Below are 112,642 nucleotides of genomic sequence, written 5' to 3' on the forward strand. Positions count from 1 at the left end.
ATCGCGCCATCGACCACGCGGAAACGGCCGACATAGGCGTCGTCGGACAGGCGATAGGCGACATAGGCATTGTCGCCCTGGCTGGAAACGAGGACATAGCCGTCCTTCTCACCCATGGGCGCGATGGCGACGCCTTCGGCATCCATGACCAGATTCTTGCCGTCCGCCGCCGCGATCAGCACTGGCGTGGCCGGGCCGGTCGCGCGCGCATCGAAACGCCACAGGCCGACATCTTCCTCCGCGACATAAAGGCGTGCCGTGCGGTCATCGACGGCGCAGCCTTCCGATTGCGTACCCAGTTTGAGCGTGCGGACGATGCGACCCATGGGCGCTGCGCCGGACATGTCGAGCGCGACCTGATTGATCGTCCCGTCCTTCAGCACGATGAAGGCGTAAAGCCCGTCAGCGTCGGACCCCATACAGATGCCATAGGCTTCGCCAGCGCCGCCATCGACCTTGCCCAACGCGGTCAGCTTGGCGGTGGCGGGATCGAGTCGGAAGAGCGCGATCTTGGCATCAGCAACAGCGCTGCGGTCGCTGGCGGCGACCAGAATGCCGCGCTCGCCGTTGATCGTCACCCCATCCTTCAGATCGACATTATTGACCCGGCCCGCGTCCAGAAAGTCGCGCACCTTGCCGTCCAGACCATAGACATAAAGGCCCGCCTTCTTGTCCGTGCCCACGATCAGGCTGGCGGCAGGATCAGCAGCATTGCGCCAGATCGCGGGATCGTCCGCCGCGTCCGCATTGGTCGTGCCGACCGGCGCAGTCTCGCCGCGCGCAGTCACGGAGACGGCGGGCGTGGCATTGGCGATGCGAACCGACACCGGGACTTCCCGTTCGCCCGTCGTCGCGCAGGCGGCGAGGGCGAGCAAGGGCAGGGCGGAGACGATCGCTTTCATCAGAAATTCACCGCCATGCCGAACTTCACGGTCCAGTTATATTCTTCAAATTGCAGCAGACGCTTGTTGCCGTTGAAGTTTTGATAGGCGAAATATTTGGCGTTGTTGACGTTCACCCAGTCTGCGAGCAGGCGCACGCCCGGCAGAACCTTATATTTGGCTGACAGGTCGAGCTGGAAATGATTGTCGACGATCCGGTCCGTGTCGGGCGCGTCGCCGACCTCGTCCAGATATTTGCTGCGATAGGTGCCGGCTGCGCGCAGCGAGAGGGGACCCTTTTCATAGCCCAGCACGGCGTTGGCGGTGTGCTTCGATGCGTTGGGCAGGCCGATGGTGCGCAGATAGGCATTATCGTCACCATCATAGCTGGTGATCTTCGCCTTGGCGTCGGTATAGCTGTAATTGAGGTTCACCAGCAGTCCGTCAAGCGGCGAAGGCAGAAAGTTCAACACCTGGCTGAAGGACAGTTCGACGCCCTTCACCTTGGCGGTGTCGCCATTCACGAAGTAGGACGCTTCGCTATAGGCAACGCCGTTATAGCTGCCATTGTCAAAGTCGCGGATCTGCGCGGTATAGTTTTTGATCGATTTCCAGAACAGGCCAGCGGTCAGCGCACCATTGCGGCTGAAATACCATTCAGCCGACGCATCCAGGTTCCAAGCGCGGAATGGCTTGAGATCCGGGTTGCCGAATTCGGCCGCGCCATCCTCGTCCCGCAGGAAACGCGGCGCGAGTTGCGACAGCTTCGGACGGACCAGGCTCTTATAGCCCGCGGCACGGAAAACCAGCCCCTGCGACGGTTCCAGGCGCGCAGTCAGGCTGGGCAGCCAGTCGGTATAATGTTTGGTGAAGATGTTGGGCGTTATGCTGTTTTCATCGCCATCGGTATCGACCAGATTCCCACGCAGGACATTGCGGGTCTGTTCCATGCGTACGCCGCCGATCAGACGCAGCGTCTCACTGTCCCAACGCCCCATCAGATATGTGGCCAGCACATCTTCCTTCGCGTCATAGTCGGCAGCGGCGGACTCATATTCGCTGGCGACGGGGTCCAGCCGGAACGCGCTCTGATTAGCATAGAAATAATCGGTGGCTGCGCCCTTGGCCGGGACCGGACCGATATTGGCCAGACGATAGGTCTGGTCACCCAATACATCCGCCAGATCGAGATCGGATTTGTCATAATAGTTCATGTTGAAGTCATAGCTTTTCTTGCGCCAGCGCGCCTTCATGCCTGCCTGGACGGTGAAGGTGCCGCTATCCGTTGCGAAGGCGCGGGCAATATCGCCCTTGATCGCATATTCGCGGTCGCGAGAATCGGACAGGATTGTCTGCTCGACGCGGTTGAATGCATATTCCGACGGGTCGTTGAACAGATCAGCGCCGCTGGTTACGTCGAATGTCGGGATGCGCGGGTCGGCATAGTTGAAATTCACGTCCACGCCATCTCCGTCGAAACGGGCGCGCCAGCGGATCGGATCGATCGATCCGGCTTCCTTTTCGCTCGATTCCGACCAGCTGCCCGAATAGATCAGCTTCCATGGCCCGGTTTCCGTGGTGCCGCCCAAAACCAGCGACTTGATGCGTTGCCGTTCGAACCGGTCTTTAAGATCCCGGCGCACTTCGATGCGACCGTCCTCATCGGTGAAGTTTGCGCTGTCGGCACCACCTGATGCAGGCTGCTCGTCCAGAACGAAGGTCAGGCGGCGGCGATATTCATGGTCGTCAAACTGATTGTAGATACCGCGCGCGTACAATTTCGTGGTGTCGCTGGGCATCCAGTCCATGTTGAGCGTGGCGCCGATCCGCTTGCGGGCCACGTCATAGTCGCGATATTCCAGCGTTTCGGCATAGTCGATGCCATCGTCGCTGCTGGTCCAGTCGGCCGCCTCGATATTATCGGTTTCAAACCGGCGCTTATAATAGCTCAGGCCACCTGAAATGCCGAACCGATCGGTCAGTCGGGTCGAAAAGTCGACGCTGCCCTTTGGCGTGACGGTGTTGGCATAATCGTTGTAACTGCCCTCCACCTTTGCAGAATAGAGATCCTTCTTCCGGTCGAAGGCGCTGGTGGTGTTGATTTCGATCGACGCGCCTATCGTGTCGGCGTCCATATCGGGCGTCAGCGACTTCTTGACCTCGATCGATTCGATCAGTTCGGATGGGACGACATCCAGCGCGACCGATCGAACGTCGCTTTCGGGCGCGGGCAGGCGGGCGCCATTGACCGATGCGGCGTTGAGTTCGGGGTCAAGGCCACGGACCGATACGAAGCGGCCTTCGCCCTGGTCGTTCAGGATGTTGACGCCAGGCAGGCGGCGCAGCGATTCAGCGACATTCTGGTCAGGAAACTGGCCGATGGCGTCGCGGGTCAGGACGCTTTCGACGCCGTCGGCTGCACGTTGGCGCGATAGGGCGGACGCCTGGTTGGCCAGCTGACCCACAACGATGATGGATGAATCGATGTCCGACCCGATGCGAATGTCGGCATCGACATCGCCGCTGGCAGGCACGACTACCGTGGTGCGGACCGGATCGGCACCGGTATAGCGCGCTTCGATGGTATAGGTGCCGGGCGCCATGTCGGGGAAGCGGTAGCTGCCGTCGCGTCCGGCTTCAGCAATGTGGCCGGTTTCGACAATGCGCAATTGGGTCGATTGCAGGGCGCGGGTGCCGGTGCCGTCGGACACGGTGCCCGTGATTGTGCCGGCAATTGCTGCAGCGGGGCTGGCGAGCGCAAGCATGATGGCAAAGCGGCTCACGCCGCGAAGGCGGTGGTTCATCGTTAGGACTCCCTGTTGTGCGCGGCAATGCGGTATTGGTCCGCCCGCCTGTCGTTGGGGCGCGCATTGGGAGATTGATGTTACAGGGTCATTCCAGAACCGTGACAAATTCGTGAAGGCTGCATTTATGACGTTACGGCGCGCGCAAGCCGACTGGGGCAGCCCATTTCGTGCGAGAGGCGGTTAATCCCGGCCCACGTCAGGGCGCGACGTTCAGATAGGCTGCGACGGCGTCGACGCTTTCGCCCACTGTATCGACCGCTTCCTCCAGTTCCTCGCGCGATACGCCGAAACGGCGGGTCCAATAGTCGACCGCCTCGGCATCATCCAGACTGACCTGGTTTACGTCCGGCGGCCCTGCATGGTTATGGTCGTTGATCATCGCTGCGCCCGTCTAGTGAGTCTTCCCAAAGTATCAGCAATGCACAAATAGCGATCCGTTTCCGCTTCCCTTTAGGACAGGGCTTGACGGATGTCGTCAGGCCAGGGGCGCGGAAGCCCAGCGCCTCAACTTGGCGTACAGGCCGCCGATCACCGATGCGAAGATCAGGATCGACAGGGGAATGGCCAAGTGGCTTTCGCCGACCAGCGCGAGGGGCGTATCGCTGTCCGTCGCCGCGACGATCCCGGCGAAGGCGACGCCGAACAGGCTTTCGCCCACGATGAAACCCGTGGCCATCAGCACGCCCATCCGCTCGGCAAATTCCGGGTGCGACTGGCGCAGCGCCCAGCGATTGTAGAGATGGCCGATCACCGCGCCGACCGGGATCAGCAGGGTGAGCGCCATCGGCAGATAGATGCCCATGCCCACCGCCAGCGGAGGCAGGCGCAGCTTGCCTGCCTTGCCCAGCAATTCATCCACCAGCACGACGACCGCACCGATCCCCGCGCCGATGCCGATCAATCCCCAGTCGAGATCGCCGCCGAGCACGCCCTTGGCCAGGGCCGAAATGAGCGCGGCCTGCGGGGCGGGCAGGGCATTGGGTCCGGCCCCCGGCGCCCCGGCGAAACCGAAGGCGCTGTTGAGCAGGTCGAGCACCGGCGGGATGACGAGCGCGCCGAACAGCACGCCCAGGATCAGCGCGATCTGCTGCTTCCACGGGGTCGCGCCGACCAGCTGGCCGGTTTTCAAATCCTGCAGATTGTCGTTGGAAATGGTAGCGATGCCGAACACGATCGCGGTGGTGAACAGCGCATAGGCGACCAGCGCCTGCGCGCGATCGGGATCGCCGCCGGAGCCGTAGATCGCTGCCAGCATCAGCGACGCGCCCAGCACGGCCAGGATGCCGACGCCCGAAATCGGGCTGTTGGACGCGCCGATCAGGCCGGCCATATAGCCGCAGACCGATGCGATGACGATGCCCGCGACCAGCACATAGGCCAAAGTCAGCGCGATCACCGGAATGGGATTGGCCGCGATCGGCCCGCCCTGGGCAAAAATCCACAGCAGCACGCCGATGGGCAGCATTGACGCAATGATGGTGCCGCCGACAATGCCGATCGGCAGGTCGCGCTCGGTCAGTTCCAGCAGGCCGGCATTGCCCGCCTTGCGCGTGGCGTTGGCGACCATGGCGGACCGGATGCCGCTGACGATGGGGCCAAGGATTTTGAGCAGGGTCCAGATCGCGGCGACGCCGATCGTCCCTGCGCCGATGAAGCGCGCCTTCATGCGGAAGGTGGTGCCGACCAGATCAGCCAGGTCCGCGCCGGCGGGCAAGGGCGCTGTCAGGTAGGGGACGATGCCGACCCAGCTGATCAGCAGGCCCACGAACATGGCAACGCCGACCGACAGGCCGACCAGATGCCCAACGCCGATCAGCGCCATGGAAAAGCTGGTCGACATGGATGTCGCACCTGCACCGAATTTGAAGAAGGTTGCGGCTTCCTCAGCCAGCAGCCGGGTCTTGGCGACGATGGAAAAGGCAGCGGCGGCCAGCGCGCTCAGCAGGATCGCGGACAGGCCGCGCTTGTTTTCTTCCTCGCCCAGCCGCGATCCGGCGCCGACCTTCAGCACTTCGGCGGCGGCGACGCCTTCGGGATAGGGGAGGGGCGATCCGGTGACGAGCGCGCGGCGCAGCGGCACGGAATACATGACGCCCAATATGCCGCCCAGGGCGATGGTGCAGGCTGAAAGCCAGTAGGGAAAGCCCTGCCACCAGCCGATGATGACCAGCCCCGGCAGCACGAAGATGATCGCGGACAAGGTGCCTGCGGCCGACGCGATGGTCTGGACGATATTATTTTCCAGGATCGTGCCGGTTGCGAACAGGCGCAGCACCGCCATCGAGATGACGGCGGCGGGGATCGATGTGGCGAAGGTCAGCCCGATCTTGAGCCCAAGATAGACGTTGGCGGCAGTGAAGATGAGCGTGATGAGCGCGCCGAGGATCACCCCGCGCAGCGTCAGTTCGGCCATCGCGCTGGCCTGTGCCTTCTCCATTGTCACCCTTTATCCCCTTGGCTCGGCGCTTGTCGCCCGGACTTGTAATAATGTTGCTTGGCTATGGATCAATCGGAAAGTGCAATCGGGTGGCTCAGGAGGCCTTTCTTGTCGCATTTGGCGTCTGGGTGGCGTGATCGAGCCAATTGTCGACCAGTCGCGTCCAGCGCTGGTAGCCGCGCGGATTCATATGCAGTCCGTCCGGGCGAAAGAGCGAGGCGTCGGGCAGACCGTCACGCGCCAATAACAGGCTGCCGACGTCTAGGAAGGTGAAGCGCTCCTTCGCGGCGCGATGGGCGATCGCCTGATTCACCGCCGCCATTTTGGACCATAAGGTCCAGCGGATCGGGCTGGGTTTCAGGGAAAGGAAGGCGATCGCCGCGCGCGGATAGTCGCTGCGCAGCCGCTTGAGCAGGGTCAATATGTCGGTGGTGACCCGGTCGGGGCTGGCGCCCGCAGCCAGGTCATTCTCGCCGACATAGACGACGATCGTGCGCGGTTCGATCGGCGGGAGAAGGCGACGATAATAGCGCAACACGTCGGGGGTGCTGGCCCCGCCAAAGCCGCGATTGACGGTCGGAATGTCGGTAAAGCTTGCCGCTATGTCCCACAGTCGGATGCTGGAACTGCCCAGGAACAGGGTCGCGCCATCGACCGGAGGGCTTTTGGCATTGGCCTTGGCAAAAGCCTCGATCTCCCGCGCGAACGGAAAGGCGGGGTCGGGATTGGGCGGCCGATCCTGCGCCTGCGCGCCAGCCGCGCCGGGCACGGCGAGCGCCAGCAGCAGCGCGGCGGTCGCCCTAGTGGCGATGGAGGTGGCGCAGGCGATATTTGCCGTCCGCATAGGCACCGAACATACCTGTAATGGCAGGGTGATCGACCGGCTCGTCACTGTCGTCGGCGATCAGATTCTGCTGGCTGACATAGGCCACATAGCTGGATTCGCCATTTTCGGCGAGCAGATGGTAGAATGGCTGCTGCTTGTCTGGCCGCGCATGTTCAGGGATGGCGTCATACCATTCCTCGCTATTGGCGAACACCGGGTCAATGTCGAACACGACGCCGCGAAAGCCAAACATGCGATGCTTGACGACGTCGCCAATGCTGAAGCTGGCATGGACAATCGGCGGCGCGCTGACGCCCGTGCCGAAAATCTGAATCGTGTTTCTCATATGTCCAATTTAGGAGCCTTCGCCCGCCACACAAGAAAAATACCGACAAGCCTGCTTGGCAAGGCGGGATTCATTCGCTAATGGCCGCGCTCGACCCGGTTGGGACGGGCTTTTCCTGTGCGAAAAGCCGCATGTCCCGGCCTTCTGCGGAGAGGTGGCAGAGTGGTCGAATGCACCGCACTCGAAATGCGGCGTGCCGGTGACGGTACCCAGGGTTCGAATCCCTGCCTCTCCGCCAGTTTTCTGTCGATCCATTGCTGTCGTGGTGCTTTTGCGCGATAAGGGCGGTGTTTCCCATGTCGTCGCTTCCCATTCTCTACAGCTTCCGCCGCTGCCCTTATGCGATGCGCGCCCGGCTGGCTTTGCTGGTGAGCGGGCAGGCGGTTGCGCTGCGCGAAGTGGTGTTGCGCGACAAGCCGGATGCGTTGCGGCAGGCATCGGCCAAGGCGACCGTGCCGGTGCTGGTGCTGCCCGATGGGCAGGTGATCGACCAGAGTATCGACATCATGCGTTGGGCGCTGGGGCGGGCCGATCCGGAAGGATGGCTGATGCGGGACGATGCTGGCCTGATCGCCGCCAATGACGGCCCGTTCAAGATGCATCTGGACCGGACCAAATATCCCGATCGCCATGGCAGCGATCCGGCGGTCCACCGCGGCGCGGCGCTGGACTGGCTGCATGTGCTCGACCGTCGATTGCACATAAGCGCGCAGCTATGCGGCGCGGCGCGCGGATTGGCCGACATGGCGATCTTCCCCTTCGTCCGCCAGTTCGCGGCAATCGACCCGGCCTGGTTCGAAGCGCAGCCGCTGCCCCATCTGCGTCGCTGGCTCGACATCCATTTGCATAGTCCCCTGTTTGCCGCCGCGATGCTGCGCGTCCCGCCCTGGCGCGAGGGTGACGCGCCGGTGATTTTTCCGCCTGTAGCGGCCAAGGAAACTATTATCTGAATCGATCGCGAAAAAATGGCGGACAGTTCGGAAATATTGCCAACCAATGGCAAAAAATTCACGCCATGTTCAGAAGCTGAGTTAAAAATTCACGGTTTTCCGCGATTTTTTCAAACTGGCACGCCTCCTGCAACGTTGTCGGCATGATCCAATACGGATCGCCAACCATCATTCAGGGAGACATTCATCATGAAGACCATCGCTTTCGCCGCCGCCGTTGTTGCCGCCACGCTCGCCGTTTCGGCCGCCAGCACCCCCGCTTTTGCCGAGGCACGGGGCAGCTTTGGAAAAGCCAAGGTGACCTATGACGCCAAGACCGACCGCTATTGCTTCCGCGAAACCGTGACCGGTTCGCTGATCCCCGTCACCCAGTGCCAGTCGAAGGGCGAATGGGCCCGCAACGGCCTGACCATCAGCCGCAAGTCGAGCGTCCAGCTGGCCCAGCGCTGACACTGTTGCAGGCACCCGCGTCAGGGTGCCCCCCAATCTTCAGGGTGGCCGGTCCTGCCAGACCGGCCTGACCCGATTCCGGCTGCCGTGCCGAACCCGGCGCGCCACGCCGCCGCCCACCCCAAAGCATTTCTGTCTCGCTGCCCAGCATTGCTTGCGCGATTTTTGTCTATAGGATCGATAGATAAGCTGCGTGAGTCGGCAGGGGGATGCATGATCGAACGATATGGGCAGGACGGGCGCTTTGCCCGATTGCGGGCGCGTTTGGCGCGGGCGCTCTTGCGCGAACCCACGGTGATTTTGCTGGAGCGGGATGCCGATACCTTCATGCGGGCGCATGATCAGGGCAATCGGCCTGGCCAGCCCTGCGAAGCGATCCGCTGACCCCTTCGCAACTGCAATATCCACCCTATATGGAGGCGGTCTTTCACCTGCACGCAAGGAACCTCCATGGCCACCAGTCCCCGTACCGTGACCCGCGCGGTCGATCCGTTATTTGTGGAACGCTGGTCGCCCCGCGCCTTTGACAGGTCGCCCGTCCCGCAGGGGGATCTTGATACGCTGTTCGATGCGGCCCGCTGGGCGCCGTCGGCGTTCAATTACCAGCCATGGCGTTTTCTCTATGCCCATCGCGACAGCGCCGACTGGAGCCGGTTCCTTGGCCTTTTGTTGCCCTTCAACCAAAGCTGGGTGCAGCATGCCGGCGCGCTGGTCTATATCCTGTCCGACACGCTGACTGCCGCGCCGGGATCGGACGATTTAAAGCCGTCGCACAGCCACAGTTTCGATGCGGGCGCAGCCTGGGCCTTGCTGGCGCTGCAGGCGACGCGGCTGGGTTATCACACCCATGCGATGAGCGGCGTGGATTTCGATGCCGCCCGCGCCGAACTGGCGGTGCCGGACCGTTTCCGTATCGAGGCTGCGGTGGCGATCGGGCGGATGGGCGACAAGTCGGCCCTGCCCGAAGCCTTGCAAGCGCGCGAGGTGCCAAGCGACCGCAAGGATATCGCGACGTTCGCCCGACCGGGAAATTTCGTGGATTAAGGCGTCAGCCCGACCGGGCAACCGGCAGCGTCAAATCCTGCGCAACCCGCGCGCCGAGCATCCGGCCAGACAGCCAGGCCAGTTCGACGCGCGGCCCCAGTAGCCAGTCGCCGCACGCGCCCAGCCGGATATGGTCGTTCCACAGCGCGCCATTGTCGGTGCCGCGCGTCATGGCGAAGCGCCAGCGGTGCGCGGTAAGGTACGCCACAGGCGGCAACGCGGCCCCGCCGGTCATCTGCCCCAGCGCATCGAGCAACAGGGGGGCGATGGTGTCGGGGCTTTCCTCCAGATGGGTGGCCGACCAGGCGCCATTGGCCTGCACGACCCAGGCTTCCGGCCCGTCGCGTCCCGGCTTGGCGCTGTTGCGCGCCGCCCATGACAGGATGCCGCCGCCGGTCAGATGATCGACCGGCAGGTCGACGGGTCCGGTAAAGGCGATCATCGCGGTCCAGCAGGGTTGCGATCGCGCCGTCATCGCCACCCGCGCCATCGCCAGATCGTGCAGACCCAATATGGTGGCGGCCTGTTCGGAAGGCAGCGCGACGATGGCCGCGTCAAACGGTCCCTCCATGCCCGCGTCCAGCCGCACCCACCAACCGGCCGCGTCGCGTTGCAGGCCATGGACATGATGCAGGAAATCCACCCGATGGGCGGCCGCCATATGGCGGATCGGCGCGTTCATCGCCGGGTTGCCGATCCAGGCGTCGGCCCCGGCTTCAGGCCAGGGAACAGCGACCCCGGCTGCGGCCCAGCCATCGACCTGAAGGCGGAACAGCGGGTCGCGCACGGTAAAATATTGGGCGCCATGATCGAAACTGGCGGTGCCGATCGCGGTTTCCACCCGGCGGGTCGACATGCGGCCGCCCGGCCCGCGCCCCTTGTCGAACAGGCGCACGGCGATGCCATCCTCCGCCAGCCGGTCGGCGCAGGCCAGCCCGGCCATGCCTGCGCCTATGATTGCCAGCGTCACCCTGTGATGTCCTGTTTCAATAGCCCACCGTCAATAGCCCATCAGCGCAAGCAGTTCGCGGCGGCTGGCGCGATCGTCGAGGAAGCAGCCGAGCAGGCGGCTGGTGACCATCGCGACGCCGGGCGTACGCACGCCCCGGCCCGTCATGCAGCCATGCTGCGCCTCTATCACCACCGCGACGCCATGGGGCTGGAGATGATCCTGAATGCTTTGCGCCACTTCGGCGGTCAGCCGTTCCTGCACCTGTAACCGCCGGGCAAAGCCGTGCAGCACGCGGGCAAGCTTCGATATGCCCACCACCCGGTTGCGCGGCAGATAGGCGATCGAAGCCTTGCCGGTGATCGGCGCCATATGATGTTCGCAATGCGACTGGAACGGAATGTCCTTCAGCAGGACGATCTCGTCATAGCCGCCGACTTCCTCGAACGTGCGGGCCAAATGGCGGCCGGGATCTTCCTCATAGCCGGTGCAATAATCGCGCCATGCCCGCCCGACCCGTGCCGGCGTATCGCGCAAACCTTCGCGGTCCGGATCGTCCCCGGCCCAGCGAATCAGCGTTCGCACCGCGTCCTGCACGGCTTCAGGCACGATCGGGCGGCCATCATCGTCGAAAGCATAGCCGCCAAGGCCAGTTGGGATAAAATTCATGGCCTTTCCCTTTCGTTCATCAGGGGCCTGGTGCAGCCTGCTTGCGGCAGGCGGGGCATTTGGGGCAACATGCCCAAAGGGGCACCGCATCCGCCGATCGCCCGCCAGTCTGTGAGTGCCCATGTCTCTGTCTGAAATGATCGCCAACAGCGCGATCGCCGCCGTGATCAGCAACCCCCGCCTGCCCGACAATCCGATTGTCGAATGCAATGAAGCCTTCATTGCGCTGACCGGCTATACGCGGGATGAAATTGTCGGGCGCAATTGCCGCTTCCTGTCCGGGCCGGATACCGAACCCTGGCTCAGCGAGACGATCCGCGCTGGCGTGCGCGAACGGCGGCCGGTGCTGGTGGAGATATTGAATTACCGCAAGGACGGCACGCCGTTCCGCAACGCGGTGATGGTCGCGCCCATTTTTGGCGTCGATGGCGAACTGGACTATTTTCTGGGCTCGCAAATGGCGGTGGAAAGCCCGGACGCGACGGGCGCGGAACGATCGTCGGGCGCGCGTGAGCGGATCGCTGCATTGACGTCGCGCCAGCGTGACGTGCTGATCGCGATGGCGGCGGGCAAGCTCAACAAGCAGATCGCCTGGGATCTGGGCCTGACCGAACGCACGGTGAAGATGCACCGCGCCGCGATGCTCAAGGCGCTGGGCGTCAGGACCGGAGCGGAAGGGATCAGGCTGGCGATAGAGGCTGGCTATTAGGGCGCCCGTGATGTGGGTGCTGCTCGGCATCGCGGTGATCGTTGCGGGTTTCGTGCTGCGCTTCAACCCGCTGCTCGTCATCCTGGCGTCGGCGGTCGTGACGGGGATCGCGGCCGGGCTCGATCCGCTCGCCATCCTCGCCGCCTTTGGCAAGGCGTTCAACGAAGCGCGCTATGTCAGCATCATCTGGATCGTGCTGCCGGTGGTCGGGCTGCTGGAGGCGCATGGGTTGCAGGAACGCGCGCGCGGATTGATCGGGCGGATGCGCGGGGCGACGGTCGGGCGTTTCCTGACCTTCTATCTGCTGGCGCGGCAGGGGTTGGCGGCGGTGGGGCTGACATCGGTGGCGGGCCATGCGCAGACCGTGCGCCCGCTGGTCGCGCCGATCGCGGAGGCCGCCGCAGAACGCCAGTCGGGCGATCTGGACGATGCGGAGCGGGAGCAGGTCAAGGCGATGGCGGCGGCGACCGACAATGTCGGGCTGTTCTTTGGCGAGGATATATTTCTGGCGATCGGGTCGATCCTGCTGATCAAGGGGCTGCTGGAACAATATGGCATCAGCCTTGAGCCGCTCCAGCTGTCGGTCTGGGCCATCCCGACCGCGATCGCCGCCTTCCTAATCCACGGGTTCAGGCTGTGGCGGCTCGACCGTCGCCTGAACCGGGCGGAACGGCCATGATCACGCTGCACTGGGTCTATGCGCTGGCAGGCGCGATCTTTGCCGCCTTTGCGCTGCTGGGCGTCAACGACACCAGCAATCCGCGCGCCCGCCGGACGGCCGCTTTCTGGGCGCTGCTGGCGCTGTCGATGTGGGCCGGGGATTCGCTGGGCGATCTGGGCAATGGCGTGCTGGTGCTGGGGCTGGTGGCGCTGGCGGCGTCCGGGCTGGGCCGGGGCGGCGGCATGGTGCCGGACAGGGTGCGGCAGGAACGGGCAGGGCGTTTTGGCAACGGGCTGTTCGCCATTGCGCTGGTCATACCGGCCACCGCTTTGGTCGGCACCTTGCTCTTCAAGGGCGTGCCAACCTGGGTCGATGGCAAGCAGGCGACGCTTATTGCGCTGGCGCTGGGCGTGGTGATCGCCCTGATCGCTGGCTGCCTGTGGCTGCGCGCCGGGCCGATCGTCCCGATGCAGCAGGGGCGGCGGCTGATGGATCAGGTCGGCTGGGCCGCGATCCTGCCGCAGATGCTTGCCAGCCTGGGCGCGGTATTTGCGCTGGCCGGGGTCGGTGACGCGGTCGGCGGGCTTGTGAGCCAGGCGATTCCGCAGGGCAGTTTGCTCGGCGCGGTGATCGCCTATGGCCTTGGCATGGCGCTCTTCACCATCGTCATGGGCAACGCCTTTGCCGCTTTCCCGGTGATGACCGCCGCCATCGGCATACCCCTGCTGATCCGCACCTATCACGGCGATCCTGCGATCGTCTGCGCCATCGGGATGCTGGCGGGTTTCTGCGGAACGCTGCTGACGCCGATGGCGGCCAATTTCAACCTCGTCCCTGCCGCCCTGCTGGAACTTAAAGACAAGCATGGCGTCATCAGGCAACAGGTCGGCACGGCTTTGCCGCTGCTGGCCGTCAACATCGCGCTCATTTATTGTCTGGCTTTCCCATGACGCACCTGACCCCCGACATGGCCAATGGCTTTGCCACGCTGACCCTGTCCCATCTGGGACGGCGCTACCCTTACAAGATGGATCTGGTGCTGGCCGGGCCGCAGGATGCGCGCGAACCGGCTGACCATCATCCGATCTTCCACGGCAGTTTCGACTGACATAGCTGCGTCCATGGCTGGTGGCAGGTGATGCGGCTGCTGCGCCTCTACCCGGACATGCCGCAGGCCAGCGCGATCCGGGCGCAGGCAGACGCAATGCTGATCCCCCAAAAGGTCGCGGGTGAACTCGCCTTCCTCGCGCGGCCCACCGCCACGGGTTTTGAACGGCCCTATGGCTGGGCCTGGGCGCTGGCCCTGCATGGCGAACTGGCGCGGCATGAAGCGCCCTGGGCGGCGGCGTTGGAACCATTGGCGCTCGCCTTTGCCGCGCGCTTCCACGACTTCCTGCCAAAGCTTACCTATCCGCTGCGCGTCGGCACCCATTTCAACATCGCCTTTGCCCTGACGCTGGCGCTGGAATGGGCCGAAGGGCGCGATCCCGCGCTGGTGGCGCTGATCCGCGATCGGGCGCTGCACTGGTTCGGCGATGATCGCGCCTGCCAGGCATGGGAGCCGGGCGGCGACGAATTTCTCTCGCCCGCTCTGTGTGAGGCGCTGTTGATGAGCCGCCTGCTGGCGCGGGCCGATTTCGCCGACTGGTTCCACGCCTTCCTGCCGCAACTGGCGCAGGGTGAACCAGCGACCTTATTCACCCCCGCGACCGTGTCGGACCGCAGCGATGGCAAGATCGCCCATCTCGATGGCCTGAACCTCAGCCGAGGCTGGTGCTGGCGCGCGATTGCCGCTGCGCTGGGACCGGGCGATCCGGTCGCGGTATCGGCGCTGGATGCGGCGGAACGGCATATCGCCGCCAGCCTGCCCCATGTCGCTGGCGACTATATGGGGGAACATTGGCTGGCGACGTTCGCGCTGCTGGCGCTGGAACGACCCTCCCCGGCACGGGGCGGGTGAATTTGGATCAATCCCGCAGCAGGTCGTTGATCCCGGTTTTGGACCGGGTCTGCGCATCCACCCGCTTGACGATCACGGCGCAATAGAGGCTGGGGCCGGGCGTGCCGTCGGGCAGCGGCTTGCCGGGCAGCGATCCTGGCACGATCACCGAATAGGGCGGCACTTCGCCCATGAACACTTCGCCGGTCGCGCGGTCGATGATCTTGGTCGACTGGCCGATGAACACGCCCATCGACAGGACCGATCCCTTGCCGATGCGCACGCCTTCGACCACTTCGGACCGCGCGCCGATGAAGCAGTCATCCTCGATGATGACCGGGTCGGCCTGCAACGGTTCCAGCACGCCGCCAATGCCGACGCCGCCGGACAGATGGACATTCTTGCCGATCTGCGCGCAGCTGCCCACCGTCACCCAGGCGTCGACCATCGTGCCTTCATCCACGAACGCGCCGATATTGACGAAGCTGGGCATCAGGATCGCGTTCTTGGCGATATGTGCGCCCGCGCGGGCAAGTGCGCCCGGCACTGCGCGGAAACCGGCGGCGCGGAACTCCGCCTCGCCCCAGCCTGCAAATTTGCTCGGCACCTTGTCCCACCAGAAACCGCCACCGGGACCGTTTTCGATCAACACATTGTCATTCAGGCGGAAGGAAAGCAGCACGGCTTTCTTGAGCCACTGGTTGACCTGCCAGCCATCGGCGGTCGGCTCGGCGACGCGCGCCTTGCCGCTGTCCAGCAGGGCAAGCGCCGCGTTCACGGCATCGCGCACCGCCCCTGTGGTGGTCAGGCTCACATTGGCCCGGTCCTCCCAGGCGGCGTCGATTATGCTTTGCAGGTCGGTCATGCGCTTTCCCCAAAAATGCCGGCCAGAAACGGCCTCAGATGATCAGTCTCGAAATCGATAAAATCGGGATGATGGTCATGATTGCCCGCTTCGGAGCCATTATTGACCCAGATGGTCACCATGCCGATCGCCTTGGCGGGCCGCAAATTGCGCGCCATATCCTCGAAAAAGGCGGCGCGGGTCGGGTCGACATCATGGACGCGGCACAATTCGGCATAGCCCGACGGATCGGGCTTGGGCACATATTGGCAGGCATGAATGTCGTGGATCTGCTCGAACAGGCCGGACAGGCCCAGCTTGTCGAGCACGCGGCCGGCATAGTCCGCATCGCCATTGGTGAAGATCAGGCGGCGGCCCGGCAGCGCGGCGATATGGGCATTCAGCTCCGCATCGACCTCCAGCCGGTCCATCGATATGTCATGGACATAGTCGAGAAAGTCGCGCGGCTCGATGCCATGATGGTGCATCAGCCCCGACAGGGTCGTGCCATGCTCCATGAAATAGCGCTTCTGCGTCTGCCGCGCGATGACCGGGTCGCAGCCAAGCAACCCCTGGATGAATTCGCCCATCTTCACGTCGATCAGCGCAAACAGGTCCGCCTTCGCCGGATAGAGCGTGTTGTCCAGATCGAAGATCCAGGTGTCGACATGGGCCAGATCGCCAAGCATGGCCGCGCCCTAGTCCCGTGCGCCGGGAAGGGCAAGCCACTAACCCTTCTCCCCGTGGGGGAGAAGTTGGAAGAGGGGGATGGGCATGGCGTGCGACGCACCCCCTCTCCGGCTGCGACCAGGCGGCAAAGCCGCCAACTCTCGCTGCCCTCTCCCCCGGAGAGGAGTGTTCAACATCCCAGCGGTTCGCTATCCTCATAAAAGGCCTGCACCGCCTGCCACGCTTCGTCGGCGCTTTCGACCCAGGTGATGAGGTTAAGGTCAGCCGGCGCAATCACGCCTTCGTCGGCCAGCGCCTCGAAATCGACCACCCGGTTCCAGAATTCCTTGCCGAACAGCAGGATGGGAATGGGCTTCATCTTGCCGGTCTGAATGAGGGTCAGCAGTTCGAACATCTCGTCGAACGTGCCAAAGCCGCCGGGGAACACCGCCAGCGCCCGCGCCCGCAACAGGAAATGCATCTTGCGCAGCGCGAAATAGTGGAACTGGAAACTCAGTTCCGGCGTGACGAAGCGATTGGGCGCCTGTTCGTGGGGCAGGACGATGTTCATGCCGATCGTGGTCTGGCCGACATCGGCCGCGCCGCGATTGGCCGCTTCCATGATGGAAGGGCCGCCGCCTGAACAGACGACGAAGTGGCGACATCCCGCCGCGTTCACCGGATATTGCGCTGCGATGCTCGCCAGCTTGCGGGCTTCATCATAATAATGCGCCTTCTTGCCCAGATTTTCGGCAATGCGCTTCTGTTCCGGCGTGGTCGCAGCGTCGATCCGGGCCTGCACCTGGTCGGGTTCGGGAATGCGGGCGGAACCATAGAAAACGAAGGTCGATTCGATTCGCGCTTCGTCCATCAACAATTGCGGCTTCAGCAATTCCAGCTGGAACCGGACCGGGCGCAGATCCTCGCGCAGCAGAAATTCGGTGTCCTGAAAGGCCAGCCTGTAGGCGCTGCTGCTGGTCTGGGGCGTATCGATCGCCTTGCGGGCGTCGGCCGCCTCCTGACTGGCGGGGCGGAATTTGCGTTCTTCAATGTCTTTTTTTGTCATCCCCACGACTTAAGGGGCGCAGATGACATTGCCAAGGCGGATTACCGGCAAAACCCGCCCTTGCCGCCCATGTCGAAATGAAAATGGTCGCGATGGGCCGCGTTATAATCGGGGCTGAGGACGGTATTGAACCGCTTACAGGCGCTGGCGTGGATGACCTTGAGGAACTGGCGCGTCTCCCGATCGCCGTTCCATCCCTGTTCGACACTGATCTTGCGCCCGTCGGCCATCACGAAGGCGGCGACGTCGATCGCGTTGCTATGGGCATGTTCGGACAATTTACCAAGGCCTGCGATGGGCCGACAATTATAGGTGCCGAACGTTTCGATCCGCACGATCTCCGTCCCCAATATGGCGCGCGCGGCGGGCTGCACGCCATAGCGCGCCCAGGCGGCGAAATTGGCGGCCAGCTGGCAAGTCATCGCGCCCAAATTGGTCGCGGGCACGCCAAAGTCGATCAGCTTGACGCTGCTCAGCGCGCTGCACCCGCCGCCGAACGTCCGATCGGGCAGGGGGGTATAGGCGATCGCCTGCGCATTGAGTTTCGCCAGACACTGGCGAAACGCCATCGGCTGCGGCGCTGCCGGACGCGCGGGCTTGGAGACGCGCGCCACACGGCCGCGCGGCACCAGATCGCCGCCGCACGCGCTCAGCATCATCGCCATCGTCACGGCCAGCGCCGCGCCGCGAAACATCGTCATCGTCATCGCCCGCTCTATCAGGAGCCACCCATGGTAGCAGGACAAATCTTGCTGATGGTTAACGGCGGGCACGGCTCGTCCCGTTTTTAGCACTGGGTCATTTTCGCAACCGGCTTGACAGGTCCGCCGAAATCTCTAGGGCGGCCGACGGGCCACGCGGTCCCAACGCCGCGCTGCTCTCTGTAAGGAGAAGCTACATGACTGAAGTTACCGAAGCCGGCGCCCGTATTGCGCCTGCCGCCAAGCCGACGACTCTGCCGGCTCGCCCCTTTTTCTCTTCCGGTCCCTGTGCCAAGCCTCCGGGCTGGAGCGCCGCTGCGCTCGCCACCGACTCGCTGGGCCGCTCGCACCGTAGCAAGATCGGCAAGAACCGCCTCGCTTACTGCATCGACCTGATGCGCGAATTGCTGAACCTGCCCGACACCCACCGCATCGGCATCGTCCCCGGCTCCGACACCGGCGCCTTTGAAATGGCGATGTGGACGATGCTGGGCGCGCGCCCGGTCACGACCATCGCCTGGGAAAGCTTCGGCGAAGGCTGGGTGACCGATGCCGCCAAGCAGTTGAAGCTCGACCCCACCGTCATTCGCGCCGACTATGGCCAGCTGCCTGATCTGTCGGCGGTCGATTTCAGCACCGACGTGCTGTTCACCTGGAACGGCACCACGTCGGGCGTCCGCGTCCCCAATGCCGATTTCATCCCGGCGGATCGCGAAGGGCTGACCTTCGCCGACGCGACCAGCGCGGTGTTCGCCTATGACATCGACTGGGCGAAGATCGACGTCGCCACCTTCTCCTGGCAGAAGGTACTGGGCGGCGAGGGCGGCCATGGCGTGCTGATCCTTGGTCCCCGCGCCGTTGAGCGCCTCGAAACCTACACCCCCGCCTGGCCGCTGCCCAAGGTGTTCCGGCTGGTGTCGAAGGGCAAGCTGGCCGAAGGCGTGTTCAAGGGCGAAACGATCAACACCCCGTCCATGCTGGCGGTCGAGGATGCGATCTTCGCGCTGGAATGGGGCAAGTCGATCGGCGGCGCCGCTGGCCTGATCGCCCGCAGCGACGCCAATGCGGCGGCTCTGGACAAAATCGTGGCGGAGCGCGACTGGCTCGGCCATCTCGCGGTCGATGAAGCCTCGCGCTCGAAAACCAGCGTCTGCCTGACCGTCGCGGGTGCCGACGAAGCCTTTATCAAGGCCTTCGCCGCATTGCTCGAAAAGGAAGGCGCCGCGTTCGACGTAGCGGGCTATCGCGATGCCCCCGCCGGGCTCCGCATCTGGTGTGGCGCGACCGTCGATACTGCCGACATCGAGGCGCTCGGTCCCTGGCTCGACTGGGCCTATGCGACCGTAAAGGCTGCTTAATCTAAAACAAAGCCGTCATTCCCGCGAAGGCGGGAACCCATCTCCCACCCTATCGACAGGTGCAACGGTCGGAGATGGATCCCCGCCTTCGCGGGGATGACGGGACTATTTTCCAAAGGAAATACAGATGCCCAAGGTACTTATCAGCGACCAGATGGACCCCCGCGCCGCCGCCATTTTCCGTGAGCGCGGCGTCGAGGTCGACGTCATCACCGGCAAGACCCCCGAAGAGTTGAAGGCCATGATCGGCCAGTATGACGGCCTCGCCATCCGGTCCTCGACCAAGGTGACCAAGGACATTCTCGACGCCGCCACCAACCTCAAGGTCATTGGCCGCGCGGGCATCGGCGTCGACAATGTCGACATCCCCTATGCCTCGGCCAAGGGCGTGATCGTCATGAACACGCCGTTCGGCAACTCGATCACCACCGCTGAACATGCCATCGCGCTGATCTTCGCGCTGGCGCGCCAGATTCCCGAAGCCAACACCCAGACCCAGCAGGGCCTGTGGCCGAAAAACGGCTTCATGGGCGTGGAAGTCACCGGCAAGACGCTGGGCCTGATCGGCGCGGGCAATATCGGCTCGATCGTCGCCAGCCGCGCGCTGGGCCTGAAAATGAAGGTCGTCGCCTTCGATCCGTTCCTGACGCCGGAACGCGCCATCGAAATGGGCGTGGAAAAGGCCGATCTCGACACGCTGCTGGCGAAGGCCGATTTTATTACGCTGCACACGCCGCTGACCGACCAGACCCGCAACATATTGAGCCGCGAAAATCTGGCCAAGACCAAGCAGGGCGTGCGTATCGTCAACTGCGCGCGCGGCGGGCTGATCGACGAAGCCGCGCTCAAGGACGCGCTCGATTCGGGCCATGTCGCGGGCGCCGCGCTGGACGTGTTCCAGACCGAACCGGCCAAGGAATCGCCCCTGTTCGGCACGCCCAACTTCATCTGCACCCCGCATCTGGGTGCGTCGACCGATGAAGCGCAGGTCAATGTGGCGTTGCAGGTCGCCGAACAGCTGTCCGACTATCTGCTCGACGGCGGCATCACCAATGCGCTTAACGTGCCCAGCCTGTCGGCGGAGGAAGCGCCCAAGCTCAAGCCCTATATGGCGATCGCCGAGAAGCTGGGCAGCCTGGTCGGCCAGCTCGAAGGCGACCAGATCACCGGCGTTGCGGTAGAGGTGGAAGGCCATGCCGCTGAACTGAACCAGAAGCCCATCACCGCCGCCGTGCTGGCGGGCCTGATGCGCGTCTATTCGGACACGGTGAACATGGTCAACGCGCCCTTCCTGGCCAAGGAACGCGGCCTTGACGTGCGCGAAGTGCGCCATGACCGCGAAGGCGATTATCAGACGCTGGTGCGCGTCACCGTCACCACCGAAAGCGGCGAGCGTTCGGTCGCGGGCACCTTGTTCGGCCATGCCAGCCCGCGCCTGGTCGAACTGTTCGGCATCAAGGTGGAGGCCGATCTCGACGGCACCATGCTCTACATCGTCAACCAGGACGCGCCCGGTTTCATCGGCCGCCTGGGGTCGACGCTGGGCGCAGCCGACGTCAATATCGGCACCTTCCACCTGGGCCGTCGCAACCAGGGCGGCGAAGCGGTGCTGCTGCTGTCGGTCGACGGCACCGTCACCGAACCGCTGCGCTGGGAAATCTGCAACCTGACCGGCGTGAAGCAGGTGAAGGTGCTGCGCTTCGCCTAAGCTGCCCCCTCACCCGTTCGTCCTGAGCCTGTCGAAGGACTGTTCTTCTTAAAAGGACAGGGCTTCGACAGGCTCAGCCCGAACGGTGGATGGGGATGGCCTAGCGCCAATTTTCCGCTAAAGGCGCAAGCCATGACCATGATCCCGCCCAGCCTCCTTCCAGAGGGTCTGTCCGACCGCCTGCCGCCGCAGGCCGAAGCCTCCGCCCGGCTTGCCCGCCGCGTTCTGGATACGGTTGCGACTCACGGCTATGAACGGGTCATGCCGCCGCTCGCGGAGTTTGAGGATACGCTGACCCAGCGCCTCAAATCCATGCGCGCGCAGGATCTGGTTCGCGCCGTCGATCCCGTGTCGCAGCGCAGCCTGGCGCTGCGCCCGGACATGACGGCGCAGGTCGGCCGCATCGCCGCGACTCGCCTGGCCACCGCGCCGCGCCCGCTGCGCCTTTCCTATGCCGGGCCGGTGATCCGTCTCAAAGCCAATCAGCTGCGCCCGGAGCGGGAGAAGTTGCAGGTCGGGGCCGAACTGATCGGGTCGGACAGCGTCACAGCCGTCGTCGAGATCGTCAATGTCGCGATCGAGGCGTTGCAGGCGGCGGGCGTCGGCGGCCTTACCATCGATTTCACCCTGCCCGACCTGATCGACATGCTGGCCGCCGGTCCGTTGCCGCTGGCGGCGGGTGAACTGGAAGCGGTCCGCACCGAACTGGACGCCAAGGATGCAGGTGCTCTCGTTGCGCTGGGGCCGCAGGCCGCGGCCTATCTGCCGTTGATCGAGGCGACGGGTCCGTTCCACGCCGCGATGGAGCGGCTCGAAGCCTTCAATGCGAGCCTTGGCGGCGCGATCGACAGCCGCATCGCGGGCCTGCGCGCCATCGCCAAGCCGATCGGCTGGGACATCACGCTGACGCTCGATCCGACCGAACGGCACGGTTTTGAATATCAGAACTGGTTTGGCTTCTCGATCTTTGCCGAAGGCTTTATCGGCGAAATCGGCCGGGGCGGCAGCTATGCCATCCTGCGCGCCGATGGAGAGGAGGAGCCAGCCATTGGCTTTTCCCTTTATCCCGATCCGCTGATCGACGCTGGCTTTGGCGACAAGGCGCCCAAACGCCTGTTCCTGCCGCTGGGCGCAGACGCGGCCCGCGCCGCCGAATTGCGGGCCGAGGGCTGGCACACCGTCGCCGCGCTGGTCGGCGATGAGGATGGCGCGACATTGCGCTGCTCGCATTGGCTCGATGGCGCGGAACTGCGCGCCTTCTAACGGACGACTCGCGCCAGCCAGTCGTCGACCACTGCCGTGCCCGGATAGGCCGGATCGCCCATCTGCCGGTTGATCTGCATATGGCCGCGCAGCCCGCGCCCTTCCAGCGCCCGTATCTCCACGGGCGTACCCGCGCGCTTCAAGGCTGCGGCCAGCGCCTGCGACTGCGCCGTGCCATCGTCCCGGTCGACATGCAGGATCAGGAAGGCCGGGGCGTTGGGCCGGGCGGCATGGCGAGTCGGCGACAGCGCCTGTTGCCGCGCGGGATCGGTGCCGAACGCCTGTTCATAGGTGCCCTTCATCAACCGGCCCGATTGCGCCATCTGCGCCGCCACGTCATAGGCCGCCCCATCCAGCGGGATGATGCCGCGCACGGCGTCGGGCGACAGCCCTGCTTTGGCGAAATAGCGCATGTCCGTCCCCACCAGCGCGACCAGATGCGCGCCCGCGCTATGGCCCATCAGCACGATCCGGCCCGGATCGACCCCCAATGTCGCCGCGCGGCGGCGCAGGAAGGCAACGGCATCGGCCACGTCCTGCGCCTGCTGCTCGACCGTGGCGCCGGGCACCAGACGATAGTCGATGGACGCGAAAGCATATCCAAGCTGTTGATAATGAACGGATTTATGGCGTCCGGTGGCATTGTCCTTGCTACCGCGCTTCCATCCCCCGCCATGGACGAAGATCACCAATGGCCGCGCTATGTTCGGCTTGCTGTCGGTTTGGCCCGGCCAGAAATCCAGCGTCTGCGCCGGATCGCCGCCATAGGCCACCACTTGTTCGCCGGGCGGGGCGCGCCGCGGCGCTCCATGCGCGGGGGACAGAAGCGACAGGCACAGGACAAGGATCAAGGCTATCCGCACGGCGTATCTCCACGAACGACGGATAATCAGGATCGCGCGCCTGCTTCACCACGTAAAGCCGTTGCGCTGTATCAAAGTGTAATCGTCCCTCCGCCTTGACGCGCCAGCCCCGCGCCGCTAACCCGCGCCCGCACCGGGTGCCCCATATTCTGTCGGGCGCCCAATCGATCCTACCGGCATGTCGAGTCCCGTCGAAGGGCATGGCCGGTCCGCGCGGCGGGCGGAGATCTGTATCCATGGCAAATGTAACCGTGATCGGCGCCCAATGGGGTGACGAGGGCAAGGGCAAGATCGTCGACTGGCTGTCGGAGCGCGCCGATGTCGTCGCCCGTTTCCAGGGTGGCCATAATGCCGGCCACACGCTGGTGGTGGGCGAGAAAGTCTATAAACTCTCGCTGCTGCCGTCGGGCATCGTGCGCGGCACGCTGTCGGTGATCGGCAATGGCGTGGTGCTCGATCCCTGGCACTTCCGCGATGAAGTCGCCAAGCTGACCGCGCAGGGCGTGTCGATCACGCCCGACAATCTTCAGATCGCCGAAACCTGCCCGCTGATCCTGCCCTTCCACCGCGACCTTGATGGCCTGCGCGAGGATGCGAGCGGCGCGGGCAAGATCGGCACCACCCGGCGCGGCATCGGCCCGGCCTATGAGGACAAGGTCGGCCGCCGCGCCATCCGCGTGTGCGACCTTGCTCATCTCGACGATCTTGGCCCGCAGCTGGACCGGCTGACCGCCCATCATGACGCGCTGCGCGCCGGTTTTGGCGAACCGCCGATCGATCGTGCCGCGCTGATGGCGGAACTGACCGAGATTGCCGATTTCATCCTGCCCTTCGTCAAGCCCGTCTGGCTGACGCTCAACCGCGCCAAGGCGGCGGGCAAGCGCATCCTGTTCGAGGGCGCGCAGGGCACGCTGCTCGACATCGACCATGGCACCTATCCCTTCGTCACCTCGTCCAACACGGTCGCGGGCACGGCGGCCAGCGGCACCGGCCTTGGTCCCAATGCGGCGGGCTTCGTGCTGGGCATCGTCAAGGCCTATACCACCCGCGTCGGCTCCGGCCCGTTCCCGACCGAGCTGGAGGACGCCACTGGCCAGCGGCTGGGCGAGCGTGGCCATGAATTTGGCACTGTCACCGGCCGCAAGCGCCGCTGCGGCTGGTTCGACGCGGTGCTGGTGCGCCAGTCGATCGCCGTGTCGGGCGTCACCGGCATCGCGCTGACCAAGCTTGACGTGCTGGACGGGTTCGACACGCTCAACATCTGCGTCGGCTACAAGATTGGCGATCAGACATACGATTATCTGCCCGCCCATGCGCAGGATCAGGCCAAGGCCCAGCCGATCTACGAAGCGATCGAAGGCTGGCACAACACGACCGCCGGCGCGCGCAGCTGGGCGGACCTTCCGGCGCAGGCGATCAAATATATCCGCCGGATCGAGGAACTGATCGGCTGCCCGGTCACGCTCGTATCCACCAGCCCGGAACGCGAGGATACCATCCTGGTGCGCGATCCGTTCGCGGATTAAGGGTATAGGGGGGCGGGCACAGCCTGCGATCTTTCCGAAGGACGACACATGGCCGAGAAATTCGAACGGCACCGGCAGCCCTGGACCCAGGACGAGATCCAGAAGCTGCACCTGCTGGCGAAAAAGGGCATGGGCCTCAAGGCCATTGCCAAGGCGCTGACCCGGACCGAGGAATCGACCAAGGCCCGCGCCAAGGAAGACGGGCTGAATATCGCCAAGCTGCGTTAGCCGCTCCGGGCCATGCGCCGGTCGATCCAGACCAGCGCATGGCCAGCCGCGACGAAGCCCATGGCGATCAGCACTGCATTGACCAGCACCGTGCCGATGCCGATCTTCGCGACGTCGATGAACGGATAGGCATAGCGCCCCTCCGCCATGCCGCGCAGCAAGGCATAGGGCAAATAGAGCGCGGGAAACAGCGTCCATCCCCATGGATCGCGCCATCGCAACTGGCCTCGCACCGCAAAGGCGATCCACCACAAGGGGACCAGTACCGGCGTCACCTTGTGCAGAAGCGTATCGGCGAGCAGCGCGCCGCCGCTCAACGTCAACAGTCCGCGCAGCAGCAGGCCATAGATAATCCCGACCAGCAGGATCGCCAGCATGACGCCTGCCAGTCTGCGCGGATGCGGCTGGCCACCGATCGCAACCCAGCCAAAGGCCAGCGCGACAAGCAGATTGGTCAGCACCGTGAAGTAGCGCAGCAATGTCCAGAGCGTGCCTGCTACCGACCCGGTCTGGTCCAGCGTCGCCGCGAATTGCACGACCAGCCCGGCCAGTGCGACAAGCGCCACGATCGCCGCCGCGATCCTTGCCGTCATGGCTGGTCCTCCTCACCCGCCGCGATCACCGTCGCCGCGACCAGATCGCCGGTTACGTTCAGCGCGGTGCGGCACATGTCGAGCAGCCGGTCGACCCCCAGCACCAGCCCGATCCCTTCGGGCGGAATGCCGACCATGCCCAATATCATCGCCACCACCGGCAGCGATCCGGCCGGTACGCCCGCTGTCCCGATGCCGCCCAATATGCACATCATCATCACCATGATCTGCTGGGCGATGCTGAGTTCGATGCTGAAAAACTGGGCGAGGAAGATGACCGTAATCCCCTCGAACATTGCCGTGCCATTCTGGTTGGCGGTCGCGCCGATGGTCAGGACGAAACGGCTGATGCGGCGGGGCAGGCGCAATTCCTCTTCGGCCACGCGCAGGGCGGTCGGCAGGGTCGCGTTGGAAGAGGCGGTGGCAAAGGCCATCACCGTCGCCTCCTGCACGGCGGCGAAGAAGCGAAGCGGTGATCGTTTGGCTATGAAGGTGATCAGCAGCGAATAGATGCCGAACATCTGGATCGCCAGCGCCAGCAGCACCACGCCGACATAGGCGGACAGGCGGATCAGCAAGTCCCAGCCGAAATGGGCGGCCAGGTTGAACATGAAACAGGCGATGGCAATCGGCGCCAGGCGGATGACCAGCCCCATCAGCCGCATCGTCACCGCCAGCAGGCCCTCCATCGCGCTCAGCAGCAATTGCGTCTGCGGCGTCCGCACCAGCATCAGTCCGATGCCGAAGAACAGGGCAAAGACCATCACCGCCAATATGTCGTTGCCCGCCATGGCTGCGACGATATTGTCGGGGATCATCGCGATGAAGGCGGCCATGCCCTGCGGCGCGTCATCGCCCCGGCTCAATATCGCCTTCGCGCCCGGTGCCGCGTCGTTCAGCATCGCCCGCGCCATGGCCGGGTCGATGCCCGCACCGGGCCGGAGCAGGTCGACCACCAGCAGGCTGACCGCCACCGCAATGGCCGACACGATCAGCGTGTAGACCAATGTGCGCAGCCCCACGCGGCGCAGCGCGCGAATCTCGCCCATTTCGGCGATCCCCACGATCAGCGCCGACACCAGCAACGGAATGACCAGCATGAATAGCAGGCGCAGGAAGATCTGGCCGATCGGCCCGGTCACATAGGTCGTGACATGATCGACCCAGCGCGCGTCGGGCGCGGCCATATAGACGGCCAGGCCGACCACCAGTCCTATGACGAATCCCGCCAGCATCTGCCATTGGAGCGACAGGGCCGCCGTCCTTGTGCCGGTTTCAGCGCTTGGTTCCTGGCTCGTGCCGGTCAATGGCCTGTCCTCCTGTTGCCGCACCTGCCCAACGGTCCGGCCCGGCTGCGAGTTGCACTCTAACGCACAGGTCATTTCGCTATAGCATCAAGGGAGCTTTCATGCGCCTCTTGCGTTGGCGCGGTCCTGTCCTTTGGAGAATTGCATGATCGTCGACCCCGTCCCCAGCCTGCATCGGATGGCCGCCGAGGTGTGGAAGCCGCTGACCCTGTTGTTCGTGTGGGACTGCGTCGTCACGATCACCTACTATGTGCTGCCGTTCAAGGCGCCCGGACTGCCGCTGACCATCTTCGGCACCGGACTGGCGCTGTTCCTGGGGTTCCGGTCCAATTCCGCCTATCAGCGCTGGTGGGAAGGGCGCACGCTGTGGGGCGCGATGATCAACGCATCGCGCAGTCTGGCGCGCGCGACCCGCAACTTCCTGCCTGATCCGGACGGGCGCGAATTGAAGCGGGAGATCGTCAAGCGCCAGATCGCCTATGTAAATGCGCTGCGCTGCCAGTTGCGGCGACTGCCGATTGATGACGATGTCACCCGCTTTCTGGAGGAAAAGGATCAGGGGCTGGCGCTCGCCCGCGTGAATGTCGCCAACGGACTGCTCGACAGCACCGGGCGGCGCATCGACATCGCCCGGCGCACGGGCTGGATCGACACAATCCAGCAGACGCAGATGGAGGCGGTGCTGGTGGACATCGCCAACGCGCAGGGCGGGATGGAGCGGCTCAAAAATACCCCGCTGCCGGTGCAATATCGCTATCTGCCGACCATCTTCACCCATCTCTTCTGTCTCTTCCTGCCGCTGGGGCTGGTCGAAACGCTGGGGCTGGCGACGCCGCTCGGCTCCACGGTCGCGGGTCTCATGTTCCTGGCGGTGCTGCGGATCGGCGACGATCTGGTCGATCCCTTCGCCAACACGGTCCATGACGTGCCGCTCAACGCCATGTGCCGCACGATCGAGATCGACCTGCTCCAGTCGATCGGCGATCCCGCGCCCGAACCGCTAAAGCCTGTGCGCGGGGTGTTGTGGTAGAGGCGCCCGTGTTCCCGCGCAGGCGGGAACCCAGTTCCGACGTTTGGACTGGGTTCCCGCCTGCGCGGGAACACTATAGCGTCGGTTACCCCTTACGCTCTTCCTCCAGCATGTCCGGGGCCAGTTCCAGCCCGGCGCGGCCATGCGCGGCGGTATGCGCCGGCGCCTTGGGGTGAGGCACGTCGATCGGTTCCTCGACCTCCAGCATCCCTTCCCATTTGGTGATCACCGACGTCGCGATGGCATTGCCCAGCACGTTGGTCGCGGTACGGCCCATGTCCATGAAATGATCGACCGCCAGGATGAAGGCGACGCCCTCGACCGGCAGGTCGAACTGACCCAGCGTGGCCGCGACCACCACAAGGCTGGCGCGCGGCACGGCGGCGATGCCCTTGCTGGTCACCATCAACACCAGCAGGATCGTGATCTGGGTCGCGATCGGCAAATCGATGCCATAGGCCTGCGCGATGAAGATGGTCGCGAAGGTCGAATACATCATCGACCCGTCAAGGTTGAAGCTATAGCCCAGCGGCAGCACGAAGCTGTAGATGCGGCGCGGCACGCCGAAGCGATCCAGTTGCTCCAGCATCTTGGGATAGGCGGCTTCGGACGATGCGGTGGAGAAAGCGATCAATATCGGTTCGCGGACATAGCGGATCAGCTTGAACATCCGCTTGCCCAGGAAGATCGATCCCGCCGCGAACAGCAGAAGCCACAGCGCGCCCAGGGCGATATAGAATTCGCCGATCAGCTCGCCAAAGGTGACGAGCACGCCCAGCCCCTCGGTCGTCACGACCGACGCGAGCGCCCCGAACACCGCGAAGGGCGCGACGCGCATGACATAGCCTGTCACCTGCAACATCAGTTCGACCATCGATTCGATGACGGTGACGACCGGCTTGCCCTTCTCCCCGATCGCGGTCAGCGCGACGCCGACGAACAGCGAGAATACGACGATCTGAAGGATCGAATTTTCCGCCATCGCGCCGACCATGGAGGTCGGAAAGACGTGCAGGATGAAATCGCGAAAATTGAGCGCTTCGGTATTCACGCCCGAATCCACGCCCGACCGGACAAGGTTCAGCCCTTCGCCCGGTGCGAAGAAGTTGACGAACATCAGCCCCAGGGTCAGCGAAATCAGGCTGGCGATCACGAACCAGGCGAGCGCCCGCCCGCCGATCCGCCCCAGCGCCGCGCTGTCGCCCATATGGGCGATGCCCGCGACCAGCGTGGAAAATACCAGCGGCGCAATGATCATCTTGATCAAATGCAGAAATATGTCGGCCAGCAGGTGGAAATAGCCGGCCACATCCTTGGCCAGCGTCTTGTCGCTGCCAACCCACAGATTGGCCGCGAAGCCGACAATCACCCCCAAAACCATGCCGGTGAGAATGAAGGCGGTCAGTCTGTTACGCATCCGTGTCCCTCTAGGCCGCTGGAGCCACCGGCTCCGCACTTCTTTTACATGTGTCAGGCCGACACCTAACAGGCCCATGGGCCAGCGGCAATCGGCGCGCGTCGGGGCGCATCTTCATAGACGAACCAGCGGGCGGTTTCCGCGCCTCGCTTCGTCCGGAATGGCGGCATCAGAAGCCTTTAGGGGTAAAGCAGCCCTTCGCTCCAGCCCGCGCCCGCGCGGGTGAAGACTCGCCGCTCATGCAGGCGATGCTCGCGATCCTGCCAGAATTCGATCCGTTCCGGCCTGACGCAAAAGCCCGACCAGTGCGGCGGGCGCGGCACCGGGCCACCCTCGAACCGCGCCCGTTCCGCCTCATACCTGTCCATGAAGGTCTGACGGTCGGGCAGGGGGCGGGACTGGTCGGATGCCCATGCGCCCAACTGGCTGTCGCGGCTGCGGGTTGCGAAATAGGCGTCGGCGGTGGCGTCATCGACCGGGCCGACCGGGCCTTCCACCCTGATCTGCCGTCGCGCCGATTTCCAGTGGAACAGCAATGCGGCATGGGGATTGGCCAGCAGTTCGCCCGCCTTGCGCCCCTCAAAATTGGTGTAAAAGACAAAGCCGTCCGGGCCATGCCCTTTCAGCAGCACCATCCGTACCGACGGATGACCGCGCGCATCGGCTGTGGCGAGCGCCATGGCATTGCTGTCGTTGATTTCGGTCTCGCGCGCCTGGGCGTACCAGTCGTCGAACAGGGCAAAGGGATCAGTCATGCCCGGTCTTTACGGGCGGGACGCGACGCTGTCGATACGGGCTTGCCGAAGGAACGGAGCCGAAAGGTGAGGGGGTGCCGATCAGGCCCCCCCCTATCGTCAGAAGCGGAAGCCCAGACCCGCCGACCAGCTGGTATAATCGCTGGCCTTGATCAGGTTGAAGTTCAGGCGGATGAGGTCGCGGGCGTTGCGCGCCGATTCTTCGCGGCCCCGGATGCCCAGTGACAGGGTCATTTCATGGAACGTGTCATAATAGAGCTTGTCGCCGGTATAGTTGGTCAGCGCATAGCTGGCCCGCACCGATGTATTGCGCCCGAACCCGCGGAACTTGAGCGGCAGGTCATAGGCCACCCCGTTACGGAACGCCCAGTTCTTCAGGCCCGGATTGACGTTGTAGCCGGTGAAGCCGGTGCTCATCGTCGATGTATAGCCGACCATGTTACCGATGATCAGCCGACCCCGGCCCAGACCGTTCAGCACATAGCGGCTGGCGATCGTCGTCGAAATCATATGGCCGAGCGAGCCGAGCTGATCCGACCCGGTGATGCCATAGCCGATGCGCGGTTCGAGCGACCAGCGCTGCGCGATCAGCGGAAATTCGACGCCGACGCCGAATTGCGCGGTCGCGGCACGCGCGCCGTTCACTTCGGAATAGCTGATCGGCAGGTCGAATTTCAGCAGGGCGCGGCCACCTTCGGTCAGGCGGAAGCTGCGTGCGATCCGGCCATCGACGCGCATGAAGTCATAGCGCCCGCCATTTGACGAACCGCCGCTGTAATTGGCGCCAACGATCCACGGATCGCCCGCCGTGTTGGTGCCGCCATTGGCCGCCTGTTCGATCGCCGAATCGCCCGACGACAGGTCCAGGCTCGAGCGGACCAGCCCGCTCTGCACCGAATTGGGATTGCCCGCGAGCGGATCGACCGGCGAATAGCGCGCCAGCGACTTCAGCAACAGGCGGACCAGCCGTTCGGCTTCCGCGCTGTCGACTTCGTCCAGATATTCGTTGAACAGGTCGTAGGACGCCTGGCGCGTCACCCCGTTAAAGCGGTTCTGGTAGGTTTCGCCTTCTGCATCGAGCGCGGGGATGGAGATGCGGAAAACCGGGCTGTTGGCGTCATAAAAGCCATAGATGGGCAGGCCGCGAAAATCGATGACGCCGCTGACCGGGAACAGGTCATTATATTGCGCGCCATAGCGTTCGCGCAAACGCTGCGGATTCATGAAATCCTGACCGTCATTGGCAATGTCCAGGCCATAGCTGTCGGTCCGGGTGATGCCACCCGGCAGGCCCAGCGTCACGCCAATGCGGAACAGGCTCTGCAACTGGTCGAGTTGCTGAGGTGTTGGCGGTGGCGGGCCAACCTGCGCCTGCGCGCTGGTCGTGATCGGGCCGAGCATCGAAAGGGTCGCCACGGCGCCCCAGGCAAATTTCTTGATCATGGTGTAACCCCCAAAACACTCGCATTCCCCACGCGAGACAGGCGGCGGCTAGCAATTGGCGTTGCGCGGCGCATACCCCAAGCGGGGTATGACGGGGGTGTTGCGCATCCATTGCTTGAATGTCGCGCCATCCTCCGCCACATAGTCGCCAAGTGATGCTTTTTCGCAACAGGTAAGATGATGGCCGATCCCTATTCCACATTGGGCGTCGCGCGCGGCGCGACCGACGCGGAGATCAAATCCGCCTATCGCAAGCTGGCCAAGGAACTGCACCCCGACAAGAATCGGGACAATCCCAAGGCGGCCGAGAAATTTTCCGCTGCGACCAACGCCTATGACCTGCTGTCCGACAAGGATAAGCGCGCCCGCTTCGACCGGGGCGAAATTGACGCGGATGGCAATCCGACCGCGCCCTTCGGCTTTGGCGGCGGGGGCGGCGGCGGCTTTCGCGGCCAACCGGGCGGTTTTGAAACCGGCGGCGCCGATTTCGGCGATATTTTCGAAGGGCTGTTCGGCGGCGCGGGGCGTCGCGCGGGCGGCGGCTTTGGCCGTCAGGCACCGCAACCCAGGGGCGCCAACGTCGCCTATCGGCTGGCGGTGCAATTTGCCGACGCGGCCATATTGGCGCCGCAGCGCATCACATTGCAGGACGGCAAGACGATCGACCTGAAACTGCCCGCTGGCGTTGAAAGCGGCACGCAGATGCGCCTGTCGGGCAAGGGACAGCAGGGGCCGGGCGGCGCGGGCGACGCGATCGTCACGATCGAAGTGCGGCCGCACCCCTTCTTCACCCGCGATGGCGACAATGTGCGGCTCGACCTGCCCGTCACGCTGGACGAAGCGGTCAAGGGCGGCAAGGTCAAGGTGCCGACCGTCGATGGCCCGGTGATGCTGGGCGTGCCTGCCGGCACCACGTCGGGCAAGACGCTGCGGCTGCGGGGCAAGGGCTTTACCGGCAAGGATGGCACGCGCGGCGACCAACTGGTCACCCTGATGGTGGACGTCCCCGCCGATGATCCCGCGATCCAGGCGCTGGTGGAAAAATGGCAGGACCGGCGGGCGGTGCGCGCCCATCTGGGCGTCTAGGGCGTTATCGGGGGAATGCCGATGCCTTCGCCCCTGTCGCCCGAATCCCGTCGCCACCGTATGGCGGGGCATATCCACCGCCAGATCAATCGCGTCCGCCCCGGATCGCACCCGTTCGAAATTGTCAAGCGGGTCGCGGTCGGTACCTATAGCGACGGGTTCATCCATGCCGGGAATCTCGCCTATCTCTCGCTGATGACGCTGTTCCCCTTCTTCATCGTCGCGGCAGCAGTGGCCAGCATCTTTGGCCGGACGCAGGACGGGGTACAGGCGGTCAACGCCTTCCTGACCACCGTGCCCAGCGGGGTGGCGGATGTCGTGCGCCAGCCGATCAACGATGTGCTGGCCGCCCGGTCCGGCCCCTTGCTGTGGCTGGGCGCGCTGGTCGGCCTGTGGACCGTCGGCAGCCTTATCGAAACGATTCGCGACATTCTGCGCCGCGCCTATGGCACGAAAAGCACCAAGCCCTTCTGGCGCTACCGTCTGGGCGCGGTCGGCATCACGCTGGTCAGCGTCGTCGCGGTGATGTTCGCCTTCTCGCTTCAGGTCGTGATCACCGGCATCGACCAGTTTCTGCAACAGATATTGCCCTGGGCCGATGATGCGATCGCGCTGGTCGCGTCGGCCAAACTGGTGCCGATGGGGATTGTGGGCGTCGCGCTCTGGTCATTGTTCGTCACGCTGACGCCGACCGCTTACAAGGATCGCCGCTTTCCCAAATGGCCCGGTGCGGTCGCCACCGCCCTATGGTGGTACGCCACGACCCTGCTGCTGCCGCCGACCCTGTCGCTGCTGGGCGGTTATGACCGTACCTATGGCAGTCTGGCGGGTGTCATGATCACGCTCATTTTTTTCTTTCTCGTCGGGCTTGGCGTGGTAATTGGCGCGGAACTGAATGCGGCGCTGGCGGAATTTCCCGAAGAGGAAGATGCCCCGGCGGCGGACATCTGAGGGAATGGAACAACGATATGAACGGCTTGATGGCAGGAAAGCGTGGCCTCATCATGGGCCTGGCCAATGACAAGTCGCTGGCCTGGGGCATCGCAAAAGCGTTGCATGAACAGGGTGCGGAACTGGCTTTCTCCTATCAGGGCGACGCGCTGGCCAAGCGGGTGCGGCCCCTGGCGGAGCAGGTCGGATCAGATTTTCTGATCGACTGCGACGTCACGGACATGGACAAGCTGGACGCCGCCTTTGCGGAGATAGAGACACGCTGGGGCGGGCTGGACTTCGTGGTGCATGCGATCGGCTTTTCCGACAAGAATGAGCTGCGCGGCCTCTATGTCGACACCAGCCTGGACAATTTCCTGCTGACCATGAACGTGTCTGCTTACAGTTTTGTGGCAGTCACCCGCCGTGCCCGCGCGCTGATGCCCAATGGCGGCAGCATCCTGACCTTGAGCTATTATGGCGCGGAAAAGGTCATCCCCCATTATAACGTGATGGGCGTGGCGAAGGCCGCGCTGGAAACGTCGGTCAAATATCTGGCGATGGACCTGGGGCCGGAAAATATCCGCGTCAACGCCATCTCGGCTGGTCCCATCAAGACGCTGGCCGCCAGCGGCATCGGCGACTTCCGCTACATTCTGAAGTGGAACGAACTGAATTCGCCCCTGCGCCGCAACGTGACGATCGAGGATGTCGGCGGCGCGGGCCTCTATCTGTTGTCGGATCTGGCCAGTGGCGTGACGGGCGAAATCCACCATGTCGATGCCGGCTATAACGTCATCGGCATGAAGGCGGAGGACGCCCCGGACATCGCGCTGGACAGGTGAGCGGTGCCAACGGTCTGGCGCGAAGCCAATCTGCGTATCATGATCTATACAGACGATCACGCGCCGCCCCATGTTCATGTGTTCGGCGCTGGCGAAACAAAGATTGCGTTGATGGGGCAGGGCGAACAAGCGCAGGTCGTGCGGATTGTCGGCGCTGATTTGCGCGAGAGTCGACGCGCCCTGCAAATCGTGCGAGAAAAGCGCGATTATCTGATCGAAAAGTGGAACGATATTCATGGGTGAATTGACCCAGGCGCAGTTTCAGGAAGCCGTCAGGCGCGGTGAGCATGATCTGGCGATCAAGCCACGCGCCCGCGCCGCGCGCTACGATCGGGATAGCGGCCATGTCGTGATCGATCTGGTCAGCGGCGCCACTTTTTCCTTCCCCGCCACCTTGGCGCAGGGGCTGGAACAGGCGAGCGCCGAACAACTCGGAAAGATTGAGATTGCCGGGGCAGGTTTCGGCCTGCATTGGGAAGAACTGGATGCCGACCTGACCGTCGAAGGATTGCTCGCCGGTCGTTTCGGCAGCGCGCGCTATATGGCGCAGCGTTTCGGCTCCGATTGGGATAGTGAAGCCGCAGAATGAGTTTCAACAGTTTCGGTCGCGTATTCCGCTTCACCACCTGGGGCGAGAGCCATGGTCCTGCCATCGGCGCGGTCGTCGATGGCTGTCCTCCGGGGCTGGACCTGAGCGAGGCCGACATCCAGCCCTGGCTCGACCTGCGCAAGCCCGGCACGTCCAAATTCACCACCCAGCGGCGCGAGGCGGACGAGGTCCGCATCCTGTCGGGCGTGTTTGAAGGGCGGACGACCGGCACGCCGATCAGCCTGATGATCGAAAATACCGACCAGCGATCGAAAGATTATTCGGACGTCGCCAAGGCCTATCGTCCCGGCCATGCCGACTATGCCTATGACGCCAAATATGGATTTCGCGACTATCGCGGCGGCGGGCGTTCGTCGGCGCGGGAAACCGCAAGCCGGGTGGCGGCGGGCGCGGTGGCGCGCGCGGTCATCCCCGAAGTGGATATTTTCGCCTATGTCAGCGCCATTGGCGGCGACGCGATAGACTATGCGCATTTCGATCCGGCGCTGATCGGGCAAAACCCCTTCTTCTGCCCGGACGCGCAGGCCGCTGTGCGGTGGGAAAAGCTGGTCGATGCGGCGCGCCTCGATGGCTCCTCGCTGGGTGCCGTGGTCGAATGCGTCGCCTCTGGCGTGCCGGCCGGCTGGGGCGCGCCGCTTTATGCCAAGCTCGACAGCGAACTGGCGAGTGCGATGATGAGCATCAATGCGGTCAAGGGCGTCGAGATTGGCGATGGTTTTGCCGCCGCCAGCCTGCGCGGCGAACAAAATGCCGATCCGATGCGGCCGGGCGAAGATGGACCCATATTCCTCGCCAATCATGCAGGCGGCATTGCGGGCGGTATCTCGACCGGTCAGCCGATCAAGCTGCGCGTGGCGTTCAAGCCCACCAGTTCCATCCTGATCCCGGTCGAAACGGTCACGCGCGATGGTGCTGCATCGGACATCATCACCAAGGGGCGGCATGACCCCTGCGTCGGCATTCGTGGCGTGCCCGTGGTCGAAGCGATGATGGCGCTGGTGCTGGCCGACCAGAAATTGCTCCACCGCGCCCAATGCGGCGAACGTCCTGAAACCGACTGACGCGCCAAAGCGAAGCGATCCTGCGCCGAAAAGGCGAGACGACTCGGCAAATTTAGGATAGGCTCTGACCCAAGCCCGCCACAGGGCCAGCGGCAGAGCGTAAGCCTGGGGAACGTCACCACGCATGGCGCGGACATGACGACAAAATGTCCCCATACCGCCGCGATACGGGCCAGCCATGCAACCATGGCTGGCCCTTTTCATGTGCTCGCTATTTGGTCAGATGTGCGGCCTGCACGGCTTTCTGGAACAGGCTGGCCAACGCAGCCGACATATCGCTGTCGGTCGTCACCTTGTAATAGAGCCCCGGCGATGCGCAGCTTTCCAGTGGCGGACTGATCTTTTCCGGCGGATTGAGAAATGGCGTGCGTACATTGCTGATCGACCAGCCGTCGGACGCCGATTCCCACAGATATTCCGTGTAGAGCACCGCAATCCGGATTCCCTTGGCCTTGATCGTATCGCACATGGCGGTCGGCATCGGGCCCAGCTTGCGACCGCCTGCATTTTCGTCCCGCATGCCGTCGGTGATCAGGAACATGACGCCCTGGGGCGAATCGCTGCCCTTCTTGGTCCCCGCTCCCGGCACGGGCATGATCGCATTGATGCTGGTCAGGCTCGTGGTGAAGTTGGTCAGCATGTCGCTGTCGTTGATGCCGCACACACGCTGGTTATTCTGGCAAACGGTCAGCAACTGCGCCTGGGATACCAGCCCCTTGGCCGTATCCAGATCGACCGGCTTGTCCGCGATGGAATGATAGGTCCAGTCGAAATGCCCCAGCGCCATGCGGTAGGTCGCGCCGTTGGCCTGGGCCGTTTCCTTGGCCACATCCACCAGATTTTCGACCGCCGACGTCACCAGGTCGCTTCGCAACGCCAGTTTGAGATCGGTCTTGGCGATATAATAATAATCGACATATTGACCGTTCACCATGCGGGTTCTGCCCGGATTGGTCGATGAAGTGTTGGTTTGATGGCAGGCAAAGGCACAGCCGCCGGTAGCAGCGGTCAGCGCCGTCAGCCCGGCCTTTGTCGCCGGCAGGGCCATGGACGGCGACGTGTCGAGCACCATGTAAAAATCGATATTGGGCGCGGTAACGCTCTTGGCGCTGGCGGAACCGCCAATCGCTATGCTGGCGCTGGACAGGATGGCCCCGAAAATATTGTCTGACGCTGCGGCATAGCTCACCGTCACATTGCGTTGCAGGGTGGGGGACAGCGTTTCAGTGATGTTGATCTTGACGTCCTTGCCATAGATCAGCCCGTTCAATCCCACGACCTGATCGTCGAAAAAGGCATTGGCGCGCTTTTTTGTTTCATCCAGGTCATTCTTGAGCATCGGCGCGCTGACGGCGTAGAGGGCCGTCGCGTCGGTGATCGCGTTCATCTTGGTCTGCAAACGCGCCGCCCGCGCATAGTCGATGACCATGCCAGCGCCAAACACCAGCGGGATGAGCGAAAAGGCGAAGATCATGATCACATTGCCGCGCTCCTGCCTTAGCAGGCGCCGGACGATGCGGATCATCGAAAGCACAGGGGATTGGCGCATCATCATCTCAATTCATCGGAATGGAGTCGGACCGGCGCGGCAGCATGTAGATGGTGTCGGTCATGGTGATCTTTCCCAGCATGGCGGACGCCACGACCGGCTGATATTCGTAGGTGATCTCGGCCATCAGCACGCTGGACCCTTCCTCGGAAACGCTGTCCGGCAGATCGATTTTCTCGTTCCGCCTGTACCCCTCGCTCACGGTCGATCCGTCAAAGCGGCGGCTCCAGTCCACGCGCGGCTTGTCGGACGGATTGGTCGACAAATGCGTGATCGTGTAGACGCCGGCCTTTGCGTTGTAGGGGGCCATGACCTGGCTGGCGGCGTGCAATATGCTGTCGGTGGTGACTTGCGTGACCGAACGATATTGGGATGTCAGATCGGCAAGGGTGCGTGTCGTCACGGTCACCTTGCGCGACGCGGAAATGGCGTCGGCAAGCTGGAAGCAGCCAAGATAGAGCAGGATCATGAACGGGGCGAGCAGGGCGAACTCCGTCACCGCGATCGCCCGGCAGTCGCTGGCGTACCGGCGCCACCATGAGAAGAGGCGGCGCATTTCAGTAGGACTCATTCTTGAATACTGATGTCGCGACAAGCAGGCGCCGGCCATTTTTCATGTTGGCGAGCGTGAAGCCCAGCGGTCCGCCGATCGCGGGCATCTGATACATCAGGCGCATGATGACGATGTCACCAGGCCCGCCGGTCAGATATTTCCAGCTGTTGGTGACATTGTTCGAACCGTCATATGTCAATGCCAGCGTGCTGCTGTCGACATCCGCCATGCTGTTTGCCGTGCGTATGTCGATCATCACGTCGGCGCAGTCGACATATTTGGGCAATGTCTTGCACAATTGGGTCTTGAACGCGGACTGGCTGATCCCGTCCGCCTGAACCTGCCCCACGCGAATGGTCCGGCCATTTTTTTCGACCGCGGTTTCGAGAACCTGCTGCGTGAACATGGTGAGCGTGGTCTGCATGACCGCCAGCAGCAGGGCGATAAAGGGCGCGGCAACGATTGCAAATTCAATGATTGCGGTACCGCGCTGATCCTGCAGCAGCCGGAATCGCTTGGATTCCATGAAAGAAGATGACGGCATATGCATCCCGGAAAGGCTGGTGGTCCCTAATGATTGCGCTAACATTGACGCATATTGGTTATGATGTTGTGAATTCGTTCAATCATTATAGGATGCGCGCTTGCCCCCGGCGGACCCGTCCGCCAGCTTTGCGTGCAACGATGTCCGGTTTCCCTCGTTGTGCGAGCGGGGGCGCTTGTGCCGTCGGGGGGTAGGGCCAAATGCATTTCATTATCGCGCTGATGGGCGTGTATCGCGCGGAAATCGGCCTGCTCATCCTGGCGCTGATGTTCGTGTCCTTCGTGCGCGAACGCTATTCGCCCACGGTGATCGCGGTCGTGGGGGCCTGCGCATTCGCACTGTTGGGCCTGCTCAACGAAAAATCGCTCTTTTCGGTTTTTTCCAACAGCGCACCGCTGACCGTCGGGGCGATGTTCGTGCTGTCCGGGTCGCTGATTCGCACCGGCGTGATCAATCGCGTGGCCGACCTCATCATGGCGCGCGCGAAAATACATCCCCGGCTGGCCCTTGCCGAAGTGGCGCTTGGCGCGGCTGTGCTGTCGGCCTTCCTCAACAATACGCCCGTGGTCGTGTTGCTGATCCCGATCATGTTCAAACTGGCGCAGGCGACCGGCTATCCGGTCAAGAAGCTGCTGATCCCGATGAACACGATCGCGGTGCTGGGCGGTTGCCTGACGCTGATCGGCACATCGACCAACCTGATCGTCGCGGGCATCGCCGCTGATCAGGGCATGGCGTCATTTGGCATTTTCGAGATCACGCCCTACGCGCTGGCAGGCGCGGCGGCGGGGATCGTCGCCCTTTTGTGCCTGTCCTTCCTGTTGCCCAGCGATCCGCCCTCCATCAGCGGGGAAACAGGCGGGACGGTGCAGGACTATCTGACCGAACTGGTGGTGCCGCACGATAGCGAGTTGATCGGGCGTGAGATTGGCTCGCTGGGCCTGTTCGGCCCCTCCGTCGTGCTGCTCGGCCTCAAGCGCGGAAGCGAGATCAGGCGGCGCGAGATTCTGGACGAGGAGTTGCGGTCGGGCGATCGGCTGATCGTGCGGGCGGACGGCACCGCCATCATGACGCTGCGTGAATCGGGCGGATTTGATCTGGGCGTTGCCGCCGATTCCGCTACGTCAGCGCGCGAAGGCAAGGTGATAGAGGCGATGGTCGCGCCCAGCCATCCCTCCATCGGTGAACGGCTGCTGGACATTCCCTTCCTCCACGCCCTGCGCGTCCGCATCATCGGCATTCACCGTTCGCGCCATCTGCCCGGTCCAGCGCTGGCGGAAGCGCGGGTGCGCGGCGCGGACCGGCTGCTGATCGCGGGCAGCGACGACGCGATCCGATCGCTCAAGGACAATCCCCATCTGATCGGCGTCGACATCAGCCGCACCCGCGCCTTTCGCCGTAACAAGGCGTGGATCGCCATCGTCGCCATGTCGGCGGTCGTGCTGCTGTCGGCGCTCAACATAATCGGCATCGGCATGGCCGCCTTCATTGCGGTCGGCATCATCCTCGTCACCCGCTGCATCGACCCCGAAGAAGCCTGGGCGGCGATTGACGGCGACGTCCTCATCCTGATCTTCGCGATGCTGGCCGTCGGCCTGGCGCTCGAACAGGCGGGCAGCGTGGCGCTGATGGTCGGCTGGATCACGCCGCTGTTGAAAATCGTGCCGGTCTGGTCCCTGGTGTTCGTCATCTATTTCTTCGCGCTCGTATTGTCCGAACTGCTCAGCAACAATGCGGTGGCGGCGCTGCTGACGCCGATCACCATCGCGCTGGCGCAGCAATTGGGGGTCGATCCGCGCCCGCTGATCATCGCCCTGATGATCGGCGCATCGGCCTGTTTCGCAACGCCGATCGGTTATCAGACCAACGCGCTGGTCTATGCCGCGGGCGACTATCGCTTTGCCGATTTCGTGCGGATCGGCGTGCCGATCAACATCGTCGTCGGGCTGGCGGTGTGCGGCGCGCTGGTGGTGCTGGGATAGGCGGCCAATGCCATGCGGGCGGCCCTGTTCACGCCCCGGCCCGCCCGGCATCAGAACGCCCTGTCCAACGAGGAGCCGCCATGCCCAGCCTGCCCTTCACCCAGGTCGACGCCTTTGCCGACGCGCCCTTCAGCGGCAATCCGGCCGCCGTCATGCCGCTCGACCAGTGGCTCGACGATGTGACGCTTCAGGCGATCGCTGCGGAAAACAACCTGTCCGAAACCGCGTTCACGATTCCGGCCCCCGACGATCCGGATGCGGATTATGCGCTGCGCTGGTTCACCCCGACGGTGGAGGTCAAGCTGTGCGGCCATGCGACGCTGGCCAGCGGCCATGTGCTGATCGGCGATCGGGACGCCATCCGTTTCCGCACCCGCCATGCCGGCGTGCTGACGGTCGCGCGGGCCGGGGCGGGCTATGCGCTGTCGCTTCCCGCATGGGATACGGAGGTCAGGCCATTGCCTGATCTGGCGGCGGGCATGGGCGGCGATGTGCTGGAAACGCGCTGGCGGGACGGCGGCTATGCGCTCTTCGTCTATCGCGATGCCGCCGCGATCCGCGCGCTGACGCCCGATTTCGCGGCGCTGCGCCCGGCGGGCGACCTGCTGCTGATGGCGACTGCGCCGGGCGATGACAGCGACATTATCAGCCGGGTGTTCGTGCCCGGCGGCGGCGTGGATGAAGATCCCGTCACCGGATCGGCCCATGGCCTGCTCACCCCCTATTGGGCGGCGCGGCTGGGCAAGACCGACATCAGCGCCTTTCAGGCATCGGCGCGGGGCGGGCGCCTGGGCTGCACGCTGGCGGGCGACCGGGTCGTCCTGACCGGCGGGTGCCGCACCGTGATAGAGGGGCGCTTCCTGCTCTAGCCCGGAAACAGCCCGATCAGCCGCGCCAGCGCCGTCTTGACCGCCACCCGCTGTTCCTTGTGCGGCGACATGCCGATCCGCACGATGGTCAACCGCTGTGACGGGGAAACGAGGATATATTGCCCATTATGGCCGACGCAGCCGAACAGGCTGGCGGGGGCCTGCCCCGGCATCAGCGCGCTTTCGCTGCTTTCCCGGTTCAGCCACAGATGCGCGCCATAGGCCGGGTTGCGGGCCGATGGCGTGGTCATGATGTCGATCCATTTTTCCGGCAAGATCTGGTGGCCGGTCGGGCTGCGGCCATGGCGACGCAGCAATTCGCCAAAGCGGCCATAATCGCGCGCGGTCATATGCACGATGCTGCCGCCGATCATCGTGCCCGCCGCGTCATATTCCGGGGTCAGGCTGGGCAGGCGTCCCGGCGCTTTCAGCCTGCCGTCGATGAACATCTGCATCGCCCGCCGCCGCGCATCGGGATCGTCGCTATTGGTCAGCATCCGCGTCATCAGGTCGGTCAGGATCATGGTGCTGCCGGTCGAGTAGGAAAAGGTCGATCCGGGCGCATGGGCCAGCGGCTTGGCCTCGGCAAAGCCGCTCATATCCTGCGCGCCATCGGTAAACAGCATCCGCACCGTGTCGCCAGCGGGCAGCGGGTCGCCATCCTCCACATGGTCCAGCCCCGACGTCATCGTCAGCAACTGGCGCAGCGTAATCCGCCCGCGCGGGTCGCCCGGCTGGCGCCACGCATCGACCGGCACCGGCGAGTCCAGCGCCAGCCGCCCGTCCGACACCATCAGCCCGACCAGTACCGCCGTGACGCTCTTGGCGATCGACCAGGACAATAATTTCGTGTCCGGGCCAAAGCCGGGCGCATAACGTTCCGCGATGACCTGCCCGTCGCGCATCACCAGCAAGGCGCGCGTGTCGCCCATATCGGCTTCATCGAACAGCGGGTCGATCGCGGCGCGCAGCGCGGTTTCGCTCACGACGGCGTCAGATGATACGCGATAGAGCGGTTGCGGATCGGCTGCGCGCACGCTCAACATCCCGCCCGCGCCGACCAGCGCAGCCACGGCGACACCCAGACCAAGCCGCTTTACGCTGTTCCATTCCCTCTTCATAAGCCGCGGCCTTAGCCATCCCCAACCGAGTCGGGAATATGCCGGGTCGTCGGACGATCATTTATCTTGCCCTTGCGCTCTGCCTGGCGCTGCTCGTTACGCTGGGCTGGCACTGGAATGCCTTGCGCGATCAGGCCCGGCTGGGCGCCGCCTACGGCGCGCGGCTGACCTGTTCCTGCCGCTATGTCGAAGGGCGCGCCATGGACAGCTGCACCGATGACAAGGAACCGGGCATGGCGCTGGTCCGGCTGACCGACCGCCCGGACGACAAGGCCGTGGACGCCAGCGTCCCCCTCATGGCCACCCGCACCGCCCGCTTCCGCCCCGGCTGGGGCTGCCTGCTCGACCCGGTGGACTGAAGCGGACGTTTTTTGACAGTCCGGCAGTGATCAGAAGCGACTTTAAGCCCCTCCCCTTCAGGGGAGGGGTTGGGGTGGGGCGGTGCCTCTCAGGTCAGGTCTTGCGGCGAAGCCCCACCCCCGACCCCTCCCCTGAAGGGGAGGGCGGGAATGACTGGAAGCGACCAAGAAATTGCCTCTGGAATACACTGCGCCAAGACTTGGAATCGGCCATTTCCTTCATCGTCACCCCAGCGAAGGCTGGGGTCTCAGGCGTCAGAAGATAACGTCTGACATATCGCGCCAATCTGGATTGGCTTCTTCCACAAGGCGGATTTTCCATTCGCGTTTCCAGGCTTTGAGCGCCTTTTCGCGGGCGATGGCGATCCTAATATCATCATGTGGCTCGACCAGAACAAGGCGGGTCAACCCATATTTCTTGCAAAAGGCGGAGCCGGTGCCGTTTCGATGGTGTTGGGCGCGCGTAGCGATGTCGGCTGTGACGCCAATATAGAGGACGCCCCTTGGCTTATTGGTCATCACATAGGTGTAGCCGCCTCGCGCCATATCCAACTGTAGCGCATCTGCGCCTGAGACCCCAGCCTTCGCTGGGGTGACGGTGAAATTCATTCCGCTCCCCACCCATCCTCGCCCAACACCCCCCTCATAACGCAACACCCACTGGCCCCCCTGCGCCTCAGCCGCTACAGGCCATGCGATGCGGCGCGACATTCCCACCCTTCTCCACGATATATTCGGCTTTTCCGCCTTTCGCGGGGTACAGGAACAGGTGGTCGGGCGGGTCATGGCGGGGTTGCCGACGCTGGCGATCATGCCGACCGGGGCGGGCAAGTCGCTCTGTTACCAGTTGCCGTCGGCCGCGCTTGATGGCTGCTGCGTCGTCGTATCGCCACTGATCGCGCTGATGCACGACCAGTTGCGCGCGGCCAATGCGGTCGGCCTGCGCGCCGCCAGCCTGACCAGCGTGGACGCCGACTGGCGGGAGACGCAGGATCGCCTGCGCAATGGCGATCTCGACCTGCTCTATGTCGCCCCCGAACGCGCCAGTCAGGAGGGGTTTCGTTCGCTGCTCCGCTCTGCCAGGGTTGCGCTGTTCGCGATCGACGAAGCCCATTGCGTGTCCGAATGGGGCCATGATTTCCGCCCCGACTATCGCCTGTTGCGCCCGCTGCTCGACGAATTTCCCGACGTCCCGCGCCTGGCGCTCACTGCCACGGCGGACGCGCATACCCGCGATGATATTCTCGTCCAGCTCGGCATCCCGCGCGATGGCCTCATCATCTCCGGCTTCGACCGGCCCAATATCCGCTACGCCGTCCATCCGCGCGACGGTGTTTCGAGCCAACTCGCAGATCTGGTCGCCACCCATCCCGGCCCCGGCATCGTCTATGCCCAGACCCGCGCCGCGACCGAGAAAATGGCCGAGACGCTGGGCCGTGGTGGCCGCCCCGTGCGCGCCTATCATGCCGGGCTCGACCCCGCCGTCCGCGCCCGCAACCAGGCCGCCTTCATCGCCAGCGAAGATATGGTGATGGTTGCCACCGTCGCCTTCGGCATGGGCATCGACAAGCCCGACGTCCGCTTTGTGGCGCACGCAGGACTGCCCAAATCGATCGAGGGCTATTATCAGGAATCGGGCCGTGCAGGGCGCGATGGCGAACCGGCGGTCGCGCATCTTTTCTGGGGTGCGGAAGATTTCGCCCGCGCCCGTCAGCGCATTATGGAACTCGACCCATCCCGCCAGCAGGGCGAGCGCACCCGCATCGCCGCGCTCGGCGCGCTGGTGGAGACCGCCACCTGCCGTCGCGCCATCCTGTTGCGCCATTTCGGCGAAAACCCGCCGGCGACCTGCGGCAATTGCGACAATTGCCTGTCCCCTCCGGCCAGCGTCGACGCTACCGAAACCGCGCGCAAATATCTCTCCGCCGTCTATCGCACCGGGCAAAGCTTCGGCTCCGGCCACATAGAGGCGGTGCTGACCGGCGGCGTCACCGACAAATTGCGCGAACGCGGCCATGACAGGATTTCGGTCTATGGCATCGTGTCGGGCGATGAGACCGCGTTATTGCGCCCGGTGTCGCGCGCGCTGCTGGTGCGCGATGCGCTGGAAACGACCGAACATGGCGGCTTGATGCTCGGCCCCAACGCCCGGCCCATCCTGCGCGGGGAGGAGGAGGTGCGCATCCTCGTGCCCCCCAGGCGCGAACGGCGCAAGCGCAACGCCCGCAACGGCGCGGATGCCAATCCGGTCGGCGATCCGCTGTTCGACGCGCTGCGCACCTGCCGCCGCGAACTGGCGCAGGAGGCGGGCGTGCCGCCCTATGTCATCTTCCACGATTCGACCCTGCGCGAAATGGCCGAACAGCGCCCCACCAGCCTGCGCGATCTGGGCATGATCAGCGGCGTGGGTCAAAAGAAGCTCGATGCCTGGGGCGACGCGTTCCTGGCCGCGATCCGGCCTTTTCTGTAACGCGACATCCTTGAAACCGGCGCTGTCCCGGCGCATGGGTTGGGGAAAGGAGACCCACAGATGTTCCGCAAGCTGACCGACCATATCCTCGTTTCCCCCCAGATCACGATCGATCAGGTGGCAGAGGCGAAAGCGCAGGGCGTGACGATGATCGTCAACAACCGCCCCGACAATGAGGAGCCGGGTCAGGTCAACGGCGCGGAGATCGAAGCGGCGGCCAAGGCGGCGGGCATCGCCTATGTCGCCGTGCCGGTCGCCCATGGCGGCTTTGCCCCCTGGCAACTCGATGGCATGGCCGCAGCGCTGGAGCAGGCCGGCACCGGCAAGACGCTGGCCTATTGCCGCTCAGGCACGCGCAGCACCTTGCTCTGGGCGCTCACCCGCGCGCGGGCAGGCGACAATGGCGACGTGCTGGCGGCGCAGGCGGCGGCGGCAGGCTATGACATCGCCCCGGTGCGCCAGATCATGGATGCGCTGAAGGCGGAGTGATCACTGCTCCTCGCACCGCCCGGTAAATTCGGTCGCTGCGCGCACACGGACGATGCGCGTGCGGCGATCATAGTCGATGCGCGGCTTGTTCAGCCCGTTCATGCGATAGCTGCCCGTAATCCGGTCCGGCGTCACCAGCAGGTCGGCGATCGGCCACCAGCCATCATTCCCGCCCGAATGGATCGGCGACACCAGCTTGCCGGACGGATGCACCCGGCCGACACCATCGGCAATCTCGATCTCCAGATCGGACGAAAAGGCTTCCCGCCCCATGGTCGTGCCAAATTCCGGCTCGAATTTGCGCGACTTGCGATTGTAGCGATAGCCGGACGAGCTTTGCGCCGCAGGTCCGCTGCCCGTGCCGATACAGACCAGCGAAATCCTCTCAAAGGGCTGTGTCGGCCGGGACGTCGCGCCGCCGCCGCCGGCATTGCAATTGGCCGCCGGAACCGTGCCGATCGCGTTGTAGCGGCCCTCGGCCGTCGCCACCGAAATGCACTGCCGCTGCCGCTCGCTCCACCAGAAGGACCATTTCGTGTCCCGCACCACATTGGTGGTGACGAAGCGATAGCCCCGCGCCTCCAGCTGGGTTTCGCCCCCGGCGGCCCTGGCACCGACCAGGTCGGCGACATCGGGCGGCGTCTGGGCGATGGCGGGGGTCGCGGATGCCGCCAGCAGGACGGCTATCACAGGCAGGAAACGCATGGACCAATCCTCCTGAAGGGGCGCAGATGCAAACATTAGCGCGTGAACAGAAATCCGACGATAAGGAACAGGGTAAATGCTTCAAACAGGGTGATGGCGACCGCACCGATCGCGGAGATATAGCCGGTGCCCAGCTTCATGGCGAACCAGCGTGTCTCGATGATGACATAATAGAGGATGCTCGCGACGACCAGCCCGATGCCGCCTATATGGGTGGCGGGCCATGCCGTGCGGACCAGGGCGACGCCGGTGCCCAGCCCCAGCGCGAATACGCCGGTGGGATAGCATTGCGCGTAAAAGGGCGCCCTTAGCGTATTGCGGTCAATCGGCAGGCCACGCCGGCGCACCATCCTTGTGGCGGTGAACAGGGAAAAGGACGCAAAGACGACCAGCCGCAGCACCAGCGCGCTGGCATCGTCATTGACCAGCGCGCCCAGCCCGTGCTGGTCGGCAACGATCGCATCAACCTGCCCCAGCGTCAGCGAAACCACATGGGCCATCAGCAGCGCAATCGCCAGGAATAGCGGCGGGCTGAGCGCTGCACCATATTGCTGGTCGTCGGGCAGAGCCAGCTGATCGTCGGCATAGTCCATCATCGCAAAGGGATGGATGATCGAACGCCATAGCGTCAGCGGAAAGAAGAGCAGCCAGCTCATGACTTCGTAGAGAAGCTCGTCGAGCGAGTTGATCCATTTCATGAAATCCATGGCGCATCATCGGACAAAGCCGGTGCGCAGGGCAATCCCCCTACAGCATGGAAATATTAGCCTTCCACCGTCACATGCTCCATCCGCGGTAGCGACTTCACCCGCGCCCGGACTCGCGCAACGTCCGCGCCCGGCGCCAGGCTGATGATCGACGCATGGGCGTGCGGGCCGATGCGCCAGACATGCAGGTCACAGATGGTCGCGCCCTCGGCCTCCACCAGCGTCCGCACTCTCGCCATCAGCGCCGGTTCCGCCGTATCCAGCAGGATCGCGGCGGTATCCTTCATCAGCCCCCAGGCCCAGCGCGCTATCACCACTGCGCCCAGCAGGCCGACCGCGGGGTCCATCCACCGCCAGCCCAGATAGCGCCCGGCCAGCAGCGCCGCGATCGCCAGTACCGACGTCAGCGCATCGGTCAGCACATGCACATAGGCGGCGCGCAGATTATTGTCGGCATGGCTGTGTTTGGCGCCATGGGCATGATCATGCCCATGATCGCCATGGCCATGATCATGGCTATGGTCATGCCCCAGCAGAAACGCGCTGATGATGTTGATGACCAGCCCGACGACGGCCACCAGCGTCGCCTCGCCAAAGGCGACCTCGACCGGCTGGAAGAACCGCATCCCCGATTCGATCGCGATGAACAGCGCCATGACGCCCAGCAGCAGGGCAGAGGCAAAGCCGGACAGATCGCCCACCTTGCCCGTCCCGAACGTGTAGCGCGGGTTGCGCGCGTGTCGCCGGGCATAAGCATAGGCCGCCGCCGCCACGGCCAGAGCGCCCGCATGCGTCGCCATATGAAAGCCGTCGGCCAGCAGCGCCATCGATCCGGTGGTCCATCCCGCGACAATCTCCACCACCATGGTCGCGGCGGTCAGCCATACGACCCACAGGGTGCGCTTCGCATTCTCGTCATGCCCGGCGGACAGATAGATATGGTCGAAATAATGGCTGTCCTCGCCCTCCATGGACGCCGCGTCGAGCGTTGGGGCAGGGGCGGGATCATGACTGTGATCGTCATGCCGGTGATCATGGCCGTCGTGCATCGTCATTTCCCGTAGCGGCGGATCAGCGCCAGCATTTCCTCGCTGGCGGCGCTGCGCTCGGCATCGGTCAGGCCCGGTCGGGCGACATGCTCGCGCATATGCTGCTCGATCAGTTCCTCCATCAGGCTGCCGACCGCGCCACGCACCGAAGCCACCAGTTGCAGCGTTTCGGAACAGTCGGCGTCCCCCGTCAACTGGCGGTCCACGGCAGCAATCTGTCCCGCGATACGGCGCACCCGCGCCAGCAACTTGTCCCGATCGGCGATGATATGCATAGGGTACCCCCTATACTATTTTGCGGGTGTTTACCAGAGCCTCCTGCACAAACCCCCGTTCGTTTCGAGCGAAGTCGAGAAACGCCGCGCAGGTTTCTCGACTGCGCTCGAAACCAACGGATCAAGCTATGGTCATGCTGTGCTGAACAGGTCCGCCGTCTCCCGCCGCTTCCCCAAAAACCATACCGCCGCGCCATTTGGGTCATGGCCTTGCCGCACAGCCTCCCCTAACAGGATCGCATGACCAACCGGGTGGAATGCGATCTGGCGATCCTTGGCGGCGGCCTGGCGGGCAGCCTGATCGCGCTTGCCTTCGCCGCCCGGCGGCCCGATGTGCGGCTGGCGCTGGTGGAGCGCGACGCCGGGATTGGCGGCAACCATATCTGGTCCTTTTTCGATGGCGATGTGATGCCCGGCGACCGCTGGCTGGTCGATCCCTTGATCAGCCATCGCTGGCCGCAGGGGCATGATGTCCGCTTTCCCGGCCACCATCGGCAACTCGACACCCCCTATAACAGCATCGCCTCGCCCCGGCTCGACGCGCATATCCGCGCCGTGCTGGGTGACGCCGTGCTGACCGGGGCAGATGTGGTGTCGGTGACGCCCGATGCGGTCATGCTGGCCGACGGGTTGGAAATTACCGCAGGGGCGGTGATCGATGCGCGCGGGGCGGGCGACCTGTCGGCGCTGCGCTGCGGCTGGCAGAAGTTTGTGGGCCATACGCTGCGGCTCGATGCGCCGCACGGGATCGACCGGCCCGTCATCATGGATGCGAGTGTGGAGCAGATTGACGGGTATCGCTTCGTCTATCTGCTGCCCTGGGACGCCCGCACCATCTTCATCGAAGACACCTATTACAGCAACAGCCCGGCGCTGGATGTCGCCAGCATCGGCACGCGGATCGCGGCCTATGCGCAGGCAAAGGGCTGGCACGGCACGGTCGTCCATCGCGAACAGGGTGTGTTGCCGGTTGTCCATGGCGGCGATTTCTACAGCTATTGGCCAGCGCATGATCCGGTCGCCCGCGCCGGTGTGCGGGCGGGGCTGTTTCAGCCCATGACCGGCTATTCGCTGCCTGATGCCGTCCGTTTCGCGACCTGGCTCGTGGATCAGCCGCTCGATCGTCTGGCCATGGTCACCCGCGCCCGCGCCGCCGCCCATTGGCGCGCTGGCGGCTATTATCGCCTGCTCGGCAAGATGCTGTTCGGCGCGGCCCGGCCCGACCAGCGCTGGCGCATCTTCGCCCGCTTCTACCGCCTGTCCGCGCCGCTGATCCAGCGTTTCTACGCCGGGCGCTCCACCCTGACCGACCGCATCCGCATCTTGTGCGGACGCCCCCCCGTGCCCATAAGGGATGCCATGCGAACATTGTTGAATCCGCCCGCCTGATGGCCAGAAAAGCGATCGTCATCGGCGCAGGCTTTGGCGGCCTGGCGCTCGCCATCCGCCTGCAATCCGCCGGCATGGACACCATTTTGGTGGAGGCGCGCGACCGTCCCGGTGGCCGCGCCTATATGTGGGAAAAGGACGGCTTCACCTTCGACGCCGGGCCGACCGTCATCACCGATCCCGATTGCCTGTCGGAACTGTGGCGCCTGTCGGGGCATGACATGGCGCAGGACGTGACGCTGATGCCGGTCAGCCCCTTCTACCGCCTCAACTGGCGCGACGGCACGAATTTCGATTACAGCAATGACGAAGCGTCGCTGCGCACTGAGATCGCCAAGCTCGATCCCGCCGACGTCGCGGGTTATGAACGCTTCCTCGATTATGCCGCCGGGGTGTATGAGGAGGGGTATCGCAAGCTCGGCTCGGTCGCCTTTCTCGACTTCGCCTCGATGATCAAGGCCGCACCCGCGCTCGCCAAATATCAGGCCTGGCGGTCGGTCTATTCGATCGTTTCTTCCTATGTGAAGAATGAAAAGCTGCGCGAGGCGCTGTCCTTCCATACGCTGCTGGTCGGCGGCAATCCGATGAACACCAGCGCCATCTATGCGCTGATCCACAAGCTGGAAAAGGATGGCGGCGTCTGGTTCGCAAAGGGCGGGACCAATCGTCTGGTGCAGGCCATGGCGACCCATTTCGAGCGGCTGGGCGGCACGTTGCGGCTGGGTGACAAGGTGACCCGGATCGAAACCCAGGGCGACAGGATCACCGCTGTGCATACAGCATCGGGCTGGCGCGGGGAGGCGGACGCTGTCGCCAGCAACGCCGACCTGATGCACAGCTATCGCGATCTGCTGGCCCACCATCCGCGCGGTGCAAAGCAGGGGGAAAAGCTGGCGCAAAAGCGCTGGTCGCCCAGCCTGTTCGTGCTGCATTTCGGGATCAAGGGCAGCTGGCCCGGTATCCCGCATCATATGATCCTGTTCGGGCCGCGCTATAAGGGATTGCTGACGGACATCTACGATCATGGCGTGCTGCCGGAAGATTTCTCGCTCTATCTGCACCATCCGACCGTGACCGATCCGTCGATGGCGCCCGACGGTCATTCGACCTTCTATGCGCTCGCCCCGGTGCCGCACATGGGCAAGCTGCCGATCGACTGGGATCAGTTCGCCCCCGCCTATGCCGACCGGATATTGGACGAAATCCAGCATCGCCTGATCCCCGACATCCGGTCGCGCATCGTCACCCAGTTCCATTATGCGCCGTCCGATTTCGGCCGCGATCTGAACGCCCATCTGGGCAGCGCCTTCAGCCTGGAACCCTTGCTGACCCAGAGCGCCTGGTTCCGCGCGCATAATCGCGACGATGTGATTCCCAACCTGTATCTGGTAGGGGCAGGCACGCATCCGGGCGCTGGCATCCCCGGCGTCGTCGGCAGCGCGAAGGCGACAGCGGCACTGATGATAGAGGATCTGGCTGCTTTAGGCTAAGCATCTGAATTATATCGATATTACCACGATGCCATATGGTGAATATGGGAAGAGTATGAATAGATTGGCCGTATATTGCGGATCAGCCACCCCTGCCGATCCGATCTTCATCGAAGCCGCCCGCCATGTCGGACGCACCCTCGCCGCCCGTGGAATCGGCGTCGTCTATGGCGGTGGGCGTCTCGGCCTGATGGGCGCCGTGGCTGACGCGGCGCTGGAGGCTGGTGGCGAGGTGATCGGCGTGATTCCCGACGCCCTTGTCGGCGCGGAAGTCGCCCATCGCGGCTGCACGCAGCTGCACGTCGTCCAGACGATGCACCAGCGCAAACAGCTCTTCACCGACCTGTCTGACGGCTTCGTCACCCTGCCCGGCGGGGTGGGGACGATGGATGAATTGTGGGAGGCGATCAGCTGGTCGCAGCTGGGCTATCATCAAAAGCCGGTCGGCCTGCTCAATGTCGGCGGCTTTTACGACCAGCTGATCGGCTTCAACCGGCAGATGGTGGCGGCAGGCTTCATCCGTGCCCAGCATGCGGGCATCCTGCTGCATGCCGACAGCATAGACGCCCTGCTCGATACCATGGCCGCCTATCAGCCCCACGAAACGATCTTCGCGATGAAGGCGGCGCGGCTCTGACGGGTTCGCCACATCTCGACCGTCCCGCCCTCGTCGCCCATGCGCAGGCGAGCATCGCGCGTGGCTCGAAATCCTTCGCCATGGCCTCTACCCTGTTCGACCGGGTAACCCGTGAACGGGCCTGGCTGCTCTACGCCTGGTGCCGCAAGTGCGACGACATTGCCGACGGACAGGACCATGGCGGCACGCTCACCGGCGTAAGCGACGGGCAGGCGCGATTGTCGACCATCCGCGTCATGACCGACATGGCGCTGCGCGGTGAGGCGACCGGCGATCCGGCCTTTGACGGCTTTGGCGTGGTGATGCGCGAATGCGCCATTCCGGCCCGCTATGCCCATGACCTGATAGAGGGGTTCGCGCTCGACGCGCGTGACTGGAGGCCGCGCAGTCAGGACGATATGCTGCGCTACTGCTATCATGTCGCGGGCGCTGTCGGTTGCATGATGGCGGTGTTGATGGGGGTCGATCCGGCCGATCAGGCGACGCTGGACCGCGCCTGCGATCTGGGACTGGCGTTTCAACTGGCGAACATCGCCCGCGACATTAGCGAGGATGAAGCCGCCGACCGCTGCTACCTGCCGCAGGAGTGGCTCGCGGAAATGGATATTCCGCCCGGCGAGCATATGAAGCCATGGGTCCGCCCGCGCCTTGCCCTGTTGGGCAAGCGCATGGCCGACATGGCCGCCGCCTATGAACAAAGCGCGCGCCACGGCACCGGCGCATTGCCGCCGCGCGCGGCATGGGCTGTGCTGGCAGCAGCGGGCATTTATGGCGACATTGCGCGGGAGGTCGCCAGACGGGGCGAGCAGGCATGGGACCATCGCGTCGTCACGCCCAAATCCGACAAGCTGCTGTGGGTAGCCCGGTCCGGCTGGCAGGTGATTGGCCGCGCGCGCCGCTGGCCCGCAACAACGCCGCGCCCGGCCGGCCTGTGGACCCGCCCCACCGCCTGACGCTGCCCCTCACGAGCCAAAAAAAGGACCGATGCTTTCGCATCGGCCCGAGGCATGTTCGCAGGAGGAACAGTGTGGGGCGGGCGGGCCTTGTCGCGTTCGGGCGGCCCGCCCTGCCAAGTCTTACATATTGTAGGCGCGCTCGCCGTGCTCGCCGAGGTCGAGACCTTCCAGTTCGACTTCCTGGCTGACACGCAGGCCGGTGACTGCCTTGGCGATGAAGATGGCGACCACGGTGCCGATGGCGGCCCAGACAATCGTCACACCGACCGCATAAAGCTGGACCAGCAGCTTGTCGAAGATCACATAATCTTCCGCGCCGGGGCCACCAAAGGCAGGCGAGTAGACGATCGCGGTGCCGATGGCGCCGATCATGCCGCCAACGCCGTGGATGCCGAATGCATCCAGCGAGTCGTCATAGCCAAGCTTGGGCTTGATGACGGTCACGGCATAGAAGCAGATGATCGAAGCGACAGCGCCCAAGATGATGGCACCGAACGGGCCGGAGTTGCCAGCGGCTGGCGTAACGGCGACCAGGCCGGCGATGATGCCCGAACAGAAGCCCAGAGCCGAACCCTTGTGGCCGTTCAGCTTTTCAGCAAGCATCCAGAAGAGGCCAGCCGACGCCGTGGCGACGAAGGTGTTGATCATGGCCAGAGCCGCCGAACCATTGGCTTCGAGAGCCGAACCGGCGTTGAAGCCGAACCAGCCAACCCACAGCAAGCCAGTGCCAACGCCAGTCAGCGTCAGCGAGTGGGGAGCCATCGGCTCCTTGGGAAAGCCGATACGCTTGCCGAGGATAATGCAGGCTACCAGAGCCGAAACGCCCGCATTGATGTGGACGACGGTGCCGCCCGCAAAGTCGAGCGCGCCGAGCTTGAAAAAATAGCCGCTCGCTGCCCAGACCATGTGCGCGATCGGGAAATATACGATCGTCAGCCAGACAGCGGCAAAGACCATCACGGCCGAGAATTTGATGCGCTCGACCACCGAACCCAACACCAGCGCCACGGTGATCGCGGCAAAGGTCATCTGGAAACAGACGAACACATATTCGGGGATTTCGACACCCGCCGTGAACGTCGCGGCCTGCGACGCCGGGGTGATTCCCTTCAGGAACGCCTTGTCAAAGGTCGAAATGAAGTTGGACAGGCCGCTGGTATAGTCCGGCCCGAATGCCATGGAATAGCCGTACATTACCCAGATCAGCATCGCGAGGCAGGCCGCCGCGCCGATCTGCGTCATGACCGACAGCATGTTCTTCGTGCGAACGAGGCCGCCGTAGAACAGCGCCAGGCCCGGCAGGATCATCGCCAGAACCAATACGGTCGACATCATCATCCAGGCCGTATCGCCCTTGTCGACGGTCGCGGCGGGTACCGCCGCATCCTGTGCCCAAGCGGGCAGAGCGGTGAAGAGCGACAGCCCGGCTGCCCCCGCAACCCCGCAAAGTTTCTTGGAAAAGGTCATTATTTCCCCCTTCTTACAGCGCGGTTTCGCCGGTCTCGCCGGTGCGGATGCGCACGGCCTGACCGACATCGAGGACGAAGATCTTGCCATCGCCGATGGCGCCCGAATTGGCGGCCGCCTGGGTCGCTTCCACGACGCGCGGCGCAAGGTCGTCGTCGCAGACGACCTCGATCTTGATCTTCGGGACCATGTTGGTGGAATATTCGGCGCCGCGATAGATTTCGGTCTGCCCCTTCTGGCGGCCGAAGCCCTTTACTTCGCTGACCGTCATACCTGCGATGCCGAGCGAGGAGAGTGCCTCGCGGACATCGTCAAGCTTGAACGGCTTGATGATAGCCATGACAAGTTTCATGTCGCCCCCTGTTACTGGTGTGCAGGGGACTACTCAGCAAGAGGCGTGCCAATTTGTTAAACACGCGTTAATGCGGGCTTATGGCGCGATGATGCGAAGGGCAGCGCCAAAAAAATGGGCAGCCATCTATTGATGCTTAAAAAATAGGCAGCATCAGCCTACCATTGCGCGCCTTCCGTAGCGGCATCGGCTTCTTCCGGCCGCGTTTCCCGGCCTAGTGCGGCATTGCGATGGGGGAAACGGCGGAAGCGGGCGATGATTGCATGATGCTGGCGGGCAAAATCCATCGATCGCTCGTCACCTGTACCTTCGAACAGGCTCAACGACAGTTCCTGATCTTCCAGCGCCTCGCTGTGCTGAAACGGCATGTAGAAGAAGAGCCGTCCGGCCCCGCCGATCTGGATGTCATAGCCATGGGCAATCGCCCCCCGCGCCACGTCCCGCGCCAGCGCGTCGGTGGCAAATGCCTCCGCCGATCCGCGGAACATGTTGCGCGGCAACTGATCGAACAGGATCACGGCGGCCAGCGCATCGTCGGCGCGGTCGAGGAAGGCGTCGGCAGGCAGCGCCTTTTTTTCGGCCCATAAAGGCTGAAATCGCGCCTGGCACTGATGATCAAGCGCAGGATCATGGCTGTACCAGCCTGTTTCCCCGACCTGGTTGAACCAGAAGTCGAGCAAGGCCGCCGCCCAATCGGCAGTAACCGCTTCGTGGCTGTCGGTCAGCATGTTCATAGGGCCTATACTCACGACCCTCCCGACCGGTTCCGCCTTCCGTAGCGGCAAAGCGTCAGGTCGCCGTGCCGCCGACCGTCAGCCCCTCCAACAGCAAGGTTGGCTGACCAACCCCGGCAGGCACGCTCTGCCCGCCCTTGCCGCACATGCCGATGCCTTCGTCCAGCGCCCAGTCGTTGCCGATGCCGACCACCTTGGTCAGCGCGGTCGGGCCATCGCCGATCAGCGTTGCGCCCTTGATCGGATCGCCCAGCTTGCCATTCTCGACCCGGTACGCCTCGGTGCAGGAAAAAACGAACTTGCCCGACACGATGTCGACCTGACCGCCGCCAAAGCTTTTGGCGAAGATGCCGGACTTCATGCGCGACAGCAATTCTTCCGGGTCGTCATTGCCGCCCTTGATGAAGGTGTTGGTCATGCGCGGCATAGGGCCATGGGCATAGCTTTCGCGGCGACCGTTGCCGGTGGGTTCAACCCCCATCAATCGGGCGTTGAGCCGGTCCTGCATGTAACCGCGCAATATGCCATCCTCGATCAGGATATTCTCGCGCGTCGGGGTGCCTTCGTCATCGATGGATAGCGAACCGCGGCGGCTGGCAATCGCGCCGTCATCGACGACGGTGACGCCGGGCGCGGCGACGCGCTGGCCAATGCGACCGGAAAAGGCGCTGGTCCCCTTGCGGTTGAAGTCGCCTTCCAGCCCGTGGCCGATCGCTTCATGCACCAGGACACCCGGCCAGCCGGGACCGAGCAGCACGGTCATCTCGCCAGCGGGCGCAGCGACGGAGCGGAGATTGACCTGCGCCTGCGCCAGAGCTTCGTCGATGGCGCGATTCCAGACGGCAGGTTCCATCACCTGATCATAGAGATAGCGCCCGCCAATGCCGAAGCTGCCGGTTTCGCGGCGACCATCCTCTTCCAGAATCAGCGAGACGTTAAGCCGCACCAGCGGGCGGATGTCGGTGGCGGTGAAACCGTCAGCGCGGACGATCTCGATCACCGACCAGCTTCCGGCCAGACTGACCGACACCTGCGCGACGCGCGGGTCGCGCGCGCGGGCAGCCGCGTCGATCGCGGCGCATAGCGTCACCTTCTCGGCAAAGGGGACGATCTCCAGCGGATTGGCGTCGGTATAGAGATGGCGGTTGGTGCGCTGGGGCGGCGGCGCGGGAGGAGCGGTTGCGGGATCGAGCAGGGTCAGCGTCTGGGCCGCTTTGCGGATAGCGGCTTCGCTGATGTCATTGGCATGGGCAAAGCCCGTCATTTCGCCCGATACGCCGCGCAGGCCGAACCCGGCATCGGTCGAATAATCGGCGGTTTTCAGCCGCCCATCGTCAAAGCCGAAACTCTCGCTCGCGCGATATTGCAGGTAAAGTTCGCCATCGTCGCAGCTTTTGAGCGCATCGGCGGTCAGGCGGCGCGCGCCATCGGGATCAAGCAGGCCGGGGCGATAGAGAAGGCCACGGGCGTCGGTAAATTGGGCGGTCGGATCGGTCATGTCCCCGATATAGGGGCGACAGCATCCAGGCCCAAAGGAAAAGTTAGAGGCTGGCGCCCGAAGCGATATCGGGCTTGCTGCCGATGTCGCCAGTGTCAGCGATGCTGCCGATTAGTACGAAGCGCCGATCGCAATAGCCGCAATCGACATAGCCATGTTCGTCGATTTCGAGAAAGACGCGCGGATGGCCGAGCGCTGCGGGAATGTCGCCTGAACCGTCGCAGGAGACGCGGGATTTGGAGACTCGGATGATTTCAGGCGGCTGGATCATGATCCCGGACCTAGCAGCGGCGGCGCTGCGCTGCAATATGTGGTGAGCGCTTACATCAGCGGCAGGCGGGGTCTTTTGCAGGGCTGACCTTGGCTATCCTGCACGGCCTTGGCAGCGGGCCTCCAGTCGGCGCAATCGCTCGCCACCATCACCGCAAAGGGGGACAGCATCAGCAGGGCAGGCGCGATGGTGCCGCCAATAAGGGCTGCGAAAGGCATGGCGCGATGGTGCCGCAGCGATACTTGCTACAGGATGAACGATACGCAGGCGGTTTGATTGATTGTGCCCTCGCTTGCGCGAAACCAGTAGGGCAAAACTGGTGGGCGATGACGGGCTCGAACCGCCGACATTCTCGGTGTAAACGAGACGCTCTACCAACTGAGCTAATCGCCCGCTCCTGCGGAGAAGCGTCTATCTAGGGAAAAATGCCGGGGCGTCAAGCCGGGAGTCAGGCGGTGAGCAGACGGCGGCTGGCGCCGAACCAGCGGGTCAGCGCTTCGGCGGCCTCATTGGCCAGTGCGATGAAGATGCGCCGACCATCATGGGGATCGGCCTGCCGTTCGACCAGCCCCTTGTCGGTCAGCGTGCGAATCCAGCGTAATGCGGTTGTCGGCGGCACGGCGGCGGCGATGCACAGGCTGGAAACGGAGACGCGCTCATGTTCCAGCCTGGCGGCCAGCAGGTCGAGCAGCATGTCCCAGGCCGGATCGGCAAACAGGTCGCCGGGCAGGAAATCGGCGCGAATGCGGCGTGCGCGCAGCAGGTCGCGGACCTGGGTGGCGCTGATCGGCGGAGCGTCCGGGCTGGCGACTTCGCTGCCGATCGGCGCGATCGCAGGCATACCGATATAATCGCTCGCCCGGTCCGCGATGCGCGGACCAAGATCGAAACTGGGCGCGGCGACGCCGCGCGGGCGCTGGGTCATAGCCTCGATCGTGCGGGCGAGGCGTCCGACCTCTTCGCTCAATTGCTGCAGGCGGGTGCTTTCGCGGTCCATTTCATGGACCTGACCCGCCGCGGGCCGACGCTCTCCTGCGGCGATCAGCGCAGACGCCAGTTCGACCCGGTCCGGATCACACAGCAATTGCGTATACGGGCTGCGCAGGCAGGCGAAAGCAAGTTCCACTGTTTCCCATCCAGCAACGAGGATCACGGCCATGCCAGTCTGGATCGCCTGGGTTTCCAGTTGCACCAGCAGCCGCTCCAGAAGCGGGGTCATGGACTGGCAAAAGACCAGTACCGCGTCACACTGAACCTGAAGATCGAGCCGCATCGGAGCGTTGTCCAGCGTGGTCAGCCCAAGCAGGCGGAAGCCGGCAGCCGCCACCACTGGCTCCAGCGTTAACGCATCCGTCTGATCCGCGATGACCAACAGGCTCGCGCGCTCATCATGCGGCGCTAGCGGTGCGCTATGGCTCGTCAAAGGCGAGGCGTAGGAAAAATCTTCCATCATGGTCCGAATCCTGTTCTACCTTCGTTCCTGAGACTAAAGCAAGAACAGATCAATTCAGCCCCACATATTCGCCATTTTGGAGAGGGTCTGGAGCAATGCCGTCATTTGGCCATCGGAAAAGAACGACAGGTGGTTCGTCCCGTCCAGTTTGCAGCCAATCTGGCGGGAGGATGAAGGAAATATCCTATCGCCTCAGGAAAGGGTTAGGATTGCTCCAAAATGGAATCAGTTATTACACCGCCGTGGCGCGGGCGAAGGCGATGTAGAGTGCCCGCAGTCGCATCGCGACCGGGCCGGGGGTGCCGGTGCCGATGGTCTGGCCATCGATGGTGACGACCGACTGGCACAGGGTCGAGGCGCTGGTGATGAACGCTTCTTTCGCGGCCAGCGCTTCTGCGACGCTGAAAGGGCGGCGGATGACGGCCAGGCCGCTTTCGACGGCCAGCGTGGTCAGCGCGTCGCCGGTGCAGCCTGCCAGCACCGCCTGGCTGTAGGGGCGGGTGACGATGCCTTCGTCGGTGACGATGAAGGCGGTGGAGGACGCGCCTTCGGTCACGAAGCCGTCCTCGACCAGCCAGGCTTCCTGTGCGCTCGCGTCGCGCGCGGCCTGTTTGGCCATCGCCTGCGCCAGCAAGCCGGTGCTTTTGATGTCGCGCCGTTTCCAGCGCAGGTCGGGCATCGTGGCAACCGCGATGCCGGTCGTGACGGCAGGGACATGGAGAATGGGTTTGTCCTGCACGAACAGGAACAGGGTCGGCGCAGTATCGGGCGACGGCAGGAAGTCGCGCGTCGCGTCCGCGCCACGGGTCAGCTGAAGATAGACGAGACCTTCATTCAGCGCGTTGCAGGCGACGAGTTGCTTTTGCACCGCCTCAATTTCGGCAAGGCTCATGGGCAGGGCGATGCCAAGCGCGGCGGCGGAACGTTGCAGTCGGGCGAGATGGTTGGCGCTGTCGATCAGCTTGCCATCGATGACCGCCGCGACCTCATAAATGCCATCGGCAAACAGGAAGCCGCGGTCCAGCGGTGAGATCCGCGCGTCTGCAAGCGGTAGAAGGGCACCGTTGAGATAGGCGATCGACATGAAGCGGGGCATTTCCTTAGGCGATGAAGCCCCTGCTTTTGCCGGTCGGGCGGGCAGGGTCAAGCGGCTTGGCGTCGCATATCACGCTGTTGCGGCGGGAAGGGCGGGCGCGGAACTTCGCTAAATTCGCCCATATCGCGCATGGGAAATTGACGCAAAGTCGGTCGTCCGCCGGTGCGGGCAAGGGGGTGGGGTGGACGATGTAAAGGAGCCGGGTCTAAATATATCAGGGGCGGGTTGTGTAGGACAGCGGACCGATTTTATGCGTCATTGACGCATGCGCCAATGGCGCATATATTGCTACCATGAGCCGTTTGCAAACCGTCGTAGAATTGCCTGAATTTCTGCGACGGGCCAAAGCGATCCTGTCCGATGAGGAGCGCGCCGCGCTGGTGAACTATATCGCGGCCAACCCGGAAGCAGGCGTCTCTCTAGGCGGCGGGTTGCGCAAGGTTCGCGTCGCCCGTGCAGGCGGCGGCAAAAGTGGTGGATACCGGACTATCCATCTATTCGGCGGCGGGCATGTGCCGATCTTTCTGATCACGCTGTTCGCCAAGAATGAAAAGGATAATTTGAGCCGTGCCGAGCAGGCGGAACTGGTCGCGCTGGGCAAGGCTCTGCTGGCTTTTTATGGAGACAGGCAATGAGCGCCTATGAAACGATCCGTCAGGGATTGGACGAAGCACTGGCCTTTGCGCAGGGACAGGATGTGGACGCGCGGGTGCATCAGGTGGCGGTGCGCGATGTCGATGTTGCGGCGATCCGGGCCAGCACCGGCCTGTCGCAAGGGGCGTTCGCGCGCAGCATCGGCGTCGCGCGTGGCACATTGCTCAACTGGGAACAGGGCCGTCGCCGCCCCACCGGCCCGGCGCAAGTGCTGCTGGCGATGATCGCCAAGCGGCCTTCGCTGGTGGAGGAGTTGTTGGGGTGAATTAAGCCGCCTTGCCCTGCAACGCCTTCTGCCGCCGCCGTTGCACCGATGAGCCTATGCCCATCGCCTCACGATATTTCGCCACGGTGCGCCGCGCTATGTCCATGCCCTTGGCGCGCAGCAGGTCGACCAGCGTGTCGTCGGACAGGATGGCATGGGGTTCTTCGGCGGCGATCAGCGCCTTGATATGGCTTTTGACTGCCTCAGCCGAGACGGCACCGTCGCCTTCGGCATTGGCGACGCCGCTGGTGAAGAAATATTTGAGCTCGAACTGGCCGCGCGGACAGGACAGATATTTGTTCGACGTCACCCGGCTGACGGTGGATTCGTGCATCGCGATGGCATCCGCGACGGTGCGCAGCGTCAGCGGTTTGAGGTGCGCGACGCCCTTGCGGAAAAAATCCTCCTGACAACGGACGATTTCGCTGGCGACCTTGATGATCGTTTTCTGGCGCTGGTCCAGCGCCTTCACCAGCCAGTTGGCGCTGGCCAGGCAATCGGCGAGCCATGCCTTGGCGCTCTTGTCCTGTTTGCCCGACGCCAGTTCGACATAATAATTACGGTTGATGAGGACGCGGGGCAGCGTCGCGCTGTTAATCTCGATCGCCCAGCCGTCCGCGGTGGGCCGCACGAACAGGTCCGGCGTGACGGGCGCGGCGCGATCGCTGGAAAAGCGCAGGCCGGGCTTTGGGTCATAGCTGCGCAGTTCGCGGATCATGTCCGCCATATCCTCTTCATCCACGCCGCAGATACGGCGCAACTGGGGCAGCGCGCCGCGCGCCAGCAGATCCAGATTGGCGAGCAGTCGCGCCATGCAGGGATCGTGACGGTCGGCCTCCTTGGCTTGCAGCGCCAGACATTCGGACAATGACCGCGCGCCAACCCCGGTGGGGTCGAAGCCATGGATGACGCCCAGCACCCGTTCCACGTCGCACAGCGGCAGGCCGAGCGCATGGGCGGTTTCCAGAAGATTGGCCTCCAGATAGCCCGCCGGGTCGATCTGGCCGATCAGTTGGCCAGCGACGATCAGGTCCATGCCCGACAAAGCGGCGCGGGCCTGATCCATCAGATGTTCCTGAAGGCTGGGTTCGGGATTGGCGAAACTGTCGAAATCTACCGCTTCGCCGCTGCCGCCCGTCAGCGCGTCCATGCCGCTGCCAGAACCGCTACTCGTGCCATGGGCGCTGGCCATGCGATCGCCGGGGCCATCGTCGATAAAGGTTTCGGCGCCATAATCGACGTCGAGCGGGGAATCGCTGGCGCCCAGTCCCTGGCCGATCAGATCGTCGCTCGACCCGGTTTCGGCGGCAAGCGCAGGGCGTTCCACATCCCGGTCTATGCCATCGGGCGCGGGCAGGTCGTCGGGCGCGCTGCCGCTGTCGAGCAGCGGATTTTTCTCCAGCTCAACCGCGACGAACGCATCAATCTCCAGATTGGAAAGCGCCAGCAGCTTGATCGCCTGCTGGAGCTGCGGCGTCATCACCAGCGACTGGCTTTGCCGGATGTCGAGGCGTGGACCGAGCGCCATCAGACCATAACTGCGTCATGAATGGGAGTGCGCGCCGCCATCATGTCAAAGCGAGAAATTCTCGCCCAGATAGAGGCGGCGTACGTCGGCATTGGCGACCAGTTCGGTCGGGCTGCCGGCAAAGAGCATCTGGCCGCCATAGATGATGCAGGCGCGATCGACGATTTCCAGCGTTTCGCGCACATTATGGTCGGTGATGAGGACGCCGATGCCCCGGTTCTTCAGATCTTTGACCAGGTCGCGGATGTCGGCGATGGAGAGCGGGTCGATGCCCGCAAAAGGTTCGTCCAGCAGCACGATCGAGGGATTGGCGGCCAGCGCGCGGGCGATTTCGCAGCGGCGGCGTTCGCCCCCCGACAGCGCCATTGCCGCCGAATCGCGCAAACGGGTCAGGCCGAATTCGTCGAGCAGCTGTTCCAGCCGGGCGTCGCGCGCATCACGGTCCGGCTCGGCCAGTTCCAGTACGGCGCTGATATTCTGCGCGACGGTCAGGCCACGAAAGATCGACGTTTCCTGCGGCAGATAGCCCAGCCCCAATATGGCGCGGCGATACATGGGCAGGCCGGTAATATCCTGCCCATCCAGCACGATGCGGCCGCGGTCGGGGCGGACCAGCCCCATCACCGAATAGAAACAGGTCGTCTTGCCCGCGCCATTGGGGCCAAGCAGGCCGACCACTTCGCCCTTGCCCACGGTCAGCGACACGTCGGACAGGACGACGCGCTTGTCATAGCTTTTGGCGATCGAGATGACCGACAGGCCATCACCCAGTTCCTGCGGGGCAAGGGGGTGGTGGGCCTGGGCTGGCCGATCCTGGGTGGTGACGTCGTGCATGGTTCGTCCATTCTTGCAGCCAATGGATTGACCGCCAGTAAAAATTGGTCCGCCCGCGGGGCAGTTGGCATTCTTTGTGCATGGGATTGCCGCCGGGGCAAGGGGGAAAATGGCGTGATGAGGCGCGGGCGCGCCTAGCCGCGCACCGGCAAAGCGGTCTGATATTTGGTGACCGACAGCGCAAATTGCGATGATGCGCCCGCGACCGAGGGGTGCTTGAGCAGGGTACGCATCAGGAAATGCTCATAATCAGCGACATTGGAGGCGACGACGCGCATCAGATAATCCCATTCGCCCGACATCGAATAGCATTCCATCACCTGATCATGGTCGCGCACGAACGCTTCGAACGCGGCGATCGAATCGCCCGAAAATTCCTTCATCCGCACATGGCAGAATATGGTCACATCCTGCCCCAACAGGTGTGGATCGGCCAGGCGGACCGCGCCGCGCAGCACGCCTGCTTCCTCCAGCGCCTTGACCCTGCGCCAGCAGGATGGGCCGGTGCTGCCGACCCGTTCGGCCAGATCGGCATTGCTGAGCGCGGCGTCACGCTGCAACTCTGCAACGATGCGGCGATCCAAAGCATCGAGTTCAACAAATTTCGTCATGAAATCACCGATATGTGAATTGAAATTGCAGTTATACCCTGATTATCGGCCATTTTGAAAAGCAATTTCGCGCCCGATTTGCGATGCTGGGGCCATGGCTGAAACCCCGCACGCCGAAACCCCGCTCGACCGTCCCGCGCACGCCGCGGAGGACTGGACCGTTCCGCAGGACTGGGATCGCTACAGCGCGGCCGACCATGCGATGTGGGACCGGCTGTTCGAGCGGCAGGCGCGCATGTTGCCGGGGCGGGTGGTGCCGGAATTCATGGCGGGGCTGGACATATTGCGGATGGACCAGCCGGGCATCCCGCGTTTCGACGCGCTGTCCGACCGATTGATGCAGGCGACCGGGTGGCAGGTGGTGGCAGTGCCGGGGCTGGTGCCCGACCGGCTGTTTTTCGATCATCTGGCCAATCGCCGCTTTCCCGCCGGGCGCTTCATCCGCACGCCAAGCCAGGAGGATTATCTGGAGGAGCCGGACGTGTTTCACGACGTGTTCGGCCATGTTCCCCTGCTCGCCAATCCGGTGTTCGCCGATTATATGCAGGCCTATGGCCAGGGCGGGTTGCGCGCCGACGGGTTGGGCGCGATCGAGAAGCTGGCGCGGCTTTACTGGTACACCGTCGAATTCGGGCTGATCGACACGGACGAGGGTCTGCGCCTCTATGGCGCGGGGATCGTGTCGTCCAATGCCGAATCGCATTTCGCGCTGGAGGATGCCTCCCCCAACCGGCTGGGCTTCGATCTTCAGCGGCTGATGCGGACCCGTTATAAAATCGACGATTTCCAGCAGAGCTATTTCGTCATCGACAGTTTCGATCAGCTGTTGCGCCAGACCGTCGAGACCGATTTCGCGCCGCTCTATGCCGCGCTGGCGCAGCAAAGCGATCTCGATACCGACACCATCCTGCCAGACGACCGGGTCTTTACCCGCGGGACGCAGGCCTATGCCCATAAGAAAATGCAAGAGGAGCCGAAATGACCACCAGCGCCGATAACCCCCTGGGCCTTAACGGTTTTGAATTTGTCGAATTCACGTCGCCCGACCCCGAAGCGATGGCCGCGCAGTTCGAGGCGCTGGGCTTTACCGCGACCCACCGGCACCCGACCAAGAATATCACCCGCTTCAAGCAGGGGCGGATCAACCTGATGCTCAACCGCGACGATGCGGGCCGGGTGGCGGCGTTTCGCGGGATGCACGGCCCCTCTGCCAGCGCCATGGCTTTTCGCGTCGCCGACCCGCAGGGCGCGCTGCAATGGGCGCTGGCCAATGGCGCGCAGCCGACCGAGGAGGATGACACGGTCATCATGGGGATTGGCGGCGCCTATCTCTATTTCATGCCCGACCATGGCGATCCCTATGCCAACTGGGCCGAATTTCCCGGCTGGCGCGAAGCGGAGGCGCGCAACAATGTCGGGCTCGACCTGCTCGACCATCTGACCCACAATGTCCGGCGCGGGCAGATGCGGGTGTGGAGCGAATTCTACCGCACCCTGTTCGGGTTCGAGGAACAGAAATTCTTCGACATCAAGGGCAAGGCGACCGGCCTCACCAGCCAGGCGATGATCGCCCCGGACAAGGCGATCCGCATTCCCCTGAACGAAAGCCAGGACGACAAGAGCCAGATCGAGGAGTTCATCCGCGAATATCATGGCGAGGGTATCCAGCATCTGGCGCTGACCACCGACGATATTTACGGCACGGTCGAAAAGCTGCGTGCGCGCGGCGTGCGGTTGCAGGACACGATCGAGACCTATTACGAACTGGTCGACAAGCGCGTCCCCGGCCATGGGGAGGATCTGGAACGGTTGCGCCGCAACCGCATTCTGATCGATGGCGATGTTGAAACCGAGGGGCTGTTGCTTCAGATCTTTACCGAGCCGATGTTCGGGCCGATCTTTTTCGAGATCATTCAGCGCAAGGGCAATGAAGGCTTTGGCAACGGCAATTTCCAGGCCTTGTTCGAAAGCATCGAATTGGACCAGATACGGCGCGGGGTGGTGAGCGTCGACGCCTGACGCAAGGCTTGGGAGGAGAGGATCGACATGCATTATCTCCCCGGCTGGGGCAATCATCATGCGAGCGAGGCGGTGGCCGGAGCGTTGCCGGTGGGGCGCAATTCGCCCCAGCTTGTGCCGTTCGGACTCTATGCGGAACAATTGTCCGGCACCGCCTTCACCGCGCCGCGCCATGACAACCGGCGCAGTTGGCTCTATCGGATGCGGCCAAGCGCGGGGCATCCGCCGTTCCGGCCCTATGGGCGCGATACGCTGATCGTAGCGGGGCAGGTCGATACGCCCAACCGGCTGCGCTGGAATCCGCTGCCCGCCGCCGGGGCGGGGGTGGATTTCGTCGATGGCCTCGTCACGATCGCGTCCAATGGCGATATTGGCGCGGGGACCGGCTGCGCGGTGCATCTCTATGCGGCCAGCGCGTCCATGGTGGATCGCGCCTTTTTCAGCGCCGATGGCGAAATGCTGATCCTGCCGCAGCAGGGGCGGCTGCGCATCGTGACCGAAATGGGCGTGCTGGAGGTTGCGCCGTTGCAGGTCGCGCTGATCCCGCGCGGGGTGCGCTTTCGGGTCGAACTGCCCGATGGCGCGGCGCGCGGCTATGTCTGCGAAAATCACGGCGCGCTGTTCCGGCTGCCGGACCTGGGACCGATCGGTTCCAACGGCCTTGCCAATGCCCGCGATTTCGAGGCGCCGGTCGCAGCGTTCGATGATGTCGAACGGTCAACCCGGATCGTGCAGAAATATGGCGGCACGCTGTGGGAGAGCGAGCTTGACCATAGCCCGTTCGACGTGGTCGCCTGGCACGGCAATCTGACGCCCTGTCGCTATGATCTCACGCGCTTCAACACGATCGGCACGGTCAGCTACGACCATCCCGATCCGTCGATCTTCACGGTGCTGACCAGCCCCAGCGATACGCTAGGCACGGCCAATGTCGATTTCGTGATCTTCCCGCCGCGCTGGATGGTGGCGGAGGATACGTTTCGCCCGCCCTGGTTCCATCGCAATGTGATGAGCGAATATATGGGGCTGATCCACGGCCAATATGATGCCAAGGCAGGTGGCTTCGCACCCGGCGGGGGCAGCCTGCACAATAATATGTCGGGCCATGGCCCGGACGTCGACAGTTGGCGCAAGGCGGTGGATGCCGTCCTTTCGCCCCACAAGATAGAGGAAAGCATGGCGTTCATGATCGAGAGCAGAATGGCGTTTCGCCCCACCCGCTGGGCAATGGAAACCCCTTTGTTGCAGGCTGATTATGACGCCTGCTGGCAGGGCTTTCCAAAGGCGCGGCTGCCATGACCGGCTGGTGGACCACCGACGAAACGCATGATCCGGCCCGGACCAGCTGGGTTGCGAGCGCACAGGGTCATGCCGATTTCCCGATCCAGAACCTGCCCTATGGCGTCTTTTCGCCAGCCGGGGGGAAGGCGCGGATCGGCACGGCGATCGGCGACATGATATTGGACCTGGCGGCCTGCGCGGACGCGGGACTGATCGGGGAGGGGGGCGACAGGCTGCTGCTCCCGACGCTTAACGCGCTGATGGCGATACCGGTCGACGCACGTCGCAGCCTGCGCCGCGCGATCAGCATGTTGCTGTCCGACCCGGCGATGCAGGGAGCGGTCGAACTGCATCTTTACCCCGCATGCGATTGCACGCTGCATCTGCCTGCGCAGATCGGCGACTATAGCGACTTCTATGTCGGCATCCACCACGCCACCAATGTCGGTCGCCAGTTCCGGCCCGACAATCCGTTGCTGCCCAATTATAAATATGTGCCGATCGGCTATCATGGCCGGGCTTCGTCGATCCGCCCGTCGGGGCAGCCGCTGCTGCGTCCCTGCGGCCAGCGCAAGGCGCCCGATGCCGACGCGCCCGTCTATGGTCCCAGCGTGCGGCTTGATTATGAGCTGGAAATGGGGGTGTGGATCGGCCAGGGCAATGAGCAGGGCGCGCCCATTGCCATTCATGACGCAGCGGATCACATCGCCGGCTTCTGCCTGCTCAACGACTGGTCGGCGCGCGATTTGCAGGCGTGGGAGTATCAGCCGCTCGGCCCCTTCCTCTCCAAAAGCTTTCATTCCACCATTTCGCCCTGGGTCGTGACCGCGGAAGCGATGGCGCCGTTCCGCATTGCCCAGCCCGCGCGGCCCGATGGCGATCCGGCGCCCTTGCCCTATCTTGCCGATGCCGATGATCAGGCGCATGGCGCGCTTGGCGTGATGCTGTCTGTCCATCTCCTCAGCGCAGCGATGCGCGATGCGGGCATGGCGCCGATGCGCCTGAGCCAGGGTCCGGCCAGCAATCTCTACTGGACGGTGCAGCAGATCGTGACCCATCAAGCGTCCAATGGCTGCAACATGATGCCCGGCGATCTGCTTGGCACAGGCACCATTTCCGCGCCGACGCGGGACGGTTTTGGCAGTCTGCTGGAATTGTCCGTCGGGGGCAAGGAGCCGGTGAGCCTGCCGACCGGCGAAACCCGCGCCTTTCTGGCCGATGGCGACGAAATCATATTGCAAGCGGTCGCGCAGGCGGATGGGTTCGTGCCCATCGGCTTTGGCGAATGCCGCGCGCAGGTCTTGCCCGCACGGGCGTAAACGGCCGACAATCGGATGCGCCACAGGCACATCGCAAAAATGGCGGTCGTTCCGGGGCTGGAGGGGAAACCCGGAACGACCGCCAAACATGCAAGGCGGCGATGACTGCCGCGTTGCACGGGGCGCTTAGTCGAATTTGAAGCGGACGCCCAAGGCGAAGGTGCGGTCGATCAGCAAGGTGCTGGAATTAAACTCCGTCGGGTTGCCGACATCGCCGAACTTGTAATAATTTTGCTGCTTCGCCTTGGTGATGTTCACAGCGTCGAAGGTGATGCCGATGTCTTCGTTCAGGTTCAGCGTCAGCTGGAAGTCCAGGCTCTTTTCCGGCGCGCGCCACATGCCGATCGGGTTGGCGAAGGCGCGGGCTTCATTGTTGTTCAGGAACCCCTTGCGCCAGATATAGGACAGGCGCGCGCCGACCGGGCCTTTGTCATAGGCCAGCGTGGCGTTGTAGGACAGTTTCGACACGCCGAAGAAGGCCGACTTGGCGGTGCCGGTGATTTGCCCGGCATTGTCGACGACCGGGATCGTCTGTTCCGAATCCAGGATCGTCGCGCTGCCGGTAAAGCCCAGGCCGTCGAGGACCGAAGGCAGGTAGGAGGGGAAATAGGTCAGCCCCAGTTCCAGCCCCTTGAGCGTGCCGTTGGATGCGTTGGCCGGGCGGGTGATGTTGAAAAATTCGGTATAGGTTTCGTTGCGGGGCAGATAATTGTTCGGAATGAACTCCCGCACGGTCAGCGGCACGACCAGGCCATCGATCTTGCGCTGGAAGGCGGTGGCGTAGATGGCGCTGTTGCGTCCGAAATACCATTCGATCGCCAGGTCCATATTCTTTGACTGGGTCGCCCGCAAATTGGGGTTGCCCGACGATCCGGTGCCAAAACCAACACGCGACAGGTCGCCCGTCAGCGCCAGATTGGGATTGAGATCGCCAAAGGCCGGACGACGCAGCGTTTCGCCATAGTTGAAGCGGATGCGCAGATTGTCGGTGATATTGTAGCGCGCGGTGAAGGACGGCAGGAATTTTTCCGAACCCGTCGATACGGTGGTCCGGGCGAACCCATTGCCGCGATCAAAATAGTCATATTCGGTGTCGATCGCGACGAAGCGCACGCCACCCTGCAACTGAAGCGGACGACCGAAAATTTCGATCTCCCCATCGGCCAATATATAGGCGGCGAGGTTCGTTTCGTTGATGCCAAAGACATGGCCGAACGTCATCTGGTCCGACAGCAGCAGGCCGGGCGCGACGGCGCGGTACAACTGGCGCACGGCATCCTTGTTCATGCTGCGCGGATCTGCCAGCACCCAGCTGGTCGGAATGTCGGCGCGCCCGTCGAAGAAGCCGCTATTGGTGAAGGGGCTGCCCTCGCCAAAGGCGTCGAGCGTGACGCCAAGGCCACCGGCGCCCTGATCGCGCACATAGCTGTCGGCCTTGCGGCTGTCATAGCGCCAGCCCGCCTTGATCCGGCGCAGAAAGCCGTCGTCCCACTTATATTCGCCGTCCAGCATCATGGTCAGCGCACTGCCGGTATTTTTCATGCCGCTGTCGAACAGATTGCCCACGGTCCATTTGCTGGCGTCGGTCAGCACGTCCTGATTGCCGAAGCTGTAGGCGGGCAGGCCGCCACCTGCGTTGAAATCGATGTCGAGATCGAGCGGGCCGCGATCGGTGCGGATGGCGAAGAAGGAGGTTTCGTTCTTGCTGTCCTGATAGGCGAGGTCGGCGACGATCTTGCCGTTGGCGCCGACATCCCATTTGGCGTTCAGCGCATAGACATAGCTGTCGGTGCGGTTGGTTGCCATGTCGCCGCTGTTGAAGCCTGCGACCGCGCCCACCCGGCGCGACTTGATGATGTTCGTGCCTTCATAGAGTTCAAAGCTGTTGGCGACGTCCGCGGGCAGATTGCCCCACCAGTCGGCGAAGCTGAAATGCAGGCTGTTGAAGGTTTCGCCCCGGAAGCCGGTGTAAAAGACTTCGGCGGTGTAGACCGAACTGTCATTGGGCGCCCACTGGAGCGCCGCGTTGATCGAGGGTCGTTCACGCTTGCCGTACAGGTCGGACGCGATGACGGCGTCGCGCGACAGATAATAGGGGGTGGCGACGCCATTGATGTTGAGCGTCGATCCGGGGGCGGTCGGCAGGCCCGCGTCCAGGCCGGGCGTCCAATTTTCGTTACTGCCGCCGGGGAAGATGCGTTGCAGCGGCGTCAGGCCCGAACCGGCGGGCGGGGTTTCGGTGGCAAAGGGCACCATCGCGCCGGCCTGCAGATTCTGGTTGCGATATTGCGCCCTGGTATAGCTGGCATTGACCAGCAAGCCGATGTCGCCGATGCCGGTTTCCCACCGATCGCTGACGAGCAGGGCGACGTTGGGATTATATTTGTCCGCCAGTTCCGAATAGACGCCACGCGCCAGGCCGGAAATGGTGAAGCCGTCAAAGTCGAGCGGGCGACGGGTCTGGACGTCGATCTGGCCCGCCAGGCCGGTTTCAAGCTGATCGGCCGAGCGGGTCTTGTAGACGTCGATCCGGCTGACCAGGTTCGCGGAAATATCCTGCAGCGCGAAGGATGTGCCAGCGGCGGTGAAGATGTTGCGGCCGTTGAGCGTCGTCAGCGGATCGGTCAGGCCGCGGATGGTGATACCCGCGGTTTCACCCCCGGCGCGGTCGGTGACCTGAATGCCGGTGACGCGCTGGAGCGCTTCGACGACATTATTGTCGGGCAGCTTGCCGACATCTTCCGACACGATCGAATCGACGATCTGGGTCGAATTCTTGCGGACATTGAGCGCGCCGACAATCGATGCGCGCACGCCGGTCACCACGATGTCGGCGGTGTCATCCTCCGCGGCCATCTGGGGGGCGGGGCTGGTTTGCGCGTGGGCGGTGGCGCCCAGCATCAGCGCGAACATGGATACGGAGCATAATGCGATCGGCAGACGTGCCATTTCAAGTCCTCCCCTATGGCTGGCCCATTCGCCATGCCCTGAATTACTCGGACTAATTATTGCTCAGACAAATGGAGCGCAAGCGAAATTTTCTGGTGGGTCCGCATGATGGCGGGGCGTGACATTATTGCTGCATCAAAAAGTGCCGGATATTCAAGGATAGTCCGGCCGGAAACGGGTCTGGCGACGGGTTGGCGGCCCGCCGATGTGCAAGATCCGACATTGCCTATTTGTCGGAGCATATCGGTTGGCGTCAGTCCGCACGCCAGCGTGCCGCAGCGTCACGGCTGCGCACGAGGCGAATCTGGCCGTCTGCCACGCCGATCGCCTTGCCCGGCGCGGCGATCGCGGCAAAGCGGATGGTGCCCCGCCGCGCATCGGCCAGGCGGACGAACTGGCTGCGCAGGTCGAAATCGGCGCTGTTGCTGTCAGGCTCCAGCGCGACCGACCCGTCCTTGCGCGCGACCAGATAATGGCCTGGCATCAATATGGGCGACAGCATGACGCTTTGCTGACCGGCGCGGCCGGGCGTCTGGCGGAACTGCGTCTGGGCCAGCAAGGGGTTGGCCGCGATCAGGCGGGGGCCGTCATGCGCCAGCAGGAGTTTGGCATTGGTGGCTGACGCAAAGCGCTCCGGCAGTGGTCCGTTGCCTACCGGCACACCGAAATCGGGGGTGCCATCGGCGGTATAATAGAGCCGCTGGACGCGGGTATGGCGGTCCGGGTTGAACAGCGGATCGCCCTGGATCGCCTCATAGTCCCGGCCATGATAGACCAATATGTCGCGTCCCTGTTCGTCTACGGTGAAACTGTTATGGCCAGGGCCGAACACGCTGGTTTCCCGGCATGTCGTGAAAACCGGCTGTGGCGATTTGATCCAGCTGGCCGCGTCGAGCAGGTCGGCATCTTCATCCGCGGTCAGCATCCCCAGGCAGTAGCGCGCGTCGGTCGCGCTGGCCGAATAGGTCATGAACAGACGGCCATTGCGGTGCAGGACAGCAGGCGCTTCGGCGACCTTGTAGCCGCGAATTTCCCAGTCGAGCGTCGGCACGGTCAGGCGGGTCGCCTTGCCCGCCAGCTTCAGCGGAGATTCCAGCTTGGCTATGTACAGGTTACTGTTCGTCTCGATCCCCGGCTCACGCTGCGCCCAGGCGAAATGGCGCTGGCCCTTATGGACGAAGCTGGTCGAATCGAGGTTGAAACTGTCCCACGGCGCCTGAAACTGCCCCAGCAGGCTCCATTTGCCGGTCATCGGGTCAGGCCCGTCGCAAACGAGGGCATACGTGCGGATGCGGAACACATCCTCGCCCCCGCCGCTGGGCCCGGCGGCGAAATAGATGATCCACTGTCCATCGATCCGGTGCAGTTCGGGGGCCCAGATGAAGCCGGACAAGGGGCCGGTCTTTTCATGCCGCCACAGCACGGCTTCGGTTGCGCTGGTCAGGCCCGCGATCGTCTTTGACCGGCGCAGCACCAGCCGGTCATATTCGGGGACTGACCCGGTCATGTAATAATGGCCATCGTCATGGCGAAATATCTGCGCATCGGCGCGCTGGCGGACGAGCGGGTTTTGCGGTGCGGCCACGGGCGCTTCGGCGACCTTGGCGCGCGCCATCATCGGCGCGGCGGACAGGGCGGCGCTGCTGGCGATGAAGCCACGGCGGGACAGGGTGAAATGCATGTCTTTCTCTCCGGTCGGTATTCAATAATCGGCCTGGGGCCAGCCGTCCGCGCCCCAGCGGACCGGCGCGATCCGCAGGGTCGGGGCGCCGTTCGATTGCTTGTCATAGGCGTGGTAGACGACATAATCCTGGCCATCCCTGTCATGCAGCCAGCCCGCATGACCAGGACCACGGAAGCGCTGTTGTTCCTGCAGGTCGGCGCGCAGGAAGATGGTGCCGCCCCCTTCCAGCATCGAACTGCCATCCTTGCCCAGATAGGGGCCGGTTATCGCCTTCGACCGGCCGATGACGGTGTAGTAGGTGCTGGCCGCGCCCTTGCAGCAATAGTCGTAGGACGCCATCAGCCAATAATAGCCGCCATGGTCGATGATGAAGGGCGCTTCGACCGGGGCCGGACCACCCGCCGGGGCCGGACGCCGGGCGATGGCGACGGGTCTGGCCTTGGGATTTTTGGGCTTGCCGCTTTTGGGGTCCAGTTCGAACAGTTTAAGGCCCGTCCAGAAGCTTCCAAGCGACAGCCAGTGACGGCCTTCGCGGTCGATGATGAAATTGGGGTCGATCGCGTTGAAGTCGTCGCTCTTGTCCGACATGACGACCATGCCTTCGTCCCGCCAATGATAATCGGGCGCGTCAGGGTCCAGCGTCGGGCTGGTCGCCAGGCCGATCGCGGATCGGTTCGACCCGAAGGTGGAGACCGAATAATAGAGGCGGTAGCGGCCATTCACATAGCTGATGTCGGGCGCCCACATGCCATCGCTGCCGGGGATCGCTTCCTTCGCCCAGTCGGGCAGGGCGGTAAAGACCGGCGCGCCGGCGGTCCAGTGGATGAGGTCAGGGGACGTGCGGGTTTCGATCAGCCGCTGGCCATGGCCGGTGCTGAATATGTGATAGGTGTCGCCCTGCCGGATGATGACCGGATCATGGGTGGGCGTCAGGTCGCCGGTCAGGCGGCTGTTGAGCGTGTCGCGCGGCGGCGGGGACGGCTGCTGCGCGCTGGCGGGGATCGCCAAAAGGGCGAGGGCCAGCCAAGCGATGAACGTCGGTCGCCTCATGCGGACCTCTCCAATTAAAGCCATGTGCTCCCGCCTGCGCGGGGGCACATGACACTTCAGGCCTTACTGCAACTCCAGCACCACGACCGACTTGGGCGGCAAGGTCACGCTCAGCGTGCCGCCGCTGACCTGCGCCCCGGTAAAGGCGACCGGCTTGACGGTGTCGGGCGCATCGAACGTGTTGTGGGCGTTGATCGCTGATGCGGTCAGGATGCGGCCGGTGACGTTCGCGGCATTCAGCCCGTCCAGTTTGACCGTGACGCTATTGGGCTGGTTGGGGTCCAGGTTGGACAGGCCGACATGCACCTTGCCATCCTTGCCCCGGACCGCCGATCCGCTGACGGCGGGCATCGACCATTTGTCCTTATGGTACCAGGGTGTGTCGATGCTGATCGGCAGCACGGTCGCATCCTGCCAGGGCTTGTACATTTCAAACACATGATAGGTCGGCGTCAGCGCCATCTTGCTGCCATCGGTCAGAATCATGGCCTGCAACACATTCACCATCTGGGCGATGGCGGTCATCTTCACCCGGTCGGCATGGCGCGCAAAAATGTCGAGATGGATCGACGCGACCAGCGCATCGCGCAGCGTATTTTGCTGGCGCAGGAAACCGGGATGGGTGCCTGGGTCATCGGCATACCAGGTGCCCCATTCATCGACCGCCAGCCATATTCTCTTGGCCGGATCATATTTGTCCATGATGGCGCTATGCTTGGTGATCAATTCGTCGATGCGCAGCGCTTCGGCCAATGTGTTGGCCCAGCCCGTCTCGTCAAACTGAGTGGAGGAAGCGCGCGGCGGCCAGGCGCCTGGGATGGTGTAATAATGGAGCGACAGCGCGTCGAGCTGGCCGCTCGCCATCTTCATCATCGTCTCGGTCCAGTTATAATCGTCGGAATTGGCGCCTGCCGCGATCTTCATGATCCTCGTGCCGCGCGGCGCCTTGATGAAGGTGGCGTAGCGGCGCGTGACGTCGGCGGCATATTCGGCGCGCATATTGCCGCCACAGCCCCACAATTCGTTGCCGACGCCGAAATAGGGGACGGCCCATGGTTCCTTGTGCCCGTTCTTCGCGCGTTCTTCGGCCAGCGTGCCCGCTGGCGACGTCATATATTCGACCCATTCGGCCATTTCCTGCGGCGTGCCATTGCCGACATTGCCCGCGACATAGGCCTCCGCGCCGATCTGGCGGATCAGCTCGAAAAATTCATGGGTGCCGACCGTGTTCGGCTCGGTCACGCCGCCCCAATGGGTGTTGATCTTGACCGGGCGCTTGGATTTGCCGCCAATGCCTTCGCGCCAATGATATTCGTCGGCAAAGCAGCCGCCGGGCCAGCGTACGACAGGCACGGACAGGTTCCTGAGCGCCGCAATCACATCGTTGCGGAAGCCGTTCGTATTGGGGATCGTCTTGTCATTGCCGACCCACAGGCCGCCATAAATGCCGTTGCCCAGATGTTCGGCAAACTGGGTGAAGATGCGCTTGTCATAGACGGGGCCGGGGCTGGCGGCGTTGATCGTCGCGATCGTCGGCTTGCCATCCGTGTCGGCATGGGCGCTGGTGGCAAGCGCCGTAGCGCATAGTAGCAGCGTGGCCGTCGTGCGGCGCAGGGCTTTGATCATGTCGTCCACTCCTGTAATCTTAATCGTGAAATGCGTCGGTGGTCTCGCGCCGCCCGCGCAGGAAGGCGTCGGCGACCAGCCGCAGCGGATCGGTATCGACGTCCGATAGCCCGCCCCGGATCAGTGCGGCAAAGCGGCTGTAGAGCCCTGGATATTCGACATCCTCGCCATGGTCGGTGGAACCGGGCAGGTGCAGCACCGCGCCCCCTTGCGACAATTTGAGCGTGCCTGCGTCGGTTTCGACGGCAATGTCCCAGCTTTGCGGGCCGGTCTGCCGCCAGTCGAGGTCCATGTGGATCGGCGCGCCGCCCGTGTCGCGAAAATGCAGATCAGCCGCGATCGGGGCGGCGCGATTGTCCGGCAGGATCAGCGTTGCATCCTTCAGGAAGAAGGGGCGCGGCAGGATGTGGGTCGCTATTGAGAGCGCGTTGATCCCCGGATCAAACACGCCAAGGCCGCCGGGTTGCCAGATCCATGCCTGCCCCGGATGCCAGACGCGCACATCCTCTCGCCAGACGATCGACACGCTTTGGATCTTCCGCTCCGCCAGCCAGGCGCGCGCCGGAGCGACGCCCGCGGCAAAGCGGCTGTGCCAGGCCGCGAACAGCGAAACGCCCACCTTGTCCGCCTGCGCCTGCAACGCGCCGACTTCGGCCAGCGTCGCGCCGGGCGGCTTTTCCAGAAACATATGGATGCCGCGCCCCAGCGCCTGCGCCGCCAGATCATAGCGGACCTGCGGCGGGGTGCAGAGCGCTATCGCGTCCACCGCCGGGCCGTCATGCAGCAGCGCGTCCAGGCTGGCCAGATGCGGCACCCCGTCCAGCCCGGCATCATGCGGGCTGACCGTCGCGGCCAGGCTGAAGGCGCTATTGCCACGGATGGCGGGGACATGCTGGTCGCGCGCGATCTTGCCCATGCCCACGATTGCGATGCGGATCGGGTCCATGGCGGTCAGAGCGCCTGAACGACCACTTCGACGGGCCCGGCGCGTTGCAACGCATTGCGCACCGGCAGGGTGAAGGGCGCGGCGGCGATTTCGAACACATCGCCTTCCTGCGTCGCGATGCCATCGCTGAACGACAGCGTCGCCGTGCCGAAGAAATGGACATGGACGTCGCCGGGACGGCGGAACAGGTCATATTTGAAATGATGATGTTCCAGATTGGCGAAGCTGTGCGACATATTGCCTTCGCCCGACAGGAACGGTTTTTCCCAGATCGGGACGCCATCGCGCAGGATGCGGCTGGCACCCTCGATATGCGCAGGCGGGGTGCCGACCAGCAATTCCGGGCCAAGCGCGGCCTGCCGCAGCTTGGAATGGGCGAGCCACAGATAATTGTGCCGCTCGGTCACATGGTCGCTGAACTCGTTGGCCAGCGCCAGGCCGAGCCGATAGGGCTGGCCGTCATCGCCCATGATGTAGATGCCCGCCAGTTCCGGCTCCTCGCCGCCATCCCTGGCAAAGGCCGGCATGGTCAGCGGTTCGCCCGGCCCCACCAGTTGCGACCCGTCGCCCTTGTAAAACCATTCGGGCTGCTGGCCGACGGCGCCCGGCGCGGGCTTGCCGCCCGCCAGCCCTTCCAGGAACATGCGCATGGAATCGGTCTGGCGTTCCGCCGCCGCTGCCTCGCGGTGCATCTTGTCGCGGCCTTCGGCGGAGCCAAGATGGGTCAGGCCCGTGCCGGTCAACTGGATATGCGCGTCATCGTCATGGTCGATGGGGGCGAGCAATTCGCCCGCTGCAAAGGCCGCGGCAATGTCGATCGCATCGCCCGCGCCTGCCGCATCGACCGCGGCGCTCAGGCTGATGTTACGGGCGATCGCGTCGAGCGCCAGGGCGCGGATGCTGGCATAGCCCGGCACGATATGGGCGGCATCGCCCTGCGCCGCGATGACGGAGCGGACGCCGCTGGGGGCACGATGCTGCAACAGGCGCAATGTCATGAAAAAACTCTCCTCCCGCACGCCATTCGCGGCGCTGGCTGATCCTGAATGATGGCCGATCATGTGCCTGGGCGGCTGCAATATGCAGCAGCGCTTGCGTGATGACTCTCTCAATTACTCCGACATATTACAGGAAGATGGTAATGGCAATGCTTGTATTCTACATCGATCCGTGCCTGATAGGTGCAAGGTGGGAGGAGCCGGGATGGGAAAGGACAGGCCGTCAACAACTGCGCATGCCGCGGAAAACGGGGATTCGGCAAAAGTGGCGCGGGGGCCTGGCAGGCGATTGCACGGGGCGATCGCGCACAAGCTGGGCACGGCGATCTTGTCTGGCCAATATGCGCCGGGCGATGTCCTGTCGGGTGAGGTCGCCTTTGCCGAGGAACTGGACGTGTCGCGCAGCGCCTATCGCGAAGCGATTCAGGTGCTGACCGCCAAGGGATTGGTGGAAAGCCGCCCCAAGGCCGGAACGCGGGTGTTGCCGCGCACCCGCTGGAACCTGCTTGATCCCGAAGTGCTGGGCTGGGCCTTTGCTGGGGAACCCGACATCCAGTTCGTGCGCGACCTGTTCGAGCTGCGCGCCATCGTCGAACCGGCCGCCGCCCGGCTGGCGGCGCAGCGGCGCGACAAGAATGACATCAAGATCATGAAGGACGCGCTGGCCGCGATGCGCCGCCATACGCTGGCGACCGAGCTGGGGCGCGCGGCCGACCGCGATTTTCACAATGCGATCCTCAACGCGACCCGCAACGATGCGCTTCAGGTATTGTCCGCCAGCATCGGATCGGCGGTCAACTGGACCACCCAATATAAGCAGCGCGCCCGTGCCCTGCCGCGCAACCCGATCCCCGACCATGTCCGCGTGTTCGACGCGATCGCGGCGGGAGACGCGGCGGCGGCGGCCGAGGCGATGGGCGTGCTGGTCGATCTGGCGCTGGAGGATACTGCAAGCGCGATGGGGGGATGATCCTGCCCGGTACGGGGAATGAAAAAGGCCGGAGCAGGGTGGTCCTGCTCCGGCCTCTTTTTTGCCCCGAAGTGCGACCCTCGGCTGTTTTTGGCTTATTCCGCGACTGGCTGGTCGGGCAGCGCATGGGTCACTTTCGATCCCCATAGCGCGTAGAACAGGATGTAGAGTTCGCACGCCGCGGTCAGCAGGAACGACCATTGCAGGCCATATTCGTCCGCCAGCCAGCCCTGCACCACGACCAGCGCACCACCGGCGATCGCCATGATCAGCAGGCCGGAGCCTTCCTCGGTCAATGGCCCAAGCCCCTTGATCCCCAACGTGAAGATGGTGGGGAACATGATCGAGTGAAACAGGCCGACCAGGATCAGCGACCACATCGCGATCGGGCCGGTGGTAAATACCGTCACCAGCATGACGATGAACGCCCCGATCGAGAAGGCGGCCAGCACATGGCCTGCATCGAATTTCTGCATGATCGCGGAGCCGGCGAAGCGACCGACCATCATCCCGCCCCACAGCAGGCTGAGATAATTGCCCGCCTGCTCATGGGTCAGGTTGGCGATATCGGGCTGGCTGACGAAATTGACGAACAGGTTGGCGACGCCGATTTCCGCGATCAGATAGATGAAGATGGCCGGGATGCCGAACACCAGATTGCGATGCACCCAGAGCGAGTGCTTCTTGCGCTCTTCCTTGCTGTGACGCGATGTCGCATTGCCCATGGCGGGCAGGGGGAAGCGGGCGATGATGACCGCCAGAACCACCAATATGACCGCGACGATGATATAGGGCAGGATCACCGACTGCGCGTCGGCCAGCCGTTCGGCCTGGGTCAGGACGACATCGCCCTGCGACGTGCCGCCCTTTGACCGGCCTAGGATCAGATAGGCGCCAAACAGGGGGGCAAGCATCGTGCCCGCCGAGTTCATCGCCTGCACCAGATTGAGGCGCGAGGAGGCGGTTTCCGGCTTGCCGACGACCGCGACATAGGGGTTGGCCGCGACCTGCAACAGCGTGATGCCGCTGGCGATGACGAACAGCATGACCAGCGTCACGCCATAGGAGGGGATGGACGCCGCCAGCGTCATGCCCGCTGCGCCCGCCGCCATGATCAGCAGCCCGATGACCATCGACTTCTGATAGCCGACCCGTTCGATCAGCTTGGCCGATGGAATGGAGGCGAAGAAATAGGCGATGAACCAGACCGATTCGATCAGCGTCGTCTGGGTGTAGCTCAGGTCGAACACGCTGCGCAGATGCGGCAGCAGCGTGTTGTTGATGACCGTGATGAAGCCCCACATGAAAAACAGGCTGGCCAGCAGCCCTAGCGCCGGGCCGTAGCGAACGCCGGGATTATGCGCCATCGATGGCGCGGCGGTCGAGGAAACTGGTCCTGCCATTCATCCGTCTCCGTAAATTCCAATGCGGCACAGCCGCTATGAGGGGTTGCATCCGCTTATTTTGTCTGAGTATATTCCCCGAAACCGCCCGTCAATGGGTCATGGTCATAAGAGGAAGCCTCATGCGCAACGTCGCTATTATCAAAACAACGCTGTCATACGCAGTCGCGCTGGCGCTGACAAGCGGGGCGGCGCTCGCCGCCGAAGCCAGCCGCGCGCCCGCCGGAACCCTGGCGGACGGAACCGCGGTCGAGGTGATCAGCCTGACCAACAAGCAGGGCATATCGGCCCGGATACTGACCTATGGCGCGACGCTCCAGTCGCTGTCGATGCCGGACAAGCATGGCAAGGCTGCGGACGTGCTGCTCGGCTATGATGACCTCAAAGACTATGTCGACCATCCCAATTATTTCGGCGTGACCGTGGGCCGCTATGCCAATCGCATCGCGGGCGGCGCCTTCTCGATCGACGGCAAGGCCTATCAGTTGCCGCTCAACGACAAGACCAACAGCCTGCATGGCGGCGGCAAGGGTTTCGACAAGCAGGTCTGGAAAGTCGCCTCCGTCAAGAGCGGGCCGGTCGCAACGCTGGTACTGACATTGACCAGTGCGGATGGCGATTCGGGTTATCCGGGCAAGCTGGACAGCAGCGTCACCTACACGCTGGATGAGGCGGGCAATCTGGGTATCCTATTCGATGCCAAGACGGACAAGCCCACCATCGTCAACATGACCAACCATGCCATTTTCAACCTGGGCGGCGAAGGATCGCCGGACGGGGCGCTGGGCCATCTGCTGACCATTCCGGCCAAAGCCTATACCCCGGTCGATGAAGCGCTGATCCCGACTGGTGAACGCAAGCCGGTGGATGGCAGCGTGTTCGATTTCCGCCAGCCCCGCCGCGTGGCCGACGGCATTCGCGACGGCCGCGATCCGCAGATCGTGTTCGGGCGTGGCTATGACCATAATTGGGCGCTGGACAAGGGGCTGACCAAGACCCCCGAACTGGCCGCCCGGCTGGAAGATCCGGTATCGGGCCGGGTGGTTGAGGTGCTGACGACCGAGCCGGGCGTACAATTTTACGCGGGCAATTTTCTCGACGGTACGCTGGTGGGCAAGGGCGGTCACCTCTATCGCATGGGTGACGGCATCGCGCTGGAGCCGCAGAAATTCCCCGATGCGCCCAACAAGCCCAATTTCGTGTCGGCGCGGGTCGATCCCGGCAAACCCTATCATCACGCGATGGTCTATCGCCTCTCGGTCAAGCGGTGAACCATGGCGCAGTGGCGGATGATCGCGCGCGATGGCGCCGACATGCTGGGCGAAGGGACTATATGGTCGGCGCGGGATGATGCGGTCTATTGGGTCGACATCCTTGCTCCCGCGCTCAACCGACTGTCCCTGAAGGACGGCGCCGTCGAACGCTGGGCAGTGCCCGAACCGCTGGGCTGGGTGGCCGAGCGGGCGGGCGGCGGCTTTATCGGCGGGTTCAAGAGCGGTTTTGCGGAGATCAGCCTCGACCCGCTGACCATCACGCCGATCGGTGACCCGGAACCTGATCTGCCGGGCAATCGCATGAATGATGGCAAGGCCGATGCGCAGGGCCAGATCTGGTGCGGCACGATGGACATGGCGGAGGAAAGCGACAGCGGATCGCTCTATCGCCTGACCCCCGATCTTGTCTGGCAACAGATGGATGCCGGCTATCGCGTCCCCAACGGCCCGGCCTTTTCGCCCTGCGGCAAATGGCTCTATCATAGCGATACGGCCCGCCGGATCATGTATCGCTTCGCCCGGACGGCAGAGGGAATTGCCGATCGGCAACCCTTCATTTCCTTCACGGATGCGGACGGTTATCCCGACGGCATGACCGTGGATGCCGACGGCCATATCTGGGTCGCCCATTGGGGCGGCGGGCGGATCAGCCGGTTCACGCCCGATGGCAGGCTAGACCGCGCCATCGCCTTGCCCGCGCGGCAGGTGACCAACATCTGCTTCGCCGGACCCGACCTGGATCGCATGTTCGTCAGTTCAGCCGCGATCGGCCTGGACGCGACGCCCTATGACGGCGGCTTGTTCGAAGTCGATTGCGGCGGGCGTGGCTTGCCGACCCATCTATTTGCTGGCTGACGTTCGATCGACATATGGGTCGATAAAAGGCGATTGAACTGGGTGCCGAAATCTGCTTAAAGCACCTGGACAGCGTTGTCATTCCTTCTCCAAGACGTACAACGTTGCGATCCCGAACAGCCATAGGCGAACTGCACGCGCCAAAGGCTGTTCGGGACATTTTTCCGCCACCTATGTTCGGTTCGCTGTCGGCTTATCCCGGCTATGGCTGACGCGCGGCGACCCGCACCGGCTTTCGCAGACCTGGCCCCGACAAAAGCAGCGTCGCTTGCGGGCGGAGAATGGAGACAGGGGCGCAAGCCCCTTCCCTGTGCGTGGCTTCCTGCTAAAGCGCCCCCATGCTCAATCTTAACGGTATCACCGTGCGCCTTGGTGGCCGCACCATCCTCGACCGCGCCAGCGCGGCGCTTCCCCCACGCAGCCGGGTCGGCCTGATCGGTCGCAATGGCGCGGGCAAGTCGACGCTGATGAAGGTCATGATCGGCCAACTCGATCCCGACGATGGCAGTTGCGACATGCCGCGCGACACACGCCTTGGCTATATTGCGCAGGAAGCCCCCAGCGGCACGGCGACCCCGTTCGAGACGGTGCTGGAGGCGGACAAGGAGCGCGCCGCATTGATGGCGGAGGCCGAGCATACCGAAGACCCCGATCGCCTGGGCCATATCTATGAGCGGCTGACCAGCATCGACGCCTATACCGCGCCCGCCCGCGCCGCGCGCATATTGGTGGGCCTTGGCTTTGACGAGGAAATGCAGGGGCGTCCGCTCGACAGCTATTCGGGCGGCTGGAAAATGCGGGTGGCGCTCGCCTCGCTGCTCTTCTCCAATCCCGACCTGCTGCTGCTCGACGAGCCGTCGAACCATCTCGACCTTGAAGCAACGATGTGGCTGGAAAATTTCCTGAAAGCCTATCGGGGCACGGTGGTCGTCATCAGTCATGAGCGTGACCTGCTCAACAATGTCGTCGATTATATCCTCCATCTGGAGGGCGGCAAGGTCACCCTCTATCCCGGTGGCTATGACGCATTCGAGCGACAACGGGCCGAACGCCTGGCCCAGCTTGAATCGGCGCGGGTCAAGCAGCAGGCCGAGCGGGAGAAATTGCAGGATTATGTCGCCCGCAACTCCGCGCGCGCATCGACCGCGAAGCAGGCCCAGTCGCGCGCCAAGGCACTGGCGCGGATGCAGCCGATTGCGGCGGCGATCGAAGACCCCACGCTGGCGTTCAGCTTCCCCAGCCCGCCCGAACTGCGCCCGCCGCTGATCACCATGGACATGGCGGCGGTCGGCTATGGCGACACGCCGATCCTGCGCCGGGTCAATCTGCGCATCGACCCGGACGACCGGCTGGCGCTGCTGGGCCGCAACGGCAACGGCAAGACGACGCTGGCCCGCCTGATCGCGGCGCAACTCGCGCCGATGGAAGGGCAGATGCAAAGCTCGTCCAAGATGCAGGTTGGCTATTTCACCCAATATCAGGTGGAGGAACTGGACGTCACCGACACGCCGCTGGAACATATGACCCGCGTGATGAAGGGTGCGACCCCCGGCGCGGTGCGCGCGCAACTGGGGCGGTTCGGCTTTTCGGGCGAACGCGCAATCCAGAAGGTCGGGAGCATGTCCGGTGGCGAGCGGGCGCGGCTGGCGCTGGCGCTCATCACCCGTGATGCGCCGCATTTGCTGATCCTCGACGAACCGACCAACCATCTGGACGTCGACAGCCGCGAGGCGCTGGTGCAGGCGCTCAACGATTATAATGGCGCGGTGGTGATCGTCAGCCATGACCGGCACATGATCGAACTGGTGGCCGACCGGCTGGTGCTGGTCGATGGCGGGACGGCCCAGCCGTTCGATGGCAGTCTGGAGGATTATACCGACATCGTCCTGCGCAAGGCCGATGGCAACAGCAGCGGCGACGCGCCCAAGGTCGATCGCAAGGCCGACAAGAAGGCGGCTGCCGAATGGCGCGAAAAGCAGAAGGCGCTCAAAAACGCCGTCTCCCGCGCCGAAAAGGAAATGGCGGCGCTGATCGCCGAGCGCAAGCGGATCGACGCCGTGCTGTTCGATCCCAAGGCCGCCACCGGGGCGGAAGCGAAGATGACGACCAGCGAACTGATGGTGAAGCGCGCCGCGGTGGAAAAGAAGCTGGAAGCAGCGGAGGAAGTCTGGATGGAAGCAGGCGCGGCGCTGGAAGCGGGCTGAAACCCCTTCAGCGCCCGATCAGGATGAACGGCGCCCAGATATAGGGCTGTGCCGCATCGGCCCGCCCTGACCGCATCAGCTTGCGCATCGCCTTCTGGAGCGCCACGGCACGGGGCGTCCCCCGGTTGGCGGCTTTCACTGTTTCGAGCGTCACGAAAGCGCTGGCATCGTCGCGCACCGGCCAGTGCGATACCAGCAGCGATCCCGCCCCTGCATAGCGGAACGCCTGCGCCAGTCCCGAATAGGCCGGTGCCTGCGCGCTGTCGCCCGCCGCCGTGTTGCAGGCCGACAGGATCACCCAGTCCGCGCCGATCCGCATTGCCGCGACCTCCGAAGCGGTCAGCAGTCCGTCATCGCCGGTGCCGGGGGAGGGCGGAGACAGGACCAGCGCCGGTTCGGTCACGCCCTCCATCTGGCCGCTGACCAGTCCGTGGGTCGCAAACAGGATGACGGAATAGGGCGCGAGATCCTGCGCGCGCAGCGCCGCTTCGCTTGCCTGCGCCCCGACCAGCAGGGTGGCGCGATCCGTGCCGAAGCGATCCGCCACGGCGCGCAATTCGGCGAGCGATCCGGGCAGGGACGGCAGTTCGGACAAGGCAGCCGCATCGGCCGTGCCGCCGCGAAAATAATGGTTCGCCGCGAGCAGCGCAGGTGCCGCTGGCCTCGCCCCGGCGGCAAAGGGGGCAGGCGCGCCGACGCCCAGAAAGCTCTGGTTACGCATGGCGATCCGCTGTGGCGCCGCCGGGCCGGTGGCAAAGCCGGGCTGTACCTCTATCGCGAAGCGGCGGATCAGCCAAGGCGTATCCCGATCGATCGTAACGACAGGCCGTTGCGGCAGCATCGCGAAGGGCAGCGAGGCGAAAGCGCCGGTGGGCACGATCCGCAACGCCTTTGCCTTGCCCAGCCGGGCGAGGATGGTGGGCGTGAAGATCTGGGCATAGAGATCATGCGCAGCGGTCCGGTCGAACCCGCCGGGTGTCATCGTGCCGCGCAGCCGGTCGACCAGCGCGACCATGGCGGCGCGGCCCAACCCCGTGCGCTCCACGGTCGCGCCGTCGGCATCGACCGCCAGCAGATACACCCCGTCAAAGGCGGGCATCACCGCCAGCAAGGCTTCGTCCTGCGCCAATCCCGCGCGCAATGTCGCAAGGTCGGGCCGGATGCCGCCGCGCGCTTCGATCCAGCGGGGATAGTCGCGGGCGATGGCGGCCCGTTCGGCCTCGGCAATGGCCTCCACGGCGGAACGGGCGGCGCGCGCGGCGTCGACATCCTTGTCGGTTGCCAGCGCCTTGAGCAACGCGCTGTCCGCCTTGGCCAGCGCCTTCAGCTTGTCCTGCAAGGTGCGGACCCGCGCGGCGAGCGCTGGATCGGCCACCAGCCGCTCTGCCACCAGCCTGTTGGCCTGGGCAATGCGCGATCCGGCCAGAATCGCCATGGCGTCCAGCGCCAGCGCCGGGTCGTTCGCCTGCACCGCGATCTTGAGGATAGTGTCGAGCGCGGCGCGCTGTTCCTCATTCAGATCACCATCATCGTCGAGCGACTGGCTTTCGCGCAGCAGCCCGGCCATTTGCCGCGCCGCCGCGACAGCGCCGTCGCCCTGTGCCCAGGCGGCCATCATGGCGGCATTGGCCAGCGCGAAGGCAGGCGCATCATCGATCTGCCGGGTTTCACGCAGATAATCGGCGGCGGCGGCCCGCGCGGCGTCCTGCTGGCTGGTGGCGATCAGCGCGGGGACGAGCAGCGGATAGACACGCTGCCCCATGTCCCGATCGCTGGCGGTTGGGGTGCGGACGCGGTCCATCGCCGTGCGCGTACGCTCGATCACCTCCTTCGGCCGTCCCGACGCGGCACTGGCAACGGCGGCAAAGGCCAGCGCGCGCGCGCCTTGCGGGCTATTGTCGCCCTCGATCGCCCGAAAGCCGCGCTCCGCCTCCAGAAACAGTGGCTCGGCATCACTATAGCGTTCCATCGGCAACAGCACGCCAGCCATGTTATAGAGGCCGAAATGATAGAAGAGGCTCTTCGTCCCCACCGTCTCGCGCTTGATGGCGATGGAGCGCTCCATATAATCCAGGCTCTCCGCGCGTCGCCCCGTGCGCGCCAGCAGCAGTCCCAGCATTTCCAGCGACCGATGATAGCTGGGATGTTTGCGATCGACATGGTCGGTCGCGATATTGACCGCCAGCCGCGCATATTGTTCCGCCTCAACCAGCCGCGCCGCGCGATAGAGCATCTGCGCATAGGTGTAGGTCGCGGCCACCGTATCGGGATGATTGGGGCCAAGGCTGGTCGTGCGCGCGTCCAGGCTGGCGCGCTGGGCGTCGACGGCTTCGCCATAACGCCCCAGTCGCGATAGCGCCTGCGCGTGGGAAAAGGCGATGTTGGACTTGAGCATATAGTCCGCTTCGGAAAGCGCCTTTGGCCCGACGCGCGCGAAATAGCCGTCGGCATAGGCGCTGGCCTGCGCCAGCGTCTCTGCCCCGGCGGTGACGTCGCCGATGATCGACTGGACATAGCCCTTGACCGACATGCCTTCCAGCCAGGGGATGGGATAGGCGTCGCGGAACGGCGCGATCAGCGCCAGCCCCTTGTCCACATGGGCGAGGGCGGAGGGATTCTTGCCCTCGATCTGGTCCATGGACCCCAGCTTGATCAGGCCGACGCCCGCCAGCGGATGAGGGTGGTTGCCCACGCGCACCTTCATCGCCTTGTCGTGCAACGCGGCCCAGGCGTCGCGCGTCTTTTGCGACATCGACTGGGCGAAATCGTCATTTTCGAACAGGGTCGTCGCTTTTTCATCGAGCGCGCGCAATTGGGCGTGGCGCGGATCGTCGACGCGAAAGCCCGGCACGGTCTGGGCAACGCCCGGCAGCACCGGCATCGTCGCCAGCGCCAGCATCACGGCTATCCTGCCTGCCAAAAGCCCCATCGCCTGTCCCCTGACTCTGCCCCTACGGCATCCTTTGCGGGCGCGGGGGCTTTGGCGTCAAGTTACAAGCGTTCGGGCCGGACGATCATGCCAGGGTCAGGCGCCAGTCCCAGCGCAGCGGATCGCCATCCATGACATCGACCCCGCGCGCGATCAGGGCGTCGCGTATCTCGTCCGACAGGGCGAAATCCTTGTCGGCGCGCGCGGCGGCACGGCGTTCCAGTTCCGCCTCAATCTCTTCCGGCGCGATCTGCGCATCCTTGGGCTGGAGGCGCAGGTCCGCGCGGGTCAGGGTCATGAGGTTAAGACCCAGCGCCGCGTCGAAGGCCGCGATCAGGCAGAGTTTCTCATCCACCGGCACTTTCTTGAGCGCAATAGCCTCTTCCAGCAAAGGCAGCGCGCGCGGCGTCATCAGGTCATCGCTGATCGCCGCGTCAAACTGCTCCAGCAGGGGCGCGAGTTTGGGGTGCATGTTGGCGCGCAGATAGTCGAGCCGGGGCGATTGCCACGTCACCCCTTCGGCGCGGGCTTTCAGACCCTCGACGCCCATGACCAGCCTCTTCAGACGGGTGAGTGCCGCGCCGACACCCTCTGCGCTGAATTCCAGTTCGCTGCGATAATGCGCGCCCAGGCACAGCAACCGATAGGCCAGCGGATGCACGCCTGCGTCGATCAGCGAAAAGAGCGTGGTGAAACCGCCCTTCGACTTGCTCATCTTGCCGCTGCGATCGACCAGGAAATTATTGTGCATCCACCAGCGCGCGCCGGTGAAGCCCGCTTCCGCCGCGCCGACATCCGGGCCGCAGCAGGCGTGGAAGGCCTGATTCTGGGCAATTTCATTGGGATGATGGATTTCGCGATGGTCGATGCCGCCGGTATGGATGTCGAACGGATGGCCAAGGCGCGCCTGGCTCATCACCGAACATTCCAGATGCCAACCCGGCGCGCCCTTGCCCCACGGACTGTCCCATTCCATCTGCCGCTGTTCGCCGGACGGCGACTTGCGCCAGATCGCAAAGTCGGACGGGTTGCGCTTGCCCGCGACCGGATCGATCCGGGCATGGGCGGCATCGTCCCGCCCGCCAGCCAGCGCGCCATAATCAGGCACGGTCGCGCTGTCGAAATAGAGGCCGCTGTCCAGTTCATAGCAATGTGCTGGCGCGATCCGCTCGGCAAATGCGATCATCTGCGGCACATAGTCGGTCGCGACCGTCCATTCGCTGGGCGCGATGATGTTGAGGTCGGCGATATTCTGCTTGAAAGCCTGCGTATAGTGGGCGGCAATGTCCCAGATGCTCTTGGCGCTGGCGCGGGCCGCCGCCTCCATCTTGTCATCGCCCGCATCCGCGTCGCTGGTCAGATGGCCGACATCGGTGATGTTGATGATGTGGGTGACCGACAGCCCCTTCCACAGCAGCGTCCGCCGCAAAGTGTCGGTAAAGACATAGGCGCGCAAATTGCCCAGATGCGCATAATTATAGACGGTCGGTCCGCAGCTATAGACGCGCGCATGATTGTCCTCGATCGGCGCGAACGGCTCGATCGTGCGGGTCAGGCTGTTGAACAGGCGCAAGGGCGCTGCGATATGCTGGTCGTCGGACATGGCGCAGAGCGATGACGCGAAGCGGCGCATGGGTCAATAAGAAGAAATCCTCGCCGCGCGGGGGAAGAACCGAGAATTTGTAATAAAATGTTGCGCCGGCCTCTGGCTCTTGTACCGGCGCGTTCCTCCGCCAATATGGTTGGTGCGGGCCGGGCCCCTCTGACGCGCTGGACTTCTCCCCCCTGGTCCAGCCGTGATGTCGGACCGCATCGGGTGCGCCCGGTGCAGGTTTTGCGGCAATTCCCCCCTCATATGCCGCAGGAGACCGCACCGGGCCACTCGAACCATATCTTGATGGATGGAGTGACCTTACGTGAATAATCCCGTTCGTATGCCGGGCTATGGTGCGAGCCGCACGGCGCAGACCGACGCCGGGCTGCGCGCGCATATGCTGGGCGTTTTCCGCAATATGGGCCTGGGTCTGGTGATCACCGGGCTGGTCGCGGCGTTCATCGGCAATACGCCGGTGCTGGCCGCTGCCATCTTCGGTACGCCGCTCAAATGGGTGGCGATCTTCGCGCCGCTGGCCTTTGTGTTTTTCTTCAGCTTCCGCATCGAAAAGATGACGACCGCAGGCGCACGCATGGCCTTCTGGGCCTTTTCCGCCGTGATGGGCGTGTCGCTGGCCAGCGTTTTTCTGGTGTTTACCGGCGGCAGCATCGCGCAGGCCTTTTTCTCGGCCGCCGTCATGTTCCTGGCCATGTCGCTGTGGGGATATACCACGCAGCGTGACCTGACGAAGATGGGCAGCTTTTTGATCATGGGCCTCATTGGCATCATCGTCGCCAGCCTGATCAATCTTTTCATCGGATCGTCGGCGATGGCGATGGTTATCTCGATCCTGGGCGTGGTGATCTTCACGGGCCTGACCGCCTGGGATACGCAGCGGATCAAGTCGGAATATTTCGCCTATGCCGGCCATGAAATCGCGGCGAAGATGCAGGTCATGGGCGCGCTGTCGCTGTACCTGAACTTCGTCAACCTGTTCCAGATGCTCCTCAGCCTCACCGGCGAGCGGGAGTAAGCGGATGCGGGACCAAGCGGCCGTATCGGCCATGCTCTGCCCGGTCTGTCACGTCGGATTGGCGATGACGGATCGGCAGGGGGTCGAAATCGACTATTGCCCGCAATGCCGGGGCGTGTGGCTGGACCGGGGTGAACTGGACAAGATTATCGACCGGGCCATGTCCGACACGGCTGCGTCGGCCCGGCCAGCGCCCTTCGCGCAACCCAGCTACCGCCCGGACCGCGATTATCGCGACGACGGGCGGGGCTACCCGAAAAAGCGCAAGAAGAGCTTTCTGGAAGAGCTGTTCGATTGATGGAAAGGCCGGTCCTGCTGGGCCGGCCTTTTTCTAGTTCTTCCACCGTCATGCCAGCGAACGCTGGCATCCCACTTCTTTTCGCTGCCCGTCAGTCCAGATGCAACGTATCGAACAAATCGACCCATTTGGGATTGATGCTCTCGATCAATTCGACTTTCCACTCTCTCTTCCAAGCCTTCATCGCTTTTTCCCGTGCGATTGCGTCCATGATTGTCTCGTGCCGCTCAGCATAGACCAGCCGGTCGAGCCGATAGCGTCTGCAGAAATCCGACCCGATGCCTTCGCGGTGCTGCATAGCACGGTGCGGCAGGCTGGAGGTAACGCCGACATACAGCACGCCGTATGCACGGTTTGTCATGACGTATACCCAGCCGCCCCTCATGGAAGTCAAGTTGCTTCAAAAGGCAGGGAGATGCCAGCCTGCGCTGGCATGACGGACAAAATCATGATCGTCATGCCAATGAAGGCTGGAATGTCACTTACTCTTTGAAACCCGACCTCAATGCGCGGCGCCCCAACTTGGCCCCGTGCCGATTTCCACGCCCAACGGCACGCTCAGTTTTACGATCGGCTCGGCGGCGCTTTCCATGACGCGGCGGATCACCGCGCTGGCGGCGTCCACATCGTCCTCCGGCAGTTCGAACACCAGTTCGTCATGCACTTGCAGCAGCATCCTGACGCCCGGCAGCCCCGCTGCCTCCAGCGCCGGTTCCATGCGCGCCATCGCCCGTTTGATGATGTCGGCGCTGGTCCCCTGGATCGGTGCGTTGATCGCGGCGCGTTCGGCGCCCTGCCGTTCGTGCTGGATCGATGCGCGGATGCGCGGGAACCAGGTTTTTCGCCCGAATAAAGTCTCGGTATAGCCGCGCTCCCGCGCCTTCTCGATCGTTTCGTTGATATAGATGCTGATGCCGGGGAAGCGCTCATAATATTTGGCGATCATCTCCTGCGCCTCGTCCGCGCTGATCTCCAGCCGTCCGGCCAGTCCCCAGCGGGAAATGCCGTAGAGGATCGCGAAGTTGATCGTCTTAGCCCGCCCGCGCGTGTCGCGGTTGACCTCGCCAAACAGCTCCTTGGCGGTCGCCGCGTGAATATCCTCGCCCGCCGCGAACGCCTCTTTCAGCGCAGGCACGTCGGCCATATGCGCGGCCAGCCGCAATTCGATCTGGCTATAGTCCGCCGCCAATATGACATTGCTTGGTTCCGCGACAAAGGCGTGGCGGATCTGCCGCCCGACTTCGGTGCGGATCGGGATATTTTGCAGGTTGGGATCGGTCGAGGAAAGCCGTCCGGTCTGCGCCCCGGTCAGCGAGTAACTGGTGTGGACCCGGCCTGTATCCTTGTTGATCTGGGCTTGCAGCGCGTCGGTATAGGTGGATTTCAGTTTGGAAAGCTGACGCCATTCCAATATTTTGCTGGCGATCGGCGCGCCTTGCGCGGCCAGTTGCTCAAGGATGGTGACGTCGGTGGAATAGGCACCCGACTTGCCCTTCTTGCCGCCCTTATAGCCCATCTTGTCGAACAGGATCGCGCCCAGTTGCTGGGTCGATCCGATCGCGAAGGGTTGCCCGGCCAGTTCGTGAATCTCCGTCTCCAGCGCGGCGATGCCAGCGGTAAATTCGCCCGACAGCCGCGCCAGATGCTCGCGGTCCACCTTGATCCCGCGATGCTCCATCCGCGCGATCACCGGCACCAGCGGACGGTCGACCAGTTCATAGACGCGGTTTGCGCCTTCATTGGCTACCCGCGTCTTGAACAGCTTCCACAGGCGCAGCGTCACGTCCGCATCCTCGGCGGCATAGGCGGTCGCCTTGTCCAGCGGCACTTCTGCAAAGCTGATCTGGCTCTTGCCGGTGCCGACCACCTCCTTGAAGCTGATACACTCATGATTGAGGTGCGTGCGTGCTGCCTCATCCATGCCGTGGCCCGACAGGCTTTGACCGGCATCCAGGTCGAAGCTCATGACGATCGTGTCGTCGAACGGCGTGACGGCGATGTCGTGCCGCCGCAGCACGGTCATGTCATATTTCAGATTTTGCCCCACTTTCAGGACTGCATCATCCTCCAGCAGCGGTTTGAGCTTCGCCAGCACGGTCGCCAGCGGCAATTGCTCCGGCTTTTCGGCAAACATGTCGCGCCCCCCATGGCCGATCGGGATATAGCAGGCCTTGTTGGGGCCGGTCGCCAGGCTCACGCCAACCAACTGGCAGGACACGCAATCGAGCATGTCGGTTTCGGTATCGACCGCGACGATCCCTTCCGCCGTCGCCTGTGCGATCCAGCGGTCGAGCGCTTCTTCGCTGACGACGGTTTCATACAGGCTGCGGTCGATCGCCGTTTCCTGCGGCGCGACCGGGGTGGCGACGGGTTCCGGCACGCCGGAGGCAACCGCGGCCACCGCGACGGCGGCGGCTGCGGCGCCCAGCCGGTTGAGCAGCGTCTTGAAGCCGTGATGCGTCAGGAAATCCTGCAACGGCTCCTTGGGAATACCCTTGAGCGCCAGATCCTCCAACGGTTCGGGCAGATCCATACTGTCGTGCAGCGCCACCAGCCGCCGCGACAGGCGCGCCATGTCGGCATGGGCGATCAGATTTTCCTGCATTTTGGACTTCTTCATCGCCGGCGCTGCCTCCAGCGCCGCTTCCAGCCCGCCATATTCGACGATCAGCTTGGCCGCCGTCTTGGGGCCGATGCCCGGCACACCCGGCACATTGTCCACGCTGTCGCCCATCAGCGCGAGCACGTCGCCAAGTTGCTCTGGCTGTACGCCGAATTTGCCGACGACATAATCGGCCCCGCGCCGTTCATTCTTCATCGTATCATACATGTCGACGCCCGGCTGGATCAGCTGCATCAGATCCTTGTCCGAACTCACGATGGTGACATGCCATCCCGCCGCAATCGCCGCCCTGGTATAGCTGGCGATCAGGTCGTCCGCTTCATATCCCGCCTCCTCGATACAGGGGAGGGAGAAGGCGCGGGTCGCGTCCCGAATCATCGGGAATTGCGGGACCAGATCTTCGGGCGCGGGCGGGCGGTTCGCCTTATACTGGTCGTACATATCGTTGCGGAAGGTGTGCGACCCCTTGTCCAAGATCACCGCCATATGCGTTGGTCCTTCCGCCTTGCCCAGTTCCTCCGCCAGTTTCCACAGCATCGTCGTATAGCCATAGACAGCGCCGACCGGCTGGCCATGCTGGTTGGTGAGCGGCGGGAGCTGGTGATAGGCGCGAAAAATATAGCCGCTGCCATCGACGAGATAGAGGTGATTCTGGGTCATGGGGAAGGGGGATAGCGGGTTACGCATCCTCCCTCCAGTCGTCAGGTCGACAGAAAGCTCGGCGACCGGACCCGATCGATCGAACCGCGCGTCACCGGCGCGCGCCCTTATCTCATTTCGGCTCGTGGTTCGCCGCGACGGCCTTTGCCACAGCCTGCATCAGCGCCCAGCGTTCCGGGATGGAGACGGTGGTGCTGCCGATCATCACGGCGACCGCGTAGCTGGTGCCATCAGGCGCAGTCATGATGCCGACATCATTATATCCGGTGGAGCGTGGCGGCAGATCCTGGCCGGTTCCGGTCTTGTGCAGATAGGACCAGCCCGGCGGCACCCCGCCCTTGATCCGCTGCGGCCCGGTCTTGGCTTCCGACATGATCGACAGCAGCAGGCGGGAGGATGCGGACGATAGCATATCGCCCTGTTTCAGCCTTGCCAGCGCCTGGACGATCGCGGCGGGCGCCGCCCCATCGGGCGGGCTGGCGAGGTAATTGTCCAGCGCCTTCACCCGCGCCGCCATCGGTACCCGCGCGCGGGCAGTGTAGAAGTTGCGGCCGATCGCATAATCCTGCCGCCAGTCGAGCCCCGCCGTCGCCGATTGCAGCAGCCTTTCGCCCGGACCAAAGCGGATGTCCTTGATCATCCGCCGCGCCAGAAAGCCGCGCACCGCATCCGGCCCGCCGACCGCGCGCAGCAGCGTGTCGTTGGCGGTGTTGTCGCTTTGCGTCATGGCCCGGCGCATCAGGTCGGAATAGCTGGTGGTCCAGCCTTTGGTCCCGACCATCGCGGCGGTCGGCTGGTGAAACAGGGTCAGGTCGTTGCGGGTGATGGTCGTTGTGTCCGCCAGGCGCAGCTTGCCCCGGTCGACAGCGTCCAGGAACGTCATCGCGACCCAAAGTTTGGACACGCTCTGTTGCGGAAACAGCGCATTGCCATTCCATGCCACGGTCCAGTCCGCGCCGATCCTGCGAACGGCGATGCCCACCTTGCCCCGGAAACTTTGCCCCAGATTGCGCACGACGCTGACCAGCGCGGGGGAGGGCGTTTCGGTCTGGTCGATGTCCCTGTAGGGCAGCGGCGGGTTGGCGACCTTGCGGATCGGCCAGGTGTTGGTCGTGGGCTGCACGCCCTTGGGCGCGGCGGCGGCAGCCTGCGCCGGGCGCGGTTCGGGGGCGCTTACGCAAGCGAACAGCGCCGCCATCAACAGGACCAGGCGCGCAGAACCGCCCCGGCTATCATTCGATCTCATTCCATTCCCCGCACTCTGCAAGTGCCATTTAGGGTCAGCCGCCAGGTTGGCGGGCAAGGCCGATGCGACGAATGATTCCACAAATGCGATGTAAGGAGGCTTAACGGGGAACCGGTACGAAACCGCTTCCGCTCAGTTGCGGTTAAGCGGCGCAGCGGCAATAGGGCGGCATGATGGACAATGGCATGGACAGGCGGGCGCTGCTCGGCGGGATGCTCGCGGCGAGCGGCCTGATGTGGGGCGGTACGGCGCAAGCTGCGCCCTTTACCTCGCGCCGGATCGCGGTGACGGTACGGGGGCGGGGCGGGACGTGCTGCTGATCCCCGGCCTTGCCAGTGGTCCGGGCATCTGGAACGGGGTGCTGGGCGCGATGCCGGGCTATCGCTTCCATCTGGTTCAGGTGCGCGGCTTTGCAGGGTTGGCGGCGGATGCCAATGCCAGCGGCCCGCTGGTTCAGCCGCTGGCCGACGAAATTGCCCGCTACATCACGGTCTCTGGCCTGAAGCGCCCGGCGATCGTGGGTCATTCGATGGGCGGCACGCTGGCGATGATGGTGGGGCTGAAGGGCGTGGCTGGCCGGGCAATGGTGGTCGACATGCTGCCAGCCGGGGCGGCGATGGTCGGCGGCACTGCCAGCGGCCTTGGCTTTCTGGCGGACCAGCTTGGCGGCTACCTGACCGGGACAGTCGCGGGGCGACGCTATCTGGCGCAGATTGTGGGCCACGCGCCCGGCGCCAGAGGCAGCGATCCCGAAGTCATCGCCAACGCCTTGCGCGATCTGGCGAATATCGATCTTGGCCCGCAACTCGCGCGCCTCTCTATCCCGCTTGAGATAGTCTATGCGGTCGGCGCGGACCGGGAGCAGGCAGCGGTCATCACCAGCCGGTTCCGCAGCGCCTATGCCCCCAAGAAAGATGCCGTGCTGCGCGCCATTGGCCCCAGCGGTCATATGGTGATGGCGGATCAGCCTGCACGCTTTCAGGCGGCACTCGGTGCTTTCCTCAAGGATATTTGATAGGCGTCAAAGCGTGGTGCGAGCGACAGGGCTAGGGCGGAAATCGGATGCGCTTCCAGCGTCTCCCTCCTCCACCTTGAGGCGCGGCGCCGACCCGGCGACCGCGCCATTTTTTTTACGGCGTCAGCACCGTGTCGACCGCCTTTTCCAGCATGTCGGGATAATCGAGGGTATAATGCAATCCCCGGCTTTCCTTGCGATGAAGTGCGGAGCGCACGACCAGCCGGGCGACTTCCAGCAGATTGCGTAATTCGATCAGGTCCGGGGTGACGCGGAAATTGCCGTAATAATCATCGACCTCCTGCGCCAGCAGGGCGACGCGGTGCTGGGCGCGTTCCAGCCGCTTGGTGGTGCGGACGATGCCGACATAATCCCACATGAAACGACGTATCTCTTTCCAGTTATGCTGGACGATGACTTCTTCGTCACTGTTGGTCACGCGGCTTTCGTCCCATGGCCGGATGGGCGGGGGGCGGGCAATTCGTCCCAGTGATGGCGGATATGTTTGGCGGCGGCTTCGCCGAACACGAAACATTCGAGCAGCGAGTTGGACGCGAGGCGATTGGCGCCATGGAGGCCGCTTTCGGTCACTTCGCCGGCGGCATAGAGACCCGGCAGGTCGGTGCGGCCATCCAGGTCGATCACCACGCCGCCGCAGGTATAATGTTGCGCGGGGACGACCGGAATCGGCTCCTTGGTAATGTCGATGTCCAGGTCCAGCAGCCGGGCATAGATGGTCGGGAAATGCTGCCGCACAAACTCCGGCGGCTTGTGGCTGATGTCGAGATGGACATAATCGAGGCCCAGCCGCTTGATTTCATGGTCAATGGCGCGGGCCACCACGTCACGCGGGGCCAGTTCCTCGCGCGGGTCGAATCGCGGCATGAAGCGCTCGCCGCCGCCGGGTACGCCGGGCGGCAGTTTCAGATGCCCGCCTTCGCCGCGCACCGCTTCGGTGATCAGGAAATTCTTGACCTCCAGATTATAGAGGCAGGTCGGGTGGAACTGGTTCATTTCCATGTTCGACACGCGGCAACCCGCACGCCAGGCCATGGCGATGCCGTCGCCGGTTGCGCCGCGCGGGGCAGTGGAGAAAAGATAAGTGCGGCCCGCGCCCCCGGTGCACAGGATCGTCGCCTTGCCCAGCAGCGCATCGACATGCTTGGTCTTCTTGTTGAAGGCATAGACGCCCCAGACATGGCCATCGCCCGAATAGCGCTCGCCATGCCGGGAGGTGATGAGGTCGATCGCGATCAGATCGTCGATCAGGGTGATGTTGGGATTGGCGCGGGCGGCCTTCAGCAGGGCGACCTGCACCGCATGGCCGGTGGCATCATCGACATGGACGATGCGGCGATGGCTGTGCCCGCCCTCGCGTGTCAGGTGCCAGCGATCGCCGAAATCCTCACCTGCGTTGAACGGAACGCCGAGTTTGGCAAGGCGCTCGATCGCGGCAGGCGCTTCGGACACGACGAACTCGACCGTGGCGCGATCATTGAGGCCAGCGCCCGCGACCATCGTATCTTCGACATGCGCCTCGAAACTGTCACCGGCGTCGAGTACGGCGGCAATGCCGCCCTGCGCCCAGTTGGTCGACCCGCCGTCCAGCGCGCCCTTGGCCAGCACCAGCACCTTGCGATCCTGCGCGAGGTTGATGGCGGCCGTCAGCCCCGCAGCGCCGGAGCCGATGATGATGACGTCGTGGGTGGTTGTGGGCATTATATGGTCTTGCTGCTTCTTATTTACTCCCCTCCCGCAGGCGGGAGGGGGTGGGGGTGGGCCTGCGCAAGGGTCGTTTTGATATGCGACACCACGCCTTCGAGGTTTGTCATCACATCGCGATTAGAAATGCGCAAGATTTGGAAACCGAGGGAATGGCAATAAGCATCACGCCGAATGTCATGATTGACGCTTTGATCGTGACTGGTGCCGTCAAGTTCGATGACGAATTTCAATTCTCGACAGAGAAAATCAGCGAAATAAGGCCCGATCGGCATTTGGCGACTGAATTTGTGGCCAAGTTTTCGTCCTTTCAAGCATTGCCAAAGCAATTGCTCCGGGGTGGTGGCGCTATGGCGCAATGCCTTGGCGCGAAGGGTGGCGCGGTGCTTGAAAGGTCGTGTTTGCCCACCCCCTAGCCCCCTCCCGCTTGCGGGAGGGGGACAAGATGGGCTTCGTCGTTCACGCCGCCGCCGTCAGATTGAGGAACACATCCTCCAGATCCGGGTCGCGCGTCACGACGTCGACAATCGCCAGGCCGCTGGCCTGCACGGCGCTGAGCACCTGGCCCGCATTGGCGCGGTCCTTGAGGTAGGTGATGGTCAGCGTGCGGTCGCCCGATCGTTCGACCTTCTCGAAACAGGGAGCGTCGGGCGGGGTTGTAATGTCGCGGTCCACGGTCACCTGCACCACCTTTTCCTGCGCCATGTCGACCAGTTCACGGGTCGGCTTGTCGGCGATCAGGCGGCCATGGTTGATGATGCCGATGCGGTCGCACAGCTCCTCGGCCTCTTCCAGATAATGGGTCGTCAAGACGATGGTGACGCCCAGCGCATTGAGTTCGCGCACATAGGCCCAGAGTTGCTGGCGCAATTGCACGTCGACGCCCGCGGTCGGCTCATCGAGCACCAGGATCGGGGGGGAATGGACCATCGCCTTGGCCACCAGCAGGCGACGCTTCATGCCGCCCGACAATGTGCGGGCATAGGCGTGCGCCTTGTCCTCCAGATGAACGGCACGCAGCAATTCCATCGATCGGCGCTGACCCTTGGGCACGCCATAATAGCCGGCCTGATTTTCCAGCGTCTCGAAGGGCGTGAAGAAGGGGTCGAACACGATTTCCTGCGGCACGATGCCGATGGAGTTTTTCGCGTTGCGCGGATTGACGTCCGTGTCGAAGCCCCAGATGCGCGCGGTGCCCGACGTCTTGTTGACCATGCCCGCCAGGATATTGATCGTCGTCGATTTGCCCGCGCCATTGGGGCCGAGCAGACCGTAAATCTGGCCGCGCGGGATCGACAGGTTCATGCCGTCGAGCGCGCGCTTGCCGCCCTTGTAGATTTTGGTGAGATTGCGGATCTCGATGGCGGCCTCTGGGGCGGATGCGGGCGTGTCGGTCATGGCTCCACTCTATGGTGATCCGGCCGGGCAAAGGGAAGGGGTCAGAATTCGTCCGCAATGTCCATGAGGCCAAGCAACTTGCGCGGGGCGACCTGACGCCAGCTTTCGCGCAGCCGTTGCGCCACATGGTCCCAGTCCGTGTCGCCCAGGTCCAGCCGGATGCCGACCCATTCATTGCCGAAATAGGCGGGGCGGTAATAGCGGGCCGGATCGGCTTCGATCAGGCTGGCCTGTTCTTCGGGCGCGGTGGTTTTGACCAGCAGGGCAATGATGCCGTCGCCATGATGGTCGCGGGTGAAATAGGCGAATTTCTTGCCCTTGACGATGCCGAAGCAGGGCATGCCGTGCGAAACAATCTCGTCCGCCTGCGGCAGGGCCAGCGCGCTTTCACGGACCTTGTTGAGCAGCCAGTCGGGCTGGCGCTCGCGGGTGACGAAATCGGCCAGCGTGCGGGAATAGAGCTGATGTTCGGCGATGAGGATGCGGGCGGCCAGGCTGTCGGCGGTGTCGCCGGGCAGGATCGCCACGGCGGTCTGGCCCAGCACCGGGCCATCGTCCAGTTCGGCGGTGACGATATGGACCGAGCAACCGGCATGGCTGTCGCCCGCGTCGATGGCGCGCTGGTGGGTGTCCAGCCCCTTATATTTGGGCAGCAGGCTGGGGTGGATGTTGAGCATCCGGCCTTCCCAACCCGACACGAATTCGGGCGACAACAGGCGCATATAGCCTGCCAGCGCAACATATTGCGCGCCCGCCGCGCGCAGCTTTGCGTCGATGATCCGGTCGAATTCGGCGCGCTTATGGCCTTTATGGCTCTGGCCGAAGGTGGGGATGCCCTCCGCAGCGGCCAGCGTCAGGCCAGCGGCATCGGGATCGTTGGCGGCGACCAGTACGATCTCATAGGGGCAGCTTTCCGCCTTGGCCGCATAGAGCAGCGCCGCCATGTTGGACCCGCGACCGGAGATCAGGACGCCGACTTTTGCCTTTTGCATAACAACATCCGTTCGGTTCGAGCGAAGTCGAGAACCCTGGCGCGACCGTTTCTCGACTTCGCTCGAAACGAACGGAGGGGATGATTTTAGCCTAGATGCGTGGCGCGCCAGTCGGCCTTGCCGCTCCATGTCTCGACCGAGCCGCGGACGGTGCAGCCCTTCTCGCCCGCCTGCACTTCGCCGATGCGATGGACGGTCTCGCCCGCGGCTTCGAGCGCGGTGGTGACGCCTGCGACATGGCCTTCTTCGACGCTCAGCACCATGCCGATGCCGCAGTTGAAGGTCCGCGCCATTTCGCCCGGTTCGATATGACCCTGCGCCTGGAGGAAGGCCATCAGGCGCGGCTGGTCCCATGCGTCGGCATCGACCATCGCATGGCAGCCGTCGGGCAGGACGCGCGGGATATTTTCCAGCAGTCCGCCGCCGGTGATGTGGGCCAGCGCATTGATCATCCCGGCGCGGACCAGGGGCAGCAGGCTTTTCACATAGATTTTGGTGGGCGCCATCAGCGCGTCGATCAGCAAAATATCCTGATCGAAAATGGCGGGGCGGTCGAGCTTCCAGCCCTTGTCGGCGGCAAGGCGGCGGACCAGCGAGAAACCGTTGGAATGGACGCCGGAGGATGCCAGGCCCAACAGCACGTCGCCGACCTTGACCCGATTGCCGGTCAGCGCCTTCTGCCGTTCGACCGCGCCGACGCAGAAGCCCGCCAGATCATAGTCGCCCGGCCCGTACATGCCGGGCATTTCGGCGGTTTCGCCGCCAATCAGCGCGCAACCGGCGATCCGGCACCCCTCGGCTATCCCGGCGATGACACGTTCGGCGACGCCGCTCTCCAGCTTGCCGGTGGCATAATAGTCGAGGAAGAAAAGCGGCTCGGCCCCCTGGACGATCAGGTCGTTGGCGCACATGGCGACCAGGTCGATGCCCACGCCATCATGGCGATTATGGTCGATCGCAAGCTTCAATTTGGTGCCGACGCCGTCATTGGCCGCGACCAGCAGCGGATCGTCATAACCTGCGGCCTTCAGGTCGAAAAAGCCGCCAAATCCGCCAAGTTCGGCGTCTGCGCCAGGGCGGCGGGTCGCCTTGGCCAGCGGCGCGATGGCGCGGACGAGGGCGTTGCCCGCGGCGATGTCGACGCCAGCCTTGGCGTAGCTGTAGGATTCGTTCTCACTCATGGGGAGCGCCCTAGAGCAAAGGCGGGCAAAACGGAACCTTCGATCTTGGCGGCATCATTGCACATCCGTTCGCCCTGAGCGACGTCGAAGCGTTCCACCGAGCGTAGTGAGGTGCTTCACTGCGTTCAGCAGAGGGCTTCGACTTCGCTCAGCCCGAACGGTAGGGGTGAGGGGTCTTGAAGGTTGGCGCTTGGCATCCTGGGCAAATCCCGCCAAAAGGCGCTCGTGAGCCTGAGCCAGACCCTTAACCGCCTGCCGTTCCAGCCCGGCGCGCTGCTGCGCGCCGTGTCGCGCCCGGTCCAGATCCTCCTCGCCATCGCCATCGGCCTGATTGCCGCAGCGCTGTTTGCGCAGATGGAGGGGGAGCGGGGCGTCCCGCCGATCGCCAGTGGCGGCGATTTCGAGGTGCGCGGGGTCAAGGTCGATGTCGTGGCCAAGGATGCCGACAGCGCCCGCTATGCCGGGTGGCGGATGGCGCAGCGGCAGGCGTGGCGGATGCTGTGGACGCGCACCCATGGCGGCGGCGGCGCGCCGGCCCTGTCCGATTCGCAGATCGAGGCGATGGTTTCGGGCATAGAGATTGATTTCGAGCAGGCCGGACCGACCCGTTATGTCGCGACATTGGGCATATTGTTCGACCGGGCGCGTACCGGGCAATTGCTGGGCGTGTCGGGCAATGTCATGCGGTCGCCGCCGCTGCTGGTGATACCGGTTCTGTGGGATGGCGGATCTGCGGTGTCCTATGAACGGACCAACGAATGGCAGAAGGCCTGGGCGCGGTATCGCACCGGCGACAGCGCGATCGACTATGTGCGCGTGGCCGGGTCGGTCGCGGACCCGATATTGCTGACGGCCGGACAGACCGGGCGGCGCGGACGCCTGTGGTGGCGGGTGCTGCTCGACCAATATGGCGCGGCCGACGTGGTGATCCCGATCGCGCGGCTGGACCGCGCCTATCCCGGCGGCCCGGTGACCGGCACCTTCACCGCGCGCTATGGCCCGGACAACAGCCTGATCGGCAGCGTGACGCTGCGCGCGTCCAATGCCAGCGGCGTCGCGCAGATGCTGGACGAGGGCGCGCGGCGGATCGACGAAATGTATATCCGCGCGCTTAATGATGGCCGCCTGCGGCCCGACCCGTCGCTGATCATCGAGGAGCCGGTCGATCCTGACGCGCTGGCGATCGAGAATGCGACGGATACGGTGATCGAGACGGACGATCTGCCGACGGCGGCCAGCACGAGCGGCACCAGCAGTTTCGCGATCCAGTTCGACACGCCCGATGTCGGGTCGATCAGCGCGGGCGAATCGGCGGTGCGGGCGATCCCCGGCGTGCGGTCGGCATCGACCAGCAGCCTGGCGCTGGGCGGCACGTCGGTCATGCAGGTCAGCTTTGACGGCACGGTGGATATGCTGCGCAACGGGTTGCAGGCGCGCGGCTACACCGTCAGCGTATCAGGCACCACCCTGCGCATCGTGCGCAGGCAGGCGCCGCAGCCGACGCCTCCATCACAGCAATGAGCCAGATCAGCCTGCCTTTCGACTGGCAAGGCGCGGCCAGCGGCGGAGATTTTCTGGTCAGCGACGCCAATGCCCAGGCGGTCGCCCATCTGGAACGCTGGCGCGACTGGCCGCTGTCGGTGAGCGTGCTGACCGGGCCGCCCCTGTCGGGCCGATCGACGCTGGCGCGCCATTTCGCGCAGATGAGCGGTGGCAGCGTGATCGACGACGCGCAGGGAAAGGACGAACATGCGCTGTTCCATGCCTGGAACGAGGCGCAGACGAGCCGCCAGCCATTGCTGATGATCGGCCATGCGCCCCCCGCCAGCTGGACCGTGGCGCTGCCCGACCTGCGATCGCGGCTGGCCGCTGCGCCCCATGTCGCGATCGCCGAACCGGACGAGGCGCTGGCGCGCGCGCTGATCGAGCGCCAGTTGGGCGCGGCGGGGGCACGCTTCGCCGCCGACCTGCCCGACTGGCTGTTGCGCCGGATCGAGCGCAGCTATGGCGCAATCGCGGCGGTTACGCGGCTGCTCGACCAGGCGGCTTTGTCATCTGGCCGTAAGATTTCCATCTCAATGGCAAAAGACTGCCTGCAAGGCGCTGGCTATCTGCCTATAGTAGCGCCTGACCCTTCCCTCGATCCATGCGAGTGATCCCAGTGGCCGAAGCCGATCCCGCGACCAGCCTGACCCAGCCGATGGGTCGCTATTTCAACCGCGAGCTGTCCTGGCTGGCGTTCAACCAGCGCGTGCTGGAGGAGGCGATGAACCGCGCCCATCCGCTGCTGGAGCGGTTGCGCTTCCTGTCGATTTCCGGCGCCAATCTGGACGAATTCTTCTCCGTCCGGGTCGCGGGCCTCAAGGGCCAGCAGTTGCAGGACGTGGACATGTGTTCGGCCGACGGGCTGACCGCGGGGCAGCAATTGACGGCCATTGCGGCGGAAACCGACCGCCTGATGCAGGCGCAGCAGAAGGTGTGGGGCGTCGTCCATAGTGAGCTGGCGCAGGTGGGGATCGAAGTGGTCGGCCCGACCAGTCCGATCGATCCGCTGAGCGAAGCCTGGCTGCGGGACCATTTCCTGAACCAGATTTTCCCGATCCTGACGCCGCAGGCGCTGGACCCGGCCCATCCCTTTCCCTTCATCCCCAATCAGGGCTTGTCGATCGTCTTCGACCTGCAACGCCTGTCGGACAAGCAGCCGATCCGCGAGCTGGTGATGATCCCCGCCTCGCTTGCACGCTTTGTCCGCATTCCCGGCGAACCGGCGCGTTACATGGCGCTGGAGGCGGTGGTGCGGCGTTTTTCGGTGGATCTGTTCCCCGGATATATGGTGCGCAACAGCGGCGTGTTCCGCATCATCCGCGACAGCGACATCGAGATCGAGGAAGAGGCCGAGGATCTGGTCCGCCACTATCGCAGCGCGATCAAGCGCCGCCGCCGGGGCCGCGTCATCCGCATGGAGATAGAAGAGCGCATCCCCGAACCGGTCGAGGAGATGTTGCAGGACATGCTTCAGGGCCATGAGGCCGTAGTGGTCGAGGTGGAGGGGTTCATCGGCATCGGCGACCTGTCCGGCGTCGTCGAGGAGGATCGGCCCGACCTGAAATTCGAACCCTATGCGCCGCGCTTTCCCGAACGCATCCGCGAATATGGCGGCGATTGTTTCGCCGCGATCCGGGCGAAGGATATTGTCGTCCACCATCCCTATGAGGCGTTCGACGTCGTCGTCGCGTTTCTGAAGCAGGCGGCGGTCGATCCCGATGTGGTGGCGATCAAGCAGACGCTCTATCGCGCGGGCAAACAGTCCGCGATCATCCGCGCGCTGATCGACGCGGCGGAGGCGGGCAAGTCCGTGACCGCCGTGGTCGAATTGAAGGCGCGGTTCGACGAAGAGCAGAACCTGATGTGGGCCGACGCGCTGGAGCGGGCCGGCGTGCAGGTCGTCTACGGCTTCATCGACTGGAAAACCCACGCCAAAGTGTCGATGGTGATCCGGCGCGAGGGGGACCAGTTTCGCAGCTACTGCCATTTTGGCACCGGCAATTATCATCCGGTCACGGCCCGCATCTATACCGATCTGAGCTTCTTCACCGCCGATCCGGCCTTCAGCCGGGATGCCGCCGCGTTGTTCAACTATATCACCGGCTATGTTGAGCCGCAGGGGCTGGAAAAGCTGGTCATGTCGCCGCGCAGCCTGCGCGATCATCTGTGCGCGATGGTGGATGCCGAGATCGACCATGTCCGCGCCGGTCGCCCCGGCACCATCTGGGCCAAGATGAACAGCCTGGTCGACCCGGCGCTGATCGAAAAACTCTATGCCGCCAGCAATGCCGGGGTGCAGATCGACCTGATCGTGCGGGGCATCTGTTGCCTGCGCCCCGGCGTGCCGGGCATGTCGGAGCATATCCGGGTCAAGTCGGTGGTCGGCCGTTTTCTGGAGCATAGCCGCATTGCGGTGTTCGGCAATGGCAAGGCGCTGCCCAATAACGGCGCCAAAGTCTATATCAGTTCGGCCGACTGGATGCCGCGCAACTTCGACCGGCGCGTCGAATTCCTGGCCCCGATCGAAAATCCGACCGTGCATGACCAGATTTTGGACCAGGTGATGGTCGCCAATCTGATCGACAGCGAACAAAGCTGGACGCTCGACAGCACGGGGCATTACACCAGGCTCGATCCGGGCGACAAGCCGTTCAACCTGCACCGCTATTTCATGACGAACCCGTCCCTGTCGGGGCGCGGCGCGGCGCTGGACAATGAAGCGGTGCCGACATTGCGCCTGCGCGGGCGGACCTGAGCCTGATGAATTCCATGCTCAGCCGGGTCCGCGAAGCGGCGCATACGATGACGATGTCGGCGCAACCGACGACGGGTCGCACCGCGATCATCGACATTGGTTCCAACAGTGTGCGTCTGGTGGTGTATGACGGGCCGCGCCGCATCCCGTTCATCCTGTTCAACGAAAAGGTGATGGCAGGGCTGGGCGCGGCGCTGGCGCGGACCGGACAGATCGAGCCGGAACCGATGGAGCGCGGGCTGCGCGCGGCCGAACGCTTTGCCCATCTGTGCCGACAGATGAAGGTTGCCGATATTCGCTGCGTGGCGACCGCGGCGGTGCGGGACGCGACCAACGGGCCGGAATTCATCGCCCGCGCTGCCGCCATGGGGCTGACGGTGGAATTGCTGTCGGGCCGGCAGGAAGCGGTCGGCGCGGCGATGGGCGTGCTGTCGGGCATTCCGCACGCGGACGGCATCGTCGGCGATCTGGGCGGTGGCAGTCTGGAACTGGCGCGGATCAGGGATGGGCAGGTGCATGACACCATATCCCTGCCGCTGGGTGTGCTGCGCCTGCCGCAAATCCGCGCCAAGGGGCCAAGGTTGCTGGAACGGCAGGTGGCCAAGATGCTGGCCGATGCCGGGTGGCATCAGGCGCCTGACCTGCCATTCTACCTGGTCGGCGGGTCGTGGCGGGCGCTGGCGCGGTTCGACATGCAACTGACCCAGTTTCCGCTGCCGGTGGTGCATCAATATGAAATGCCCGCGACCCGCGCCGAGCAGCTGATCCGTATCGTGTCCCATGTCGATCGCGCGCGGTTGAAGGAAATTCCGGGCATGAGCGGGTCGCGCGTGCCGACGCTGGGCGATGCGGCGGCCTTGCTGTCGGTGGTCGTGCGCCAGTTGCGGTCGAGCCGTCTGGTCGTGTCCGCCTATGGCCTGCGCGAGGGATTGCTGTTCGAAGGGTTGCCGCCCGAAATTCGGGCGCATGATCCGCTGCTGGTCGCAGCCGAAGCGGAGGGGGAGGCGCAATCGCGGTTTCGCGGCCATGGCGACCGGATCGAGCGCTGGATCGCGCCCCTGTTCGCCGATGATGCGCCCGCCGCCCGCCGTATCCGCCGCGCTGCCTGCCTGCTGGCCGATGTCGGCTGGCGCGCCAATCCCGATTTCCGCGCCGAACGGGGCATGGAGATTGCGCTGCACAGCAATTGGGTGGGTATCACCGCGGCGGAGCGGGCGATGCTGGGGCAGGCGCTGTTCAGCCATTTTGGCGGTGGCACGGCGATCGCGCCGGGGCTGGAACGGCTCGCCAGTGCCGAGGCGCTGCGCCGCGCAATGCTGTGGGGGCTGGCGATCCGACTCGCGCAGCGCCTGTCCGGCGGGGTTGAGCGGCCGCTGACCCATACGCGGCTGACGTTGCGGGACGGGCTGTTGCTGCTGGAACTGGACAGCGACGATGTGGCGCTGGGTGGCGAAGTGGTGGAACGGCGGTTGCGGCATCTGGCACAGACGCTGGGCGTGAAATATCGGCTGGTGCGGGGTGACGGGTAGGGACTTCAACAGGTTCGTCATGCCAGTGGACGCGGGGATGACGGACCGAGCAACATGCCCGCACTGCCCACCTTCCCCTGCCGCGTAATCTTGGCTAAGCCCCGGCGATGACATCTTCTCCCGCGCCGCTCAGCCGATCGCTCTTTGGCTTTTCGATCTTTTATGGCGGCATGGTCTGCATTGCGGGCGTGCTGGGCAACAAGCAGGTGACGCTGGGGCCGGTATCGGCGATCGGGCCAGCATTGGGGCTGGGTCCGCTGGCGGTGGAGGCGGGGATTTTCGCCTTCCTGCTGCTGGTGACGATTTCCAGCGCGGTGGCCGAGCTTCATGGCCGCGCGGTGGCCAACCGGCTGGTGCAGATCGGCTTCCTGCCGCTGATTGCCTCTATCCTGCTGTCGGTCCTAGTCCTGGCGGCTCCCGCTGCGGGAGATATGGACCCGGCCCGCGCCCAAGCCTTTGCCATGATGATGGGCGGCACGCCGCGCATCTGGGCGGGCGGCATCATCGCCTATGGCGTGTCGCAGACATTGAACGTGACCCTGTTCGCGATGCTCAAGGGGCGGGAGGGCGGTCGCCTGCTGTGGCTGCGCGCGGCGGTGGCGAGCATCCTGTCGCAGATCGCCGACACGCTGCTGTTCGTGACCATCGCCTTTTATGGCGTCTTTCCGATCGGCGAACTGCTGCTGGGCCAGATGCTGGCCAAGGTCGTGCTGTCCGCATTACTGGTGCCGCCGGTCATTTATCTGCTGGTGGCGCTGGGGCGGCGGCTGGACCGCTGAGGGCGGCGGCAGTCGGCCCCGACAATGTGCGACAGTAAGCCGAACATATGCACGATAATGGCGGAAATGAATTAGTTAGCTAACTAATCGAATTGTAATGCGGCGTTGCGCGGTGTTGGGAGGCTTGGCTTCGATAGCTTCGACGGCGTCGGATGATGCCGGTTGGCGCGCGAAGCGAGCGGGCGCGCGTCGCTTCTTGCTCCTCGCCCGCTTTGCCCCTATGCGCCCGCGCATGACCAGTTCGCATGATCCCGTCCCGGCGCTGCTCGCCAAGGCTGAAACCCTCGTCGAGGCGCTGCCCTATATGCAGCGCTATGCGGGCAAGACCTTCGTCGTGAAATATGGCGGCCATGCGATGGGCGACCCGGAAGCGGCGCGCGATTTCGCCGAGGATGTCGTGCTGATGAAGGCGGTCGGCATCAATGTCGTCGTCGTCCATGGCGGTGGGCCGCAGATCGGCGCGATGCTCAAGAAGCTGGGCGTCGAATCGGAATTTATCGGCGGGCTGCGCGTAACGGACGCGGAAACCGCCAAGATCGCCGAAATGGTGCTGGCCGGTTCCATCAACAAGGAAATCGTCGGCTGGATCGCGGGCGCTGGTGGCCGGGCGGTCGGCATTTCCGGCAAGGATGGCGGGCTGGTCGTCTGCGAAAAGGTGCTGGGCAAGCGCGAGGCGGACCCCAATTCGGGGATCGAGCGCAATGTGGACCTTGGCTTTGTCGGCGATCCTGTGAAGGTCGACCGGCGTATCCTGGATACGCTGACGCAGGACGGCATCATTCCCGTCGTCGCGCCGGTTGGCATCGGCGCGGATGGCCATACCTATAATGTCAACGCCGACACGATGGCGGGCGCGATCGCGGCGGAACTGGGCGCGTCGCGCTTCTTCCTGCTGACCGACGTGGCGGGCGTGCTGGACAAGAACAAGAATCTGCTGACCGATCTTGATCCCGCCGCGATCGAGGTGCTGCAACAGGATGGCACGATCAGCGGCGGCATGATCCCGAAGCTGGAAACCTGCGTCAAGGCGGTCGAGGGCGGGGTGGACGCCGCGGTCATTCTGGACGGGCGGGTGCCGCATGCCATGCTGCTGGAAATCTTCACCAAGCGCGGCGCGGGCACGCTGATCCGCAAATAAGCCGTCGCCTGCACCCTGTCCGGAGAGCCGATCCATGTCGCTGACCAATCTTTTAGTCCCGACCTTCGTGCAGATGCTCAATCGTCTGTCCACCTGGCTGGAGAAGGCGGATGGTTCCACCGGCGATGCACTGCTGTCCGCGCGTCTGGCGCCCGACATGTTCCCCCTGTCGACGCAGATCCGCTTCGCCTGCGTGCAGGCGCAGGAAGCGATGTGTCGACTGAAGGGAGAGGATTTTCCGGATTCGCTGGGCGCGTTGCGCGATGAGGGGCGCAATGGGGCGGAGCATCCCGGTTCGATCGCGGGTGCCAAGGGCCGGATCGCGCAGACCCTGACCTTGCTGGAGGGGCTCGCGCCCGACGCGCTGGATGCCGCAGTCGGGACGATGATTGCCCATGCGCTGCCCAACGGCATGATTTTCGATCTGTCCGCCGAGCAATATGCGCGCGACTGGGCGCTGCCCCAATTTTATTTTCACCTGATGACGGCCTATGCGATCCTGCGGGCCAATGGGGTGGAACTGGGCAAGGCGGACTATGTCGCGCACATGCTGCCCCATTTGCGGCCGGGAACGATGCCGACCGCCTGATCGCGGCATGTCCCGGCGCGGCGCACGCCCGGTCAGCATTGCGCCGATGCGATCATGCGCCGGTTCGGCCCGATACCCTATGTGCCTGTGATGCCCATGCCAGCCAGGAAAAAGCTTTCGGAAAGCGTGCGGCGATGCTTGTCCCCCGGCCATCGGACGGGGTAGAGAGAGGCAATATTTTTCGGAGACCTCATGGCCTACGCGCTTTATCAGATCATCGTCATCCTGCTCGACGTGCTGTGGTGGATCATCATCATTCAGGCCGTCATGAGCTGGCTGATCGCGTTCAACATCGTGAATATGGGCAGTGATTTCGTCCGGACCGTCATGACCGCGCTCGACCGGATGACCGCGCCCATCTACAATCCCATTCGCAAGGTCATGCCCGATCTGGGCGCTCTGGACCTTTCGCCGATGGTCGTGCTGCTGGCGATCCTGATCATCCGCCAGGCGGTGTTGCCGCCGCTGTTCGGGCTGGTGTGACGGTCTGGAGCCAGACGGGCGACGACCTGATCCTGGCCGTCCGGCTGACCCCCGGCGCATCGAAGGCCGCGATCGGCGGCATATGGACGGATGAAAAGGGCGCGCAATGGCTGTCCGCCCGCGTGACCGCCGTGCCGGAAAAAGGGCGGGCCAACGACGCGCTTGTCGCCCTGCTCAGCAAATATCTCGACTGGACCAAGGGGGCGATTTCGCTGGAATCGGGGGACAGCAACCGGCTAAAGCGGCTGCGTATCCGGGGCGGCGCACAGCCGCGCCTGATCGCCATCATAGAAGAACAGGTTGACGTGACATGACCATCGGCAAGATCATCGACGGCAAGGCTTTTGCGGCGGGGCTGCGCGACAAGGTGGCGGAGGGCGTGAGCGCTTTCGCCGCGCAGGCGGGGCGCAAGCCGGGCCTGGCCGTGGTGCTGGTGGGCGAAGACCCGGCCAGCGCAGTCTATGTGCGCAACAAGGGCAAGATGACGGTCGCCACCGGCATGGAAAGCTATGAGTTCAAGCGCCCGGCGAGCATCGGCGCGGACGATCTGCTCGACCTGATCGAGGAGCTGAACCATGACGAGCGGGTCGATGGCATATTGGTCCAGTTGCCGCTGCCCGATCATATCGACGAGAGCGCCGTTCTGGCCGCGATCGACCCGGCCAAGGATGTCGACGGGTTCCATGTCGTCAATGCCGGCAAGCTGGCGACGGGGCAGGAGGCGCTGGTCCCCTGCACGCCGCTGGGCTGCATCATGCTGCTGAAGGACGAACTGGGCGACCTGAGCGGCCTTGAAGCCGTCGTGGTGGGCCGGTCGAACATTGTCGGCAAGCCGATGGCGCAATTGCTGCTGGCGGAAAGCTGCACCGTGACAATCGCCCATAGCCGCACCCGCGACATTGCGAGCATCGTCCATCGCGCCGACATTGTCGTCGCTGCCGTGGGGCGGGCCGAAATGGTCAAGGGCGAATGGATCAAGCCCGGCGCGACGGTGATCGACGTGGGCATCAACCGGGTGGCCGATACCGAGGATGGCAAGAGCCGGATCGTGGGCGATGTCGCGACGGCCGAGGCGCTGGCCCATGTCCGCGCGATTACGCCGGTGCCGGGCGGCGTCGGGCCGATGACGATCGCGGTGCTGCTGCGCAATACGCTGGTCGCGGCCCATGCCCGCGCCGGGCTGGCGAAGCCCGACGGCCTGTGAGGGTGCGCCCGACGCTGCTGGCACCGCTGCTGGTTTTGGGCGCGGCGGTGCTGGTCGCGGCGAAACCGCCGATGCGCTTTCAGCCCGATCCCAGTTCCGTGATCGCCGCCGAAATCGCCTTTAGCCGGCTGGCGCAGGAGAAGGGGCAGTGGACCGCCTTTCGCGCCACGGCCGACGATGATGCAGTGATGTTCGTGCCGCAGCAGGTGTCGGCGAAGGCGTGGCTGAAGGGACGGGCCGATCCGCCCGCGTCGGTCAAATGGTCGCCATCCGTCGTCTATGTCTCCTGCAACGGCAATCTGGCCGCCAGCACCGGCAACTGGACCCGGCCCGATGGCGCGGTCGGTTATTTCACGACCATCTGGCGGCGCGACAAGAAGGGCGCCTGGAAGTGGATCGCCGATCATGGCGACACGCTGGCCAAGGCGCGCGAGGCGCCGGAATTTCTGAGCGGCAAGGTGGCGACATGCAAGCGGCCCGCGCGCGGCGAAGGCCCGCCGCAGGATGGCCCGCCAGCCGCAGGAAAGGACGCGCCGCTGCCCCCGCCCGACGAGAGCCTGCTCTGGTCGGCGCAGGTTGCGCCCGATGGCGGCCGCCGCGTCACGGTGCGGATGTGGAATGGCAGCGACTATGATATTGTGATCGACGACAGGGTAGGGGCGGCATCATGACCGAATTGTTCATTTCCGCCTTCGTCACCCTGTTCGTGGTGATCGACCCGCCCGGCTGCGCGCCCATCTATGCCAGCCTGACCGGCGGCGCGACGGTGGCGCAGCGCAAGGCGATGGCGATCCGCGCGGTCGGCATTGCCGCCGCGATCCTGCTGGTGTTCGCGCTATGGGGCAAGCAGTTGCTGGGCGTGCTGGGGATTGCGCTCGACAGTTTCCGTATCGCTGGCGGCATCATGCTGTTCATGATCGCGATGGACATGGTGTTCGAAAAGCGCACCCAGCGGCGCGAGGACCGGGCGCAGAAGATCAGCGCCGAAGAGCGGCATGTCGAGGATGTGTCGGTATTCCCGATGGCAATGCCGATGATCGCCGGGCCGGGATCGATCGCTACCGTCATGCTGCTGATGTCGCGCGCCGATGGCATGGGCGAACGGATGGTGGTGCTGGGCGCTGTCGTCGTGACGCTGATGCTGATGCTGGGCGCGTTGCTGGCGGCGGGGCCGCTGATGGCGCTGCTGGGTCACAGGATAGAGGCGGTGATCACCCGGCTGCTGGGCGTGCTGCTGGCCGCGCTGGCGGCGCAGTTCGTGATCGACGGGTTGAAGGCGAGTTTTTGAGGATAGGGGGTGGGGCACGCCCCCACCCCCTATCCTCCCCTGAAAGGGAGGGGTTTATTGGGACTTAACCCCGCACGTCGGCTTCGGTGACGGGGGCGATCTTGATTTCCACGCGGCGGTTGGCGGCCTTGCCCTCTTCGGTCGCGTTGGACGCGATCGGCTGGGTTTCGCCATAGCCGCGCGTG

107 protein-coding genes, 2 tRNA genes and 3 pseudogenes (2 of these 112 cut by a window edge) are annotated in these 112,642 nt (G+C 64.1%); 55 read left to right on the forward strand and 57 right to left on the reverse strand.

Features of this window, described 5'->3' with window-relative positions:
• The 6 genes from CJD35_RS07015 to hspQ form a co-directional block, all read right to left on the reverse strand.
• Positions 1–902, reverse strand: the 5' portion of a protein-coding gene (locus tag CJD35_RS07015; protein ID WP_017181683.1) for a phytase. It extends 163 nt beyond the left edge of the window; only the first 902 of its 1,065 coding nucleotides appear in the window; the start codon lies at positions 900–902; the stop codon falls past the left edge of the window.
• Positions 902–3,685: a TonB-dependent receptor gene (locus CJD35_RS07020; RefSeq protein ID WP_017181682.1), complete on the reverse strand. Its 2,784-nt coding sequence runs from the start codon at positions 3,683–3,685 to the stop codon at positions 902–904. The genes CJD35_RS07015 and CJD35_RS07020 overlap by 1 nt, the downstream gene beginning before the upstream one ends.
• Positions 3,686–3,884: 199 nt before the next feature.
• Complete coding sequence (locus CJD35_RS07025) at positions 3,885–4,067, reverse strand: DUF3606 domain-containing protein (protein WP_095686967.1); 183 nt, start codon at positions 4,065–4,067, stop codon at positions 3,885–3,887.
• A gap of 96 nt (positions 4,068–4,163) precedes the next feature.
• The gene (locus tag CJD35_RS07030; RefSeq protein WP_017181680.1) at positions 4,164–6,125 is read right to left on the reverse strand and encodes an OPT family oligopeptide transporter; all 1,962 of its coding nucleotides are present in this window, start codon (positions 6,123–6,125) and stop codon (positions 4,164–4,166) included.
• Positions 6,126–6,219: 94 nt separating this feature from the next.
• Positions 6,220–6,969 carry a GDSL-type esterase/lipase family protein gene (locus tag CJD35_RS07035; RefSeq protein WP_017181679.1) on the reverse strand — a complete coding sequence of 250 codons (750 nt, stop codon included), beginning with the start codon at positions 6,967–6,969 and terminating at the stop codon, positions 6,220–6,222.
• Entirely contained in the window at positions 6,926–7,297 is a 372-nt protein-coding gene (hspQ, locus tag CJD35_RS07040; protein WP_017181678.1) for a heat shock protein HspQ, read from the reverse strand. Before hspQ ends, CJD35_RS07035 begins: the two co-directional genes overlap by 44 nt.
• 148 nt (positions 7,298–7,445) lie before the next feature.
• Here hspQ and CJD35_RS07045 point away from each other — a divergent pair.
• From CJD35_RS07045 to CJD35_RS07060, 5 genes are all read left to right on the forward strand, one after another.
• A tRNA-Ser gene (locus CJD35_RS07045) sits at positions 7,446–7,535 on the forward strand.
• A 58-nt stretch (positions 7,536–7,593) separates the two neighbouring features.
• The gene (locus CJD35_RS07050; protein ID WP_095686968.1) at positions 7,594–8,247 is read left to right on the forward strand and encodes a glutathione S-transferase; all 654 of its coding nucleotides are present in this window, start codon (positions 7,594–7,596) and stop codon (positions 8,245–8,247) included.
• 189 nt (positions 8,248–8,436) lie between these two features.
• A complete protein-coding gene (locus CJD35_RS07055; protein WP_017181675.1) occupies positions 8,437–8,697 on the forward strand; it encodes a hypothetical protein in 261 nt (86 codons plus the stop codon).
• A gap of 213 nt (positions 8,698–8,910) precedes the next feature.
• Entirely contained in the window at positions 8,911–9,081 is a 171-nt protein-coding gene (locus CJD35_RS22690; protein ID WP_017181674.1) for a hypothetical protein, read from the forward strand.
• 66 nt (positions 9,082–9,147) lie between these two features.
• On the forward strand, positions 9,148–9,741 hold the full coding sequence (locus CJD35_RS07060; protein ID WP_017181673.1) for a nitroreductase family protein: 594 nt from the start codon (positions 9,148–9,150) through the stop codon (positions 9,739–9,741).
• A gap of 4 nt (positions 9,742–9,745) precedes the next feature.
• Here CJD35_RS07060 and CJD35_RS07065 read toward each other — a convergent pair whose 3' ends face one another.
• Both CJD35_RS07065 and folE read right to left on the reverse strand, forming a co-directional pair.
• Positions 9,746–10,711, reverse strand: a complete 966-nt coding sequence (locus CJD35_RS07065; RefSeq protein WP_037514068.1) for an NAD(P)/FAD-dependent oxidoreductase — start codon at positions 10,709–10,711, stop codon at positions 9,746–9,748.
• Positions 10,712–10,741: 30 nt separating this feature from the next.
• Positions 10,742–11,359 carry a GTP cyclohydrolase I FolE gene (gene folE, locus CJD35_RS07070; protein WP_019051956.1) on the reverse strand — a complete coding sequence of 206 codons (618 nt, stop codon included), beginning with the start codon at positions 11,357–11,359 and terminating at the stop codon, positions 10,742–10,744.
• A gap of 121 nt (positions 11,360–11,480) precedes the next feature.
• Between folE and CJD35_RS07075 the strand changes: the two genes are divergently transcribed.
• From CJD35_RS07075 to CJD35_RS07090, 4 genes and pseudogenes are all read left to right on the forward strand, one after another.
• Positions 11,481–12,068, forward strand: a complete 588-nt coding sequence (locus tag CJD35_RS07075; RefSeq protein WP_026002140.1) for a PAS domain-containing protein — start codon at positions 11,481–11,483, stop codon at positions 12,066–12,068.
• A 10-nt stretch (positions 12,069–12,078) separates the two neighbouring features.
• Positions 12,079–12,747, forward strand: a complete 669-nt coding sequence (locus tag CJD35_RS07080; protein ID WP_017181669.1) for a DUF969 domain-containing protein — start codon at positions 12,079–12,081, stop codon at positions 12,745–12,747.
• Positions 12,744–13,679 carry a DUF979 domain-containing protein gene (locus tag CJD35_RS07085; RefSeq protein ID WP_017181668.1) on the forward strand — a complete coding sequence of 312 codons (936 nt, stop codon included), beginning with the start codon at positions 12,744–12,746 and terminating at the stop codon, positions 13,677–13,679. The genes CJD35_RS07080 and CJD35_RS07085 overlap by 4 nt, the downstream gene beginning before the upstream one ends.
• A pseudogene (locus CJD35_RS07090) lies at positions 13,676–14,689 on the forward strand (DUF2891 domain-containing protein). Before CJD35_RS07085 ends, CJD35_RS07090 begins: the two are co-directional and overlap by 4 nt.
• 7 nt (positions 14,690–14,696) lie before the next feature.
• On the opposite strand, the gene dapD reads toward CJD35_RS07090, so the two are convergent.
• The 4 genes from dapD to CJD35_RS07110 form a co-directional block, all read right to left on the reverse strand.
• A complete protein-coding gene (dapD, locus tag CJD35_RS07095; protein ID WP_017181666.1) occupies positions 14,697–15,533 on the reverse strand; it encodes a 2,3,4,5-tetrahydropyridine-2,6-dicarboxylate N-succinyltransferase in 837 nt (278 codons plus the stop codon).
• Positions 15,530–16,201: a pyrimidine 5'-nucleotidase gene (locus tag CJD35_RS07100; RefSeq protein WP_017181665.1), complete on the reverse strand. Its 672-nt coding sequence runs from the start codon at positions 16,199–16,201 to the stop codon at positions 15,530–15,532. The genes dapD and CJD35_RS07100 overlap by 4 nt, the downstream gene beginning before the upstream one ends.
• A 170-nt stretch (positions 16,202–16,371) precedes the next feature.
• Positions 16,372–17,247, reverse strand: coding sequence for an LOG family protein (locus CJD35_RS07105; protein WP_017181664.1), 876 nt, complete (start codon positions 17,245–17,247; stop codon positions 16,372–16,374).
• Positions 17,248–17,288: 41 nt separating this feature from the next.
• Complete coding sequence (locus CJD35_RS07110; protein WP_017181663.1) at positions 17,289–17,954, reverse strand: extensin family protein; 666 nt, start codon at positions 17,952–17,954, stop codon at positions 17,289–17,291.
• A gap of 191 nt (positions 17,955–18,145) precedes the next feature.
• Between CJD35_RS07110 and CJD35_RS07115 the strand changes: the two genes are divergently transcribed.
• From CJD35_RS07115 to CJD35_RS07125, 3 genes are all read left to right on the forward strand, one after another.
• Positions 18,146–19,306: a phosphoserine transaminase gene (locus CJD35_RS07115; RefSeq protein WP_017181662.1), complete on the forward strand. Its 1,161-nt coding sequence runs from the start codon at positions 18,146–18,148 to the stop codon at positions 19,304–19,306.
• A gap of 127 nt (positions 19,307–19,433) precedes the next feature.
• Positions 19,434–21,014 carry a phosphoglycerate dehydrogenase gene (gene serA, locus CJD35_RS07120; RefSeq protein WP_017181661.1) on the forward strand — a complete coding sequence of 527 codons (1,581 nt, stop codon included), beginning with the start codon at positions 19,434–19,436 and terminating at the stop codon, positions 21,012–21,014.
• A 132-nt stretch (positions 21,015–21,146) separates the two neighbouring features.
• Positions 21,147–22,277 carry an ATP phosphoribosyltransferase regulatory subunit gene (locus CJD35_RS07125; RefSeq protein ID WP_017181660.1) on the forward strand — a complete coding sequence of 377 codons (1,131 nt, stop codon included), beginning with the start codon at positions 21,147–21,149 and terminating at the stop codon, positions 22,275–22,277.
• Here the strand turns inward: CJD35_RS07125 and CJD35_RS07130 are convergent.
• A complete protein-coding gene (locus CJD35_RS07130) occupies positions 22,274–23,140 on the reverse strand; it encodes an alpha/beta hydrolase (RefSeq protein WP_026002138.1) in 867 nt (288 codons plus the stop codon). The two genes, CJD35_RS07125 and CJD35_RS07130, sit on opposite strands and share 4 nt — an antisense overlap.
• Positions 23,141–23,376: 236 nt before the next feature.
• Here CJD35_RS07130 and CJD35_RS07135 point away from each other — a divergent pair, with 236 nt between their 5' ends.
• Positions 23,377–24,666, forward strand: coding sequence for an adenylosuccinate synthase (locus CJD35_RS07135; protein ID WP_017181658.1), 1,290 nt, complete (start codon positions 23,377–23,379; stop codon positions 24,664–24,666).
• Positions 24,667–24,714: 48 nt separating this feature from the next.
• Complete coding sequence (locus tag CJD35_RS07140; protein ID WP_017181657.1) at positions 24,715–24,894, forward strand: hypothetical protein; 180 nt, start codon at positions 24,715–24,717, stop codon at positions 24,892–24,894.
• Here CJD35_RS07140 and CJD35_RS07145 read toward each other — a convergent pair.
• Positions 24,891–25,487, reverse strand: coding sequence for a Pr6Pr family membrane protein (locus CJD35_RS07145; RefSeq protein WP_017181656.1), 597 nt, complete (start codon positions 25,485–25,487; stop codon positions 24,891–24,893). The two genes, CJD35_RS07140 and CJD35_RS07145, sit on opposite strands and share 4 nt — an antisense overlap.
• Positions 25,484–26,794, reverse strand: coding sequence for a dicarboxylate/amino acid:cation symporter (locus CJD35_RS07150; RefSeq protein ID WP_026002137.1), 1,311 nt, complete (start codon positions 26,792–26,794; stop codon positions 25,484–25,486). The genes CJD35_RS07145 and CJD35_RS07150 overlap by 4 nt, the downstream gene beginning before the upstream one ends.
• Before the next feature lie 145 nt (positions 26,795–26,939).
• Here CJD35_RS07150 and CJD35_RS07155 point away from each other — a divergent pair, with 145 nt between their 5' ends.
• Positions 26,940–27,824: a bestrophin family protein gene (locus CJD35_RS07155; RefSeq protein ID WP_086485913.1), complete on the forward strand. Its 885-nt coding sequence runs from the start codon at positions 26,940–26,942 to the stop codon at positions 27,822–27,824.
• Between the two features lie 85 nt (positions 27,825–27,909).
• Here CJD35_RS07155 and CJD35_RS07160 read toward each other — a convergent pair whose 3' ends face one another.
• From CJD35_RS07160 to CJD35_RS07170, 3 genes are all read right to left on the reverse strand, one after another.
• The gene (locus CJD35_RS07160) at positions 27,910–29,241 is read right to left on the reverse strand and encodes a dicarboxylate/amino acid:cation symporter (RefSeq protein WP_017183550.1); all 1,332 of its coding nucleotides are present in this window, start codon (positions 29,239–29,241) and stop codon (positions 27,910–27,912) included.
• Positions 29,242–29,420: 179 nt separating this feature from the next.
• The gene (gene pdxH, locus CJD35_RS07165) at positions 29,421–29,996 is read right to left on the reverse strand and encodes a pyridoxamine 5'-phosphate oxidase (protein ID WP_017183549.1); all 576 of its coding nucleotides are present in this window, start codon (positions 29,994–29,996) and stop codon (positions 29,421–29,423) included.
• A gap of 99 nt (positions 29,997–30,095) precedes the next feature.
• Positions 30,096–31,439: a hypothetical protein gene (locus tag CJD35_RS07170; RefSeq protein WP_017183548.1), complete on the reverse strand. Its 1,344-nt coding sequence runs from the start codon at positions 31,437–31,439 to the stop codon at positions 30,096–30,098.
• 180 nt (positions 31,440–31,619) lie between these two features.
• On the opposite strand from CJD35_RS07170, the gene CJD35_RS07175 reads away from it, so the two are divergent.
• Genes CJD35_RS07175 through aroC form a run of 6 tightly spaced genes read left to right on the forward strand, consistent with a single transcriptional unit; the run spans position 31,620 to position 35,971 of the window.
• Positions 31,620–32,525, forward strand: a complete 906-nt coding sequence (locus CJD35_RS07175; protein ID WP_026002470.1) for a DnaJ C-terminal domain-containing protein — start codon at positions 31,620–31,622, stop codon at positions 32,523–32,525.
• 15 nt (positions 32,526–32,540) lie between these two features.
• Positions 32,541–33,476: a YihY/virulence factor BrkB family protein gene (locus CJD35_RS07180; RefSeq protein WP_017183546.1), complete on the forward strand. Its 936-nt coding sequence runs from the start codon at positions 32,541–32,543 to the stop codon at positions 33,474–33,476.
• Positions 33,477–33,493: 17 nt separating this feature from the next.
• Positions 33,494–34,300, forward strand: a complete 807-nt coding sequence (gene fabI / locus CJD35_RS07185; protein ID WP_017183545.1) for an enoyl-ACP reductase FabI — start codon at positions 33,494–33,496, stop codon at positions 34,298–34,300.
• A 39-nt stretch (positions 34,301–34,339) separates the two neighbouring features.
• A complete protein-coding gene (locus tag CJD35_RS07190; protein WP_244917237.1) occupies positions 34,340–34,543 on the forward strand; it encodes a DUF4160 domain-containing protein in 204 nt (67 codons plus the stop codon).
• Positions 34,536–34,889: a DUF2442 domain-containing protein gene (locus CJD35_RS07195; protein WP_017183543.1), complete on the forward strand. Its 354-nt coding sequence runs from the start codon at positions 34,536–34,538 to the stop codon at positions 34,887–34,889. The genes CJD35_RS07190 and CJD35_RS07195 overlap by 8 nt, the downstream gene beginning before the upstream one ends.
• A complete protein-coding gene (gene aroC / locus CJD35_RS07200; RefSeq protein ID WP_017183542.1) occupies positions 34,886–35,971 on the forward strand; it encodes a chorismate synthase in 1,086 nt (361 codons plus the stop codon). Before CJD35_RS07195 ends, aroC begins: the two co-directional genes overlap by 4 nt.
• A gap of 211 nt (positions 35,972–36,182) precedes the next feature.
• On the opposite strand, the gene CJD35_RS07205 is transcribed toward aroC, so the two are convergent.
• The 3 genes from CJD35_RS07205 to CJD35_RS07215 are packed head-to-tail and all read right to left on the reverse strand — an operon-like array spanning position 36,183 to position 38,599.
• Positions 36,183–37,496 carry a TadE/TadG family type IV pilus assembly protein gene (locus CJD35_RS07205; RefSeq protein ID WP_244917238.1) on the reverse strand — a complete coding sequence of 438 codons (1,314 nt, stop codon included), beginning with the start codon at positions 37,494–37,496 and terminating at the stop codon, positions 36,183–36,185.
• A gap of 31 nt (positions 37,497–37,527) precedes the next feature.
• Positions 37,528–38,091, reverse strand: coding sequence for a TadE/TadG family type IV pilus assembly protein (locus CJD35_RS07210; RefSeq protein ID WP_244917239.1), 564 nt, complete (start codon positions 38,089–38,091; stop codon positions 37,528–37,530).
• Positions 38,078–38,599 (reverse strand): TadE/TadG family type IV pilus assembly protein, encoded by a 522-nt coding sequence (locus tag CJD35_RS07215; RefSeq protein WP_017183539.1) that lies wholly within the window; start codon positions 38,597–38,599, stop codon positions 38,078–38,080. The genes CJD35_RS07210 and CJD35_RS07215 overlap by 14 nt, the downstream gene beginning before the upstream one ends.
• Before the next feature lie 218 nt (positions 38,600–38,817).
• Here CJD35_RS07215 and CJD35_RS07220 point away from each other — a divergent pair, with 218 nt between their 5' ends.
• Both CJD35_RS07220 and CJD35_RS07225 read left to right on the forward strand, forming a co-directional pair.
• On the forward strand, positions 38,818–40,599 hold the full coding sequence (locus CJD35_RS07220; protein WP_017183538.1) for an SLC13 family permease: 1,782 nt from the start codon (positions 38,818–38,820) through the stop codon (positions 40,597–40,599).
• 80 nt (positions 40,600–40,679) lie between these two features.
• Complete coding sequence (locus CJD35_RS07225; RefSeq protein ID WP_017183537.1) at positions 40,680–41,468, forward strand: PhzF family phenazine biosynthesis protein; 789 nt, start codon at positions 40,680–40,682, stop codon at positions 41,466–41,468.
• Here CJD35_RS07225 and CJD35_RS07230 read toward each other — a convergent pair.
• Complete coding sequence (locus CJD35_RS07230; protein WP_017183536.1) at positions 41,465–42,589, reverse strand: serine hydrolase domain-containing protein; 1,125 nt, start codon at positions 42,587–42,589, stop codon at positions 41,465–41,467. The genes CJD35_RS07225 and CJD35_RS07230 overlap by 4 nt on opposite strands.
• A gap of 38 nt (positions 42,590–42,627) precedes the next feature.
• Between CJD35_RS07230 and CJD35_RS07235 the strand changes: the two genes are divergently transcribed.
• A complete protein-coding gene (locus tag CJD35_RS07235) occupies positions 42,628–42,948 on the forward strand; it encodes a hypothetical protein (protein WP_017183535.1) in 321 nt (106 codons plus the stop codon).
• A 255-nt stretch (positions 42,949–43,203) separates the two neighbouring features.
• Here the strand turns inward: CJD35_RS07235 and CJD35_RS07245 are convergent, their stop codons facing one another.
• On the reverse strand, positions 43,204–43,557 hold the full coding sequence (locus CJD35_RS07245; RefSeq protein WP_017183770.1) for a GIY-YIG nuclease family protein: 354 nt from the start codon (positions 43,555–43,557) through the stop codon (positions 43,204–43,206).
• Positions 43,558–43,645: 88 nt separating this feature from the next.
• Between CJD35_RS07245 and recQ the strand changes: the two genes are divergently transcribed.
• Positions 43,646–45,418 (forward strand): DNA helicase RecQ, encoded by a 1,773-nt coding sequence (gene recQ, locus CJD35_RS07250; RefSeq protein ID WP_017183771.1) that lies wholly within the window; start codon positions 43,646–43,648, stop codon positions 45,416–45,418.
• 60 nt (positions 45,419–45,478) lie between these two features.
• On the forward strand, positions 45,479–45,907 hold the full coding sequence (locus CJD35_RS07255) for a protein tyrosine phosphatase family protein (protein ID WP_017183772.1): 429 nt from the start codon (positions 45,479–45,481) through the stop codon (positions 45,905–45,907).
• On the opposite strand, the gene CJD35_RS07260 is transcribed toward CJD35_RS07255, so the two are convergent.
• The 4 genes from CJD35_RS07260 to CJD35_RS07275 are packed head-to-tail and all read right to left on the reverse strand — an operon-like array spanning position 45,908 to position 48,643.
• A complete protein-coding gene (locus CJD35_RS07260; RefSeq protein ID WP_241763670.1) occupies positions 45,908–46,612 on the reverse strand; it encodes a hypothetical protein in 705 nt (234 codons plus the stop codon). It lies immediately after the preceding gene.
• 35 nt (positions 46,613–46,647) lie between these two features.
• Positions 46,648–47,319 (reverse strand): hypothetical protein, encoded by a 672-nt coding sequence (locus CJD35_RS07265; RefSeq protein ID WP_017183774.1) that lies wholly within the window; start codon positions 47,317–47,319, stop codon positions 46,648–46,650.
• Between the two features lie 56 nt (positions 47,320–47,375).
• On the reverse strand, positions 47,376–48,374 hold the full coding sequence (dmeF, locus tag CJD35_RS07270) for a CDF family Co(II)/Ni(II) efflux transporter DmeF (protein WP_017183775.1): 999 nt from the start codon (positions 48,372–48,374) through the stop codon (positions 47,376–47,378).
• Positions 48,371–48,643 carry a metal/formaldehyde-sensitive transcriptional repressor gene (locus CJD35_RS07275; RefSeq protein ID WP_017183776.1) on the reverse strand — a complete coding sequence of 91 codons (273 nt, stop codon included), beginning with the start codon at positions 48,641–48,643 and terminating at the stop codon, positions 48,371–48,373. The genes dmeF and CJD35_RS07275 overlap by 4 nt, the downstream gene beginning before the upstream one ends.
• Before the next feature lie 240 nt (positions 48,644–48,883).
• Here CJD35_RS07275 and crtY point away from each other — a divergent pair, with 240 nt between their 5' ends.
• The 4 genes from crtY (at position 48,884) to CJD35_RS07295 (ending at position 53,112) form a co-directional block, all read left to right on the forward strand.
• Positions 48,884–50,032: a lycopene beta-cyclase CrtY gene (gene crtY, locus CJD35_RS07280; protein WP_086485916.1), complete on the forward strand. Its 1,149-nt coding sequence runs from the start codon at positions 48,884–48,886 to the stop codon at positions 50,030–50,032.
• A complete protein-coding gene (locus tag CJD35_RS07285) occupies positions 50,032–51,522 on the forward strand; it encodes a phytoene desaturase (protein ID WP_017183778.1) in 1,491 nt (496 codons plus the stop codon). Before crtY ends, CJD35_RS07285 begins: the two co-directional genes overlap by 1 nt.
• A 55-nt stretch (positions 51,523–51,577) precedes the next feature.
• A complete protein-coding gene (locus CJD35_RS07290) occupies positions 51,578–52,159 on the forward strand; it encodes an LOG family protein (RefSeq protein ID WP_017183779.1) in 582 nt (193 codons plus the stop codon).
• 80 nt (positions 52,160–52,239) lie between these two features.
• On the forward strand, positions 52,240–53,112 hold the full coding sequence (locus CJD35_RS07295; protein ID WP_017183780.1) for a phytoene/squalene synthase family protein: 873 nt from the start codon (positions 52,240–52,242) through the stop codon (positions 53,110–53,112).
• A gap of 123 nt (positions 53,113–53,235) precedes the next feature.
• Here CJD35_RS07295 and CJD35_RS07300 read toward each other — a convergent pair whose 3' ends face one another.
• The 9 genes from CJD35_RS07300 to CJD35_RS07335 all read right to left on the reverse strand — a co-directional run bounded on the left by CJD35_RS07300 (position 53,236) and on the right by CJD35_RS07335 (position 59,974).
• Positions 53,236–54,582: an ammonium transporter gene (locus CJD35_RS07300; protein WP_095686969.1), complete on the reverse strand. Its 1,347-nt coding sequence runs from the start codon at positions 54,580–54,582 to the stop codon at positions 53,236–53,238.
• A gap of 13 nt (positions 54,583–54,595) precedes the next feature.
• Entirely contained in the window at positions 54,596–54,934 is a 339-nt protein-coding gene (locus CJD35_RS07305; RefSeq protein ID WP_004209785.1) for a P-II family nitrogen regulator, read from the reverse strand.
• 158 nt (positions 54,935–55,092) lie between these two features.
• The gene (locus CJD35_RS07310; RefSeq protein ID WP_017183782.1) at positions 55,093–55,668 is read right to left on the reverse strand and encodes a DUF924 family protein; all 576 of its coding nucleotides are present in this window, start codon (positions 55,666–55,668) and stop codon (positions 55,093–55,095) included.
• 55 nt (positions 55,669–55,723) lie between these two features.
• On the reverse strand, positions 55,724–57,166 hold the full coding sequence (gene tldD / locus CJD35_RS07315) for a metalloprotease TldD (RefSeq protein ID WP_017183783.1): 1,443 nt from the start codon (positions 57,164–57,166) through the stop codon (positions 55,724–55,726).
• Positions 57,167–57,209: 43 nt separating this feature from the next.
• Entirely contained in the window at positions 57,210–57,437 is a 228-nt protein-coding gene (locus tag CJD35_RS07320) for a zinc-finger domain-containing protein (protein ID WP_017183784.1), read from the reverse strand.
• 50 nt (positions 57,438–57,487) lie between these two features.
• On the reverse strand, positions 57,488–57,655 hold the full coding sequence (locus CJD35_RS22695; RefSeq protein ID WP_017183785.1) for a hypothetical protein: 168 nt from the start codon (positions 57,653–57,655) through the stop codon (positions 57,488–57,490).
• Positions 57,656–57,754: 99 nt separating this feature from the next.
• A tRNA-Val gene (locus CJD35_RS07325) sits at positions 57,755–57,830 on the reverse strand.
• Positions 57,831–57,885: 55 nt separating this feature from the next.
• Positions 57,886–58,890, reverse strand: a complete 1,005-nt coding sequence (locus CJD35_RS07330; RefSeq protein ID WP_086485917.1) for a MarR family transcriptional regulator — start codon at positions 58,888–58,890, stop codon at positions 57,886–57,888.
• 232 nt (positions 58,891–59,122) lie between these two features.
• The gene (locus CJD35_RS07335) at positions 59,123–59,974 is read right to left on the reverse strand and encodes a D-amino-acid transaminase (RefSeq protein WP_026002511.1); all 852 of its coding nucleotides are present in this window, start codon (positions 59,972–59,974) and stop codon (positions 59,123–59,125) included.
• Positions 59,975–60,279: 305 nt separating this feature from the next.
• Here CJD35_RS07335 and CJD35_RS07345 point away from each other — a divergent pair, with 305 nt between their 5' ends.
• On the forward strand, positions 60,280–60,621 hold the full coding sequence (locus tag CJD35_RS07345) for a type II toxin-antitoxin system RelE/ParE family toxin (protein ID WP_017183789.1): 342 nt from the start codon (positions 60,280–60,282) through the stop codon (positions 60,619–60,621).
• Positions 60,618–60,905 (forward strand): helix-turn-helix domain-containing protein, encoded by a 288-nt coding sequence (locus CJD35_RS07350; RefSeq protein WP_017183790.1) that lies wholly within the window; start codon positions 60,618–60,620, stop codon positions 60,903–60,905. Before CJD35_RS07345 ends, CJD35_RS07350 begins: the two co-directional genes overlap by 4 nt.
• A 1-nt stretch (position 60,906) precedes the next feature.
• On the opposite strand, the gene rpoN is transcribed toward CJD35_RS07350, so the two are convergent.
• From rpoN to CJD35_RS07365, 3 genes are all read right to left on the reverse strand, one after another.
• The gene (rpoN, locus tag CJD35_RS07355) at positions 60,907–62,433 is read right to left on the reverse strand and encodes an RNA polymerase factor sigma-54 (protein WP_017183791.1); all 1,527 of its coding nucleotides are present in this window, start codon (positions 62,431–62,433) and stop codon (positions 60,907–60,909) included.
• A 45-nt stretch (positions 62,434–62,478) separates the two neighbouring features.
• Positions 62,479–63,267 carry an LPS export ABC transporter ATP-binding protein gene (gene lptB / locus CJD35_RS07360; RefSeq protein WP_017183792.1) on the reverse strand — a complete coding sequence of 263 codons (789 nt, stop codon included), beginning with the start codon at positions 63,265–63,267 and terminating at the stop codon, positions 62,479–62,481.
• Positions 63,268–63,401: 134 nt separating this feature from the next.
• The gene (locus CJD35_RS07365; RefSeq protein ID WP_017183793.1) at positions 63,402–63,878 is read right to left on the reverse strand and encodes an Lrp/AsnC family transcriptional regulator; all 477 of its coding nucleotides are present in this window, start codon (positions 63,876–63,878) and stop codon (positions 63,402–63,404) included.
• Between the two features lie 94 nt (positions 63,879–63,972).
• Here CJD35_RS07365 and phhA point away from each other — a divergent pair, with 94 nt between their 5' ends.
• From phhA to fahA, 4 genes are read left to right on the forward strand one after another with little or no spacing between them, the layout of a single operon-like run.
• Positions 63,973–64,860: a phenylalanine 4-monooxygenase gene (gene phhA / locus CJD35_RS07370; protein WP_017183794.1), complete on the forward strand. Its 888-nt coding sequence runs from the start codon at positions 63,973–63,975 to the stop codon at positions 64,858–64,860.
• Positions 64,857–65,897, forward strand: a complete 1,041-nt coding sequence (gene hppD / locus CJD35_RS07375; protein ID WP_017183795.1) for a 4-hydroxyphenylpyruvate dioxygenase — start codon at positions 64,857–64,859, stop codon at positions 65,895–65,897. Before phhA ends, hppD begins: the two co-directional genes overlap by 4 nt.
• 27 nt (positions 65,898–65,924) lie before the next feature.
• Positions 65,925–67,196, forward strand: coding sequence for a homogentisate 1,2-dioxygenase (hmgA, locus tag CJD35_RS07380; protein ID WP_095686970.1), 1,272 nt, complete (start codon positions 65,925–65,927; stop codon positions 67,194–67,196).
• On the forward strand, positions 67,193–68,497 hold the full coding sequence (gene fahA, locus CJD35_RS07385; RefSeq protein WP_017183797.1) for a fumarylacetoacetase: 1,305 nt from the start codon (positions 67,193–67,195) through the stop codon (positions 68,495–68,497). Before hmgA ends, fahA begins: the two co-directional genes overlap by 4 nt.
• A 126-nt stretch (positions 68,498–68,623) precedes the next feature.
• On the opposite strand, the gene CJD35_RS07390 is transcribed toward fahA, so the two are convergent.
• The 6 genes from CJD35_RS07390 to araD1 form a co-directional block, all read right to left on the reverse strand.
• Entirely contained in the window at positions 68,624–71,446 is a 2,823-nt protein-coding gene (locus CJD35_RS07390) for a TonB-dependent receptor (protein ID WP_026002512.1), read from the reverse strand.
• Positions 71,447–71,699: 253 nt separating this feature from the next.
• Complete coding sequence (locus tag CJD35_RS07395; protein WP_017183799.1) at positions 71,700–73,127, reverse strand: glycoside hydrolase family 43 protein; 1,428 nt, start codon at positions 73,125–73,127, stop codon at positions 71,700–71,702.
• Positions 73,128–73,148: 21 nt separating this feature from the next.
• Positions 73,149–74,180, reverse strand: a complete 1,032-nt coding sequence (locus tag CJD35_RS07400) for an arabinan endo-1,5-alpha-L-arabinosidase (RefSeq protein ID WP_017183800.1) — start codon at positions 74,178–74,180, stop codon at positions 73,149–73,151.
• Positions 74,181–74,243: 63 nt separating this feature from the next.
• The gene (locus CJD35_RS07405; RefSeq protein ID WP_026002513.1) at positions 74,244–75,806 is read right to left on the reverse strand and encodes an alpha-N-arabinofuranosidase; all 1,563 of its coding nucleotides are present in this window, start codon (positions 75,804–75,806) and stop codon (positions 74,244–74,246) included.
• Positions 75,807–75,825: 19 nt separating this feature from the next.
• Positions 75,826–76,752 carry a Gfo/Idh/MocA family protein gene (locus CJD35_RS07410; protein ID WP_017183802.1) on the reverse strand — a complete coding sequence of 309 codons (927 nt, stop codon included), beginning with the start codon at positions 76,750–76,752 and terminating at the stop codon, positions 75,826–75,828.
• A 5-nt stretch (positions 76,753–76,757) separates the two neighbouring features.
• Positions 76,758–77,750: an AraD1 family protein gene (araD1, locus tag CJD35_RS07415; protein WP_026002514.1), complete on the reverse strand. Its 993-nt coding sequence runs from the start codon at positions 77,748–77,750 to the stop codon at positions 76,758–76,760.
• Between the two features lie 205 nt (positions 77,751–77,955).
• Between araD1 and CJD35_RS07420 the strand changes: the two genes are divergently transcribed.
• Positions 77,956–78,720, forward strand: a complete 765-nt coding sequence (locus tag CJD35_RS07420) for a FadR/GntR family transcriptional regulator (RefSeq protein WP_026002515.1) — start codon at positions 77,956–77,958, stop codon at positions 78,718–78,720.
• A 95-nt stretch (positions 78,721–78,815) separates the two neighbouring features.
• Here CJD35_RS07420 and CJD35_RS07425 read toward each other — a convergent pair whose 3' ends face one another.
• On the reverse strand, positions 78,816–80,123 hold the full coding sequence (locus tag CJD35_RS07425) for a sugar MFS transporter (protein WP_026002516.1): 1,308 nt from the start codon (positions 80,121–80,123) through the stop codon (positions 78,816–78,818).
• Between the two features lie 122 nt (positions 80,124–80,245).
• Between CJD35_RS07425 and CJD35_RS07430 the strand changes: the two genes are divergently transcribed.
• The 3 genes from CJD35_RS07430 (at position 80,246) to CJD35_RS07440 (ending at position 84,456) form a co-directional block, all read left to right on the forward strand.
• Entirely contained in the window at positions 80,246–81,394 is a 1,149-nt protein-coding gene (locus tag CJD35_RS07430) for an aldose epimerase family protein (protein WP_017183806.1), read from the forward strand.
• 3 nt (positions 81,395–81,397) lie between these two features.
• Positions 81,398–82,252 (forward strand): SMP-30/gluconolactonase/LRE family protein, encoded by an 855-nt coding sequence (locus CJD35_RS07435; RefSeq protein WP_026002517.1) that lies wholly within the window; start codon positions 81,398–81,400, stop codon positions 82,250–82,252.
• A gap of 338 nt (positions 82,253–82,590) precedes the next feature.
• Entirely contained in the window at positions 82,591–84,456 is a 1,866-nt protein-coding gene (locus CJD35_RS07440) for an ABC-F family ATP-binding cassette domain-containing protein (RefSeq protein WP_017183808.1), read from the forward strand.
• A gap of 7 nt (positions 84,457–84,463) precedes the next feature.
• Here the strand turns inward: CJD35_RS07440 and CJD35_RS07445 are convergent, their stop codons facing one another.
• Positions 84,464–87,355, reverse strand: coding sequence for a CHAT domain-containing protein (locus CJD35_RS07445; protein ID WP_095686971.1), 2,892 nt, complete (start codon positions 87,353–87,355; stop codon positions 84,464–84,466).
• Positions 87,356–87,470: 115 nt separating this feature from the next.
• Positions 87,471–88,988 carry a cysteine--tRNA ligase gene (locus tag CJD35_RS07450; RefSeq protein WP_026002518.1) on the reverse strand — a complete coding sequence of 506 codons (1,518 nt, stop codon included), beginning with the start codon at positions 88,986–88,988 and terminating at the stop codon, positions 87,471–87,473.
• Between the two features lie 331 nt (positions 88,989–89,319).
• Between CJD35_RS07450 and CJD35_RS07455 the strand changes: the two genes are divergently transcribed.
• Together CJD35_RS07455 and CJD35_RS07460 are read left to right on the forward strand one after the other, a co-directional pair.
• A complete protein-coding gene (locus CJD35_RS07455; RefSeq protein ID WP_017183811.1) occupies positions 89,320–90,012 on the forward strand; it encodes a Bax inhibitor-1/YccA family protein in 693 nt (230 codons plus the stop codon).
• Positions 90,013–90,016: 4 nt separating this feature from the next.
• A complete protein-coding gene (locus CJD35_RS07460) occupies positions 90,017–90,310 on the forward strand; it encodes a TFIIB-type zinc ribbon-containing protein (RefSeq protein WP_026002520.1) in 294 nt (97 codons plus the stop codon).
• Positions 90,311–90,401: 91 nt separating this feature from the next.
• Here CJD35_RS07460 and CJD35_RS07465 read toward each other — a convergent pair whose 3' ends face one another.
• From CJD35_RS07465 to CJD35_RS07475, 3 genes are all read right to left on the reverse strand, one after another.
• Positions 90,402–90,695: a GIY-YIG nuclease family protein gene (locus tag CJD35_RS07465; RefSeq protein WP_017183813.1), complete on the reverse strand. Its 294-nt coding sequence runs from the start codon at positions 90,693–90,695 to the stop codon at positions 90,402–90,404.
• A 117-nt stretch (positions 90,696–90,812) separates the two neighbouring features.
• Positions 90,813–93,593, reverse strand: a complete 2,781-nt coding sequence (gene polA / locus CJD35_RS07470) for a DNA polymerase I (protein ID WP_017183814.1) — start codon at positions 93,591–93,593, stop codon at positions 90,813–90,815.
• A 112-nt stretch (positions 93,594–93,705) separates the two neighbouring features.
• A complete protein-coding gene (locus CJD35_RS07475; protein ID WP_017183815.1) occupies positions 93,706–94,839 on the reverse strand; it encodes a serine hydrolase in 1,134 nt (377 codons plus the stop codon).
• Positions 94,840–95,009: 170 nt separating this feature from the next.
• Here CJD35_RS07475 and CJD35_RS07480 point away from each other — a divergent pair.
• Positions 95,010–95,854: pseudogene (locus CJD35_RS07480) on the forward strand (alpha/beta fold hydrolase).
• Positions 95,855–95,969: 115 nt separating this feature from the next.
• Here the strand turns inward: CJD35_RS07480 and nadB are convergent.
• From nadB to purM, 5 genes and pseudogenes are all read right to left on the reverse strand, one after another.
• Positions 95,970–97,573 (reverse strand): annotated as a pseudogene (gene nadB, locus CJD35_RS07485) (L-aspartate oxidase).
• A gap of 23 nt (positions 97,574–97,596) precedes the next feature.
• Positions 97,597–97,935, reverse strand: coding sequence for an endonuclease domain-containing protein (locus tag CJD35_RS07490; RefSeq protein ID WP_095686972.1), 339 nt, complete (start codon positions 97,933–97,935; stop codon positions 97,597–97,599).
• A 100-nt stretch (positions 97,936–98,035) separates the two neighbouring features.
• Positions 98,036–98,974, reverse strand: coding sequence for an ABC transporter ATP-binding protein (locus CJD35_RS07495; RefSeq protein WP_017183819.1), 939 nt, complete (start codon positions 98,972–98,974; stop codon positions 98,036–98,038).
• 41 nt (positions 98,975–99,015) lie between these two features.
• Positions 99,016–99,966 (reverse strand): phosphoribosylglycinamide formyltransferase, encoded by a 951-nt coding sequence (gene purN / locus CJD35_RS07500; protein ID WP_017183820.1) that lies wholly within the window; start codon positions 99,964–99,966, stop codon positions 99,016–99,018.
• 86 nt (positions 99,967–100,052) lie between these two features.
• Positions 100,053–101,147: a phosphoribosylformylglycinamidine cyclo-ligase gene (gene purM, locus CJD35_RS07505; RefSeq protein WP_017183821.1), complete on the reverse strand. Its 1,095-nt coding sequence runs from the start codon at positions 101,145–101,147 to the stop codon at positions 100,053–100,055.
• Between the two features lie 225 nt (positions 101,148–101,372).
• On the opposite strand from purM, the gene CJD35_RS07510 reads away from it, so the two are divergent.
• The 12 genes from CJD35_RS07510 to CJD35_RS07565 all read left to right on the forward strand — a co-directional run bounded on the left by CJD35_RS07510 (position 101,373) and on the right by CJD35_RS07565 (position 112,457).
• Positions 101,373–102,668, forward strand: coding sequence for a hypothetical protein (locus tag CJD35_RS07510; protein WP_026002522.1), 1,296 nt, complete (start codon positions 101,373–101,375; stop codon positions 102,666–102,668).
• Positions 102,665–103,303 carry a P-loop NTPase family protein gene (locus tag CJD35_RS07515; RefSeq protein ID WP_017183823.1) on the forward strand — a complete coding sequence of 213 codons (639 nt, stop codon included), beginning with the start codon at positions 102,665–102,667 and terminating at the stop codon, positions 103,301–103,303. The genes CJD35_RS07510 and CJD35_RS07515 overlap by 4 nt, the downstream gene beginning before the upstream one ends.
• A 5-nt stretch (positions 103,304–103,308) precedes the next feature.
• On the forward strand, positions 103,309–105,447 hold the full coding sequence (locus CJD35_RS07520) for an RNA degradosome polyphosphate kinase (protein WP_017183824.1): 2,139 nt from the start codon (positions 103,309–103,311) through the stop codon (positions 105,445–105,447).
• A 5-nt stretch (positions 105,448–105,452) separates the two neighbouring features.
• Positions 105,453–106,976, forward strand: a complete 1,524-nt coding sequence (locus CJD35_RS07525; protein WP_017183825.1) for a Ppx/GppA family phosphatase — start codon at positions 105,453–105,455, stop codon at positions 106,974–106,976.
• Between the two features lie 107 nt (positions 106,977–107,083).
• Complete coding sequence (locus CJD35_RS07530; protein WP_017183826.1) at positions 107,084–107,755, forward strand: queuosine precursor transporter; 672 nt, start codon at positions 107,084–107,086, stop codon at positions 107,753–107,755.
• 220 nt (positions 107,756–107,975) lie between these two features.
• Entirely contained in the window at positions 107,976–108,893 is a 918-nt protein-coding gene (argB, locus tag CJD35_RS07535; RefSeq protein WP_019053099.1) for an acetylglutamate kinase, read from the forward strand.
• 34 nt (positions 108,894–108,927) lie between these two features.
• Complete coding sequence (locus CJD35_RS07540) at positions 108,928–109,482, forward strand: DUF1993 domain-containing protein (protein WP_095686973.1); 555 nt, start codon at positions 108,928–108,930, stop codon at positions 109,480–109,482.
• 192 nt (positions 109,483–109,674) lie between these two features.
• Positions 109,675–109,965: a YggT family protein gene (locus CJD35_RS07545; RefSeq protein WP_017183829.1), complete on the forward strand. Its 291-nt coding sequence runs from the start codon at positions 109,675–109,677 to the stop codon at positions 109,963–109,965.
• The gene (locus CJD35_RS07550) at positions 109,962–110,279 is read left to right on the forward strand and encodes a DUF167 domain-containing protein (RefSeq protein ID WP_017183830.1); all 318 of its coding nucleotides are present in this window, start codon (positions 109,962–109,964) and stop codon (positions 110,277–110,279) included. The genes CJD35_RS07545 and CJD35_RS07550 overlap by 4 nt, the downstream gene beginning before the upstream one ends.
• Positions 110,276–111,169, forward strand: a complete 894-nt coding sequence (gene folD / locus CJD35_RS07555; RefSeq protein WP_017183831.1) for a bifunctional methylenetetrahydrofolate dehydrogenase/methenyltetrahydrofolate cyclohydrolase FolD — start codon at positions 110,276–110,278, stop codon at positions 111,167–111,169. Before CJD35_RS07550 ends, folD begins: the two co-directional genes overlap by 4 nt.
• The gene (locus CJD35_RS07560) at positions 111,166–111,840 is read left to right on the forward strand and encodes a hypothetical protein (RefSeq protein WP_017183832.1); all 675 of its coding nucleotides are present in this window, start codon (positions 111,166–111,168) and stop codon (positions 111,838–111,840) included. The genes folD and CJD35_RS07560 overlap by 4 nt, the downstream gene beginning before the upstream one ends.
• The gene (locus CJD35_RS07565; RefSeq protein ID WP_017183833.1) at positions 111,837–112,457 is read left to right on the forward strand and encodes a MarC family protein; all 621 of its coding nucleotides are present in this window, start codon (positions 111,837–111,839) and stop codon (positions 112,455–112,457) included. The genes CJD35_RS07560 and CJD35_RS07565 overlap by 4 nt, the downstream gene beginning before the upstream one ends.
• Before the next feature lie 64 nt (positions 112,458–112,521).
• Here CJD35_RS07565 and CJD35_RS07570 read toward each other — a convergent pair whose 3' ends face one another.
• Positions 112,522–112,642 carry the 3' portion of a YiaD family glycine zipper/OmpA-like lipoprotein gene (locus CJD35_RS07570; protein ID WP_017183834.1) on the reverse strand. 560 nt of this gene lie beyond the right edge of the window, so 121 of the gene's 681 nt are visible here — the last part of the coding sequence; its start codon lies beyond the right edge, outside the window; the stop codon is at positions 112,522–112,524.

It is taken from the genome of Sphingobium xenophagum, assembly GCF_002288285.1.
In the GTDB taxonomy this organism is placed as follows: Bacteria; Pseudomonadota; Alphaproteobacteria; order Sphingomonadales; family Sphingomonadaceae; genus Sphingobium; species Sphingobium xenophagum.

Coding starts and splice junctions, on each gene's coding strand:
- CJD35_RS07055 (WP_017181675.1), top strand. CDS start 8,437: ATGAAGACCATCGCTTTCGCCGCCGCCGTTGTTGCCGCCACGCTCGCC.
- CJD35_RS07365 (WP_017183793.1), bottom strand. CDS start 63,878: ATGACGAAATTTGTTGAACTCGATGCTTTGGATCGCCGCATCGTTGCA.
- CJD35_RS07460 (WP_026002520.1), top strand. CDS start 90,017: ATGCGGGACCAAGCGGCCGTATCGGCCATGCTCTGCCCGGTCTGTCAC.
- CJD35_RS07285 (WP_017183778.1), top strand. CDS start 50,032: ATGGCCAGAAAAGCGATCGTCATCGGCGCAGGCTTTGGCGGCCTGGCG.
- CJD35_RS07465 (WP_017183813.1), bottom strand. CDS start 90,695: ATGAGGGGCGGCTGGGTATACGTCATGACAAACCGTGCATACGGCGTG.
- CJD35_RS07110 (WP_017181663.1), bottom strand. CDS start 17,954: ATGACGATGACGATGTTTCGCGGCGCGGCGCTGGCCGTGACGATGGCG.
- CJD35_RS07320 (WP_017183784.1), bottom strand. CDS start 57,437: ATGATCCAGCCGCCTGAAATCATCCGAGTCTCCAAATCCCGCGTCTCC.
- CJD35_RS07350 (WP_017183790.1), top strand. CDS start 60,618: ATGAGCGCCTATGAAACGATCCGTCAGGGATTGGACGAAGCACTGGCC.
- hmgA (WP_095686970.1), top strand. CDS start 65,925: ATGCATTATCTCCCCGGCTGGGGCAATCATCATGCGAGCGAGGCGGTG.
- CJD35_RS07020 (WP_017181682.1), bottom strand. CDS start 3,685: ATGAACCACCGCCTTCGCGGCGTGAGCCGCTTTGCCATCATGCTTGCG.
- folD (WP_017183831.1), top strand. CDS start 110,276: ATGACCATCGGCAAGATCATCGACGGCAAGGCTTTTGCGGCGGGGCTG.
- CJD35_RS07410 (WP_017183802.1), bottom strand. CDS start 76,752: ATGGACCCGATCCGCATCGCAATCGTGGGCATGGGCAAGATCGCGCGC.
- CJD35_RS07230 (WP_017183536.1), bottom strand. CDS start 42,589: ATGAAGAGGGAATGGAACAGCGTAAAGCGGCTTGGTCTGGGTGTCGCC.
- CJD35_RS07145 (WP_017181656.1), bottom strand. CDS start 25,487: ATGACGGCAAGGATCGCGGCGGCGATCGTGGCGCTTGTCGCACTGGCC.
- CJD35_RS07475 (WP_017183815.1), bottom strand. CDS start 94,839: ATGAGATCGAATGATAGCCGGGGCGGTTCTGCGCGCCTGGTCCTGTTG.
- dmeF (WP_017183775.1), bottom strand. CDS start 48,374: ATGACGATGCACGACGGCCATGATCACCGGCATGACGATCACAGTCAT.
- CJD35_RS07195 (WP_017183543.1), top strand. CDS start 34,536: ATGGGTGAATTGACCCAGGCGCAGTTTCAGGAAGCCGTCAGGCGCGGT.
- CJD35_RS07405 (WP_026002513.1), bottom strand. CDS start 75,806: ATGATCAAAGCCCTGCGCCGCACGACGGCCACGCTGCTACTATGCGCT.
- tldD (WP_017183783.1), bottom strand. CDS start 57,166: ATGACCGATCCGACCGCCCAATTTACCGACGCCCGTGGCCTTCTCTAT.
- CJD35_RS07255 (WP_017183772.1), top strand. CDS start 45,479: ATGTTCCGCAAGCTGACCGACCATATCCTCGTTTCCCCCCAGATCACG.
- serA (WP_017181661.1), top strand. CDS start 19,434: ATGCCCAAGGTACTTATCAGCGACCAGATGGACCCCCGCGCCGCCGCC.
- phhA (WP_017183794.1), top strand. CDS start 63,973: ATGGCTGAAACCCCGCACGCCGAAACCCCGCTCGACCGTCCCGCGCAC.
- CJD35_RS07085 (WP_017181668.1), top strand. CDS start 12,744: ATGATCACGCTGCACTGGGTCTATGCGCTGGCAGGCGCGATCTTTGCC.
- CJD35_RS07345 (WP_017183789.1), top strand. CDS start 60,280: ATGAGCCGTTTGCAAACCGTCGTAGAATTGCCTGAATTTCTGCGACGG.
- recQ (WP_017183771.1), top strand. CDS start 43,646: ATGCGGCGCGACATTCCCACCCTTCTCCACGATATATTCGGCTTTTCC.
- CJD35_RS07515 (WP_017183823.1), top strand. CDS start 102,665: ATGAGCCAGATCAGCCTGCCTTTCGACTGGCAAGGCGCGGCCAGCGGC.
- hppD (WP_017183795.1), top strand. CDS start 64,857: ATGACCACCAGCGCCGATAACCCCCTGGGCCTTAACGGTTTTGAATTT.
- CJD35_RS07400 (WP_017183800.1), bottom strand. CDS start 74,180: ATGAGGCGACCGACGTTCATCGCTTGGCTGGCCCTCGCCCTTTTGGCG.
- CJD35_RS07495 (WP_017183819.1), bottom strand. CDS start 98,974: ATGACCGACACGCCCGCATCCGCCCCAGAGGCCGCCATCGAGATCCGC.
- CJD35_RS07140 (WP_017181657.1), top strand. CDS start 24,715: ATGGCCGAGAAATTCGAACGGCACCGGCAGCCCTGGACCCAGGACGAG.
- CJD35_RS07125 (WP_017181660.1), top strand. CDS start 21,147: ATGACCATGATCCCGCCCAGCCTCCTTCCAGAGGGTCTGTCCGACCGC.
- CJD35_RS07390 (WP_026002512.1), bottom strand. CDS start 71,446: ATGGCACGTCTGCCGATCGCATTATGCTCCGTATCCATGTTCGCGCTG.
- CJD35_RS07290 (WP_017183779.1), top strand. CDS start 51,578: ATGAATAGATTGGCCGTATATTGCGGATCAGCCACCCCTGCCGATCCG.
- araD1 (WP_026002514.1), bottom strand. CDS start 77,750: ATGACATTGCGCCTGTTGCAGCATCGTGCCCCCAGCGGCGTCCGCTCC.
- CJD35_RS07030 (WP_017181680.1), bottom strand. CDS start 6,125: ATGGAGAAGGCACAGGCCAGCGCGATGGCCGAACTGACGCTGCGCGGG.
- CJD35_RS07455 (WP_017183811.1), top strand. CDS start 89,320: ATGCCGGGCTATGGTGCGAGCCGCACGGCGCAGACCGACGCCGGGCTG.
- CJD35_RS07050 (WP_095686968.1), top strand. CDS start 7,594: ATGTCGTCGCTTCCCATTCTCTACAGCTTCCGCCGCTGCCCTTATGCG.
- CJD35_RS07155 (WP_086485913.1), top strand. CDS start 26,940: ATGATCGTCGACCCCGTCCCCAGCCTGCATCGGATGGCCGCCGAGGTG.
- CJD35_RS07170 (WP_017183548.1), bottom strand. CDS start 31,439: ATGATCAAGAAATTTGCCTGGGGCGCCGTGGCGACCCTTTCGATGCTC.
- crtY (WP_086485916.1), top strand. CDS start 48,884: ATGACCAACCGGGTGGAATGCGATCTGGCGATCCTTGGCGGCGGCCTG.
- CJD35_RS07210 (WP_244917239.1), bottom strand. CDS start 38,091: ATGAGTCCTACTGAAATGCGCCGCCTCTTCTCATGGTGGCGCCGGTAC.
- CJD35_RS07530 (WP_017183826.1), top strand. CDS start 107,084: ATGACATCTTCTCCCGCGCCGCTCAGCCGATCGCTCTTTGGCTTTTCG.
- CJD35_RS07275 (WP_017183776.1), bottom strand. CDS start 48,643: ATGCATATCATCGCCGATCGGGACAAGTTGCTGGCGCGGGTGCGCCGT.
- CJD35_RS07260 (WP_241763670.1), bottom strand. CDS start 46,612: ATGCGTTTCCTGCCTGTGATAGCCGTCCTGCTGGCGGCATCCGCGACC.
- CJD35_RS07430 (WP_017183806.1), top strand. CDS start 80,246: ATGCGCAACGTCGCTATTATCAAAACAACGCTGTCATACGCAGTCGCG.
- purN (WP_017183820.1), bottom strand. CDS start 99,966: ATGCAAAAGGCAAAAGTCGGCGTCCTGATCTCCGGTCGCGGGTCCAAC.
- CJD35_RS07135 (WP_017181658.1), top strand. CDS start 23,377: ATGGCAAATGTAACCGTGATCGGCGCCCAATGGGGTGACGAGGGCAAG.
- folE (WP_019051956.1), bottom strand. CDS start 11,359: ATGAATTTTATCCCAACTGGCCTTGGCGGCTATGCTTTCGACGATGAT.
- aroC (WP_017183542.1), top strand. CDS start 34,886: ATGAGTTTCAACAGTTTCGGTCGCGTATTCCGCTTCACCACCTGGGGC.
- CJD35_RS22695 (WP_017183785.1), bottom strand. CDS start 57,655: ATGCCTTTCGCAGCCCTTATTGGCGGCACCATCGCGCCTGCCCTGCTG.
- polA (WP_017183814.1), bottom strand. CDS start 93,593: ATGACCCAGAATCACCTCTATCTCGTCGATGGCAGCGGCTATATTTTT.
- CJD35_RS07445 (WP_095686971.1), bottom strand. CDS start 87,355: ATGCTGGCGCTGGCGACGATGCCGGTGCTGCCGGGCGTTGCCCAGACC.
- CJD35_RS07215 (WP_017183539.1), bottom strand. CDS start 38,599: ATGGAATCCAAGCGATTCCGGCTGCTGCAGGATCAGCGCGGTACCGCA.
- hspQ (WP_017181678.1), bottom strand. CDS start 7,297: ATGAGAAACACGATTCAGATTTTCGGCACGGGCGTCAGCGCGCCGCCG.
- argB (WP_019053099.1), top strand. CDS start 107,976: ATGCGCCCGCGCATGACCAGTTCGCATGATCCCGTCCCGGCGCTGCTC.
- CJD35_RS07245 (WP_017183770.1), bottom strand. CDS start 43,557: ATGAATTTCACCGTCACCCCAGCGAAGGCTGGGGTCTCAGGCGCAGAT.
- CJD35_RS07100 (WP_017181665.1), bottom strand. CDS start 16,201: ATGCTTGGCGATCTGGCCCATGTCGACACCTGGATCTTCGATCTGGAC.
- CJD35_RS07220 (WP_017183538.1), top strand. CDS start 38,818: ATGCATTTCATTATCGCGCTGATGGGCGTGTATCGCGCGGAAATCGGC.
- CJD35_RS07565 (WP_017183833.1), top strand. CDS start 111,837: ATGACCGAATTGTTCATTTCCGCCTTCGTCACCCTGTTCGTGGTGATC.
- CJD35_RS07305 (WP_004209785.1), bottom strand. CDS start 54,934: ATGAAACTTGTCATGGCTATCATCAAGCCGTTCAAGCTTGACGATGTC.
- CJD35_RS07310 (WP_017183782.1), bottom strand. CDS start 55,668: ATGAACATGCTGACCGACAGCCACGAAGCGGTTACTGCCGATTGGGCG.
- CJD35_RS07265 (WP_017183774.1), bottom strand. CDS start 47,319: ATGGATTTCATGAAATGGATCAACTCGCTCGACGAGCTTCTCTACGAA.
- CJD35_RS07545 (WP_017183829.1), top strand. CDS start 109,675: ATGGCCTACGCGCTTTATCAGATCATCGTCATCCTGCTCGACGTGCTG.
- CJD35_RS07330 (WP_086485917.1), bottom strand. CDS start 58,890: ATGATGGAAGATTTTTCCTACGCCTCGCCTTTGACGAGCCATAGCGCA.
- CJD35_RS07425 (WP_026002516.1), bottom strand. CDS start 80,123: ATGGCAGGACCAGTTTCCTCGACCGCCGCGCCATCGATGGCGCATAAT.
- CJD35_RS07525 (WP_017183825.1), top strand. CDS start 105,453: ATGAATTCCATGCTCAGCCGGGTCCGCGAAGCGGCGCATACGATGACG.
- dapD (WP_017181666.1), bottom strand. CDS start 15,533: ATGACCGACCTGCAAAGCATAATCGACGCCGCCTGGGAGGACCGGGCC.
- CJD35_RS07225 (WP_017183537.1), top strand. CDS start 40,680: ATGCCCAGCCTGCCCTTCACCCAGGTCGACGCCTTTGCCGACGCGCCC.
- CJD35_RS07190 (WP_244917237.1), top strand. CDS start 34,340: ATGATCTATACAGACGATCACGCGCCGCCCCATGTTCATGTGTTCGGC.
- purM (WP_017183821.1), bottom strand. CDS start 101,147: ATGAGTGAGAACGAATCCTACAGCTACGCCAAGGCTGGCGTCGACATC.
- CJD35_RS07420 (WP_026002515.1), top strand. CDS start 77,956: ATGGGAAAGGACAGGCCGTCAACAACTGCGCATGCCGCGGAAAACGGG.
- CJD35_RS07180 (WP_017183546.1), top strand. CDS start 32,541: ATGCCGATGCCTTCGCCCCTGTCGCCCGAATCCCGTCGCCACCGTATG.
- CJD35_RS07205 (WP_244917238.1), bottom strand. CDS start 37,496: ATGATCCGCATCGTCCGGCGCCTGCTAAGGCAGGAGCGCGGCAATGTG.
- CJD35_RS07235 (WP_017183535.1), top strand. CDS start 42,628: ATGCCGGGTCGTCGGACGATCATTTATCTTGCCCTTGCGCTCTGCCTG.
- CJD35_RS07105 (WP_017181664.1), bottom strand. CDS start 17,247: ATGACAAAAAAAGACATTGAAGAACGCAAATTCCGCCCCGCCAGTCAG.
- CJD35_RS07160 (WP_017183550.1), bottom strand. CDS start 29,241: ATGCGTAACAGACTGACCGCCTTCATTCTCACCGGCATGGTTTTGGGG.
- lptB (WP_017183792.1), bottom strand. CDS start 63,267: ATGCACGACGTCACCACCCAGGATCGGCCAGCCCAGGCCCACCACCCC.
- CJD35_RS07115 (WP_017181662.1), top strand. CDS start 18,146: ATGACTGAAGTTACCGAAGCCGGCGCCCGTATTGCGCCTGCCGCCAAG.
- fabI (WP_017183545.1), top strand. CDS start 33,494: ATGAACGGCTTGATGGCAGGAAAGCGTGGCCTCATCATGGGCCTGGCC.
- fahA (WP_017183797.1), top strand. CDS start 67,193: ATGACCGGCTGGTGGACCACCGACGAAACGCATGATCCGGCCCGGACC.
- CJD35_RS07080 (WP_017181669.1), top strand. CDS start 12,079: ATGTGGGTGCTGCTCGGCATCGCGGTGATCGTTGCGGGTTTCGTGCTG.
- CJD35_RS07540 (WP_095686973.1), top strand. CDS start 108,928: ATGTCGCTGACCAATCTTTTAGTCCCGACCTTCGTGCAGATGCTCAAT.
- CJD35_RS07035 (WP_017181679.1), bottom strand. CDS start 6,969: ATGCGGACGGCAAATATCGCCTGCGCCACCTCCATCGCCACTAGGGCG.
- CJD35_RS07435 (WP_026002517.1), top strand. CDS start 81,398: ATGGCGCAGTGGCGGATGATCGCGCGCGATGGCGCCGACATGCTGGGC.
- pdxH (WP_017183549.1), bottom strand. CDS start 29,996: ATGACTGATCCCTTTGCCCTGTTCGACGACTGGTACGCCCAGGCGCGC.
- CJD35_RS07395 (WP_017183799.1), bottom strand. CDS start 73,127: ATGCATTTCACCCTGTCCCGCCGTGGCTTCATCGCCAGCAGCGCCGCC.
- rpoN (WP_017183791.1), bottom strand. CDS start 62,433: ATGGCGCTCGGTCCACGCCTCGACATCCGGCAAAGCCAGTCGCTGGTG.
- CJD35_RS07060 (WP_017181673.1), top strand. CDS start 9,148: ATGGCCACCAGTCCCCGTACCGTGACCCGCGCGGTCGATCCGTTATTT.
- CJD35_RS07450 (WP_026002518.1), bottom strand. CDS start 88,988: ATGTCCGACGACCAGCATATCGCAGCGCCCTTGCGCCTGTTCAACAGC.
- CJD35_RS07335 (WP_026002511.1), bottom strand. CDS start 59,974: ATGTCGATCGCCTATCTCAACGGTGCCCTTCTACCGCTTGCAGACGCG.
- CJD35_RS07300 (WP_095686969.1), bottom strand. CDS start 54,582: ATGACCTTTTCCAAGAAACTTTGCGGGGTTGCGGGGGCAGCCGGGCTG.
- CJD35_RS07175 (WP_026002470.1), top strand. CDS start 31,620: ATGGCCGATCCCTATTCCACATTGGGCGTCGCGCGCGGCGCGACCGAC.
- CJD35_RS07025 (WP_095686967.1), bottom strand. CDS start 4,067: ATGATCAACGACCATAACCATGCAGGGCCGCCGGACGTAAACCAGGTC.
- CJD35_RS22690 (WP_017181674.1), top strand. CDS start 8,911: ATGATCGAACGATATGGGCAGGACGGGCGCTTTGCCCGATTGCGGGCG.
- CJD35_RS07295 (WP_017183780.1), top strand. CDS start 52,240: ATGGCCTCTACCCTGTTCGACCGGGTAACCCGTGAACGGGCCTGGCTG.
- CJD35_RS07075 (WP_026002140.1), top strand. CDS start 11,481: ATGTCTCTGTCTGAAATGATCGCCAACAGCGCGATCGCCGCCGTGATC.
- CJD35_RS07440 (WP_017183808.1), top strand. CDS start 82,591: ATGCTCAATCTTAACGGTATCACCGTGCGCCTTGGTGGCCGCACCATC.